Annotated in this window: 69 protein-coding genes and 2 tRNA genes; 35 read left to right on the plus strand and 36 right to left on the minus strand. The window is 57.0% G+C overall.

Features of this window, described 5'->3' with window-relative positions; all coding sequences use genetic code 11:
- Positions 1 to 91 precede the first annotated feature (91 nt).
- The 6 genes from HDF15_RS20930 to HDF15_RS20955 all read right to left on the minus strand — a co-directional run bounded on the left by HDF15_RS20930 (position 92) and on the right by HDF15_RS20955 (position 6,255).
- Positions 92 to 646: a hypothetical protein gene (locus HDF15_RS20930; RefSeq protein ID WP_184259127.1), complete on the minus strand. Its 555-nt coding sequence runs from the start codon at positions 644 to 646 to the stop codon at positions 92 to 94.
- 428 nt (positions 647 to 1,074) lie between these two features.
- Positions 1,075 to 2,088, minus strand: a complete 1,014-nt coding sequence (locus HDF15_RS20935) for a metallophosphoesterase (protein ID WP_184259129.1) — start codon at positions 2,086 to 2,088, stop codon at positions 1,075 to 1,077.
- Positions 2,089 to 2,333: 245 nt separating this feature from the next.
- Positions 2,334 to 2,912, minus strand: coding sequence for a recombination mediator RecR (recR, locus tag HDF15_RS20940; protein ID WP_260331217.1), 579 nt, complete (start codon positions 2,910 to 2,912; stop codon positions 2,334 to 2,336).
- A gap of 68 nt (positions 2,913 to 2,980) precedes the next feature.
- Positions 2,981 to 3,292 (minus strand): YbaB/EbfC family nucleoid-associated protein, encoded by a 312-nt coding sequence (locus tag HDF15_RS20945; RefSeq protein ID WP_184259133.1) that lies wholly within the window; start codon positions 3,290 to 3,292, stop codon positions 2,981 to 2,983.
- Between the two features lie 21 nt (positions 3,293 to 3,313).
- Positions 3,314 to 5,476: a DNA polymerase III subunit gamma/tau gene (gene dnaX / locus HDF15_RS26295; RefSeq protein WP_184259135.1), complete on the minus strand. Its 2,163-nt coding sequence runs from the start codon at positions 5,474 to 5,476 to the stop codon at positions 3,314 to 3,316.
- Between the two features lie 284 nt (positions 5,477 to 5,760).
- A complete protein-coding gene (locus HDF15_RS20955) occupies positions 5,761 to 6,255 on the minus strand; it encodes an SET domain-containing protein (protein ID WP_184259137.1) in 495 nt (164 codons plus the stop codon).
- A 118-nt stretch (positions 6,256 to 6,373) separates the two neighbouring features.
- On the opposite strand from HDF15_RS20955, the gene HDF15_RS20960 reads away from it, so the two are divergent.
- A complete protein-coding gene (locus HDF15_RS20960; protein ID WP_184259139.1) occupies positions 6,374 to 7,099 on the plus strand; it encodes a M48 family metallopeptidase in 726 nt (241 codons plus the stop codon).
- A 228-nt stretch (positions 7,100 to 7,327) separates the two neighbouring features.
- On the opposite strand, the gene HDF15_RS20965 is transcribed toward HDF15_RS20960, so the two are convergent.
- The 4 genes from HDF15_RS20965 to HDF15_RS20980 form a co-directional block, all read right to left on the minus strand.
- Positions 7,328 to 7,804, minus strand: a complete 477-nt coding sequence (locus tag HDF15_RS20965) for a cytochrome c-type biogenesis protein CcmH (protein WP_184259141.1) — start codon at positions 7,802 to 7,804, stop codon at positions 7,328 to 7,330.
- The gene (locus HDF15_RS20970) at positions 7,797 to 9,905 is read right to left on the minus strand and encodes a heme lyase CcmF/NrfE family subunit (protein ID WP_184259143.1); all 2,109 of its coding nucleotides are present in this window, start codon (positions 9,903 to 9,905) and stop codon (positions 7,797 to 7,799) included. Before HDF15_RS20970 ends, HDF15_RS20965 begins: the two co-directional genes overlap by 8 nt.
- Positions 9,906 to 9,980: 75 nt before the next feature.
- Complete coding sequence (locus tag HDF15_RS20975; protein ID WP_014264650.1) at positions 9,981 to 10,352, minus strand: response regulator; 372 nt, start codon at positions 10,350 to 10,352, stop codon at positions 9,981 to 9,983.
- 309 nt (positions 10,353 to 10,661) lie between these two features.
- Positions 10,662 to 11,102, minus strand: a complete 441-nt coding sequence (locus HDF15_RS20980; RefSeq protein WP_221314546.1) for a cupin domain-containing protein — start codon at positions 11,100 to 11,102, stop codon at positions 10,662 to 10,664.
- Between the two features lie 740 nt (positions 11,103 to 11,842).
- Here HDF15_RS20980 and HDF15_RS20985 point away from each other — a divergent pair.
- On the plus strand, positions 11,843 to 14,317 hold the full coding sequence (locus HDF15_RS20985) for a serine/threonine-protein kinase (protein ID WP_184259252.1): 2,475 nt from the start codon (positions 11,843 to 11,845) through the stop codon (positions 14,315 to 14,317).
- A 188-nt stretch (positions 14,318 to 14,505) separates the two neighbouring features.
- On the opposite strand, the gene HDF15_RS20990 is transcribed toward HDF15_RS20985, so the two are convergent.
- From HDF15_RS20990 to HDF15_RS21000, 3 genes are all read right to left on the minus strand, one after another.
- Entirely contained in the window at positions 14,506 to 15,405 is a 900-nt protein-coding gene (locus tag HDF15_RS20990) for a hypothetical protein (protein ID WP_184259147.1), read from the minus strand.
- 300 nt (positions 15,406 to 15,705) lie between these two features.
- A complete protein-coding gene (gene bshA, locus HDF15_RS20995) occupies positions 15,706 to 16,851 on the minus strand; it encodes an N-acetyl-alpha-D-glucosaminyl L-malate synthase BshA (protein WP_184259149.1) in 1,146 nt (381 codons plus the stop codon).
- Between the two features lie 189 nt (positions 16,852 to 17,040).
- A complete protein-coding gene (locus HDF15_RS21000; RefSeq protein ID WP_184259151.1) occupies positions 17,041 to 17,907 on the minus strand; it encodes a ChbG/HpnK family deacetylase in 867 nt (288 codons plus the stop codon).
- 320 nt (positions 17,908 to 18,227) lie between these two features.
- Here HDF15_RS21000 and panB point away from each other — a divergent pair, with 320 nt between their 5' ends.
- The 7 genes from panB (at position 18,228) to HDF15_RS21035 (ending at position 26,230) form a co-directional block, all read left to right on the plus strand.
- A complete protein-coding gene (gene panB / locus HDF15_RS21005) occupies positions 18,228 to 19,145 on the plus strand; it encodes a 3-methyl-2-oxobutanoate hydroxymethyltransferase (RefSeq protein WP_184259153.1) in 918 nt (305 codons plus the stop codon).
- A 15-nt stretch (positions 19,146 to 19,160) separates the two neighbouring features.
- A complete protein-coding gene (gene panC / locus HDF15_RS21010; protein WP_184259155.1) occupies positions 19,161 to 20,027 on the plus strand; it encodes a pantoate--beta-alanine ligase in 867 nt (288 codons plus the stop codon).
- A complete protein-coding gene (gene coaBC / locus HDF15_RS21015) occupies positions 20,020 to 21,258 on the plus strand; it encodes a bifunctional phosphopantothenoylcysteine decarboxylase/phosphopantothenate--cysteine ligase CoaBC (RefSeq protein ID WP_184259157.1) in 1,239 nt (412 codons plus the stop codon). Before panC ends, coaBC begins: the two co-directional genes overlap by 8 nt.
- Positions 21,259 to 21,298: 40 nt before the next feature.
- Complete coding sequence (nadA, locus tag HDF15_RS21020) at positions 21,299 to 22,609, plus strand: quinolinate synthase NadA (RefSeq protein WP_184259159.1); 1,311 nt, start codon at positions 21,299 to 21,301, stop codon at positions 22,607 to 22,609.
- On the plus strand, positions 22,606 to 24,135 hold the full coding sequence (gene nadB, locus HDF15_RS21025) for an L-aspartate oxidase (protein WP_184259161.1): 1,530 nt from the start codon (positions 22,606 to 22,608) through the stop codon (positions 24,133 to 24,135). The genes nadA and nadB overlap by 4 nt, the downstream gene beginning before the upstream one ends.
- A complete protein-coding gene (nadC, locus tag HDF15_RS21030; protein WP_311733168.1) occupies positions 24,132 to 24,998 on the plus strand; it encodes a carboxylating nicotinate-nucleotide diphosphorylase in 867 nt (288 codons plus the stop codon). Before nadB ends, nadC begins: the two co-directional genes overlap by 4 nt.
- Positions 24,999 to 25,090: 92 nt before the next feature.
- The gene (locus tag HDF15_RS21035) at positions 25,091 to 26,230 is read left to right on the plus strand and encodes a cysteine desulfurase family protein (protein WP_184259164.1); all 1,140 of its coding nucleotides are present in this window, start codon (positions 25,091 to 25,093) and stop codon (positions 26,228 to 26,230) included.
- Between the two features lie 474 nt (positions 26,231 to 26,704).
- Here the strand turns inward: HDF15_RS21035 and HDF15_RS21040 are convergent, their stop codons facing one another.
- Positions 26,705 to 30,631 carry a TonB-dependent receptor gene (locus HDF15_RS21040; protein ID WP_184259165.1) on the minus strand — a complete coding sequence of 1,309 codons (3,927 nt, stop codon included), beginning with the start codon at positions 30,629 to 30,631 and terminating at the stop codon, positions 26,705 to 26,707.
- 462 nt (positions 30,632 to 31,093) lie between these two features.
- Between HDF15_RS21040 and HDF15_RS21045 the strand changes: the two genes are divergently transcribed.
- Both HDF15_RS21045 and HDF15_RS21050 read left to right on the plus strand, forming a co-directional pair.
- Positions 31,094 to 32,668: an amidase gene (locus HDF15_RS21045; RefSeq protein ID WP_184259167.1), complete on the plus strand. Its 1,575-nt coding sequence runs from the start codon at positions 31,094 to 31,096 to the stop codon at positions 32,666 to 32,668.
- A 49-nt stretch (positions 32,669 to 32,717) separates the two neighbouring features.
- On the plus strand, positions 32,718 to 34,346 hold the full coding sequence (locus HDF15_RS21050) for an amidase (RefSeq protein WP_184259169.1): 1,629 nt from the start codon (positions 32,718 to 32,720) through the stop codon (positions 34,344 to 34,346).
- Here the strand turns inward: HDF15_RS21050 and HDF15_RS21055 are convergent.
- Positions 34,312 to 35,319 (minus strand): EamA family transporter, encoded by a 1,008-nt coding sequence (locus HDF15_RS21055; RefSeq protein ID WP_184259171.1) that lies wholly within the window; start codon positions 35,317 to 35,319, stop codon positions 34,312 to 34,314. The genes HDF15_RS21050 and HDF15_RS21055 overlap by 35 nt on opposite strands.
- A gap of 89 nt (positions 35,320 to 35,408) precedes the next feature.
- On the opposite strand from HDF15_RS21055, the gene HDF15_RS21060 reads away from it, so the two are divergent.
- Positions 35,409 to 36,980, plus strand: a complete 1,572-nt coding sequence (locus HDF15_RS21060) for an amidase (RefSeq protein WP_184259173.1) — start codon at positions 35,409 to 35,411, stop codon at positions 36,978 to 36,980.
- Between the two features lie 110 nt (positions 36,981 to 37,090).
- Here the strand turns inward: HDF15_RS21060 and HDF15_RS21065 are convergent, their stop codons facing one another.
- Positions 37,091 to 38,587 carry a TPR end-of-group domain-containing protein gene (locus HDF15_RS21065; RefSeq protein WP_184259175.1) on the minus strand — a complete coding sequence of 499 codons (1,497 nt, stop codon included), beginning with the start codon at positions 38,585 to 38,587 and terminating at the stop codon, positions 37,091 to 37,093.
- Positions 38,588 to 39,058: 471 nt separating this feature from the next.
- On the opposite strand from HDF15_RS21065, the gene HDF15_RS21070 reads away from it, so the two are divergent.
- Positions 39,059 to 39,907 (plus strand): GNAT family N-acetyltransferase, encoded by an 849-nt coding sequence (locus HDF15_RS21070; protein WP_184259177.1) that lies wholly within the window; start codon positions 39,059 to 39,061, stop codon positions 39,905 to 39,907.
- A 60-nt stretch (positions 39,908 to 39,967) separates the two neighbouring features.
- Here HDF15_RS21070 and HDF15_RS21075 read toward each other — a convergent pair whose 3' ends face one another.
- Complete coding sequence (locus HDF15_RS21075; protein WP_184259179.1) at positions 39,968 to 40,552, minus strand: DUF6916 family protein; 585 nt, start codon at positions 40,550 to 40,552, stop codon at positions 39,968 to 39,970.
- 292 nt (positions 40,553 to 40,844) lie between these two features.
- On the opposite strand from HDF15_RS21075, the gene HDF15_RS21080 reads away from it, so the two are divergent.
- The 5 genes from HDF15_RS21080 (at position 40,845) to HDF15_RS21100 (ending at position 48,418) form a co-directional block, all read left to right on the plus strand.
- On the plus strand, positions 40,845 to 45,338 hold the full coding sequence (locus tag HDF15_RS21080) for an FG-GAP repeat protein (protein ID WP_184259181.1): 4,494 nt from the start codon (positions 40,845 to 40,847) through the stop codon (positions 45,336 to 45,338).
- A 22-nt stretch (positions 45,339 to 45,360) separates the two neighbouring features.
- On the plus strand, positions 45,361 to 46,704 hold the full coding sequence (locus tag HDF15_RS21085) for a hypothetical protein (RefSeq protein ID WP_184259183.1): 1,344 nt from the start codon (positions 45,361 to 45,363) through the stop codon (positions 46,702 to 46,704).
- A 104-nt stretch (positions 46,705 to 46,808) separates the two neighbouring features.
- Positions 46,809 to 47,309, plus strand: a complete 501-nt coding sequence (locus HDF15_RS21090; protein ID WP_184259185.1) for a phage tail protein — start codon at positions 46,809 to 46,811, stop codon at positions 47,307 to 47,309.
- Between the two features lie 8 nt (positions 47,310 to 47,317).
- Positions 47,318 to 47,836 carry a phage tail protein gene (locus HDF15_RS21095; protein WP_184259187.1) on the plus strand — a complete coding sequence of 173 codons (519 nt, stop codon included), beginning with the start codon at positions 47,318 to 47,320 and terminating at the stop codon, positions 47,834 to 47,836.
- A gap of 51 nt (positions 47,837 to 47,887) precedes the next feature.
- On the plus strand, positions 47,888 to 48,418 hold the full coding sequence (locus HDF15_RS21100) for a phage tail protein (RefSeq protein ID WP_184259189.1): 531 nt from the start codon (positions 47,888 to 47,890) through the stop codon (positions 48,416 to 48,418).
- 121 nt (positions 48,419 to 48,539) lie between these two features.
- On the opposite strand, the gene HDF15_RS21105 is transcribed toward HDF15_RS21100, so the two are convergent.
- The 10 genes from HDF15_RS21105 to HDF15_RS21150 form a co-directional block, all read right to left on the minus strand.
- Positions 48,540 to 49,073, minus strand: a complete 534-nt coding sequence (locus HDF15_RS21105) for a hypothetical protein (RefSeq protein WP_184259191.1) — start codon at positions 49,071 to 49,073, stop codon at positions 48,540 to 48,542.
- A 144-nt stretch (positions 49,074 to 49,217) separates the two neighbouring features.
- Positions 49,218 to 49,697: a hypothetical protein gene (locus HDF15_RS21110; protein WP_184259193.1), complete on the minus strand. Its 480-nt coding sequence runs from the start codon at positions 49,695 to 49,697 to the stop codon at positions 49,218 to 49,220.
- Between the two features lie 103 nt (positions 49,698 to 49,800).
- Positions 49,801 to 51,009 (minus strand): acetate/propionate family kinase, encoded by a 1,209-nt coding sequence (locus HDF15_RS21115; RefSeq protein WP_184259195.1) that lies wholly within the window; start codon positions 51,007 to 51,009, stop codon positions 49,801 to 49,803.
- 92 nt (positions 51,010 to 51,101) lie between these two features.
- Complete coding sequence (locus HDF15_RS21120) at positions 51,102 to 51,845, minus strand: SOS response-associated peptidase (RefSeq protein WP_184259197.1); 744 nt, start codon at positions 51,843 to 51,845, stop codon at positions 51,102 to 51,104.
- 261 nt (positions 51,846 to 52,106) lie between these two features.
- Positions 52,107 to 52,376: a hypothetical protein gene (locus HDF15_RS21125; RefSeq protein WP_221314547.1), complete on the minus strand. Its 270-nt coding sequence runs from the start codon at positions 52,374 to 52,376 to the stop codon at positions 52,107 to 52,109.
- A gap of 541 nt (positions 52,377 to 52,917) precedes the next feature.
- A complete protein-coding gene (locus HDF15_RS21130; protein ID WP_184259199.1) occupies positions 52,918 to 53,568 on the minus strand; it encodes an acyl carrier protein in 651 nt (216 codons plus the stop codon).
- Positions 53,569 to 53,784: 216 nt separating this feature from the next.
- Positions 53,785 to 54,465, minus strand: coding sequence for a hypothetical protein (locus HDF15_RS21135; protein WP_184259201.1), 681 nt, complete (start codon positions 54,463 to 54,465; stop codon positions 53,785 to 53,787).
- Between the two features lie 3 nt (positions 54,466 to 54,468).
- Positions 54,469 to 54,636, minus strand: coding sequence for a hypothetical protein (locus HDF15_RS21140; protein WP_184259203.1), 168 nt, complete (start codon positions 54,634 to 54,636; stop codon positions 54,469 to 54,471).
- A gap of 110 nt (positions 54,637 to 54,746) precedes the next feature.
- A tRNA-Val gene (locus tag HDF15_RS21145) sits at positions 54,747 to 54,823 on the minus strand.
- A gap of 51 nt (positions 54,824 to 54,874) precedes the next feature.
- Positions 54,875 to 56,197: a Gfo/Idh/MocA family protein gene (locus HDF15_RS21150; RefSeq protein ID WP_184259205.1), complete on the minus strand. Its 1,323-nt coding sequence runs from the start codon at positions 56,195 to 56,197 to the stop codon at positions 54,875 to 54,877.
- Between the two features lie 266 nt (positions 56,198 to 56,463).
- Between HDF15_RS21150 and HDF15_RS21155 the strand changes: the two genes are divergently transcribed.
- The 3 genes from HDF15_RS21155 to HDF15_RS21165 all read left to right on the plus strand — a co-directional run bounded on the left by HDF15_RS21155 (position 56,464) and on the right by HDF15_RS21165 (position 60,060).
- Complete coding sequence (locus HDF15_RS21155) at positions 56,464 to 57,447, plus strand: sugar phosphate isomerase/epimerase (RefSeq protein ID WP_184259207.1); 984 nt, start codon at positions 56,464 to 56,466, stop codon at positions 57,445 to 57,447.
- 310 nt (positions 57,448 to 57,757) lie between these two features.
- On the plus strand, positions 57,758 to 58,804 hold the full coding sequence (locus tag HDF15_RS21160; protein WP_184259209.1) for an FAD:protein FMN transferase: 1,047 nt from the start codon (positions 57,758 to 57,760) through the stop codon (positions 58,802 to 58,804).
- A 26-nt stretch (positions 58,805 to 58,830) separates the two neighbouring features.
- Positions 58,831 to 60,060: a Gfo/Idh/MocA family protein gene (locus HDF15_RS21165; RefSeq protein ID WP_184259211.1), complete on the plus strand. Its 1,230-nt coding sequence runs from the start codon at positions 58,831 to 58,833 to the stop codon at positions 60,058 to 60,060.
- A 194-nt stretch (positions 60,061 to 60,254) separates the two neighbouring features.
- Here the strand turns inward: HDF15_RS21165 and HDF15_RS21170 are convergent, their stop codons facing one another.
- From HDF15_RS21170 to HDF15_RS21195, 6 genes are all read right to left on the minus strand, one after another.
- Positions 60,255 to 62,789: a glycoside hydrolase family 31 protein gene (locus HDF15_RS21170; protein WP_184259213.1), complete on the minus strand. Its 2,535-nt coding sequence runs from the start codon at positions 62,787 to 62,789 to the stop codon at positions 60,255 to 60,257.
- 136 nt (positions 62,790 to 62,925) lie between these two features.
- Positions 62,926 to 64,338 (minus strand): glucose-6-phosphate dehydrogenase, encoded by a 1,413-nt coding sequence (gene zwf / locus HDF15_RS21175; protein WP_184259215.1) that lies wholly within the window; start codon positions 64,336 to 64,338, stop codon positions 62,926 to 62,928.
- A 149-nt stretch (positions 64,339 to 64,487) separates the two neighbouring features.
- Positions 64,488 to 69,029: an Ig-like domain repeat protein gene (locus tag HDF15_RS21180; RefSeq protein WP_184259217.1), complete on the minus strand. Its 4,542-nt coding sequence runs from the start codon at positions 69,027 to 69,029 to the stop codon at positions 64,488 to 64,490.
- 300 nt (positions 69,030 to 69,329) lie between these two features.
- Positions 69,330 to 69,971: a response regulator transcription factor gene (locus HDF15_RS21185; RefSeq protein WP_311733169.1), complete on the minus strand. Its 642-nt coding sequence runs from the start codon at positions 69,969 to 69,971 to the stop codon at positions 69,330 to 69,332.
- On the minus strand, positions 69,968 to 72,943 hold the full coding sequence (locus HDF15_RS21190; protein ID WP_184259219.1) for a sensor histidine kinase: 2,976 nt from the start codon (positions 72,941 to 72,943) through the stop codon (positions 69,968 to 69,970). Before HDF15_RS21190 ends, HDF15_RS21185 begins: the two co-directional genes overlap by 4 nt.
- A gap of 338 nt (positions 72,944 to 73,281) precedes the next feature.
- Positions 73,282 to 73,845: a cytochrome c gene (locus tag HDF15_RS21195; RefSeq protein ID WP_184259221.1), complete on the minus strand. Its 564-nt coding sequence runs from the start codon at positions 73,843 to 73,845 to the stop codon at positions 73,282 to 73,284.
- A 141-nt stretch (positions 73,846 to 73,986) separates the two neighbouring features.
- On the opposite strand from HDF15_RS21195, the gene HDF15_RS21200 reads away from it, so the two are divergent.
- Together HDF15_RS21200 and HDF15_RS21205 are read left to right on the plus strand one after the other, a co-directional pair.
- Entirely contained in the window at positions 73,987 to 74,538 is a 552-nt protein-coding gene (locus HDF15_RS21200; protein WP_184259223.1) for a hypothetical protein, read from the plus strand.
- A 302-nt stretch (positions 74,539 to 74,840) separates the two neighbouring features.
- Positions 74,841 to 74,917: transfer RNA gene (locus tag HDF15_RS21205), tRNA-Asp, on the plus strand.
- A 79-nt stretch (positions 74,918 to 74,996) separates the two neighbouring features.
- Here HDF15_RS21205 and HDF15_RS21210 read toward each other — a convergent pair.
- The 3 genes from HDF15_RS21210 to HDF15_RS21220 all read right to left on the minus strand — a co-directional run bounded on the left by HDF15_RS21210 (position 74,997) and on the right by HDF15_RS21220 (position 76,630).
- Positions 74,997 to 76,187: a site-specific integrase gene (locus tag HDF15_RS21210; protein WP_184259225.1), complete on the minus strand. Its 1,191-nt coding sequence runs from the start codon at positions 76,185 to 76,187 to the stop codon at positions 74,997 to 74,999.
- A gap of 81 nt (positions 76,188 to 76,268) precedes the next feature.
- Positions 76,269 to 76,523 (minus strand): helix-turn-helix domain-containing protein, encoded by a 255-nt coding sequence (locus HDF15_RS26485; protein ID WP_184259227.1) that lies wholly within the window; start codon positions 76,521 to 76,523, stop codon positions 76,269 to 76,271.
- The gene (locus HDF15_RS21220; RefSeq protein WP_184259258.1) at positions 76,457 to 76,630 is read right to left on the minus strand and encodes a hypothetical protein; all 174 of its coding nucleotides are present in this window, start codon (positions 76,628 to 76,630) and stop codon (positions 76,457 to 76,459) included. The genes HDF15_RS26485 and HDF15_RS21220 overlap by 67 nt, the downstream gene beginning before the upstream one ends.
- Before the next feature lie 296 nt (positions 76,631 to 76,926).
- Here HDF15_RS21220 and HDF15_RS21225 point away from each other — a divergent pair, with 296 nt between their 5' ends.
- The 12 genes from HDF15_RS21225 to HDF15_RS21280 all read left to right on the plus strand — a co-directional run.
- Positions 76,927 to 77,937: a LysR family transcriptional regulator gene (locus HDF15_RS21225; protein ID WP_184259229.1), complete on the plus strand. Its 1,011-nt coding sequence runs from the start codon at positions 76,927 to 76,929 to the stop codon at positions 77,935 to 77,937.
- Positions 77,938 to 78,078: 141 nt separating this feature from the next.
- Positions 78,079 to 78,450, plus strand: a complete 372-nt coding sequence (locus tag HDF15_RS26025; protein WP_260331223.1) for a hypothetical protein — start codon at positions 78,079 to 78,081, stop codon at positions 78,448 to 78,450.
- 728 nt (positions 78,451 to 79,178) lie between these two features.
- Positions 79,179 to 79,358 carry a hypothetical protein gene (locus tag HDF15_RS21235; RefSeq protein ID WP_184259231.1) on the plus strand — a complete coding sequence of 60 codons (180 nt, stop codon included), beginning with the start codon at positions 79,179 to 79,181 and terminating at the stop codon, positions 79,356 to 79,358.
- Between the two features lie 325 nt (positions 79,359 to 79,683).
- A complete protein-coding gene (locus HDF15_RS21240; RefSeq protein WP_184259233.1) occupies positions 79,684 to 79,821 on the plus strand; it encodes a hypothetical protein in 138 nt (45 codons plus the stop codon).
- A 528-nt stretch (positions 79,822 to 80,349) separates the two neighbouring features.
- Entirely contained in the window at positions 80,350 to 81,273 is a 924-nt protein-coding gene (locus HDF15_RS21245; RefSeq protein ID WP_184259235.1) for a ferritin-like domain-containing protein, read from the plus strand.
- A gap of 163 nt (positions 81,274 to 81,436) precedes the next feature.
- Positions 81,437 to 82,216: a thioesterase II family protein gene (locus HDF15_RS21250; RefSeq protein ID WP_184259237.1), complete on the plus strand. Its 780-nt coding sequence runs from the start codon at positions 81,437 to 81,439 to the stop codon at positions 82,214 to 82,216.
- A 16-nt stretch (positions 82,217 to 82,232) separates the two neighbouring features.
- Positions 82,233 to 82,883, plus strand: a complete 651-nt coding sequence (locus HDF15_RS21255) for a 4'-phosphopantetheinyl transferase (RefSeq protein WP_221314553.1) — start codon at positions 82,233 to 82,235, stop codon at positions 82,881 to 82,883.
- Between the two features lie 1,357 nt (positions 82,884 to 84,240).
- Positions 84,241 to 85,881: a cyclic peptide export ABC transporter gene (locus HDF15_RS21260; protein WP_184259241.1), complete on the plus strand. Its 1,641-nt coding sequence runs from the start codon at positions 84,241 to 84,243 to the stop codon at positions 85,879 to 85,881.
- Positions 85,882 to 86,024: 143 nt separating this feature from the next.
- On the plus strand, positions 86,025 to 86,411 hold the full coding sequence (gene panD, locus HDF15_RS21265; protein ID WP_184259243.1) for an aspartate 1-decarboxylase: 387 nt from the start codon (positions 86,025 to 86,027) through the stop codon (positions 86,409 to 86,411).
- 280 nt (positions 86,412 to 86,691) lie between these two features.
- Positions 86,692 to 87,576 (plus strand): LLM class flavin-dependent oxidoreductase, encoded by an 885-nt coding sequence (locus HDF15_RS21270; protein WP_184259246.1) that lies wholly within the window; start codon positions 86,692 to 86,694, stop codon positions 87,574 to 87,576.
- Positions 87,577 to 87,971: 395 nt separating this feature from the next.
- On the plus strand, positions 87,972 to 93,785 hold the full coding sequence (locus HDF15_RS21275) for an SDR family NAD(P)-dependent oxidoreductase (protein WP_184259248.1): 5,814 nt from the start codon (positions 87,972 to 87,974) through the stop codon (positions 93,783 to 93,785).
- A partial coding sequence (locus tag HDF15_RS21280) for a non-ribosomal peptide synthetase/type I polyketide synthase (protein WP_184259250.1) occupies positions 93,782 to 103,836 on the plus strand: 10,055 nt, incomplete at its 3' end. The genes HDF15_RS21275 and HDF15_RS21280, both read left to right, overlap by 4 nt.

Raw genomic sequence — 103,836 nt, forward strand, 5'->3', positions numbered from 1 at the left:
CACCGCTCAAGCTCTACAGACCATCACACCACAAGACGCAAAAGCATGGCTCAGACTCCGGTTCGGAAACTACACCTAAAGGTAAAATGGTCTAGTCACTGGATTCTAAAATCGATCTTGCCTGAATACGGTATTTTTTTGAGGCTGAGACCGTAACGGATATATCTGTGTTCGAAACCTTGCAAAAGAGTGTTTCTCCAAGGCTACCCATATCATCGCGCACACAAACGAATTCAAGTTGTTTTCCGTGAATGATCTCGCTCGAATAGGTATCGGGAGATTTCATTCGATTCAAAGTGGCGATACCTTCAGCTCGTAGGCGATAGACGTCGGGGGCGTCGAGAACTTTACCCGTTGATTTCATCTGAATTGAGCTTTGACCGCCTAATAGTTCATGCTCTTCCGATAGCTCCAAGCCTTTGTGACGGCCGTCGGGAGTGCAGTTCCAAAGCAGTGGAACATGAAAAGTATGGCCATCGAAGGCTACCTTGTTTCCGTGAAGCAAGTGCCAACCGACGGCTTGTACTGTCGATATGTTCGCCCAGATCACTGACCCAACGACACTGAGCAGGAAGATACTGACGTTGGCAATTACAAACAGCCAAAGAAGTCTTCCCAGCTTTTTGAGGATATTACTCGGCTCCATTCGTTTGCCTCACGATGACTATAAACTGCATCGATATTTGCTCGTTGTGACGCAGGAACCCTGGGGCGAGTGGTAAAGGTGATTTAGCGCTGTAGGCACGGTACATTGTGCCACTGCGATGGGCCGCCCCTTCAGGGCTCTATCTTTTCCAGGGCTGTAACCCAGGGTTGCGGCGACACGGCGAGCAAAAGCGCTCGCCAGCCGCCTCCACCCTGGGCTGGGATATGTCGCCCCTTTGGGGCTTAGTTTTGTGGTTGCCCTATAGCGTGTTGCGGCGATTTCGAGGTTTGCTGTTGCTTCGGGATGCCAGGCGGAGCGGGCGAAGAACGGGAGGAAGCAGGTTCGCTCGCTCCGCTCGGAATGATAACCAGAAAAGCAAGAGCAAAGGCAAAAGCAGCAGTGAAGCAATGGCAGTCGTAGGAGGCTATTTAGCCCAGCAGTGTCACCACGCCGTCCCGTGACTTTGAGAAGCTATGTACGATACGGCCATCTGCGTCGATATGCCGCAGGGTCAGTTTGTCGGGGGTGGCTTCTAGATGGGTGAAACCGTGGATCTTGTGGGCGTAGGGGCCACGTTTGGCTTCAGCGATCTTGAGGTCGTACAGGTCCGCTCCGCCAGCGCCGGATGAGACGAACGATGTTGGGTGCCCTTCGAACTCGAGGTGTTGTAGATCGTGGTCGTGTCCGGCCAGGTAGAGATGCGCGCGATGTTTGCGCAGCAGGGGCTCCCAGTCCTGGATGAGCACCTTGTGGTCGCCGTGCGGACCGTTCGAGAAGATGGGATGATGCCCGATAACGACGAGGAAGGGAGCCTTGCCTGGCTTCTCCAGCTCGGCCGTAAACCAAGCGAGTTGCTCGGCCTGCTGCTCGTGGGTGAGCGTGAAGACAGCGCCGTGGAGAAAGTGTCCCATGGGCATGTTGCTGTCGAGCGCTATGACCTTAATCAAAGGATTGCCGGCGTGGGGCAGGTCGAAGGTGTACCAGAGTGACGGCTGTGTCCAGCGGGTGTTGCCCTTGCGGGCGTAGGCGAGCTCCGCGTCTACCTTGCTGAGCGGCATCTTCTGGTAGTCGTGGTTGCCCATGACGGAGTAGGCCGGGCAGTCGAACGCGCTTTTGGGATACATGTCCTCGAACTGGGTCTTCCAACGAGGGTCGTCGGCTCCGCCCGGCAGTGGGCCGTACCAGCTATCGCCCAGCATGAAGAGGGCTTCGGTCTGCAGGGAGTGTGTCTGCGCGTACTTGACCATGGCGGCGGCCACGCTGGCCTGGTCGCTGTAGTCGCCTTCCCAGCCCCAGTCGCCGACCATCAGGATGTGTTTGGCACTGTTGTCGGGGGCGAGGGCGAAGGCGGTGTGAGTGCCGAGACCTGCGGCGAGGGCGCTGAAGGCGAAGCTCTGCCGGAGGAATTCGCGGCGGTTGAGGGCGTTCTTGGGGGTGTTCAAGGGGAAGGCTCCTGATGCCAAGATTACGAGTTTTGGTGTGCAAAAGACGCTGGTTGTGTGAGATCCGTAATGATTTTGCAGAGGTTTAATAGAGCCTTCATCACGGAGAGCGGTTGCGCGATGGGCTGTTGTGGGACGAGGCGAAGCTTTGGTGGTCCCAATGCGGGGGTCCTTCGCGTACCGTTCAGGATGACGACGAAAAACAGGCAACGGCAAGGACAAAGGCTAAGGCCTTTGGGTTGTGCCTATAGGTCGCGTCGGCCTTCGAGGGCGCGGGTCATCGTGACTTCGTCGGCGTACTCGATGTCGCTGCCGGCGGGGACGCCGGTGGCGATGCGGCTGATATGCAGCGTGGGGTGGGTCTTGCGGATGTCGTCGAGCATGTAGCGGGCTGTGGCTTCGCCTTCGACCGTGGGGCTGGTGGCGAGGATCAGCTCTTCGGCTTCGGCCAGGCGCGGCCAGAGGTTGCGCAGGCGAAGCTGCTCGGGGCCGACGCCGTTTACCGGCGAGAGCGTGCCGTGGAGCACGTGGTAGACGCCGGTGTAGGTGCGGGTCTTTTCGATGGCGTTGATGTTGGTGGGCTCTTCGACCACGCAGATCAGGTGCGTGTTGCGCGCCGGGCTGGTGCAGTAGGCGCAGGGGTCGACGTCGGTGATGTTGTTGCAGATGGAGCAGAGGTGCAGATGCTGCTTGAGGGCGCGGATGGAGTCGGCGAGCGTAGTGGCGTCGGAGTCGGACGAACGCAGGATGTGGAAGGCGTAGCGCTGCGCGGTCTTGGTGCCGACCCCGGGCAGCTTGCGGAGTTCGTCGATGAGCCGGGCCATGGGCTCGGCGAAACGGGTAGCCATAAGAACAGAGTGTAGAGGATAGAGGGTAGAGCGTAGAGAAGACGTTAGAAGCCGGGGAGACCTAAGCCGCCTAGCATGCCGGCGGCGTTGGATTCGGCTGCGGTGTCGGCCTTGCGGGAGGCCTCGTTGACGGCGGCCAGGATGAGGTCTTCGAGCATGGTGATGTCGCCTTCGGCGGCGCTGGCGGCGGAGGGAGCGATGGTGAGTTTCAGGAGCTCTTTCTTGCCGTTCATGCGGACGGTGACGGCGCCGCCGCCGGAGGTGGCTTCGACGATGGTGTCGGCGAGACGTTCGTCCATCTGCGACTTCATCGTCTGTGCCTGGGAGAGCATCTGCTGTATCTGGCCGAGATCCATGCGTGTGTGCCTTTCGAGTGACTAATCTTTGCCGCGAAGATCGATGATCCTGCTGATCTCGGCGGAGAAGAGCTGCTGTGCCTGCTGCACGATAGGATGCTTCGCGGCGAGATCGGCGGCGCTGCCCTCGGCTGCCGGACGGGCCTTCTTCACGGGGCCGCTGGAGGGCGTTCCGGGAACGAACTTGAGCTTTAGGGTGCCGGCGTTCTGCGCGCGCATCACGGTCTTCATGATGCGGTCGGACTCCGTGTTGAGCATGATGGGCAGCATCGTTGCGGAGAGCGTTGTGTGGAGCTCGAGGGTCTCGCCGTTCAGCGAGAGGTGCGAGTCCTCTACCTGCTCTGAGGCCGACTGCTGGCCCTTGGTTCCGGCCAGCGCGGTGACGAAGGCCTGCTGGAGGGCTGCGAGGTCAAGGCCTCCTGGAGCAGGTGTGGAGGCCGCGACGGGTTCAGGGGCAGGAGCGGGGGGCGCTACGGGAGCAGGTGTGGCTATGGCGACAGGGGGCGGCGCTACCGGGGCAGGGGGCGCTGCGACTGCAATCGGAGCTACAGGAGCAGCGGGAGTCGCTTCGGGCGAGGGCACGAGGTGCGGACGCGGGTTCGGTGCTGGGGCGAAGGTCTCGGGCGGAGACGAGGGGGCGGGGCGATCGGCCAGAGCGAGGGAACCTGCGGTTGAGGTGCTGACCGTAGTGGCGGGCATCGGTGCCGAGGGGGTTGGAACCTTCCGTGTGCGTTCGGTCTCGAAGGGAGAAGAGGTGACCGTGGGAGCGGCTGCGGCTGTTGTTGGGGCCGGGGCAGAGCTCGCCTTCGGGGCGAAGGCGTCCATCGTCGCAGAGGGGATGGACGGGGAACTGGGGGCCACGGGAGAGGGGGCTGCCGCACTCGCCGGCGTGCTCATTCTGGAAGGGGATGAGGCAGGCGCCGAAGGGGTGGAGGGCGTCGCGGGCCTTGGGGCAGACGGAGTGCTCGAACCGGTGGGGCCTGAGTTTTTGGCCGGGGCGCCGAGCTGGCTGAGCAGGTCTTCGATCGGGATGAGGCGCTGGACGTGGACGAGCTTTAACAGCCCGAGTTCGAGGTGGAAACGCTGTTCCTGGCGATAGCCAAGCTCGTCGAAGGTGCGGAGCATGATCGCGAGGAAGCGGGAGAGCTCTTCTTCGGTGAAGAGGGCGGCGGTACGAGCGGCGCGGTGGCGCTCTTCGGGCGAGATCTGCAGCAGGTCGGCGGCGACGCCGGTGGCGTCGGCTCCGGGGGCCAGGTTGGTGATTTTGGCGACGATGCAGTTGCGGATGTAGCGCACGAACTGGCGCGCGAGCTGCGGTGCGCCGTTGCCGGCGTCAAGCAGGCGATTGACGATGGCGAGCACGTCTGCGCTGGAGTTGGCGTGGACGGCCTGCAGGACGTCCTCATAGAAGACGTTCGAGACCGAGCCCATGAGCTCGCGCACCTGGCCGAGCTCAAGCGCGGGACGGCCGTCGACCAGCGGCGCGCTGGCGATGGCCTGGTCCATGATGGAGAGCGCGTCGCGCATGGAGCCGTCGCCGGCTTCGGCGAGCAGAGAGAGCGTGGCCTCGTCGACGACGATGTTCTCGTGTTTAGAGATGGCCGTGAGCTGGCCGACGATGTCGTCGAGCTTGACGGCGTGAAAGCTGAAGTGCTGGCAGCGCGAGCGGATGGTCTGCGGGATGTCCTCGGGCTGGGTGGTCGCCATCATGAAGACGATGTGGTCGGGTGGTTCTTCGAGCGTCTTCAGGAGGGCGTTGAAGGCGGCATCGGTGATCTGGTGCGCCTCGTCGAGGATGTAGATCTTGTACTTGTCGCGGGAGGGGCGATAGCGGGCGGCGTCGCGCAGCTCGCGGATCTCGTCGATGCCGCGGTTGGTTGCGGCGTCGATCTCGATGACGTCAACGGCGTTGCCCAGGCGGATCTCGAGGCAGCTCTCACAGGTCTCGCAGGGCTCGGGCGTGGGGCGCTCGGGAGAACCGATGGGCGTGCGGCAGTTGAGCGCGGAGGCCAGGATGCGCGCGATGGTCGTCTTGCCGATGCCGCGGTGGCCGGAGAAGATGTAGCCGTGGGCGATGCGGCTCTGCGCGAGCGCGTTGAGCAGCGTGCGGGTGACGTGGTCCTGCCCAACGACATCGCTGAAGCGTTGGGGGCGGTATTTGCGGGCTAGAACTTGATAGGCCATCGGGCGAGTTTGATTGTATCGTCCGGGGGTGTGGGTTTCGAGGGCAGAGCGGGAGTTGTTGCTTTTCTGGTTGTCATTCCCGGAGGGAACCTGCTGTTTGCTGGTAGCGCCACGGTACCGTCGGGTTTTGGCCTATGTGGATTGGGGCGCGAGCAAAAAACGGGAGGAAGCAGGTTCGCTCGCTGCGCTCGGAATGACAACCAGAAAAGCAACAGCAGATTCCCTACGGGAATGACAAGCCAGAAAGGCAAGAGCAAGAACAACGACAAGAACGAGGCTGAGACCTATGCCGTTGCTGCCACTTTCTTAGCCTTCTTCCGTGCAGCCAGCTTGGCGCGGCGCTGGAGTTCGTCGTCGGAGTACATGGTGCCGCGGCAGCCTGGGGTGCCGCAGTAGCAATCGGCGGTGTCGGTCTCGTCGGAGTCGTAGAGGTTGTACTCGTAGACCAGCTCTTCGCCGGGGGCGATGTCGCGGATGGCGCGGATGAAGACGCGGCCGCCGGTCTCCTCGGTGTCGCAGTTGGGGGCGCAGGAGTGGTTGAGGAACATCGCCGTCCCAAAGCCGTCGATGACGGTTCCGTCTTCGCCGAAGCCGAAGAGATAGGTGACGATACGGTCGGCGTAGCGCTCGTCGGCGAGTTCTTTGGAGAGGCGGGGGCCGTCGTACTCGATGACGCGGCGGCCGTTGGGGATCGCATCGAGCGTGTAACAGCCTGCGGCGTGGATGGAGGAGGAGCGGATCAGGAGGCGAGGGGAGGTGGTGGTTTTCGTGCGCGGCATTGGCCGGAGTATAGCAAGCCTTGGGGTGATGAAAGCATTTTTGCGAGGAGGGGAGGTTATCGTGAGGCCGAGAATGTCGTCTAATAGGGTTATGAGCGGAAAGAGGACAACAGTTCGGTTGGGACTGGCGATCGGAGCGCTGACCGTCGGTTCGATGGTTTGGGCGCAGAATCCGCAGCCCGCGCAGCCTCCGCAGACCAACTGCACCACGAAAGATGCGCAGGGGAATCCGGTCACCGATCCGAAGTGCACGACACCAACGACACCGGCACCGGCAACGCCTCCTCCCAGCGCAGCCCAGCAGTTTCCCTATCCGGGAGAGACGACGCCTAGTTCGGATAATCCCAATACCCCGCTGCCGAACCCTGGAGGCCTGAAGGATGCGGGCAGCTCCGGCAGTTCGAATAAGCCGAATGATTCCAGCAGCTCCAGTAGCTCTAGCTCGAGCAGCTCCAGCAGTTCGAGCGATTTGAATGGGCTTGGGCCGGATCCGGATGATAAGTCTCCGCTGGCCGATGATCCTCCGCCAGAGCCGAAGAGGCCCCGCAGAAAGCTGCCGAATGTCCCGAAGCAGACGCCTACGGAGCGTGTGGACGAAGACCTGAAGGTGGCGCAGTTCTACGCGGATGACGGTAACTATCGCGGGGCGTATCTGCGGTCGAAGGATGCGGTGTCGCTTGCAGATGACGATCCGAACACACACTTCTCGCTGGCCGAATTCGCGCGGAAGCTGGGCAAGCTCGACGAGGCTGTCAAGGAGTACAAGCGTTGCCTTGAGCTGGACCCGATCCCGAAGCAGAAGAAGGCGTCGCAAGAGGCTTTGAAAGAGATGTCGGGGTCGTAAGGCGTTTTGGCTGCTGAGCTTCTTGTTTTGTCGCGATGTTGAAGTGAAGCGGCTAGGCCCCGCATTCTTGCCACTACGAAGACCCCCGCATTTGCGGTGGCACCCGACTGCAGGGGCCCCCTCTAATGCGGGGGTCCTTCGCGTACCGCTCAGGATGACGGCGAAAAACAAACAACGGCAAGAGCGGCGACCGCCATCCGCTTCTTTGCCGTCGTAGACTCTAATTCGCTAACTATCGAAGTCCGTGTCCTGCCGGATACGGTCGCGCATGGTGTCGGTCGTGGTGTTGGGTATGGCTGTAGGGATGGCTGGTTGCAGTTGAGCGTGGCGACGATGCCACATCCGAATCAGCAGGGCAACGCCCAGTGTCGCCAGCACGAAGATGACGCAGGGGACGATCCAGGCTACGTCGTCGAAGCCTCCGCGAATGGGTTCGGCGAGGACGATCGGGCCGTACTTGCCGATGAACCAGTTGAGAACTCCAGTCTCCGGGAGGCCGGTGGCGACCTGGGCGTGGAGCTCGTCGATCATCGGGCCGGAGACGGGGCAGCCGACGTGGTTGCACTCCAGCAGAATCTGACCGCAGCCGCACTGGCATACGAGCTTGTGGCCGATCTTGTCGAAGCTGGAGTTGGGGGTGCCTGCGCCGAGCATCGTTACGGCGAGCAGGCAGACAAACACAACCTGGAGGAGCCGCTTAGACACGAGGGCCTCCTTCGGCTGCGAAGGCCGGGGGTGCTTTGAGCGGCGAGTTGCGAGGTTCGAGTGGCGAGTCGGCTGTGACTTCAACGCGACGGGTTCCGGGTTTCAGTGGGGGAACCAGCGCGATGAACGTGCCGAAGATGATGACGCCGACGCCGATCCAGATCCAGTTCACCAGTGGGTTCAGGAAGACCTTGATGATGGGGCGATCGGTTTCGGGATTACGGCCCATGAAGACGACGTAGAGGTCGCGGGCCAGCGTGGAGTGGATCGCGACGATGGTCGAGGTCTGCTGGCTGGCGGTATAGAAGCGGCGCTCGGGAGTGAGCTGCGTGATCTTCTTGTTGCCGTGGTAGACGTCGAGCAGGGCGAAGTCGGTGTCGTAGTTGGCGTTGGAGTCCTGCGAGTAGCTCTGGCAGACGATCTTGTAGCCATTGAGCTGGATGGAGTCGCCGAAGCCCATCTCGAGTTCTTTGCTCTGGTTGAAGGCGGAGCCCGCAAGGCCGATGAACATGACCACCACGCCGAAGTGGATCAGGTAGCCGCCGTAGCGGCGTGTGTTGCGGCGGACGAGCGTGATGGCGGATGCCGCAAGATTCTGGCTGGTCTGCGTGCGGATGACACCTGCGCCACGCAGGAACTCGGCGAAGATGGCGGTGATGACACCCGCGCCCAGGGCGAAGCAGACCAGGGCGTAGATGCCGGCGGTGGCGTCGTCATCCTTCCAGGGGCGAACGCCGCAGGCCATCAGCACGATGGCCGTTGCGAGGACGGCGATGCAGGGCAGGATGAAGTTGCGGCGGATGGAGCGCAGGGAGGTAGACCGCCATGACAGCAGGGGGCCAATACCTGTAAGGAGAATCAGCGCCAGACCGACGGGAACGGCGACACGGTTGAAGAACGGCGGTCCCATCGTGACCTTGGAGCCCTGTACAAACTCGCTCAGAACGGGGAACAGCGTGCCCCAGAGGACCGTGAAGCAGGCGGCGAGCAGGATCAGGTTGTTGAACAGGAAGCTGGATTCGCGAGAGACGAGCGATTCGAGCCTGTTTTCGGCCTTGAGGTGGTCGCGCTGATAGAGGAAGGTGAACAGGCACACGATGAAGATCACGACCATGAAGCTCGTGAACCAGGAGCCGATGGAGCTCTGTGCGAAGGCGTGCACGGAGCTGACGAGACCGGAGCGTGTGAGGTTGGTGCCGAGGATGGTGAGGAGGAAGGTGGTGAAGATGAGCCAGACGTTCCAGCCCTTCATCATGCCGCGCTTCTCCTGCATCATGACGGAGTGCAGGAAGGCGGTGCCGGTGAGCCAGGGAAGGAAGCTGGCGTTTTCGACGGGGTCCCAGCCCCAGTAGCCGCCCCAGCCGAGCACGGCGTAGGCCCAGTGCATGCCGAGGCAGATGCCGCAGGTGAGGAAGAGCCAGGTGACCATGGTCCAGCGGCGGGTGATGTGTATCCACTTTTCGCCGGGGTAGCGCATCATCAGCGCGCCCAGGGCGAAGGCGAAGGGCACGGAGAAGCCGACGTAGCCGAGGTAGAGCATCGGCGGATGGATGACCATCTCGGGGTATTGCAGGAGCGGGTTGAGACCGAAGCCGTCGGCGGGGGCTACACCTCCGGGCACGATGGCGAATGGTGGAGCGGCGAAGACCAGCAGCAGGAGGAAGAAGACCTGCACTGCGGCGAGAATGGTCGAGGCGTAGGCGCTGAGCGTGATGTCGACCTTGTGGCGCAGGCGCAGGACGAAGCCGTAGGCGGCGAGCAGCCAGGCCCAGAGCAGCAGGGAGCCTTCCTGTCCGGACCAGAGCGCGGAGAACTTATAGGCGGAGGCCAGAGCGCGGTTGGTGTGGTGCAGGATGTAATCGACGGAGTAGTCGTTGGTGAAGGCCGCCCAGATGAGCGCGAAGGCCGCGCAGGAGACGGCGATGAAGCTGGCGATGCCGGCCCGGCGCGAGGTTTCGCGCAGGTTTTCGGGGGAGACGGCAAGCTGCCGCCCGGTGGAGATGGCCCAGAGCGAAAACGCTCCTGACAGGAGCGTGTAGGTGCAGAGCACCAGGGCCAGGAGCAGTGAAAAGCTGCCAAAGGACGGCATTGGATGAGGCATTCGCGAGGGTATCCTTCGCTCACTATTCTCTCAAACTTCAGGCGGAGAAGACGGAGAGAAGCGAAGTCCCGTGCGCTATTCGGTGTTTGTGACCAGCCGATGGACGCTGGCGAGCAGATTATCGGGCAGCAGGGGCTTGAGGCGGAAGTGGATTCCGAGGCCGGCGTACTCCTCTTCGGCCTCCACCATGCCGCTGATGACCAGCACCGGAATCTTTGGCTGGAACTCGCGCAGTTTGCGGACAAACTCGTTGCCATTCATGCAGGGCATGATGTGGTCGGTGAGGATGAGGTCGATCGGGGAGGGGAACTCTTCGCTGCGGAACTGCTCGAGGGCGCGTTCGGGGTTGAGCACAGCAATGACAAAATAACCGGCTCGTTTGAGAATCGTCTGTCGTGTCGCTGCCTGAACGGCGTTATCGTCGATGAGCAAAATGGTGGCGGGCATGCATTCCTTAGTCCAGGTTTTGTGTGTACCGAGCAACATCGATACCTGCGGGCCGGCTGCCAGCGGAATCCGCGGCTTGTTGAAGTGGATGCAGAATTCAGAATAAAGGCTGTCTGAGATTTTTCGTATAAGCAAAAGATGAAATGTTGGGGGGGGAGGGGGTTGGGGCATCAAACGAGCCAGATAGAGGTGGCTGCAAGTTTGGTTGCTGCGGGCCGGGCGGTTGCAGCGGGTGGCTCGTTGGGGGGATCTTCGGCGCCAGTTATGATCTGGCGACGAAAGTCATAACTGGCGCATGCAGAAGGAAGGTTACCCCAGAATCGGAGGTCCGAGCGTGGTTACACGAAACTGGGCAGTCAAGGCGGCAAAGTCGATCTCGCCACCCTGGGCGATGATGACCAGGGCCTCTTCGCAGCCACCCGGCGTGGCCGTAAACAGTAGCCGGACCGGTTTGTCGCTGGGATTACCCCAGGCGTGTGGGATGCCGCGCTTCATCTCCACGGTTTGACCTGCCGTGGCCTCGATCGTCTGCTTGCCCAGAACGACCCGGGCGGAACCTTCCAGGACGAGAAGGTACTCGTCTTCCTTCTCGTGAACGTGCAGTGGGGTGCTGTCTCCGGGATCGGCAACGATCTCCACGATGGAGTAATCGCCATCGGTAGCGGCTGCAGGGACTCGGACGCAGAAACGCTCTCCCGGTCTTGCCGTCAGCCATTTTGCTTCGTTGGCTGCATTCTCTTGATTCTTCAAAGTAAACCTGCCTGTTTGTGAGATGGGACCCAGCACAAAAATGCTTAATCTTTGGCAAGGCTAGCAAGCTGTGCCGGTAAAAGGTGTCTTTTATCTGTCATTTAAGGGATTGAGGTCCGCCACAGGGATGGGTGACAGGGTGGGACGACACAGCATAGAGACCTGGCACAAGGTTGAGCCCCGAAGGGGCGGAGCTATCAAAGCCCAGGGTGAAACCCTGGGTTACAGGGGCAGGAGGTGGTTAGCCCTGAAAGGGCGATCTACCCTGGTTGACCGAGATAGGTCGCCCCTTCAGGGCTCTGCTTTCTCTAGGGTCCGTAACCCAGGGTTCCGGCGACACGGCGAGCAAAGAACGCTCGCCAGCCGCCTCCACCCTGGGCTGGGATATGTCGCCCCTTTGGGGCTTGGTTTGGTGCCATAGCGGAATCCAACCTTTACCAGAATGTTTTGTGGCACGCTATTTTTGTGGCGCGCTGAAGCGCGTTCCCTCAGCGGCTAAAGCCGCGTGCCGGAATGAGCTTTTATGGCACGGGTGAACCCGTGCCCTTAACGAAACATGGGCCGTCCCTTAACGAAATGTGACTTGTTTCATGTGGCCTGTTCTGCAACGAAGGTGACTTGTTCGGGACCCGCGGTAATTAGCATTGGCACGCCATAATCAGCGAGCGGAGGATATAACCACAGGAGCCCCAGCGTAATTCTTCCACACGAATTATTTCCAAATGCCTGATAATACGGCTATGAAGCGCCGCGTTATCAAGCAATATGAGTTCATACGCAAGATCGGCGCGGGTGGCAGCGGCGTTGTGTTTCTGGCCAACGACACGCTGCTGCAACGCCCGGTGGTCTTGAAGCTGCTCAAACGCGGCTCGCAGACTCCTGAACAGATGCGTACGATCCAGATGCGCGAGGCGCGGCTGGCCTCGGCGATCGATCATCCGAATGTCTGCGCGATCTATGAGGTCGGCGAGGCGGATGACGAAGCCTACATCGTCATGCAGTACATTCCGGGCAAGTCGCTGGACAAGGTGATTGAAGAGGGCCCGGCCAGCGCGCAGCTCGTGCTTTCAAGCGGCATGCAGATCTCCGACGGTCTGGCTGCCGCGCACAATCTTGGCATCTTTCACCGTGACCTGAAGCCGGCCAACGTCATGCTGACCGATGGCGGACTGATTAAGATCCTCGACTTCGGGCTGGCCCGGCAGTTGAAGCGTGAGAACGTGGACTTCGACCCTGCCGGTCCGGCGCAGATGCAGTCGGCCGCTTTGGCCGGACAGACCTATACGGCGCGCGGCGGAACGATCGCCTACATGGCCCCGGAGCAGTTTGTGACCGGGCAGAGCAGTATCCAGAGCGACATCTTCGCGCTGGGGTTGATCCTCTACGAGATGGTCAGCGGACGGCATCCGTTCCATCGTCCCGATGGCCAGGAGCTGCAGAGCATTCGCGCGATCCAGTTCGCGGAGCCGCCGCCGCTGCGCGAGATCGTTCCGGACCTCTCGGTGGAGCTGGAGAGCGTGATTCTACGCTGCCTCGCGAAACAGCCCTCGGAGCGCTATGCTTCGGCTGCGGAGGTGCGCGAGAGCCTGAAGACGATCGTGAAGACGCTCCAGCTCGACTCGGTTGTCATGCCGGGCGAGGGCGCGATCAACATGCCAGCGCAACAGCGGCTCGATATGGAGACGCCCGAGGAAGAGAAGCGTACGACAGGCATCCTCTCGATGCTGGCGGAGCGCTTTCGCGAGAGCGTTACGAGCACGACGAACAAGGGAACGAGCATTGTTGTTCTGCCGTTCGTGAATCTTGGCACGACGGCTGCGACGCCGTTCTACGGCTACGCGCTGGCCGATGCGCTGGCGGCGCGTCTGGCCAAGGTCCCGGCGCTGGTAGTGCGGCCTTCGAGCGCCCTGATGAATGTACCGACGCAGCAACTGGACCCGCTCAGCGTGGGGCGCAAGTTGATGGTGAACTACGTTCTGGCAGGCAGCTTTCTGCGCTCGGAGAGCGGGTTCGATTTGAACTGGCAGTTGCTGGATGTCGAGGGGCAGAGCGTTCGGACGGGCGGCGCGATCAGCGTGCAGAGCTTCGATCTGATCTCGGTGCAGACGGAGATCTGCGACGAGGTCTTCGGTGAGCTGCATGGATTTGGAGATCTGCAGGGAGGCATGGGCGAGCCGCAGCGCAGGGATGCGCTGGGAGGCAACGTCTCGGAGGAGTACCTGCAGGCACGCGCGCTGTTGTCCTCGTTCATGTCGAGAACCGGAAACCGCGAGGAACTGGATCGGGCACGCGAGCTCTTTGCCCGCGTCGTCGTGCAGGATGCGGCTTATGCACCGGGATGGTCGGGCCTGGGGATTACGCACCTGCAGTATGCGCGGCACGGGTTGGGCGGGCAGATGCATGTGCTGGAGGCGCGGCGCGCCTTCGACCGCGCGCTGGAGCTGGATTCGGGATCGGTTGAGGCGAATCTCTATCGCGTGTACATGCTGCTCTCGCGCGGTGAAAAAGAGAGCGCCCGGCATGGTATCGAGCATCTGTTGCAGCAGGCTGACAACGACTGGAACGTCCATCTTGTCGCGGGCATGACGTTGCGCATCGACGGCATGTATGAAGAGGCCCTGGACCAGTTCAATATCTCACTGCGACTGAATCCATCGAATGCGGCGATGATCTATAACCATCGTGCCAGGGTTTATCAGTATCAGAATCAGTTGGAGCTGGCGGCGGACGAGATCGAGAAGGGGCTCACGCTGGAGCCGAGGCAGCCGTTGCTGCGCATCTCGCTGGGATATCAGCAGATGCGCGAAGGCCAGTTGTCGCGGGCGGTGGATACGCTGGAGAGCGTTATCCGCGATGATGCGACGCTGCGGATCGTGTTTCCGACGATTGCGATGTGCTACGTGCAGCTCGGCGACCGGCATAAGGCGGCGGAGTTCATCCTGGAAGAGACGCTGGCTGCGGCTGAGGCCGATAGCGAGATGGCTTACAGGTTGGCGACTTATTTTGCGGTGGAAGGGGATGAGTCCGAAGCCCTGCACTGGCTGCGTCGCGCGATCTACCTGGGGAATGAGAACTATCCGTGGTTCAGCAAGAATCCGGCATGGCGCGGCATGAGCGATCATGGGGACTTTCAGCGCGCGCTGGAGGATTTGAAGAAGAGCTATCGGAGAAATCAGAAGAACTGGAAGCGGTTGTTGTCGCAGGTGATGCGGTAGGGCTGGGCGGGTATGAGCGAAGAGCGGGAGGAAGCAGGTTCCTCGGCTGCGCCTCGGAATGACAACCAGAAAAGCAAAGGCAACAGCAACCGCGGAAGCAGATTCCCTGCGGGAATGACAACTAGAAAGGCAAAGGCAAAGGCAAAAACGGCCCCTCATGGGGCCGTTTGATTTGTTATGAGTTGGAACTAGCGGTTGGCGGGTTCGAGAGGCATGGGCTGCGTCAGGCTGAAGATAATCTCCGTGCCTGCGTGCAGGGTCTCCTGGTTCTCATGCTTCAGCCACCAGACCGTGCCTACTCCGGCGCCGATGCCAGCGCCAACTACTGCGCCTACTCCGCCGCCAACTACTGCGCCTGTGACTGCGGCTGCGCCTGTGGTGAGGCCGAGGGTCGTCAGTGTGCTTTTGCTGTGGTCGTTGCCGACAATGGTGCCTTCTCCGGAGACGTGCGAGTTGCGAATGTGCGCGAGGTCTACGACCTGGGCATCCAGACGATAGGTCACGCCGTCGGGCAGAGTCACGAACTCGGGCTGGAGATGGATGGAAGCGGAGCCGCTGATGCGGCGGCCTTCGTGGAGATTGCTGACGCGGCCGCTGAGAATGGAGCCGGCAGGGATGATGACCCGGCCGTGATGTTCGATGTTCTGGGTGAGCTGGGTGTGGAAGGCAGCACCGCGAGCAGTCGTTTGGGTAGAGATTTCGCTGTCGAGGACTGTTCTGAACAGGGTGCCTTCGGGCAGCTCATTGGCATTCGTCGGAACGTCGATGACGACACCGCTGTTGATGTCATCGGTTACGGTCATGGGTGCTTCGCGGCGAACGATCTGCGCGGTTTCTACAGAGGGCTGATCTGAACCGTACGCAGGAGGGACATACGAGCGATCATGCAGGACCGGAGCGGGTGCGGACGCATTGTCGACCGGGGTGCCTGCGGAGGGCTTTTGATAGTGCTGGGGCGGAGCCTGGGTGGTCGCCGAGATGGAGTCGTTGAGGTCTTCGGGGTGCGAAACTCCCGAGCTTTGCGCAAACAGAGGCGCTGCGAGCAGGAGGGAGGCGGCAGCGGTGAGACTGGGAATCGTGAGCTTCATGGGGCCGGGTCCTCGCATAAGGCGCAAAGGCGCTTGTTTAGAGGATAAAGCGGTAGGAGGGGCTTTGGTGGGAATCGTGTTGCGAAGGCATCCGGCGGGTTAACACGGGGGGCTTTGTCTTTCGTCGTCATCCTGAGCCAACGGCGAAGGACCCCCGCATTGGTGGTGGCACAAGGGCATGGTGCCACCCAGACAAACGATGTCGGGTCAACGAGCAGCGTTCGCTCCAGTGGCATTGTGCAAAATGCGGGGGTCCTTCGCGTACCGCTCAGGATGACGACGAAGAACAAACAACGACAATTACTTGCGTGGCCCCGTAGCGATCACGCGCTCGTAGTACTCCTCGTAGTGGGGGATGATGCGTGAGGCGCAGAACTTGTCCTGGGCGGTGCGTCGAGCGGCGAGGGACATGGCTTCGAGACGTGCGGGGTCGGTGAGAAGTGAGAGTGTGCCGGCGGCCATGCCGTCGATATCTCCGACTTCGTAGAGCAAGCCGTTGATGCCGTCTTCAATGAGCTCCGGTACGCCGCCCACACGAGTCGCGATGGCGGGAACGCGGCAGGCCATTGCCTCCAGCGCTGCGAGGCCGAAGGACTCCATCTCGCTTGGCATCAGCATGAGGTCGGCGAGTCCGAGGAGTTCGTTGACGTTCTCCTGCTTGCCGAGAAATTCGACGCGGTTGGTGATGCCGTGACGCCGGGCGAGAAACTCGGCGGCGGAGCGCTCGGGGCCGTCGCCGATGAGGAGGAGACGCGAGGGAACCTTAGGAGCGATACGGGCGAAGACCTCGACGACATCGAGCACGCGTTTGACGGGGCGGAAGTTGGAGAGGTGGACGAGGATGCGCTCGTCGGCAGAGGCGAAGCGGGGGCGTTGTTTGGCTACAAGCTCGGGGTCGCGGGTGTAGAAGTCGCAGTTGACGAAGTTGCGGATCACTTCGATGTCGCGCTTGATGCCGAAGGCCTCGTAGGTGCGGTCGCGCAGGTAGCTGGAGATGGCGGTGACGCCGTCGGACTCTTCGATGCCGAAGCGGGTGATGGGAAGGTACGAGCGGTCGAGGCCGACGAGGGTGATGTCGGTGCCGTGGAGTGTCGTGATAAAGGGCAGATGGAGGCCGCGCGCGGCGAGCATCTGGCGAGCCAGTAGGGCGCTGACGCTATGCGGAATGGCGTAGTGGACGTGCAGGAGGTCGAGCGAATGAAGCTCCGCGACCTCGGCCATGCGGGTGGCGAGCGCGAGATCGTAGGGGGGGAACTCGAACAACGGGTAGTTCGAGACCGGGACCTCGTGATAGTGGATGTTGGCTTCGCGGCCGGTGAGGCGGAAGGGCTGCGAGTAGGTGATGAAGTGGATCTCATGCCCGCGTGCCGCGAGTTCGATGCCTAGTTCCGTGGCGACGACGCCGGAGCCGCCGTAGGTGGGGTAGCAGGTGATACCGATCTTCATAGGGGTGGACTCGCGCTTCCAAAAATATCTTAGAACGGTACGTATAACTGGGCAGTAAAGTCTCTGGGCCGGTGCGAACGAGAGCCTTGACGCAAAGGTCGCGAAGAGAAGAGCCAAGGTTCGCTACGGCTGCCGTGATGAAGGTTAGCGTTCGTGGTTACTCTGCATCAATGTTACTCAGCATCAATGTTACTCAGCATCAAGGGTTTTCAGCTTCCCATAGTGGATGAGTTCGAGGCCTGAAAGATGCAGGGAAGATTCCAGCAGGGCTGTGCGCTCGACCTCTCTTGTGGCGCGGAGCCTTGTGGTGACGGCGTCGAGGTCGCGGTCGTTGTAGCCAGGGTGGCAGACGAGCTCCCAGAGTCCTTCGGGCATGGCGTCCAGCATGGCACGCAGGGTTGAGGCGTCGAGACGGCCTGTTGCCGAGATGCCGATGGTGCCGTTCGTTGTAAGGATACTGCCCGAACGAATCTGCGGCAGGGCTTCGAAGCGTTTGCGAAGGGAATGGAGCAGCCGGACCTGGAGACCGCGTATCCAGCCGCCCTTGCCGAGAGCCAGACTCCAGGGCTCTTCAAAGGGGTTGCGGACGGCGCCGATGCCGTTCTTTTCAGCGACATTGAGCAGCGGTCGGGCGACGCTGGGGAGCATGTGGGTGTGTTTGTGGGTGTCGAGGTGCGTGACCGGGAGCCCTGCCTGGTGGATGCGCTGGATCTGCGCCTGGGCCTCGCGTGCGATCTCGTCGCTGTTGATCTTGCCGCGCAGGGCTGCGCTGAGAAAGCTGGAGAGAGTGGGGCGAAAGCTTTTGCCGTCGGGGCCGAGCAGCGTGGGGATGCTTGGTGGGGGCGAGAGGGGGATGCCGTCGGTGAGGACAACGTGGCAGCCGACGCCGAGCGAGGGGTTTGCGTGGGCGATGGCGACGGCGTCGTCGAAGGCCGGGCCGTTGGCCATGAGGGTGGCGGAGGTGAGCACGCCTGCCTGGTGGAGCTCGAGGATGGAGCGGTTGATTCCGCGGGTGAGGCCGAAGTCGTCTGCGTTGATGATGAGGCGGGTGGGCATAGAGGGTCTTGGATTGGTTGTTGTGGCTGCTGTTTGTTTTTCGCCGTCATCCTGAGCGGTACGCGAAGGACCCCCGCATTTTGCACCATGCCGGAGGTAGCGAATCCTGCCTGTCATACCCGAGGTGCTTAAAGCTCTTGCAGGGCCGAGAGGCAGGGGTGGTCCCCAATGCGGGGGTCCTTCGCGTACCGCTCAGGATGACGGCGAAAAACAAACAACGACACCGACGACCATGCTCTTCCGGTTGTAACACGCTATACTAAGGTCTGATTCGGGCAGCATCTGCCATGAGGCGGAGCGGCACTGGAGAAGACAAAGTTATGAGTCTCACCCAACTTCGCGATCGCGGAGCATCGGCGCCCATGCCAAGAGTTACGGCTGACGTCCTCCTACAGAAAAAACGTGCGGGCCAGCCGATTACGGCGTTGACCGCGTATGACTTTCCTACAGCACGCCTTGTCGATGAGGCGGGAATCGATCTTGTGCTCGTCGGCGACTCCGTCGGTATGGCGGTTCTGGGCTACGAGAACACTCTGCCGGTCACGATGGAAGAGATGCTGCATCACACGCGGGCCGTTTCTCGTGGCGTGCGGCGGGCGCTTCTGGTGGCGGACATGCCCTATGGTTCGTACCAGGCTTCGGTCGAGGATGGAATCAGGAACGCTGTGCGCTTCGTGAAAGAGGCGGGTGCGCAGGCGGTGAAGATCGAAGGCGGCCGTAAGCATGTCGATCTGATCGCGCGTCTGGCGGATGCGGAGGTTCTTGTCGTCGGCCATATCGGCCTGACGCCGCAATCGGTGCATCGCATGGGTGGCTATCGGGTGCAGGGGAAGACCGCTGAGGCGATGGATGCTCTGTGTGCGGATGCTCAGGCGCTTGAAGCTGCGGGTGCGATTGCCATTGTGTTGGAAGGTATTCCACGCGAGCTGGCTACCGTGATTACAGCCAGGAGCGGAGTGCCGACGATTGGTATCGGCGCCGGTCCTGATTGCGATGGGCAGATCCTGGTGTTTCATGACCTGTTCAACCTGACGTTCTCGGCGCCTGCGAAGTTCTCGCGCCGGTATGCGGATGGAGCGGAGTTCTTCTCGCGCGCCATTGCTCAGTATCGCGACGATGTTGCCGGGCGCTCCTTTCCGAGTGATGCCGAAAGCTACCACCTGCCGCGTGAGGTGCAGTTGCCGCGCGAGGTCCAGACTGAATCGGATGCGGAAGAACCGCATCTGTGTAAGGCGTAGGGGCAAGGCATCGAGATGAGAATTTGCCGCACAATCAGCGAGATGCAGCAGGCGTGTCGAGAGCTTAAGAGAAGCACCGCACAGGAGCGAGGCCTTGGCTTTGTTCCTACGATGGGAGCTCTGCATGCCGGACATCTCTCGCTGATTGCAGCAGCGCGTGCTGAATGTGACGCTGTGGTGGCCTCGATCTTTGTTAACCCTCGCCAGTTCGGTGTGGGCGAGGACTACGAGATCTATCCCCGGGAGTTTGAAGAGGACTGTCGCAAGCTGGAGTCTGCCGGGGTGGAGATTCTCTTTGCACCCACAGTAGATGAGATGTACCGGCCTGGCGCGACTACGTTCGTCGAGGTCGAGGGGATCAGCGATCGGTTAGATGGAGCTTCGCGGCCCGGTCACTTTCGCGGCGTCGCTACGGTGGTCGTCAAGCTATTCAATATCGTCGGGCCCGATAAGGCTTACTTCGGACAGAAGGACGCTGCGCAGGTCGCTGTGCTGCGGGCCATGGTGCGCGATCTGAACTTTCCTGTGGAGCTGATTGCCTGCGCAACTGCTCGCGAGGACGATGGCCTGGCTATGAGTTCGAGGAATCGGTATCTCTCTGCTGAGGAACGTCAGCGAGCTCTTGTCCTTTCCCATGCGCTTGAGACGGCGAAGTCGTTGGCAAAGGAAAAGGGCAGCAATGCGCAGACGTTGCGCGAGGCGATGCTGCAGAAACTTAAGGCTGAGCCCCTGCTGCGCGTTGATTATGCGGCAGTCGTCGATGCCGACACGCTGGAGCCGATTGAGGATTTGAGCAACGGGGCATTGATTGCGCTCGCCGCGTGGTTTGGGAAGACTCGCCTGATCGACAACGTTCTGCTGGGGCCGGTGACGCATGTCTAGGAACATTCTGCTCGGTGTCTGCGGCGGTATTGCGGCCTATAAGTCCGCGGAGTTGGTGCGCGCTTTGCAAAAGCAGGGTATGGACGTACGCGTCGTGATGACGAAGGCCGCTGAGGAGTTTGTGCGGCCTTTGACCTTTGCTTCGCTGACCTCGCACAAGGTCTTTACCGATCTTTGGGATTCGAAGGTGGAGGCCGAAGAGGCCGGGTTTTCGATTGAGCATATTACGCAGGCGCAGTGGGCCGATCTGCTATTGATCGCTCCGGCCACGGCGAATACGATGGCGAAGTTTGCCCAGGGGCTTGCCGACGACTTTCTCTCGGCGACGTATCTTGCGACGACTGCGCCGGTTGTCTTTGCACCGGCGATGAACGTGAATATGTGGAACCATCCCGCCACACAGACGAACCTGGTTATGCTGCAGCAGCGCGGGCATCGCATCGTCGAGCCGGAGAGCGGTTATCTGGCTTGCGGCATGACCGGCAGCGGCCGGTTTCCGGAGATTGAAACGATCGTGGAGGCGGTGCTGGGACAGTTGCAGGTGCAGCGCGATCTCGCGGCGGAGACGGTTCTGATTACCGCAGGCGGTACGCGTGAGCCGATCGATCCTGTTCGTTTTCTCGGGAACCGCTCCAGCGGCAAGATGGGCTATGCGCTGGCTGAGGCCGCGCAGCGCCGTGGCGCACGGGTGATTCTCGTCACGGCTCCTACCGCGCTTGCAACGCCGGAGGGTTGCGAGGTTGTTCGGGTGACGACGGCGGCGGAGATGCAGGCTGCCGTTCTGGCTCATCTGCCGGAGGCCACTGCGGTGATCAAGGCGGCGGCGGTTGCGGACTTTCGTATGAAGCAGACTGCGGCTACGAAGCTGGAGCGCAGGGGATCGTTGACTCTAGAGCTGGAGCCTACAGACGACATCGTTCGCAGCGTGGTAGAGGCGCGGAGGCCGGGGACACTGGTCATCGCCTTTGCGGCGGAGATGGGACGGAATCTGGAGCGGGCCCGCGAGAAGCTGCTGCGGAAGGGCGCGGATGCGATTGTGGTCAACGACGTGGCCGTTGAGGGGTTGGGCTTCGATTCTGACCGGAATGCTGCGACACTATTAACAAGGGTGCAATCGATCGATCTCCCAGAGTCATCTAAGAGGGAACTCGCGGAGCGGATTCTGGACGAGATGCTTCGTCTGAGGGCATTGGTTCCCGGAATAGAAGCGAGAGAAGCGCTGAGCGTTTGAGTCAGGCTCAGCATCGGTGAGTTGCACGAAGGAGTTTTCATTGTCATCGGTAAACAGCACGATTGAGTTGATCCAGATCCAGGAGAACCGCGGGGAGACACCTGGCCCAACGACTTGTAGCTCCAGGCTTGTCAGTCCACCGTGGACGTTCGACACGCAGACGCCGGAGTACGGTCCCGGAGCTTCGATGGAGGATTTTATTCCCTCCGATGCTCCTCGCCAGGGACAAATCCCCAAGGAATATCGCAACGCCAGCGCGGAGGAACTCGACCTGCGCATTCGCGCGGCGAAGCATGCTCTCGGAGAGCGTGTTGTGATCCTCGGCCACTTCTATCAGCGCGATGAGGTTGTGAAGTATGCCGACTTCGTTGGCGACTCCTTTCAGCTCGCGCGCGCTGCGACGTCTCGGCCTGCGGCCGAGGCGATTGTTTTTTGTGGCGTGCACTTTATGGCGGAGACGGCGGACATGCTCTCCGGCCCGAAGCAGTCGGTGATTCTGCCGAACCTTGCTGCGGGATGCTCCATGGCCGATATGGCCGATATCGACTCTGTCAGCGAGTGCTGGGAGCAGTTGGAAGAGGTCTACGGAACGGCTCCCGATGCGAGTGGCCGCGTGCCGGTGATTCCTGTTACGTACATGAACTCGTCCGCAGCGTTGAAGGCTTTTTGCGGAGAGCGTGGAGGCATCGTCTGCACCTCGTCGAATGCCGCTGCTGTGCTGAAGTGGGCGTTTGAGCGTGGCCAGCGCGTACTGTTCTTTCCCGACCAGCACCTCGGCCGCAATACGGCGAAGGCGATGGGAATCTCAGTGGACAAGATGCCGATGTGGGACCCTCGCAAGCAGCTTGGCGGCAATACGTCAGAGGCGCTTGCGGAAGCTCAGGTCATTCTGTGGCATGGATTCTGTTCTGTGCACAAGAGGTTCAGCGTCGAGCAGATTGACGCCGCTCGTGCGCAACATCCCGGGGTTCGCGTGATCGTTCATCCCGAGTGCCCGATGGAGGTTGTCGATGCAGCGGATGAGTCCGGTTCCACAGACTATATCGCGAAGGCTGTTGCTGCCGCTCCTGCCGGCACGACGTTTGCTATCGGCACAGAGATCAACATGGTGCAGCGTCTGGCCAGCCAGTATCCGCAGCACACGATCTTCTGCCTCGATCCCGTGATCTGCCCCTGCTCGACGATGTACCGCATTCATCCCGCGTACCTGGCGTGGGTGCTGGAGTCGTTTGAGCGTGGAGAGGTGCTTAATCGGATCGCTGTTCCTTCTGCAATCACTGTGCCCGCGCGGGTGGCGTTGCAGCGCATGCTCGATGTAGTCCCAGCGCCCGTTGTGAGAGTTGGCCAGTGAGCGAAGTCATCATCGTAGGCAGTGGCATCGCCGGTCTTATTGCAGCCATCGAAACAAGCCGCCAGCATGTGGTTACTCTGATTACCAAGGCAGAGCTGAGCGAGAGCAATACACGCTATGCGCAGGGTGGCATCGCTGTTGCACTCTTCGCGGACGACAGCGTTGCCGAACACGTTGCGGACACTCTGCGTGCAGGGGCGGGCCTCAGTTGCCCGTCTGTGGTGGAGGTGCTCTGCTCTGAAGGGCCGGCACGCGTTCGCGACCTGATACGGCTGGGTGTTGAGTTCGACCGGCGCAATGGGGAACTCGCTCGTGGTTTGGAAGCTGCGCACTCGCGTCCGCGTGTGCTGCATGCGGGAGGAGATGCGACCGGGTTTGCGATTGAGTCGGCACTGGTTCATGCGGTGCGCTCGACTGCGAACATCACGATCCTGGAACACACCTTCGTCAAAGACCTGATCGTGCGCGACGGCAAGGTTGCCGGAGTAGAGATCCTGAATGAGGCTGGCGAGGCTCGTTCGCTATGCGCCGATGCTGTGGTTCTGGCCAGCGGGGGAGCGGGGCAACTGTATCCGCATACGTCGAATCCTTCTGTAGCTACTGGAGATGGTTCAGCGATTGCTCTTCGTGCCGGAGCCGAACTGGCGGATGTGGAGTTCTATCAGTTCCATCCGACGACGCTGGCGGTGCCGGGCAACTTCCTGATCTCGGAGGCCCTGCGCGGCGATGGAGCTGTGCTGCTTGATGCTGAAGGCCATCGCTTTATGCAGGCGGTCCATCCGGATGCGGAGCTTGCGCCGCGTGATGTTGTAGCGCGGGGTATCGCGGAGCAGATGGCCAAGCAGAATGGCGCACCCGTATTTCTCGATGCCTCTGCACTGGGTGCGGAGTTTCTCAAAGAGCGCTTTCCGACGATCGACGCAGCCTGCCGCACCTATGGATTCGATTGGGCGGTTCAGCCTGTTCCCGTAACTCCGGCGGCGCACTATTGGATGGGCGGCGTGCGGACGGATGAGTGGGGACGCACTTCGCTACCAGGATTATTTGCCGTGGGTGAGGTGGCTTGCACGGGTGTTCATGGAGCCAATCGGCTTGCTTCGAACTCACTGCTCGAGAGCCTGGTGTTCGCGTGGCGTTGTGCGAGCCTTCTGCTGAATGAAGAAACCTTCAGCAAGGCGTGGCCTGCTTTCAGCAAGAGCGAGGTTCATGTGCTTCCCGCGGAAGAGAACAGTGCCGCGACCCCAGTAGATCGTGCGGCGTTGCAGAAGCTGATGTGGGAGACCGTAGGCATCTATCGCGAGGCGAGCGGGCTGAAGCGGGCTGCGGAGCAACTGCGCAGGTGGCGTCGTGATGGCGCAACGGTGAGCGATTGTGAGACTGCGAACCTGCTCGATCTCGCGCGTGTGATGGTTGCGGCGGCGAACATGCGGCAGGAGTCACGTGGTGCTCACTGGCGCAACGACTTCCCTGAAACCTTGCAGAGCTTTCAGCATCACCAGAACTTTCGCAGAGAGGTAAGCGCGTGATCGTTCCGCAGAACCTTATCGATCAGGCCGTGAGAGCGGCCCTGGCTGAAGATGCTCCCTGGGGCGATCTGACGTCGCAGACGTTTATTCCGGAGTCGGCGATCGCTTCGGCTCTGCTGGCCGCGCGTGAGCCGGGTGTCTGCTGCGGAGCCCAGGTCTTCACGACGGTCATGGGGATGACGGACGCGAGGATCTCGACCGTCTTTCACGTGGAAGAGGGCGATCGCTTCAATACAGGCGATACCGTTGCAACGGTCATTGGCCCGGCGCGATCGGTATTGCAGGCTGAACGCGTTGCGTTGAACTTTATGCAGCGGATGTCGGGGATTGCAACGCTGACCGCGAAGTACGTGGCCGAGATTGCAGGCACGCGGGCGCGCATCGTCGACACGCGCAAAACGACACCGGGACTTCGTGTGCTGGAGCGCTACGCTGTGCGCTGCGGTGGTGGAATGAACCATCGCTTTTCGCTCTCCGACGCTGTGATGGTGAAGGACAACCATCTCGCCGTGCTCACCGCGAGCAGCAAGCTCGGTGTGACAGAAGCTCTGCGCGAGGCGCGTTCGAGGCTTCCGCATACGGTGCACTTCGAGGTGGAGGTCGACTGTATCGACCAGATCGAGCCTGTGCTGGCTGCCGGGGTCGATACGATCATGCTCGACAACTTTACCCTCGAGAAACTGCGGCAGGGAGTTGACCTCATTGCCGGTCGCGCGCTGGTGGAAGCCAGCGGTTCGGTGAGGCTTGAGACTGTGGGCGACATCGCTCGCACCGGTGTCGATATCATCTCGGTGGGCGCGCTGACGCATAGTGTGCGTGCGCTGGATCTTGGCTTGGATATTGAGATTGAGGCTGTCGCGTAAAGGAATTTTGCTTCGAGTTGCGAGTGATGAGCCGCGAGTTGCGAGTTCGGATCTTGAGGCGGAATGAACTGTTTTTTATAGGAGCATGGCTTGTGATCTATCTCGATTCGGCAGCGACAACAGCAGTCCGCCGCGAGGTGATCGAGGCGATGTGGCCCTATCTGACTGCGGAGTTTGGCAACCCTTCGAGCCATCATTCGTTGGGCGAGGCAGCGGCCCAGGCTCTGAAAGCAGCACGCGCAACGATTGCGCAATTACTCGGCTGCCGGGCCAGCGAGATCATCTTTACCTCGGGTGGCACTGAGGCCGATAACCTCGCGATCAAAGGTATTGCATTGGCTGCTCCGCGATGCCGCCATATTGTGACTTCAACGATTGAGCATGAGGCAGTGTTGGAGTCCTGTGGCTATCTGCATCGCCATCATGGTTTTGAGATCACCTACTTGCCGGTCGATCGACAGGGTCTTATCTCGCTTGAGCACGCGGCTGCAGCGATTCGTCCGGACACGACGCTGTGCTCCATCATGCTGGCTAATAACGAGGTAGGAACGATTCAGCCTATCCAGGAGCTCGCCGGAATAGCGCATGCTGCCGGTGTTCCCATTCATACAGATGCGGTGCAGGCCGCCGGGGCGCTCGATCTGAATATTGGCAATCTCGGTGTGGACGCTCTGAGTCTTTCAGGCCACAAGTTCGGCGCGCCGAAGGGAACGGGACTGCTCTACCTGCGAGGCCGGCTGACGATTGAGCCGGTGTTGCATGGCGGTGGGCAGGAACGCGGTCGCCGGTCGGGGACGGAGAGCGTTGCGGGGGCTGTAGCCTTGGCCAAAGCCTTTCAGATGGCTGAGACCTCAAGGCTTGAGAGCGCGCAACGGCTCAGTAAACTTCGCGATGATTTTATTGCTGCTGTGCTCTCCTTTGTTCCGAGTGCGATCTTGACTGGCGACTCTGTGAAGCGTCTGCCGGGCAGTGCGTCGTTCTGTTTTCCGGAGACGAGCGGCGAGGCTGTGCTGCTCTATCTGGAAGAGCACGAGATCATCTGTTCGAGTGGATCGGCCTGTGCTGCCGGAGCAGATCGTCCATCGCATGTGCTTCTGGCGATGGGACTGGAGCCTGCGATCGCTCAAACGGCTGTGAGGTTTACCTTGAGCGAGAGTACGACTGCCGAGGAGTTAAGCAGGGTCGCGCTGACGATACGGGACGCGATTCATTCTCTTACTCGATCGAAATAAGGTCTTCTGGTTAAGCGAAGAGCCGTACCTCTTCAAGTAAAAGGTACGGCGTTCTAAACGCAGGAAAGAGATCCGGATGTCGAGCGGTGACTAGCTCAGCGCGTACCCATCCATAAATACTTCCCGAACTTTCATTCGTGGCCCAAAGACCTAGCGACGGTCGTAACGATGATGCCGGTAATGGTGGTAATGACGGTGATGGCGATGTCCAACCGCAATAACAACTTGTGCGTTCGCTGGAGCAGCTAGCGGCGCAAGGAAGAGAAGGAGGAGCAAGCCAAGCGTAAATTTTCTCATACTCTCTTCGATGTCGGGTTGGTTGGAGGGGTTGTTGTCTTCAGCAATAAATATTTCTACATCAGTAAGTTGCCGGTTTTCGGATATTGAAGATGAGGCCCTCACGAATAAGTCAAAGCCAAAAAATGGACGCCAGCCTTAGCTGGCGTCCCCAAGTTGCAAGGGCAGAGAAACAATCTAAAAGATGTACCGCAGTGAGATCTGCTGGATACGCGGCTGGCTGAGCGTATGGGTGTATTGGCCCAGGGTCCCGGTGCCTACCGAGTTCTTGAGCGAGGTAACAGGGTTGGTATCGAAGCGCACTGCATTGGTCACGTTGAAGACCTCCCAGTCGAATTTGAGGCCCTGACTATCGGTAATTCTCCACGTCTTCATCAGGCCGGTGTCCGCTCCGAAGTATCCATCGCCCCTGTACTTGTTACGTTGGCCGACCTCGCCCGGTAGAGGATAGCGCAGGGGCGTGGTGCCTGTGTTCCCACCGACAAGTCCAGAGATGCCAGCCACCAAGGCCGTTGCGTTCGGAAAGACGTTAGGGGAACGCACGCCATTGATTTTGGTCTTCTTTGGGGCAAGGGCTCCTAGTGGAGCCGTTTGAATCGTATAGCTTTGCTTCGGCCATGCTGTCATCCATCCACCGGAGATCTGGAGGCCGAAGGGCAGGCCGCTGGTCCAGCGTCCGAGACCGTTGAGCTGCCACCCACCAAAGATCGCGTCAACCCATCCACTTGGACTGTTCAGGAAGGCTTGTCCTCTTCCGAAGGGGAGCTTGTAGACAGCGTCTGTGGTGATGATATGCGTGGTATCGAAATCGGCCACGCCCTTATTGAGAGAGGGGTTGAAGGAGTTGATGAGAACGCCGGTGGAGGCATCCGCCGTCGTACCTATGGCCGTGCAACTGGTGCAGGTACGTTCCGTATCGGAGCCAATATCGATCGCTCTCGAGTAGGTATAGCTGAAGTCCATCTGCAGGCCATGGGACATGGCATGACGGAGAATCAATTGTCCTGCGTCATAGGTGCTGAAGCCGATGGTGCTATCGGCATAGAGTGAGCTGAAGGCGCCGTTATAGTAGCGATACAACTGTCCTCCGCAGCCTGGGGAGCAAAGCGTGTCCATAAGATTCAGGTCGTCCGTCGCGTTCAGCGGCTGCGCTTTGTACTGGTTGTAGATATTCTGCGTGGCTGAATTTCCAGGCTGGCAGACTGTTTTGGGGCACGGTATGGAGGCCTGGGGAGAGCCTGAGGCTCCTGCTGCATCGGGGAAGAGATTCTCCCAGTAGGGGATCTTCGCGACGCTGGCTGTGGGGACTCCCTTGCTGCCGTTGGCGTAGGCCTGCTTCTCCAGGAGGGAAGCAGCCGTGAAGTAGTCCATGCCACTTTTTGGGTCGACCAGATCAAGAGGCATTCCCAAGTCGCGCTGTACGATCAGGTGCCGTCCTATACGGCCTACATAGGCGGCTTCCAGAACAAATCCCTTGGGCAACTCGCGCTGTACGTCCAGATTCATCGTGTAGGAGTAGGGAGTCGGAAGCTTGTCGTCCATGGCCCACGCAAAGGCCTGGCCGGATGCGGGCGGCGCGTAAGGATAAGTGATCTTTGCCGCAGGCGCAGGCAGGAGGCTGGGAGGCAGGATGCTTGGAGAATAAGTCGGCAGGGTCGTGATGCTGGTGAAGCGTGGGGCCGTGTCCGGACTGAAGAAGCCTGCCGGTGTGGACTCTGAACCGCCGAGACCATACGAACCCAGCTCCGAGAAGTTACGCACTACACCTTCACCGAAGTGATCGAAGTAGAGGCCAAAGCCGGCGCGGATCGATGTCTTGCTATCGATTGCGTAGGCGAGTCCCAGACGCGGAGAGAAATTCTTCCAGTTCATGGGGAAGAACGGTTTTCCGCCGTTCGCTTTTCCGGAGGGGGCGAAGGTGAAGTTAGGCTGATCGACGATGCCTAGAGCGGCCTGCGAAACACGTGTATTGAACCAGTCGTGCAGGCTGATGCTGGGTTGCACCTGCTGGCCATGAACCTCGTAAGGAGTTTGCAGGATGGTGTGACGTATGCCGTAGGTGAGCGTGAACTTCGATGTCGCTCTCCATTGGTCTTGGAAGTAATACTCAAATTCATTGGCTTTGAAGTTACGTTGGACCAAGGCTCCCTTGGGCAGGAGGCTGGCCGTGCCATCGCCATTGGCATGGTATTGGTAGGCGATAGACTCCGAGGCTACGACGCCTGCTACGCCCATCGCAAGACTGCTATAGGAAGAGCCGAAGGAGGAGATGACGGGAGCGTAGTTAGCCGCTATGCCCTCTGGTGAGGCAGGATCAAGAGTTTGTCCGGTGTTGGAGATAGCATCGAAGTTTTCACCCGAGCTGGCAGTAGCGGAACTATACGATTTTGAATCGGTCGCAATGCCATCTTCAACCAAACGGTAATTGATGCCGAACTGGAAGTTATGGGAGTTCTTTGTCCAGGTGAGGTCGTCGATCAGGTTGTAGAAGGGGACGAGGATGATCTGAGTACGTGCTGTCGAAAAGGGAAGACCTATGACCGTCGGTGTGGTGTAGGCGGTCTTCCCAGGGCCCTGATCGGAGTAGCTTTGGCGTGTATACCCAAAGCGTACGTTGTTGATCAGGTTATTCGAGACCATCCATGTTTCACCGATAGCGAACCCCTTGGTGCCGTCGCTGTGAATGTCTGAGGGGGGTTGCGCTACTGGAGAAAAGTAGCCGGGTGCTCCGAACGTGGGAAAGGCGGGCGGAGAGAGTTGTTTGTCATCCTGAAGGTCGGCACGGAAGAAGAGGCGGTGCTTCTGGCTGATCACATAATCGAGCCGCATAATGCCTGTGTTGAGGTTGGTTGGGTTCGGTGCGGACCAGGTGAAGCCTGAGGTGTTATAGGTGTCTCCTCCAGGAGTGTTGGGAAGGGGAAACTGGTTCGCGAGGGCAATGACATTGGGATCTACACCATGCCCCCAGGGGCAGCTTGCCGTACAGTTAGGATCAAGTACGGCAAACTGAGCAGGTGTGAGTTGGGCGAGATACGTGCCGGTTCCCACCTGGCCTACGACGTTGCTTCCCGTTGCATCGCCCGTGGTGTATTGGAGTATCCCGCTGCGCAATGCCGCGGTAGGTACCGTGGTCGTGATTTGCTGATTTTCCGCTGTACGCTGACTCTCGTAGTTCCCAAAGAAAAATAGCTTGTCCTTGACGATTGGGCCACCTACTGCCACGCCGAAGGTGTTGCGGATGAGCTTACCGGCCTGGTTCGGTATGTGCTCCAAAGCCTGGGACTGCTTGTTAAACCAGTCATTGGCTGAGAGATCGGTATTTCGGTTGTACTCGTAAAAGCTTCCAGTAAATTTATTCGTGCCTGCTTTTGTAACCACGTTCACCTGGGCTCCGGATGTGCGGCCGGAGTCGGCATTATTGCCTGTGGTGGTAACGCGAAACTCTTCCACCGAGTCCAGAGTAGAGCGAAGAACGCCATTGAAGGCTAGTCCGGTAACCTGATCGTTATTGTCCAGTCCATCCAGCGTGACGTTGCCCTGGTCGGAGCGTGCACCCGCCACTACACCGCTGCGGCTGTCTTCGTTTGCCTGGGTGAGGTTGTGCCCCAGGTAGAGGACGCCAGGTTGAAGGCTGAGCAGGTCGGGTACGTTGCGGCCTTCCATCGGAAGAGCTTCAACTGTGGCACTGTTCACGGAGTTACCGATGGTGGCGTCGGTCGTGTTGAGTGCGGCCTCTGTGGCTTCCACGCTGACTGTCGTCGTGTCCGATACGGACAATGCGAAATTGACGGTTGCAGGCTGCGCGACGAGCAATTCCACAAGTTTCTCCGTCTTACCCATTCCCGGAGAGGAGACGGTAATTCCATATTTTCCTGGCACAAGTTGTTGGAACTGATAGTCGCCTTTTTCGTCGCTCACCATTGTTTTATGAACATTGGCGACCTTATCCATCAGATCGACCGTTGCACCGGGAATCGCTGCGCCTGTTGCATCGGTAATGGAGCCTCGAACGGAGGTAGTCGACTGTTGACAATCCATCCGGGAGGAGAGCAGCAGGACAAACACAAACAGGAGCGGCAGATAAAAACGTTGCATACGAATCATTGATAGGTCTCCAAAATATTGTGGAATGTAGGCCTGATGGCCTCCGATATGCTCTGGCTTTAGGTACACGACCGCTGTTCCGTTTAAATCTCGATGAGAAGTCATCGGAAGGAACAGACTGTATAGACAGAACCGTGGCCATCTTGCGATAGTCCCGGCAACTATGGGTTGTTCTGAATTTTTATTCTGAGACGAGTTGATAATCCCACGTATTGCGGACGCGTTAAAGCGAAAAGGTACGAAATGCCTAGGAAATGGTAGGTTTCCGGACGTTAGCTCGTTAGAGCTTCAGTATCATCATGGATTTCGCTCTATTTCGCTTGTGAGGTTCGCGTGTTGCCGTTACGCTCGCCGAGTAATCCAAAATAGGAAGCTGCTAGCCGCTGCAAATATCAAGTAGCCCCGTGAAGGGTGCTTGTATCCCTTATCTTTCCGATTCCAAATAGATAAAGAGAGCTAATCATGGCAATGGTTACAAGGCGGGACTTTACTCTCGGAGCTGCAGGACTATTGGCTGCGCACACCCTTGGCAGAAAACTGTTCGCTCTTGCCGCAGAGTCCTCTGCCACGGATCTAACGGCTCTCACTCTGGCCGAAGCAAGCGCCAAAATTCGTGCGGGGACTGTTACCTCTACTCAGTTGACCCACGCCTGCCTGGAACGCATAGGAATCTATGGGCCTAAGTTGGACTGCTTCATCACCGTGATGCGGGATAAGGCGCTTGCCCAGGCCGCGATGCTGGATGCAGAACAGAAGGCAGGGAAGCTGCGCGGGCCCCTGCATGGAATCCCTGTTGCGCTTAAGGACAATATCGATACGGCCGGTACGAGAACGACAGCGGCGAGCGGTGTGTTTCAAGACCGAGTTCCGATGGAAGATGCGCCGGTTACGGCTCGTCTGAAGGCTGCCGGTGCCGTGATTATCGGTAAGACGAATCTGCATGAGTTTGCCATGGGCGCTGGGGATGTTTCCTTCTTTGGTCCGGCACGGAATCCGTGGGCGCTGGATCACAACACGGGGGGATCTTCGTCAGGTTCCGGTGCCGCCATGTCAGCCGATCTTTGCTATGGATCGTTAGGTACAGATACCGCCGGTTCTATTCGCAATCCCGGTTCGTTTTGCGGAGTTGTAGGGATCAAGCCCACCTATGGCCTTGTGCCGATCCGTGGAATTGCTCCTCTTGTTGTGTCGCTAGATCACTGTGGCCCGATCACCAGGACGGTAGAAGATGCAGCCATCATGCTGAATACTCTGGCGGGATACGACAAGTTGGATATCACCAGCGTCGATCATGCGAAAGAAGATTATGTGGCGGGCATGAAGCAGCCCATCGCAGGTTTGAGACTGGGAGTTCCCGTGGGCGCCTTCGATGGTGTCAATGAAGAGGTAGGTCAGATTGTTCAGACGGCGATCGACTTACTCGCCAAGATGACAAAAGGTGTGAAGGAGGTCAGCCTGCCTTCTACCAATGAGGTGTCGTACCAGAACTTCGCTACCTTTGGTGAAACCTATGCTTATCATGAGCAGTTCTTCAAGCTGCAGGCATCGCGGTATCAGCCGATCGATAGGCGCAGGCTTGAGGCAGAGGTCGAAGCGCATCCGAGGGCGGAGGATTACATCCGGCTTCGCTGGGAGCTCGAGATGCTTCGTCGAACGATAGACGATGCTTTCACCGACTTCGATCTTGTTCTGTTGCCGACTCAGAAGACGACGGCGCCAGTACTGGACGACATGATCAAGAGAAATCTGCAGCTGCTGGCTGGTCCTACAAACGCTGTGATGACGGGAGGCGTGGGTTCACCTGGTGGTGGATCCAGCGTCGGGACTTATAACGCCTATGGCATTCCCTCGTTGACGATTCCTTGTGGGTTCAGCAAAGAAGGCTTGCCCGTCGGCTTGATGATCTGTGGGCCGCATTTTTCGGAGTCCAGAGTGTTTGCTCTTGCTAATGCGTATGAAAGGGCAACTCCCTGGCATAAGCAAAAGCCGCCGTTGACACCGGATACCCCTGTCCCGCCGCTTATTACTCATTTGTAGCGCAGGTACAACCTAAAAGGCTCAACAAGCAAAAGGAGCGTACGAAAAGATGAAGATTACACGACGTGGATTTGGCATATTAGCCGGCGGTGCAGTGGTTGCGGAGACGCTTTTGGGGAACTGGCCGATGCTGGCGCAACCTGCAGCCGGTGAGGCTGCGGATGCCGATAAGTTAGCCGCCATGAGTCTGACTGAAGTTTCGGAGATGGTTCACAATAAAACCATTACTTCGACCCAGCTTGTCAAAGCCCTGCTGGACCGGATCAATGTCTATAACCCCAAGGTCAATTGTTATGTCACGGTGATGGCGAAGGAAGCGCTGGCGCAGGCTGCGCAACTGGATGCGGAGCAGAAGGCTAATAAATTTCGCGGGCCGCTGCATGGAATCCCCATTGCGTTGAAGGACAATATCGACACTGCGGGCACGAGAACTACGGCTGCAAGCCCCATGTTTAAGGACCGTGTCCCGACGGAAGACGCCGACATCGTACGCAGGCTGAAGGGGGCGGGAGCCATTATTCTGGGTAAGTTGAATCTCCACGAATTTGCTCTTGGATGTACGGGGGATATCTCCTACTTTGGGCCGACCAGGAACCCCTGGTCTCTGGAATATGTAACGGGTGGATCGTCGGCAGGTTCCGGAGCTGCGGTGTCAGCTGCTCTTGTCTATGGTGCATTGGGGACTGATACGGGAGGCAGCATCCGGTGTCCGTCCGCATGGTGCGGCATCGTCGGCTTGAAGCCGACGGTTGGACTGGTCTCGATCCGAGGCATTATTCCCTGTACCGCCGATCTCGACCACTGCGGACCTATGGCACGTACGGTAGAAGATGTGGCACTGATGCTGGGCCAGATGACGGGCTATGACAGCCTGGATATCTTTAGCGTTCCCAGTACTCCCGAGGATTATGTAAAGGCCATGAAGCAGCCGGTCTCCAGCTTCCGCCTGGGCACGCCGCAATCATTCTATGACCACCTCGATCCGGAGATCGATAAAGCTGTAAAAGCGGCGCTTGAGGTGCTTACAAAACTAACAGCGGGCGTTACTTCAAGCGCTCCCCTCTGGGATGGCAGCCCTGGCGCTGGTACAGGTGATGCCGATTTCTATCATCATGATCTGATTGAGAAGTATGGCTTGAACTATATGCCGCCGACTCGTGCCCGCTTTGAGAAGCTCGAGAATCCGCCGCCGGGAACGAAGGTGCCTACGGCTGCCGATGCTGCGCGAGCACACCAAAAGTTGATGACGACCCGCCGCATGATCGACTCGTCGTTCAAGGACTTCGACCTGGTGGTTGTTCCGACGACCAGGCTACTGGCACCCAAGATCAATGACTCGCTTGCCGTTGAAGCTAAGGGCGGCGGGTTTGGGGGAGGGGCAGGAGGCGCTGCTGGAGGTAAGGTCTATGACTGGTTCGCTCCAGGCGGCGGTTGCATGAATACTTCTCCCTTTGATGCTTATGGGGTTCCAGCTATCTCTCTGCCATGCGGATTTACTGAAAGCGGGATGCCGATCGGACTGATGATTGCCGGTCCACATTTCACGGAAGGAAAGGTGTTAGCCCTTGCCTATGCCTATCAGCAAGCTACCCAGTGGCATAAGAAACAGCCGCCGCTGACGGCCGAAACCGTAGTCCCACCCATTATTGAGAGTAAGTCGAGCCCGGAGAATAAATAGTGTCCGGTAATGTGTCGTCTTCACCAAGGTAGGGCCGGAAGGATGTGGCATTTGCTATATCCTTTCGGCTCTTACTCTCCGTCGGTATTCTTTGCGCTCGCCAGACTAGAATAACGCTCGCAAGAATTGTCGCTGCTCCCACGATCTGCATAGGAGAGCATCTTTCATGGACAAGGCCAATCCCCAGCATCATGGCTACGATCGGATTGACATAGGCTGCCGTTGAGACAAGAGAGGCAGGCTCGTGTGAGAGGAGCCAATGGAAGGCCGTAAAGCCAACGACAGATCCACCCAGCACGAGATAGGTCATACCTAAGAGTGGTTGATAACTGAACATCTGGCCGATCGATGGAAGATGTGCCCCTTCATGCAGAGCACGCGAGATAGCCAGCAACAAAGATCCTGAAGAGGTCAATTGCAAGCCAGCCGTCTGAAGAGGTGAAGATGGCAGCTCTATTGCTTTGAGAGTCAGTGTTCCCGCGGACCATACAAAGGCAGCGACGAGAACGGCGCCTGCAGCAATGGCAGAAAGCATTTGGCCGCGATGAAAGGTAGCTCCTACTAGAAAGGGCATGCCTGCCATGCCCATGATCAATGGAATCAGAACACGCGCTCTGAGGCAGTTGGTGCGCAGGACCAGGCATTCACCCAGATAAGTCCATAGGGAAGTAGTGGAGATAAGAACTGCGACGAGCCAGGAGGTGAGGTGAACCTCCGCCCAGAACACGACAGCATAACCGAAGGCGAACATCGCTATACCGCTGAGGACACTATTCAAAATCTGGCGACGACTGGGAAGGATACTTCCCCTTATGACAAGGCTCAACAAAAGTAGAATCAATCCGCTCAGGATGTAACGAATGGACGCTGCCAGCATCGGTGGAATCACTTGCACCACAAGACGTACTGCCAGGTACGAGCCACCCCATAGCAGATAGACAGCGGCATAAGCGGACACGCGCTTGATGAGCATATTTGATTTTATCAACTAAAAATAGGTTTTCATCCTATTTCGCTTGCCTGCAAATATTTTGTACGAGAGAACAGTGATGAGGGATATAGATGAAGATGATTAACCGTCGTGAGTTTGTCGTTATGAGTGCCGGTGTCGCCGCATTACAAGCCGGAGCGCCTCTACAACAGGCCTTTGGCATGAGCGGTGATGGGGACAAAGAACTTACAAGTCTTACTTTGAGCGAGGCTTCGAAGCGCATTCATGCTGGGAGCGTGACTTCGACGCAGTTGACGCAAGCCTTGCTGGATCGCATCAAGATCTATAACCCCAAGGTAAATGCATTTATCACGGTAATGCATGCTGAAGCATTGGCGCAGGCTGCAAAATTGGATGCCGAGGCGAAGGCGGGTAAGTTTCGTAGTCCATTACACGGAATTCCTATTGTCCTGAAAGACAATATCGATACTGCGGGGACACGAACGACTGCCGCCAGTGAAGTCTTCGATGACCGGATTCCGGAGCAGGATGCGGAAGTTGTGCTGCGTTTGAAAGAGGCGGGCGCCGTCATCCTGGGTAAGGCAAATATGCATGAGTTTGCTTCGGGGGGATCTTCCGCTTCGACTTACTTTGGGCCGGTTCGCAATCCATGGGCGCTGGACCACATTCCTGCGGGTTCTTCCGGTGGCTCCGCGGCGGCCGTGATTTCTGATCTGGCCTATGGAGCACTTGGAACGGATACGGGTGGATCTGTTCGAATGCCGGCAGCCTATTGCAGCATCGTCGGTCTGAAGCCTACTTATGGTCTTGTTTCGATTCGCGGCATTATTCCTTTAACCTATTCGCTCGATCACTGTGGTCCTATGACCAAGACCGTGGAGGATGCAGCGATGATGCTGAACCACATGACCGGCTACGACAAACGTGACGTCGCCAGTGTGGACCATCCCAAGGAAGATTATGTCGCTTCGATGAAGCAGCCTGTTTCTTCCATACGGTTGGGAATACCGAGAGCTCCCTTCTACGATCTCCTGGATCCTGAGACATCGAAGGCGATCGATGCAGCGATAGAAGTGCTGTCGAAACTAACCAAGAGTACGACCGAGTGCCATCTGCCGAGCACGGCGGGTTTCAGTGCGCTGGCGTTGGGTGGTGAGCGGGAGGCTTATCATCTTGAACTGTTTCGACGGAACGCGCAGCGGTATTCGCTGGGGGTGCGCCAGAGTCTGCAAACCGCGCAGAAAGCGATGGATGACGTCACTTCGGAGCCGTGCTCTGAGAAGGTCGTCGATTATGTGACTTCGAACTGGCAGCTTATTCTCACGCGCAAGAGCATTGACGATGCCTTTACCAACTTCGATGTCGTTGCGCTGCCTACGATGCGTATTCTGCCGCGGACGATCAACGATGCGCTCAACCGGGAGGAGGAGATCAAACCCCTGGAGCCCGAGGTCATCTCCAATTGCACGCCGTTCAATATCTTTGGACTGCCTGCAATTTCTATTCCGTGTGGATTTTCAGCAAGCGGTTTGCCTATCGGGTTGATGATTGCCGGACCGCGTTTCTCGGAAGGCAAGGTACTTGCACTTGCCAATGCCTATGAGCAGGCCACGCAATGGCACACCAAACGTCCCGCTCTAAGTCCCGATATGGTGGTTCCACCGGTTACGCGGAAGATATAACTGTATCTTCCGCGGCATGACGGGGCGGGACTTTGGTCCCGCCGTTCATGCTTTCTGAGCTATCAGGATGCTCTTATTGCAGACCTACTTACAGCAGGAACGGATTTCAGTTACATCTGGTAGTTGGACGATGCAATTTCATGAAATCCAGGTGTATCTCGCAGGTTAAAAAACCTTGGGTCCTGCTTGATAAAAATGGTCTTCATATCTCTTACTTCATAGGCTCTGGAGAGGCTTTCCAGTGCCTGTTCTTTTTGATTGAGGATAGCGTGTACTGCCGAGATATCGTAGGCAGGGAAGCAGGCATCGTTACTTCGGCTCTTGAGCCCGTTGAGGATTTCATTGGCCCTGGGTGCATCGCCACTACCCGCATGAGCATAGGCCAGGAGTGCCTGGCTGTAGAGAGAGTGGTTCGATACTTCTACGGCCCGGTTGAAGGCCGCCATCGCGTCGGTCCAGTTGCCACGCTCGGATTCGATGCGACCGAGCATGGCGTATCCCATGATGTATTGGGGTTCTAATTCAACCGTGCGTCGAATAAAAGAAAGGGCACTCTCATAGTCGCCGCCATAGAAGTATGCCAAAGATACCTGGTTGTTCACGGGCGGTGCGAGCGGCTCGAGGCGGTGAGCATGAAGGGCAAGACTGATAGCTTCTTCGTGGCGTCCCTGCGATCCCATCAGGCTGGAATAAAGCTGGATCGTTCTTCCATTCATCAGTCCCGAATCAACGAGCTGCTTGCATTCCTGCTCCGCCTTCGACCACTCCCAGGTGCAGTTCGTCAATACATTGATAAGGGCATTGCGGACGGTTAAAGAACTTCTATCGAGCTTGATCGCCGTCTGTACAGCTTCATAGGCATTGACCGCGGCCTGACGCGCGGGTAACAGGTGGTTATAGGACATGGAGACATACGAGTTTGCCATGCCGGCATAGGCGAGAGCGCACTGGGGATCGATCTCCAGGGCATCCTTGAAGTATCCGATCGCCTTCATCAGTGTTGCGCGGCTGCGCTGGTTCCAGAAGTGAAGGCCTATCCTGCATGCCTGTTCGGCGAGGGAGTGAGTTACGGAAGGTTCGAGTGGAGCGGGTTTGGTTCGATGAAACGTTTGCTGCGGTATTCCAGAGATAATGCGCGAGGCCAGCGATGACTGCGACGTCAGGAACCCCTGTTGTTCGCAATCGAAGCGGTCCGACCAGAGACATCGCAGATCGGAACCATCGATGAGCTGCACAAAGACCCGTATCTGATTACCTGAATGGCGCATCGTTCCGCTCAGGAAGAGGTCGACAGAGAACTCCTTTGCGACGGTCTTCATAAAGCTCAGGCTGCTGGTGCCGGGCGAGGGAAGCGCTTTGGCGGGAAGGATGATGGTATGTAACTGGGTGCGAGCCAGTTCGGCGGTAAGTTCGTCGCGGAGACTATGGATGAAGCGATCCATCGTCTGGCGCTGCATGATGCGGTCTGCGGCTGTGTGGACTAGCTCGAAGGGCAAGGCAAGAATACGCGGATAGCTTGCCGCAGTAGTTTCAGGCGAACTTGTCGGGGCTTCGGCTTGCTGGGTGTGTAGTTCCTGGGACGCCTGTTTGCCATACGTAGAATTCATGGCAGAGCGAGCAATCCACCATTGTTCCAGTTCACGGCGGTAGGCATAGATGCTGCCTAATTTGCTATGGTGCTGACGCCGAACCGGCAGGCCCTCTCGCTTTTCCCATAGCTGGACGGTGCGAACTTCTCTTCTGAAGAACGACGCAACCTCTTTCCACGAATCGAGCCGTTCTCTCGGCCATTCCGGAGGAAGGGGCATTCCACAATCTTGAAACGATGAAGGATGCATCGTGGTGGGGCCTCCTGTAGATAGCTGTGTCAACTCCGTCAACGCAAGCGTTGCAGAGGGAAGACGTCAGTTACTTGGGAACCTGAGAAACGGTCGTAGAGATGAAAGGACCTGTATATGGGTGTACCAAAGGTTATGTCTACCGTCAAGCATTTACTTTACGAATAAATCTCAGGAAGGTATCGATGAAAACAACGAGCAAGACCGTGACTAAAAAGTCGAGATACAGTCATAAAACCTATGAATATTGTTTTGAAGCTGGCGACATCTGAGGATCAAGCCTTTCTTGCTGACCTGTATAACGATGTTCGCTCCGTAGATTTTGTTTCTCTCGGGCTGCCGGAGCCGACGCTTGCACAGCTACTCGCTATGCAGTTTCAAGCACAGCAGAGCGGATATGCGACACAGTTTCCGCATGCCGTCGACCAGATTTTCTGGAACGGTACGACGCGCATCGGGCGCATGCTGGTGAATGAGAGTGAGAGCGAGATCTGGCTGGTAGATATAGCCATCCTGAGTGCCTATCGCGGACAGGGATTGGGCGGGCACTTTCTCCAGGAGCTTTGTGTCCGCGCTACTGCTGCGCAACTACCGCTGCGTCTCTCTGTTCGATTCAACAATCCGGCGCAGCGGCTCTATGAGCGATTGGGATTTGTCCGTACCGGTGGCGACGGGATGTATATCGCCATGGAGCTTCACGCGCAGAAGTCGATCGACGAGACAGGCAGGCCTCAGTTTGCTTTTGCAGCAACAGAGGGGGAGAAGGTTGAGCAGGGGTTTACCGGGGCTTATTTTCGAACGTTGATTGGTCGCAGGATGAAAGCGCAGGGTCTGGACGGGGTGGTAGCCGATCTGCTGGTGGAAGACGTGAAAGGCTTGCCGTTGCCGAAGGGTGGGCCGGCGCTGGATTCTGGTGACAGCTTCGTCATCTACTTTCGAGGACCGCTTACTCCCGCTTTTCCGGATGCCTGTGCGGACCTGACTCCCGAGCATGGCGAGGCTATGACGATCTTTCTGGTCCCGATTGAGCGAGACGCCCAAGGGATGAAGTATGAGGCTGTATTCAATCGAATGGTGCCTCGTAGCTAAGCGGTCGCCTTGAGAAGGAAAGGCAACCGCTTGATTGAACTTGCAGCGGGTTTAGGGGAGCTAATTGGTAAATGTGCCAGGGCTCATGCGGAGAGAGACCGGGAGTGCAGGCGATGGGACGGAGGGTTTGATCGCGTCATTTGCGAGATAGCAGAAGGTCGCGCCGCAGGTTCCGCTGCCTTTGACTGCATCTCCGGGAACAAGAAACGCAGCGAACCGTCCGAGAATGCCGTGATCGAGCAGATAGGTTCCCTGGTTGAAGACGGCGCTTGTGCTGAAGGTGAGATGGAAGGCGGTCATTTGTTGCTGTGCGGCGGCTACGGTGTGTTGTGTCGCGAGGGTAGCCGCGGGTTGGAGCGAATTGGCTGTTGGCAAGGATGGGTTTGTGGCGGTCGTGCTTGCTTGAAGTCCATCGACTTTTTGCAGGAGCAGGTAACCGACGGCGTTGTTCTCGAGAAACGCGGTGAAGACGGAACCCAGGTGTTTCTCAAAGGTGGTCTGGGTTAGGAGCCCTTGGGTATAGGCTCCGAGGCTGGCGTTAGTGAAGACATCACCGCCCAAACGTTCAGCAAACAGCGAGTGGGGCAGGGCAGCGCCGGTCATAGCAGCGGCTGCAGCAGCAAGAAAATTGCGGCGGCTAGGCATGGTGCACCTCTAAGGGTTGTAAAGTTTTTCAATCCTACTCGCAATGATGTTGATTGCACGAGGAATAATTTTTTCGTTTGAGTCCGCTTTCTTCTTGCTGAAATTTACATTCCGGTAGTACAGTTGCACTCGACTCTCGATTGATAAAGTTTCGGAAGAAGTGTTGAACACAGTTTCTCTTTCGGAGGAACCGTGTTCTTATTGACTCTTCATTAAGATCAATGAATTTTTCTTCGCTCCATGGGCCCGTGGTCTTAGTTGACCCGATTTTTCGTTACGTTTGGAGTGCATTATGTTCTCCGTTGGAATGCCTCGTCTTGCATCTCTCTGTCTCGTTGCTTCAGGGGTTCTAGTTTTTTCCGGTAGCATTGCGAATGCGCAGCAGACGCAGTACAGTTCGGTGCATCGCAGTGCCGAGCGCACGCTGCCGCAGACCCTGAGTGGCGGGACCAAGGCGCTGCGCGCGAAGCTCGCGGCGGGCCGCAGCGGTATTTCACTGGCGCTGGCGGACTTCGATGGCGATGGAACTCAGGACCTGGTTACGGGTTACAGCACCTCAAGTGGTGGCGCACTCACGCTCCAGCGTGGATCGTCGTCGGCAACGGCGCCGTCTGCCTCTGACTGGGCGGCCATGCAGCGTGGTGAGTTGGTGAGTCCCTTTGTCCAAAGCGGACAGGTGACTGAATTGCCCGTACAGCCAGACTTCCTGAAGGCTGCCGACATCAATGGCAATGGAACGATCGATATCGTGGTTGCGGCGCGCGGCGGCAGTTCCATTTACGTTCTTCTGGGAGATGGTCATGGCGGATTCTCCAAACCCCAGGCCCTGCCTGTGCAGGGAACGATTACGGCTCTTAGTACCTTGCGTACCTCTGACGGGCCCAGCTTTCTGGTTGCCAGCGTATGCGGCGGAGCGGGAGACTGTGTCTTACAGGTGATGGCCGCAGACGGTTCTGCGCGCGCCTCGTTGGCGCTGCCTGAGGCTGCCAGTGTTCTTGAAGCGATCTCCGCCAATGGCCATCAAACTCCGGATATTGCTGTGATTGCCGGTGGCAAGTTATTGCTGGCCGATGGCCCTTCGATCGTGGCAGGTACTGCAAAATTCCAGAGTCTGCCGGTGACCAACGCTGCTGCCATCAGTGCCGGGTCGTTTGTGTATGACCGTCGTGGCTATGCGCAGCTTGCAGTGCTTGATTCCGCGGCAACGTTGCATCTACTGGCGCGGAACGGCGTCGACAGCAGCGTCGTTACGCAGGCGGAGTCGCTGGCAGGCCGGCGAAATCGTTCGAAGGTGGTCGCGACTCCTGGCCCCGCAGGGCTTGGCTGGGCAGAGGTGGAGACGCTGAACAGTGTGGGCTCCGGTGGTGCAACGCCCATTATGCTGCATGCTCGCTTGAGTGGAAGCGGCGGCGACGATTTACTTGTGCTCTCCGGTTCGGAGTACGTCACGGTACGGCACGCTATCGATACGTCCGGCGCAACGGTGAAGACGACACCGTCTGTCACCCTTGACTCCACGAGCAACCGTGCTACGGCGGCCGTTGCCGTGCGAGTGAGCCCGGATGCCCGCCAGGGTGTGGTCATCGCCGACGGCACCGCGAGCCCAAATGTTGCGCCGACGCTGCCTACGGTCAATAAGATTTATACGGTAAATACCACCGCCGACTCTTTCGATAACTTATCCACAGCGGGTCGCTGCACAACGAGTATCACTTGCTCGCTGCGCGACGCCATGGATCTGGCCAACAAGGATTCGGCTTCGAATATCAGCAGCGGCAAGATCGACACGGTAAACCTGCCCGCTGGGACCTATAAGCTGACGAACAACACGAGCTATACAGATCAAGGGGCGGATCTTTCCTACCACATTGAGATCACCGGTCCGGTAAACCTTGTTGGTGCAGGGGCAGGCGGCACTGTTATCGATGGCCAGCAGAACGACAAGATTTTTTCCATCAACTCCGGTATCAATGTAGGCCAGACCATCTTCGATACCTTCATCTCCGGGGTCACGCTACAGAATGCGAAAAACAATAGCAACTTCAACAATGGCGCCTTTGATTTTTACGGCGGCATCCTGGATTGGGATGCGGATGGTGGCGGTAACCTTACGATTACGAACTCCACTCTTCAAAACAGCACTGCTCCCTGGGGTCCTGGCGGTGCGATTGCAGCCTTTGATGCGACTAATGACGGCACGGGGACGGTAGAACTGGACAATTGCGTTGTGCTCGGGAACTCTACCCCTGAAGAGGGTGGTGGTCTTTACATCACTACAGGTGTACCGCTGATCCTGAATGCCACAACGGTCGCTAATAATAAGGCCCTGGTTTCTGTGAATAGCGGTGATTCAGCTGCCTTCGGCCAGGGCGGCGGCATCTTTTACGAACAGGAGACGTCGAGTGTCCAGTCGGCGATCATCAATGGCAGTGTCATTTCAGGCAACCAGGCGACGGACTCCGGCGGCGGTGTTTATACAAATACCGGGCTAGCCATTACTGCTTCGACACTTAGGAACAATACTTCCGGTGCTTCCGGTGGCGGCCTGTTCTTTGATGCCAGCAACCAGATCGGTACGATCACCTCCGGCACATTTACCTCCAACCATGCGAGTACCGATGGTGGAGGAATCTTTGTTCAGTCCGGTATGGCCGGCAACACCTTGAACATGCATTACTCGCGCATTCAGGGCAATACTGCGGGAACACACACGGGGCTTGGCGATGGCTCTGCCGGGGATAACCCCGCAGCGGCAGTCAATGCCACAGATAACTGGTGGGGCTGCAACGGACCAGCCACTGGAACTGGCTGCGATACAGCCGGGGCAAACCTGGGAACACTGACACTCACGCCCTACACGACGCTGGTGATCTCGCTCAACAGCACCACGCCTGCCTCCGGCACCAATGTCATCGCGACGGGCAGCCTGGGCCAGGATTCGGGGGGCACCACTTATACGAAGGCACAGGACGCAGCCTACTTAAACGTTCCTGCAACGCTGACGATCACACAGGGCAGCGCAACGGTGAACTCCTCTGCCACTGCACTCGACCCCAATGCGACGATCACTACGAGCACACCCACGACTGCCTCCGGTACGGCTACGGTTACTGTGGATGGCACCAGTGTTTCAGCGAGCTTTTCTGTAACTTCGCCGATCCTGAAGGTCACCAGCACCCACCTCGGTAGCTTTATCGCGGGCTCAACCGGGAACAACTACACCCTGTCTGTAGCCAACAGCGGCAACGCTTCGACCTCCGGCACGGTGACGGTGGTAGATACACTGCCCAGCGGCTTTACCGCAGCGGCCATGAGCGGTACAGGATGGAATTGTGTTCTGGGTACCTTGACCTGCACTACCACCACCGTGCTCGCGACCGGTTCCTCTCTTCCTGCAATCACTCTTACGGTCAGCGTCAGCGGGACGAATATTGGGGTGTATAGCAATGCCGTTGCGGTGAGCGGGGGAGGGGCAGCCAGTGGGGTCGGAACCGATTCGACCACGGTCGTCGGTCCGCCAACGATGGTCCAAGCCTTTGTCCCCAATACGGCGGGGGTCAACCAGGTTGTGGCTTTGACGTTCCAGATCTCGAACCCCAACACCACGACAGCCCTTACCGGAATCAGCCTTGTCGATATTCTTCCGACGCAGATGGTCATCACCACGCCCAACGGTCTCATCAATACCTGCGGTGGTACGCCGCCGACCGCAGCCGCTGGCGGCAATGCAATCATCATCAGTGGCGCGACGCTGGCGGCAGGCGCCAATTGCACCGTCTCGGTCAATGTCGTCGCCAGCGCCCCTTCAGTCTATGTGGTTAACTCCGGCCCCATCAGCGCGCAAAACGGAGGACTCGGTCTATCGGGTTCGGCTATGCTGACGGTGAATAAACCTCCTACCCTGGTGTCGGTGACTCCGGGCACATCGTCGATCTTCCTGGGGGGTACGACTTCACTCACTTACGTTTTGAGCAATCCCAACGGAGGCACCAGTCTGACGGGCGTTGCCCTTACAGACACCCTGCCTGCAGGACTTATTGTTGGTCTTCCGAATGGAGCTTCCACTACCTGCAGCGGAGGAACGGTGACAGCCGCCTCTGGGGGTAGCACGATCTCTCTAAGTGGCGCAACGCTGGCTGCGAATACGAGCTGCAGCTTCACGGTTGATGTGTTGGGAACCATCGGCGGCAACCTGACCTTCAGCTCAGGAGCGCCGACTTCGGCGAATGGCGGGACAGGCGTAGCGCTATCGGTGAACATCGACGTTATTGCAGAATCGATCTGGCTGATCAATGCGAACGATACGTTAGTTCCAGTCAATAGTGTCGGTAACTCTACCGGGGCTATTGGCACAGCAGGCGGGGTTGGAATGCTTGGCGCTGTGGCCTTCGATCATGCAGGCAATGTCTGGGCGGTCGCTAACGGTACAAACTCCGTCATCGGGTTTACAAGCGTCGGCACGGCGATCACGGTATCGGGAAATGCCGCTGCCGGAGTCAGCTCGCCGACCTCGCTGGCTATCGACGGCCTGGGCATGATCTGGGTCGCAAATGGAAATAACACTGTCAGCGTGCTTGATTCGTCAGGAGCTGCGGTGACGCCGAGTACGGGATATAAGGGCGGATTGATCAGTGCGCCGACCGGCATCATCGTCGACAACTCTGGTTCGGTCTGGATCAGCAACGGCGGCAACGGTTCTGTGACCAAGATCATCGGCGGGGCCGCTCCGGTTACAACGCCTACGGTTACCGGCACCCTCAACAACACGCTCGGAACACGGCCCTAAGCCTTAGAAGCAGGAGAATACGATGCGAATCCTGAAGACAACACGACAGACGATGGAGCGTACAACCTTCGTTCTAGCCCTGACCCTGGCAGCCAGCGGGGTACTCACCGGCTGCAGCACGGGAGCGGGAATGGGCTCTGGTCCTATTCCAGTTCAAGGTGTCGCTGTGCATGGCAACGTGCATGGTGGCCAGCAGCCGATCGTCGGGGCCATCCTTCAGCTCTATGCGGCTGGTTCCAGCGGTTATGGTTCGGCAGCGACGCCGCTCATCTCTTCCGTCGTCAAGACGGACTCTTCCGGCAACTTCAGCATTGGCGGTGACTTTACCTGCACTTCGGGGTCGCAACTGATTTATCTCACCGCGACGCAGGGAGATGCGGGAGCCGGCAACAATCCAAACCTTGCCTTGATGGTTGCCCTGGGGCCGTGCAGTGACCTTGCCTCTATTCCTTTCGTCTGGCTCAACGAAGTGACTACCGTCGCTTCGGTATGGGCTCTGTCGCCCTTTATGACCGGCTTCGCCAATGTTGGCGCACCCGCGTCAAACGTCACCGGTCTGACGAACGCCTTTGTGGATGTCAATACGCTCGTTGATATTACGAAAGGATCGTCGCCAGGAGCCGCTTTGCCAGCGGGTACTTCGGTGCCTTCGTCGGAGATTTATACACTCTCCAATATTCTGGCGTCCTGTGTTAACTCTGCCGGTGGTGCAGCCGGCACTCCGACTACGAATTGCGGAAAGCTCTTTTCCAGCGTGAATCCCGGTACCGGAGCAGCTCCTTCGGACACGATAGCTGCGGCCATGGACATTGCACAGCATCCCGGATTCAACGTGGGTGCGCTCTACACTCTTCCAGGCCCTGATGGCGCGGCTTTTCCGTCGGGGCTCATCCTTCAGCCTAACGACTTCACGATCGCCGTGAACTTTACGAGCGGTGGAATCAGCGCTCCCGCAGCCCTGGCCGCGGATGCTTCCGGCAACGTGTGGGTTGCGAATGGCACTGGAGCCGCGGTAACCGAACTCTCACATAGCGGCACACCTGTACTGGGTTCTCCGTTTGCAGCCAGCCTATCCGGAGCTTCGGCGATCGCAATCGACGCCTCGGGCGGTCCCTGGATTACGAACAAGACCGGAAATTCGGTGAGCCGCCTTACTGCTGCCGGCAGTGTCGTTGCCGGTTCGCCTTACAACACCGCGGGATTCTTCGTGGCTCCTACCGGCATTGCTTTCGATCTTATGGGCAATGCCTGGATCAGCAACAGCGGTGATAACAGCGTGTCGGTACTTAATAGTGCCGGTTCGGTGCAGCGCCATTCTCCGACTGGGCTTAGCATGCCGGTTGGCATTGGAGTTAATCCGCGCTAGTTCCAGAGCTGCTGTAACCTCCGGCTACGCAAAGTGAAGTTCAGAAGCAAAACTACAAATGAGCCGCGTGAGTAAATCCATGAGGCTTGAATCAGGAGCAACAAATGGCACAGTCTTACGTTGGAGAGATACGGGCTGTAGGCTTCAACTTTGCGCCCGTGGGTTGGCTGGTGTGTGATGGGTCACTCTTATCAATCAGTGAGTATGAAGTATTGTTCATCCTTATTGGCACGACCTACGGCGGCGACGGCGTCCAGACCTTTGGTCTGCCCGATCTGCGCGGCCGGACGCCTGTCCATCAAGGCGCAGGTTTTGTTATAGGTCAACTTGCCGGAACTGAAAATGTAACCGTGACGATGCAGACCATGGCGGCTCATAGACATTCGATTGCAGCCCAGAATGGGGATGGCAATACAGGTTCCCCCTCTGGGGCTGTCTTTGCGACTTCGACTGTAGACCAATATGGTCCTGTGGCCAATGGTACTGCCGCTTCCGGCGCCATCCTTACGCAGACAGGCTCTAGTCTCCCGCACGACAATCTACAGCCTTATCTCTGCGTCAACTACATCATCAGCCTATTCGGCGTCTTCCCCAGCCAGAATTAAGGATCTTTATGAGCACACCTTTTCTCGGACAGATTCAGCCGTTTCCCTATAACTTTGCCCCCAAAGGCTGGGCTCTTTGCAATGGCCAGTTACTGCCAATTAGCCAAAGCTCGGCTTTATTCTCCCTCCTGGGAACGACTTATGGAGGCAACGGAATTAACAACTTCGCCTTACCCAATCTCCAGGGATTATGCGCGCTGTCCATGGGGATTGCGCCATCAGGAACTTCTTATATGCTGGGGCAGAAGGCAGGCGAAGCGAATCATGTTCTCTTAGCCACTGAATTGCCCCTGCACACGCACCTTCCGGCGTGTTCGACCGTAACCGGCAATCGTCCAACACCCGTTGGCAGTTTTCCGGCTACCTCGGCGAGCAGTATTTATTTCTCTCCTTCGCCCAGTGCCGCGACGACATTGGGCCCAGGTTCCAGTCTTACGGGCGGCAGCCAGCCCCATGCGAACCAGTCACCTTATCTTGTCCTCAATTTCTGCATAGCTTTGGCGGGTATCTTCCCCTCGCGCAACTAGCTTGTTTTATCGCGAGGGGAATTAAAAGTTATTTGAGTAAGGAGTCTTCTTATGTCATCACCCTTTGTCGGCGAAATCGAGATCTTCGGCTTCAATTTTGCGCCCGTGGGATGGGCCCAGTGCCAGGGGCAGTTAATGCCTATTTCCCAGAATACCGCGCTCTTTTCGCTTCTTGGCACTCAGTTCGGCGGTGATGGGAAATCAACCTTTGGGCTGCCAAACCTGCAGGGCCAGATCCCTGTCGGCCAGGGACAGGGGCCCGGACTGTCTCCATACGTTATCGGAGAAACAGCTGGCTCTGAGACGGTGACTCTTACTCTGGCGGAGATGCCAGGACACACCCACACCTTGCCTGTAGATGCGGGAGATGGAAGAGCTCCTGCACCTTCGCCTACTACTGTGCTGGGAGCCACAGGCAGAGGGGCTGCAGACGTCTATGCAGACTCAGCAACTCCTGGAGCCACGATGACCGTTACCAGCGTAGGGCCTGGTGGCGGCTCACAGGGGCACAACAACATGATGCCGTACCTTACATTGAATTACTGTATTTCGCTACGAGGAATTTTTCCGGCGCGCTCGTAAGTAAGTGCTCGGGGAGTATCTCTGGGCTGCGCAATAGACTACTTGCGGTATAGATGTCATTAAACAACGAGCGGCGAAGCTATAAGCTTCGCCGCTTGTTGTTTGATCCAGCCGCCTGGCTTTAGCGATGTCCACCACCGCCGGCGTGACCGCCTCCGCCGCCACCAGCATGTCCGCCACCACCTCCAGCGTGTCCACCACCGCCACCGGGACGTCCGCCACCGCCACCAGGGCGTCCACCGCCGCCGCCACCAGGACGTCCACCACCGACATGGCCACCGCCACCGTGTACGGCCCCACCGCGATAGCCGCCTCTATATCCGCCGCGTCCGCCACCATATCCGCCGCGACCGTACCCACCACGTCCGGGAACATAGCGGCCGCCGCCACCGCCACCGAAGCGATGACCGCCCCAGCCATGGCCGTAGCCCCAGTTAGCCCACGGGCCAACACCTAGGAAGATGCCGTTATAGAAATAGCCCGGCCCATAAAAACCGCCTGGAGCGCAGGAATAAGGGGGATATTCGTAGTAGCCGTAGGGGCAGACTGGGGGAGGGCCGCCTATGCCGATAACAACCTGTGCCTGACTCGCTGGCGCAAAGGCCAGGGCTGCAAATAACGCTGTTCCACCCAATAACGCTTTCAATCCAAACATACTGGAACCTTCTTTCTCTTTGGTGCGGTTCCTTAAGACGTAATTGGACACGGCGGCATCCGCGTTCAGAGATCTTAAGCGCTTGCCTGAACTAGCGCGCAACTAAATGAGAATGGAAATAATCGGGAAAGGTTGCCCTGAGTCCTAATGCACATGGGTATAAAGGATCGTCTGTTCGCCTTTAGATTTAGAGCTTTGGCGGATACGCTTCAGCGTGTTTCCGTTATCGGCCAGGCTCCAGATCTCTGTGGTGTCGATGATGCGGCCATCTTCGTGCTCGACGATGGTGAAGACAAGAGCCTGGTCGCGCCAGGCGATCTGCGTGTGAAAACTGTCACCGTCGGCTCCGGTCGTGACGGACTCTTTGCCGTCCGTGGTGTAGTGCTGGAGGGCATGCTGCTTCGGGAGAAGGGTACGAAGCGTTGTGGTCTCGACCGTCAACTCGGGATCGTGGTGCTCGATGCGCAGGGTGGTGTCGCCGGAGCGTGCAGGGATGCTGTGCGCATTGTCCTGCTTCCATAGGCCGGAGAAGTCCGAGTGGGCCTGGGCATACGCCGGCAACACGCAAAGAGATATCAGGAAGAAGATTGCCTGGACAGGGAAGAGCTTTCTTAACGCCAACATGCGATCAGATTAGTCGAGCCAAGCTTCGGCAAGGCTGCACTGCGGTCAATTTTCATTCTGACCGCAGCATTGATTCCGGCAGGTGAAGCGTTGTCTGGAGGAATCAGCCTTTTATCAGCGCCAGCATGCATTCATGTGCGATCTGCAGGCCTTCTTCCGCAGGAATGGCCCAGGCCTGTAGCCGTGAGCCTTCCGTCGAAATCCGAACCATGCCTGCAATCGAACGATTGGCCTCATGATCGAGTTCGAGACCCCATCTTCCCAAGCCGACGCACACCTCTTCGCGTAGCCAGGGAGAATCTTCGCCGATACCACCGCCAAAGAGGATGGCGTCCGCTGTACCAAGAGCTGCAAGATAAGCTCCTACTGCCAGGCGAACTCGATAGCTGAACATTTCGAGCGCAAGCTTTGCTGCGGGATCGCTGCGTTTTACGAGCTCTCGCGTATCGAGCGATCCACCCGCGATCCCGCGAAGCCCGGAGCGCTTGTTGAGCAGAGTCAAAATCTCTTCTCCGCTTTTGGACTCCTTCTGCATCAGGTAGGGAATGATGGCTGGATCGATACTTCCGGAGCGGGAGCCCATCATCAGCCCTTCCAGTGGCGTAAATCCCATGGTCGTGTCTACGGATCTTCCGGAGGCGATCGCACAGGCGGAGGATCCGCTCTCCAGATGCAGCGTTATGAGAGAAAGCTCATCCGGGCGTTTGCCGATGGTGTACGCATAATGCTCCAGCATGTAGCGATGCGAAACTCCGTGAAAGCCAAATTTGCGAATTCCATGACGGTCTGCCGTTTCGCGCTCGATCGGGTAACGCCATGCTCTCTCCGGCAACGTGTGATGAAAGACCGTGTCAAACGTTGCAAATGCCGGTATGCCAGGGAGCTTTTCGGCTAAGACATCAAGGATGTCGAGCGAGCTTTTGTTATGCAGTGGCGCCAGTTCCTCCAGGGCTGCGATGTCGCTCCGGACGTTCTCCGTAACGCGCACGGCACTCTTATATTTCGATCCACCATGCACTACGCGTACGGCGGTGAACGTCAGTTGTTCCAGCTTGTGGGATAGTTCGTCTTGCTCACGTATCCAGCTCAGGGCTGTCCGAACCGCGGATTTCATGTCTGTAACGTTGGCATCGCGTTCGGAGATAACCTCTCGGCCTCTGTAGACCGAAAGGTTGGCCTCTTTGCCGATATCATCGAGCGCTGCACTGGCCAGCTTTGTTGTCTGTGAAGCTGTATGTTGCTTCTCATCCAGTTCGAGTAGCTCGAATTTCAGTGAATTGCTGCCCGGATTAAAAACCAATGCGATGGCCATAAACATTGGATGCGAGTGCGCGATAAAAATCTGGTATGCGATGGATGATCCGCGAAGAGATAGATGGAGAAAAGCACCGCTTAACGACTTCATCAGAGGCTATTAAGCAAGGGCAGAGGCTCGTCTGGATTCGGGCAGACCAGCATCTCCGGACCATTATTCTTCACATTCCCTACCCCTGAATTGCAGGGACTCAACTGCATCGCTTCAGAGTCGTAGGGTCTTAATAAATGCAAGGGTGGAGGGCGAAGGCCATCACGGTCCAGCCATTCTGCCCAGTCGCGCTGGCGCAGGATCACAGGCATCCGTGTGTGAACCTGAGACATAAGCTCGTTGGCTTCGGTGGTAATGATGGAGAAGCTTTGTAACCATGTGTCCACGGTCTGCGGTGAGGTCTTGGGTTCTTTCCATGCGTCCCAGAGGCCAGCGAACGCCATGGGCTCACCGTCCGTGAGGCTGATAGCGTAGGGCTGTTTCTTGGGCTTCCTGGATTGATCTAATGTCTTCCACTCGTAGAATCCATCCGCAGGTATGAGGCAGCGCCGGCTCTTGAGTGGTGCTTTCCAGGTGGGAGAGCTGGAAAGTGTCTCAGCTTTGGCGTTGAACGTGGAGAACCCTTTGAAGTCCGCGAGGCTCCTGGCGGAGAATGGGACCAGGCCCCACCTGGCTAAGACCATCTCGCGTTCGCTGCTGTCCCGCTCCTGGCGAACGATGGGCTGGAAGGTACTCGGAGCGATGTTGTAGTTCGGTGGCAAGGGGTCGGCAAAAGCTTTGGATGCCTGGAGCTTTTCGGCTATCTTCTGTTTCTTGCGTTTGTTGTAGTACCGGCCACACATGGCTAGACCTTATTACATTTAGGGCAGGTTGCGCTGAAGAGGGACGAGATGCATTCGTGCAAGTGGTAAGTGAAGCTACCTGAGACGCAAAATCGCCCGGCCCTCATGAGAGGCTGCCGGGCGTTTTGCTTGCCTGTACTGCAATTTGGGACGGTCTAGTCACTAAGTCCGGTCACTTGCCCGAGTAAGGATTGCCGTCGAGGTAAAGGCTGTCGTGCCTTTCTATACGGCTCTTTACGAGGCCCTTTTTGACTGCTTTCTTTACGGTTTTCTTTGCTGGAGCCTTTTTGCGAGGGACAGTGGTCTCATGTCGGTCCAACGACCTGTAACGGCTGTTGTCTTCTTGGCAGCTTTCTTCGCAGTCGCTTTCTTGACGGCTTTCTTCGCTGGGGCTTTCTTCACTGCCTTCTTCGCAACGGCCTTCTTTGCCGATGCTTTCTTTGGTGGCAGGGCGTTGTAGGCCCCGATGTACATGAGCGACTTTGCTGGGGACTTCTTTACGGCTTTCTTTGCAGCTTTCTTCGTTGCCAAGGTGTTACCTCCGATAATTGCCTTTTGGGAGTCCACGCCATGATTACGCGAGACACCGCGAGGTGGAAAGAACCTTGTTTGGTGCAGGCTTGTCTCTTCAGCTTGATGAACTGCTCACCAGGGAGATCTAGCAGGGACTTTTCGCATCGTTTTCCAGTAAATCGAGGCAAGACAGGAAAACAGACCCCATATGGAGGAGGCTGTTTTCCAATGACTTGAAAAAGAGATGGTGGCAGTGATGCTGCTGCGTGTTCTGCAACCATTTGTGGTTGCAGACGAAAATAGTTGCAGTTAGGGATTCGCCCCCCCCCCCGACATCCTGCTTGAAAGCAGGCATTCTAGCCAACATACCAGGACTTCGCTTCCAGTCTTTACAGTAACGGTAAATCGTGGGTTCGCTGTGAACTATCTGCGGCGCGGCTGTTCAGTGTTCCATCTGCAAAAGGTATTCGGGTATAGCACGCTAGATATGACGCGGCGATATGCGAACCGATATATAAGCGGTGCATGAGCGGATGAGTTTGCTATTGAGTTAGTAGCCTTAGCGGGGCCTTGCTGAAGTTGTAGAGTGCCTTCGGTGTTTGTCTATATAGTTCACAAGATCCCCCACGCTTTTTAGAGCCTGTTTATCACTCGAAGGTATCTGTAGGCCGTATGCTTCCTCGATTTGCATGATGATCTCGGTTTTGTCCAAGGGAGACGCTCCTAGGTCTAAAACCAAGTCAGAGTCGGGTTTGATCTTAGCTGCGTCTATCTGCAGTTGCTCAACCAGGAGTTGAGTGATTTCATCCTGTGTCGTAGCGACCCTTTTCGGTGCGGTGCCAGGCTTGCTCGGCGACGGTGTTGAGGTGCCACTGAGTTTCACGCTCGGATTTGGCGCTATCGTGATATTTGATGATTGGGTGTCGCCGGGGTTGGGGGCCAGGGCGATGGATTGAGGCTTTTCTCGCAAGTCGCGCCAACCCACGATTGCCAGTATGCCGACAAGCACCAACGCACCGATGGTGCGCCAGAATCTAGATCCTGCATGCAATACACAGAGCAAAACGAAGGCGGCAGCGGACACCGTTAGCATCACGGCCACTACTACGGCGTCGTCTGCTCTAAACGCGGCGAGAGCAATACCCGAGCCGATTACGAATAAGAGCCATTCTTTCGGTGTTAGCCGGATACGTTGCTCGTCTTGGGCCATGCTCTCCATCCTTGTGCTGCACCAACATCCAACCGTCAAATGTATGCTCGCTCGACTTGACCTGCCGCCATGCCTAACCGCGCGACGGCGGACCTTCAAGCGGAGCTATCGAAGTATCCGCATTTCCTCGCTGCCTATGAGCGCGTCATTATGAAGTTGAGCGTATGAGCGGTTCCGAGGTGTCACTATGAGAACTCTAATCATCGCTTGCAAAGCCTAGCTCTCTTCGTCGAGTGGGATCTTAGGTGTTTCTAGCCAGCCGCCCTTTTCATTCACTTCGAAGGCTGATGAGACGAATTCCTGGTTCACAAGGAGCGCTGTTGTTGCGAAATAACGCCCATCTTGTGATAGGTAACGAGCTTGAAGCCCGGCTAACGCAACTCTCTGCAAGTCCATGTGAAGGACCACGCTTTCACTAGGGCCTAGAATATTTTGGTTGAGCGAAATTGCGTCCCGAGTGGTGTCCCGATAATTGAAAACTATATCGAGTGCGACACCTTGTCCGTGATTCGACACGATGTTTTGGAGGGTGCCGCTCATCGTGGGATGCGGACGCTTGCCGACAACTAACACAGGCCGCATTTCATTGAGAAGTTGAACGCGGATGAGTGCGTTATGTGCTCTTTCGGCTAAGGCGCTCTCTTCTGTTGCTATGCGTTGTGCGTCTGATACAGATGTAGATGATTTCGCTGCTGCTACCTGCTCGATTGCGGCGTCTGCCTGCATTCTAGCGGCCAGTGCCTGAGCATTAACCGCGACAAGGGTCTTTGCCAAGACCCACACAGTCAACACACTGAGAACGGAGCCGAGGATTATTCCTAGAGCTGTGGCGTTCTGACCGTAGGTGAGCCAATGCCACGGATGTTGCAGTTGGTATAGATATGGATGCTGGACCATCGTTTACTTCTTGATGACAAGAGTGCCGGGATGGGCTAGGTAGGTAGCGACAGTTTCATTGTTTGCATCCGCAAAAATGATTATGTTGTCTTTAGAAACCCAATGATCGTGCGCTTTGACTTCGAATGGATCACCGGCACCCGACGGTGGCGTCACCACGTAAGTGTTCATAGATCCTTCTTCTGATGATTTGATAGGGGCCGGGAGCCTTGCGGTCGTTGATATCCTGCCATAGACTTTCGGCTAGGACGGAAACCCGCATAAAACATTGAAAATGAAAATGGTGGGCAGTGAGGGACTCGAACCCCCGACATCCTGCTTGTAAGGCAGGCGCTCTAACCAACTGAGCTAACCGCCCGCTTTGAGCGAACTTATCTAGTGTAGGACAGAGAAGGGCTGTGCGCCAAATTTAGAGCTTTGGCTCCCAGCCCTTTTCGTACTCGCGCCGGGTCAGGGCGAGTGCCGCAGGGTCGTTCACGATGTGTCCATTGGCCGGATCGAGCTTCAGGACGCGGTTGGTCTCCCAGGCGTAGTTTGCCAACTGCAGCATGGTGACAGCTACGTAGCCCTGCGAGACCGGCGAATGCAGCGCCTCGCCCTTCTGGATGGCTGCGATCAGGTTGCCGAAGTGGGCGTCCGTCATCGAGTCCTTGCCGGTGAGGTCGGAGGAGGAGGTCTTCTGCGTGCTGACCTTGAACTCGTCCGTCTTCTTGCCACCGCCGTTGTAGACCTCGTAGCCGTCGCGATCCACGATGACCGAGCCGTTGGTTCCCATGATGAGGGCGCCGCGGTCGCGGTCGTAACGCTTCATGGGATTGCAGCAGCGGCCTTCCCAGGTGATTAGCTTGTCGTCGTACTTCCAGTTGACGGAGAGCGTGTCGTAGAACTGCCAATCGTCCGAGAAGGCATAGCGTCCGCCTGAGGCTTCGACGCTGTTGGGGAACTCGGCCCCGAGGGCCCAGCGGCAGACATCGACCTCGTGGGTGCCGTTGTTCAGGGTTTCTCCGGTGCCCCAGTGCTTGAACCAGTGCCAGTTATAGGGCTGGTAGTTGTCGTGATACGGCTTGCGCGGTGCCGGCCCCTGCCAGAGCTCCCAGTCCAGGGTGGAGGGAACCGGAACTTCCTTCCCGACGCCAATGGACTTGCGGTTGTTCGCATACCAGGCTGAGGCCATGTAGGCCTTGCCGATCAGGCCGTTGTGGATGTCGCCGACGATCTTGATCGTGTGCGGCGAAGAGCGCTGTTGATTGCCCATCTGGGCATGCTTGCCGTACTTCTTCTGGGCAGCGACGAGAAGTTCGCCCTCGTGCGGGTTGTAGCTGCAGGGCTTCTCCACGTAGACGTGCTTGCCGGCTTCGAGGCCGAGGATGGCCATGGGGGCGTGCCAGTGGTCGGGGGTAGCGATGGTAATCGCGTCCACATCCTTGGAGGCGAGGACTTTACGGAAGTCCTTCGCGGTGGCGGGTGCATAGCCGAGTTCCTTCTGGGTGGCGCCGGCGAATTTATCGAGGATGTTGCTTTCGACGTCGCACACGTGAGTGATGCGAGAGGTGGCCTGGTTCGCCTTGAGCGCGGAGAGATGAGCATAGGCGCGGCCATTCAGCCCGATGACGGCGAAGTTTACGCGGTCGTTTGCGCCTGCAATCTGGGCATAGCTTTTCGCCGAGGATGCGACGGCGAGGGTTGCTGCTCCTGCAGCCAGGGTGCCGGTAAATTCACGTCGAGAGATCACGGTTCCTCCTTGGAGGGTTCTTTTCGGTTGTCGTTGCGGGCGACGCCGATGTGGCGCGCTGAGATAGAACAAACTTTCTTGCGGGATAACGTTACATCACCGCCAAGGTCTTTTCAAATTGCGTTCGATATTCAAGCGGTTTTCAAGTAGGAGGCTGGATCGTTTCACCTGTGCACCCCTTCAATCAGTGCTGGAAGACAACTCATTCTCACCTGTGACAGAATTCTGAGGACTGGTATCGATCCCAGCAATCTGGAGGGAAGTGTATGGCGGTTTCGCGAAGAGAGTTTGTCCTGGGGGTGGCGGCTGCGGCCGTGTCGACGAAGATGATCGCGCAGAAGACGCAGACGTGCCCCTTTCGTCTTGCGGTGATCAACGATGAGATCGGCACGGACTTCGAGCGCTCCTGTCATATCGCCGCGCATGATTTTGGACTGAGCTGGATCGAGATTCGCACGCTGTGGGGCAAGAGCCTTACAGATGCAAGCGCGGACCAGGTGGCGGAGGCGAAGAAGATTCTCGCGAAGTACAACCTGAAGGTCACCGATCTGGCCAGCCCGCTTTTCAAGACGGATCTGCCGGGCGCTCCCAGTTCGAAATCGGGTACGCCTCACGATACGTTTCACTCCGACGTTCCTTACAAGGAACAGGATGAGTTGCTGGAAAAGCTGATCGATCTGTCGAAGACATTCGGCACCGATCGCATTCGCTGTTTCGATTTCTGGCGGCTGCAGGACCAGAAGCCGTGGCGTGCGGAGATCAACCGCAAGCTGATCGAGGCTTCAGAGAAGTGCGCGAAGCATGATCTGATCCTGCTGTTGGAGAACGAGATGGCTTGCAACACGGGCTCTGGTCCAGAGGCTGCCGCTTTGCTGGCTGCCATTCCGAATAAGAACTTCATGCTCAACTGGGACCTTGGTAACTCCGGGACCTTCCCCGGCGATGTGCCGTATCCCAATGACTACGAGAAGCTGCCGAAGCACCGCATCGGACATGTCCATTGCAAGAATGTGAAGCGCACTCCTGGTGGGAAGACTGAGTTCCAATGGCAGCCTGTGGACGTTGGCCTGGTCGACTGGGTCGGTCAGTTCAAGGCGCTGAAGCGTGACGGATATCACTACGCCGTGAGCCTGGAGACGCATTGGCGTGGGGGGCCCGGAGACACGCCGGACGCCATCGCCGAGTCTTCGACCCGCATCAGCATGAAGGGGCTGAAGGATTGTCTGGGCAAGGCTGGGATTAGCTGCTAAGGACTGATTAAGGAACTTGCTGTTGTTTTTCGGAGTAGTAGCGGCCTTTAGGCCGCGGAAACAGGGCACAACTTTTATGGGCTTTAGCCCTGGGCCTTTCGTTGGGCACAGGAAAGAAGCCCAGGGCTAAAGCCCTTTCTTGCGGGGCTTTTATTCCGGGGCCTAAAGGCCCCGGCTACTCCGAAAGACAACAGCAAAAACAGGGGCAACAGCAAAGCCTGAAGTAACAAATTCAAAGGCAACCGCAAACTTAATGGCAACCGCAAGTCCATTTCAAATTCAGTGAGGATGAGGTTCGAAGGTCGGCAAGATGCAAGCGATCAAGCGCAAATTCGCGACCACGCTGATGATGGCGGCTTTTGCTACGACACCCGTGGCGAAAGCCGTTGCGCCTCGGCCTCTTACGCTCTATACGACGACGCACCCAGCCATGGGTACGGAGTTCACGCTGTATCTCTACAGCGCGGATGCGGCTGTCGCTGCGGAGACTTCAGAGGAGGTGTTCGATGAGGTGGATCGCGTCGAGCAACTGCTTTCGAACTATCGGGATTCCAGCGAACTCTCACGCATCAACCAGAATGCGGCTGCGTCGCCTGTAACCACAGACCCGGAGATGCTGGACTTCCTTACGCAGTCGGAGCACTGGAGCAGCGCCAGCGATGGAGCCTTCGACATCACCGTTGGCCGGCTGATGAAGGCGTGGGGGTTCTATCGCCATAGCGGACGTATTCCTCCCGAGGAAGAACTGCGGCAGTTGCGGGCGGCAACGGGTTGGGAGAAGGTGCAACTCGATCCCGCTGCGCGCACCGTGCACTTCACTTTGCCTGGGGTGGAACTGGATCCCGGCGGTATCGGCAAGGGTTTTGCAGTCGATGCGGCGGTGCGCATTTTGCGTGCGCAGCATGTTGTCGCCGCGATGTTTTCGGCCGGTAGCAGCACGCTCTATGCCCTGGGTGCTCCGCCCCATCTTGCAGGGTGGCGGGTCGTGGTGCCGGGGCCTCTGCCTTCACATGACAGCCTGTCGGTCATCACGCTGCGCGATACTTCGCTCTCCAGCGCCAACTGCAGCGAGAAGAACTTTACAGTGGCCGGTCATCTTTACTGCCACATCATGGACCCTCGCACGATGCGGCCCGTAGAAGGACGCATTCAGGTCAGCATCGTCGATCCCTCTGCCACGGCAAGCGATGCGCTCTCGAATGTAATCTTTGTGGAGACGCCCGGGCAGAGTGTAGAGACTCTGAAGAAGTATGCTCCCGAAGCTCGCGCTCTCATCGTCTCCGGCGATGCGGGGCATCCTCATTGCACGATGTTTCACTGGGGCGTAGCGATCGACTCCAAGCGTTGCTCCCTCTGACAAAATTTATGAATTCAAGGGTATCTATGAACCGTCGAGACTTTCTGCAATCCGCCTCTGCCGCCGCTCTCGCCTCCACGACCATCGCCCGTGCCGCAACACCGGCGGTCAAGCCGGTTCGCCTCGGTGTCATCGGTGCCGGGAGTCGTGGGCAGGAAGACCTTCGCCAGTTTCTCCGCGTGCCTGGAGTCTCTGTGGAAGCGATCTGTGACATCTATCCGCCGCGCTACGAGCAGGTGAATCGTCTCGCCGGCAAACAGGTGCCCGCGACGGCGAACCATCATGAGCTTCTGGCTCGCACCGATCTCGATGCCATCCTGATTGCTTCGCCGGTATCGCTTCATGCGGAGCATGTCATCGCCACCGCGAAGACCGGGCGGGCGATCTATGGCGAGAAGGCGCTGGGCTTCACGGTCGAGGACAATCACAACATTCTCGCCGAGGTCACGCGCCACAAGGTGCTCTTCCAGATCGGCCACGAGTATCGCTATGCGGCGTGGGCGCAGGAGGCGATCCGTCGCGTTCATGCAGGAGACATCGGCACGCCGACGCACATCTATGCCTACTGGCACCGCAACGGAGACTGGCGCCGTGCTGTGCCGCAACCCGACCCGGAAGGGAAGCTTGAGCACCTTATCAACTGGCGTCTGTATCGTGAGACCTCCGGCGGCCTAGGGACGGAGTTGGGTTCGCACCACATCGATATGGCGAATTGGGTCTTTGGCGAGCAGCCCCAGAGCGTCATCGGCACCAACAGCATCTGTCGTTATCACGATGGGCGCACGGTCGGCGATAATGTGCAGGCTGTCTTCAGCTACTCGCAGGGGCGGCGGCTTGTCTTCTCGTCGATTACCGATAACGCGAAGCAGGGCTGCGAGCTCTGGATCTACGGCACGGAGGGCAGTGTGCAGATCACGATTGAAGATGCGACCTTCTACTACGAGAAGAAGCGTTCCAATGCGCCTTCGGCGGATAAGGCAGACAGCAAAACAGTTATTGAACGTGGTGTCGTGACGGGGGCGTCGTATTCCACGGCAGGCGAGATGCCGTATCGCGGGCCGGGCGAGAAGGTGGTCACAGCTACGTCAGAAGATCCGACGCTCGCGGCGGTGCGCTCTTTTACCGAGGCTGTTCGTGGGGAACGCGAGATCTTCGCCGATGTGCATTGCGGCTTTCGCGCGGCGATTGCGTGTGCAGTCGCGCACGATGCGGTGTTCGAAGAGAACAAGATGGCGATTCCCGGTATGAGAGGGTAGAGCAGTTTTGCTGTTGTTTGTTTTTCGTCGTCATCCTGAGCGGTACGCGAAGGCCCCCCGCATTGGGCACCACCACGGTATCCCGTAGCAGCAAGCATACAGGCCTGATGGTCGCCCATTATGTTCGTGGCCCTACCCAATGCGGGGGTCCTTCGGCTACGCCTCAGGATGACGACGAAAAACAAGATCTGTGTTTACTCGTGCAGAACAATCTCAATCCCATCGCCCTTATCCGGCGTCGCGATCACAATCGCATTGTCGCTGGATGTGAACTTTCCTGCATGGCCATTGATCGTTACACTCGCCGGTGCTTTGGCCGCACCCTCGACGTCGACGATGATCTCCTTCCACCAAGCTGGGTAGCTGCCCTCATGCTTTCCGATATGCAGGACAAGGCTGCCGTCCCTCGCTGAAGCGTCGCACGTAAACTTCATGCGAAGGAACTCGCCCCGCTTGTAGGCGAAGCTGGTTCCGTCGTCCTGGTAGAGCTGTCCTGCGCACTCGGGGCCGGGGAAGACGCGGAGTGTCAGCGGGCCGTTCGGACGCTCGCTGGTGTTCTGCGTAAGCGGTGCGAGAGGCAGGATGGCTCCTGGACGTACGAAGACAGGCAGACTCGCCAGTTCGGGATGCAGATGCACGACGGATAATACCGGACCCGTTGCGGCCTCAGGCTGTATTCCGCCTGTGCTGGCTTTCGTTTCGGCTTTGTCGACGCGCGCACCGGTCCAGAAGTCATACCAGCCGGAAGAGGGAAGCTTCGCGTCGTAGTCGTCGGTCTTATCGGGAAACGGTGGTGCGGCGACGAGAAGATCCGGCCCGACCATGAACTCGCCCGAGGCATCGAGATCGACGTCGAGAGGATGATGATCCGGCGCGGCGTCGGGGAACTCCAGAAACAAGGGACGCAGCAACGGAAGACCTGTGCGGGTGTTCTCTTCCATCACCGTGTAGAGATAGGGCAGCAGCTTGTAGCGCTGCTCAATGAAGTGACGGCGAATGTCTTCCTGTTCCGCTCCTCCAACCCATGGCTCATGATCGCCCGTGCCTTTCTCCGCGTGGTCGCGATCGATCGGCTGAAAAGCTCCAATCTCAATCCACTTGGTGAGCAGCTCCGGGGTTGGAGTGCCGGCATAACCGCCAACATCCGCGCCAGCCATGGAGAAGCCGCTGAGTCCGAGGTTCTTCAGCATCGAGGTGGTGAGCCGCAGATGGTTCCAGGTCGCGGAGTTATCGCCTGTCCATGTAGCGGCATAGCGCTGGCCGCCGGCATAGGAGGCTCGCGTGAGCACGAACGGCCGCACATCGGGCCGCAGGGCAAGCTGGCCGTCGAAGGTGGCGCGAGAGTTCTCCATGCCGTAGACGTTGTGGAGTTCGCGATGCGTCGCTGTGCGAGTAGCAAAGCCGGGCTCGTCGATGCGGTGCACGACATCGTCCGGTATCGTCAGGTGGGCCGTGAAGACCGAAGGCTCATTCATGTCGTTCCAGAAGCCATCGATGCCCATGTGATCAAAGTCTTTGTAGAGAGTGCCCCACCAGAGGCGCGTCTGCTGTCGTGTGAAGTCGGGAAAGGCGCTGGGGCCGGGCCAGACAGGGCCGGTGTAGATCGAGCCATCGGGATGCTTGACGAAATGATCGCCTGCGCTGCCGCTGTCGAACGGAGCATAGCCTTGTCCCGGTTGGTTCGCGATATGCAGGTCGGTGATTGCGATGACATGGAAGTGTTCAGCGTGCAGCGCGGCAACCATACCGGGCATGTCTGGGAAGGTGGTGGTGTTGATCGTGAAGGGCCGATTCCTATCCTGGTAGTCGATGTCGGTATAGATCGCGTCCGCAGGAATTTTGTCGCTGCGTAGACGCCCGGCTACCTCGAGGACACGCGCCTGGGTCATGTAGCTAAAACGCGACTGCTGAAATCCCAGCGCCCAGAGCGGGGGCAGCGGTGTGGGCCCGGTCAGCCACGCATAGCTGGCAAGCACCTTTTTGGTGGAGGGCCCGTAGAGCAGGTAGATGTCCGCAGGCCCATTGTCGGCGCGGTACTGAACGGTGTCGGTGACTGTCTTGCCGAAGTCGAAGGACGAAGGCCAGGTGTTGTCGATCAGTACTCCGAGCACGGTTCCCGCACGATAGCTCAGGTAGAACGGAATGCTCTTGTAGAGCGGATCGGTGGACTCCTGCCAGGCATAGGCGTCGGTGTTCCACAGACGGAAGGCCTGTCCACGCCGGTCGAAGGCGCCGGTCTTGTCGCCGAGTCCGAAGTAGTGCTCGTCGGAGGGCATAGTCTTTGCGAGGTGTAGGCGGTCGCCTTCAAACTGCAGTGGTTCGGCGTCCTGTTGGAGCACTTTGCCGGAAAGGTCACTCAGGGTAAGCAGACCCGTAGCTCGATCCATTGCGATGCGAAGGCTGCCGGTATGAAAACCGATGGTCGCTGTGCCGGTGTCTTGCGTAACCGCTGCGGAGGCAGTGCGCGCTTCGGGTAGCACTGCCCAGGAGGCGTCTTCCGGGAGCGCATTGTTGCGTCCGGCGCGGATGCGCAGCACGTCATCGCGCAGAGCGGTGATACGCATGACGAGCGTGCCATCGTGAAGCTCGATGCCGTTGGGTAGTGGCGTGGCTGAGGTGACTTGCGAGAACGAAAGCAAGCTGGAAGGAGACTGTGCGTTCGCAGGAAGGCTGGCGACTCCCAGGCCTGCACAAAGGACAACAAACCTGGACACACTTCGTGCGCGCATGCATATCTCCGGAAAGTAGTTTCTTGAAAAGGCCGAAGGCCGTGGTGAGATCACGGCCTTCGGTTGATGTATCGCTGCAATTGTAGAGGTGGTTCGGGATGCGTGTCCTGTTCTTCAAAACATAAAGCAGGTTCGCTTAGCTTCGCCGGCCTACGACGCGGAAGTCTTCCTGCTCTTCCGCGCAGGGGATATCCCACCCTCCAGGAGGAACAACGTTTTGTTCTGCCTCCTGCGGTCCCCAGGTGTGGGGTTCATAGGGATAGACCGGCGTTGCTGTCTTCAAAACCGGATCGACGATACGCCACGCCTCTTCGACATAGTCCTGTCGAGCGAAGAGCGTCGCATCCCCGGCGATGGCGTCGGTCAGCACTCGCTCGTAGGCTTCCATCTCGTTGGAGCGAGGATGACGAGTGGCTACGAGCTCTACCTCTTCTCGTTTGCCTTCTCCGTTGGGAGAGGTGACAGAGACGGCCATGGCCACTGTCATCTCGGGGCTGATACGGAAACGGATGTAGTTCTGCGGCACGTCAGGTTCGGTGTAGTTCGTGGTGGGCGGTTTGCGGAGCCGAGCGATGACTTCCATGCAGGTCAGCGGCAGATTCTTGCCGGCCCGAATATAGAACGGAACGCCATCCCATCGCCACGACTTTACCTCCAGGCGAAGAGCCGCGAAGGTCTCTACCTGAGAGTTCGGGGCTACGCCCGGTTCGTCGAGATAGCCGCGGAATTGTCCGCGAACCAGATTCTGGGGCTCCAGGGGAGGAATGGCGTTCAACACCTTGACCTTCTCATCGCGCATGGCCTCGCTGTCGTTTCGCGCCGGAGCCTCCATGGCCAGATTGCAGAGGACCTGGAAGATATGGTTCTGGATCACATCGCGAATGGCGCCCGTCTGGTCGTAGAAGGCTCCCCGGCCCTGGATGCCGAAGTCCTCCGCCATGGTGATCTGCACGCTTTCGACGTAGTTACGGTTCCAGAGTGGCTCCAGGAACGAGTTCGAAAAGCGGAACGACACCATGTTGTGAACGGGGCCTTTGGCTAGGTAATGATCGATGCGGAAGATGGAAGGCTCCGGAAAGGCTGCCAGCAGGATGCGATCGAGTTCCTGCGCCGAAGCCAGATCGTGGCCAAAGGGTTTCTCCACGATCATGCGGGCACCCTTGGCGCAGTCCGATTTCACTAACTGCTCCACGACCTTCTCAAAGAGCACCGGTGGAATCGCCAGATAGTGAGCCGGTCTTTCGGACGTCCCAAGCTCTTTCCTGACGGCAAAGAATGTGGCGGGGTCCGCATAGTCGCCATCGACGTAGCGCAACAGGGAACTGAGCTTCTCCCAGGCTGCCTGGTCGAGGCCGCCATGCTTCTCCAGGCTGTCCTTGGCACGTGCCTTGAACTGGTCCAGGTTCCATCCGGCCTTGGCCACTCCGATGACAGGAATGGTAAGAGTGCCGTGCTTGACCATGGATTGCAGGGCCGGAAAGATCTTTTTGTAGGCAAGGTCGCCGGTGGCACCGAAGAAGACTAGCGCGTCGGAATGAGTTTGGCTCACGTATTTCTCCTTTGGGTCTTAATGCTACTTGGGAATGCGGAAATCCCGAAAGGCCCTCTGAGATTATGGACGATTATGCGGTTTGGGATTTGTTAAGCAACAAAGAGGCCACCGGGTTCGCCGGCGGCCTCTTGTGTTTTACAGGGATGTTACTGAAGGGTTGCGGGCACCGTGATCGAGTGGCTCAAGGTGCCTGAGGTGGTGTTGACGGTCAGCATGAACTGGCCGGTGATGGTCTGCTGCAGCACGTCACTGCTCGTGCTCTTCAGGTTGTTTGTATCGCCGCTGTATACCGCCGTAAGGGGATGCGTTCCAATGGTGAGTGTGCTGATAGAGAGCGTAGCCTGGCCTTTGGTTACTGTAACCGGCGAACCCAGGGCTGTGGTCCCATCGTAGAAGGTGATGGTTCCGGTCAGCGGGTCGTCGGCGCTGACGATTGCGCTTAGCTGGACCTTTGAACCCGACGCAGCCTTGCTGCTGGACGAGGTGAGTTCAATCGTTGTAGCCTGCGCCGCTGGAGGCGTTGTCGGTGGGGGTGTCGTTCCAGTCTTCGCCGGGGGTGTGCCGCCGCAGCCTACGAGCGTGGCGGCCAGTGCCACGGACAGAACCAGCATTGCCAGCGGAAGCTGATGGAGCCGGCGGCGGGAGCGGGGCAGGATCAGCAACAGCAGGCCTGCGAATCCGATGCCTCCTGGAATCGCGAGCCAACCGGCGTGGGACATAGCTGCTGTTGTCGGGGCTGTCGTTGTGCCAGGAGCAACGGAGGATAGGGTGATGATCCCCGTTGCTCCGGACTGTATGGTCGTAGAGGTGCAGGTAACACCTACCGGCAACGTACCGCCGCAGCCCACGTTTACCGTTCCGATATAGCCCAGAATGCTCGTGGTGGCGATGCTCAGAGCTCTGTTGGTTCCAGCGCCGAGTGTAAGCGGGTTGGGGGTCGCGACGCTGGTGAAGTCAGGCGTTGTTACGGTGAGGGTCACTGGCTTGGAGGTGACCGTAGCCCAGTTGGCATCGCCCGAATACACTGCCGTGACCGTATGGACTCCGGCCGTGAGAACGGGAGCCAGTGTTGCGACGATGGCATTCCCATTGCCTGTATTCAGTGCCTGCGGATTGCCGATGGCTGTTGCGGTTGCGCCTCCGACGGAGTCATAGAACTGAATGCTTCCGCTGGGTGCAACAGCATTGGTGCCTGATAGAGAGCTTAGAAGCGATCCGGTCACACTGGTTTGTGCGCCGACTGCGACATAGCTTGCGATCGAAGTCAGGCTGAGGGTAGGAGTGGCTTTCGAAACCGTGAGGGCGGCAAGGGGGCTGCTGCTGCCGGCATAAGTGTTGTCGCCGGAGTATACGGCGTAGACACTCTGCGATCCCGCCAGGTCCCACTCATAGAAGGTTATGACAGTTCCGCCCGTAAGGTTGACGGGGTTTGCTGCCTGTCCTGTTGGGGTGTACAGCGTGATGGTTCCGGTGGGTGTCGGTGCACCTGATTTGGCCTGTGCAGGTTTCACTGTGATTGTGAATGAGGTTCTCTGCCCAAGCGTTGCCTTTGTAGCGGCTGAGACCAGCGTTGTTATGCTTCCTGTCGTACCTGAGCCGCTTGTGATGATCTCCGGATAGGAGGAGAGACCGCCGCTGATGTAGTTGGTATCGCCGGGCCAGCTTGCGGTTACAAAGTACGTGCCGGCGGGCGCGGCGAAGTGAATCGTTGCTACGCCACTGGAGTTGATGGTGCCTGTGCCCAGCGTCGCTCCGGTGTCCTGACGGTTAAGAGTGACAGTGCCGGTGGGAACGACGGCAGGGTCAAAACCGAAGTACACACTAGCTATGACTATTGAGCCTGCTGAGGGCAGCTGATTGCTGACGCCGACAGAATAGAAAATTGATCCCTTGGTGATGTTGAACGCCGGGAATGTAACTTTCGATGCGTTGAAGCTGCTGTCACCCGAGTAGGTAGCTGTGAAGGTATAGGTGCCGATCGGATAGTCGCATTCCGTGTTCGGTCCGCAGGTGACATAGATCTGTCCTCCGCTCACCGGATAAGTACCAAAAGTTTTGGTTCCATCGGAGAGGGCGACTGTTCCGGTGGGCACACCCATGCCGCTGGCTCCTGCAATGGCGACCTGCAGAAAGAAGTTCGTGCCGAGCGCGACGGAGGTGGTGGGTAAGATCGGTTGTCTGCCGAGGATAAAGAATCGGCTCGGCGCAAGGGAGGTCGGAGTCAGTGTGCTGGCTTCGGGCGTTACCGTCAGAGAAACAGGCGACGAAACGCTGGGGCTGTAGCTTCCATCACCACCATAGTTCGCAGTGAGGTTGTAGGTGCCGCCTGGCAGGTCGTTTACTGAGGCGGAGTAGGTGCCCGAGGTCAGGGTTCCAGTTTCAACCGGCCCCGTGGTGCTGTTGCTGGCCTTGAGGATCACGGTGCCGGTAGGTGTGCCGGAGCCGGTCGCAGGTGTGACGACAGAGGTTACCTGGACCTTGGCGCCGTGCGCGAAGGTCAGCGGCGAAACAGTCAGGCTGGTGTTCGAGGCGGCCGTAGTCGCGTTGCCCCATGCGCTGACAAGATTAGCTGCATTTATGGAACCGAGGCCGCTGGCGAGGTCATATCCAGCGCCCGCGCTGTTGCCATCGAGAATGCCGTAAGAGGTGCTGCCTGCCACAGGCACCGAGCAGTCGCCTTTGTTGCGCAGCAAGCAGCTCAGTGCATTTGAACCGGCTGTGACGTCGTGGAAGACGCAGGCGTTGCTCTGAGTGGGATCGGTGGCGTCGCTGGAGTTGCAGTCCAGAGAAGAGGGCTGTGCGGCGGCCAGTTGATAGAGCTTGTAGTTTGCCTGTCCCTGGAAGCTGCCGTTCTTTTGCTCGACCAGAGCCATGATTCCGGCCATGGAAGGCGACGCAGCCGAGGTGCCGCCGATGATGGTTGCAGAGTCCAGGGTGATGGAGCCGTCAGGGTTGGTCGTGTACTGACACGAGCCGTCGTAACAGATCAGGAAGCCATCGTGTGCCTGAGCCGCGGCCAACGAGACGTCAGGCAGATCGCGCGCGCCATCCGTGGGTACTCCCTTGCCAGTCTGCCAGCTGGGTTTTGGGTAACCGCCCGAGCAGGCATAGAGGCCTGTGAGTATGTTGGGGCTGGCGCCATCAGGATGCTGCGAGCAGTTGCTGGCGCCCCCGGCACCGGCATACGTACCTTCAGCGGTTGGATCGAAGTAGCAGTTGTCCGGGCCGATCGGCAGGTTCGGATTGCAGCTCTCGTTCCACACTGCCTCCGGCACATAGCCCTTGGCGGAGGAGAGGTCGGGATTCAGCGTCGTGTTCCAGAAGGTGTTGATGTTGGGCTCGGCAAACTCCGTGCCGCCGACGGCGACGTTGTATGGCGTGGAGGCGAGACCGCTAACACCGAGGCCATAGTTTGTGGCGATGTATTCATTGGGGATGTCGCACTCGCTCGAACCCGCATCGCCCGAGGAGACAAATACCGTAATTCCTTCGGCTGCGGCCTGCGCCCAAAGGGAGTTGTAGAAGTCCGATTCCGTGGGGCTGATCTCAGCTTCGCATGCGCCGAAGCTGACGGACATGATGGGCGCTGTTACGTTATCGACGATGTAGGAAGCCGAGATGTCGACACCATCCGTGGTGTTGGTGCTTCCTCCCACCACGTAGTTGATCTTCGCCTTCGGAGCTACTGCACCAGACCATTCGAGGTCGAGGATCGCCTCTTCATCGTCGCCCGGGACGACACCAGGATCGGCGTTCGCATTGATGATGGTGGGATCGTTGAAGGGAAGGCCGAAGATGGTGCGGAAGGATTCAACGTCGGAGAGGCTGATGTCGGAACGGCCCACAATAGCAATCGAGACGCCTGTGCCATCTGTGCCTGCACTGATCAACGGCAGCGTGTTGTAGACCCGCGAGAAGTCACCCGGTGCGAAAAGTACTTCTTCCGGCGTGCCTTGCGAGGTGAAATTAGGCTGCACCAGAAGGGCAGAGTCGCCGCCATCGGTTTTCACGCCTGCCGGTGTGCTGCCTGCGACCCGCTGCAGACGTCCGTTCTGGCCGCGCATTACCTTTGCGGGGGTGGTGTGCAAAGAGGGCTTCACGAAATCGTTGAGGCTGATGAGCCCTGACACCACGGGAGAAAGCGCATCGGGAATCGAGATCTCGGTACTGTTCGAGTGATAAGTCTTACCCGCGACGGAGAACTGATGCATCTCTGTTCCGAAGGCCTGCTCTACCTGCGCCGCCTGGCCTGAGAAACGAATCCAGTTCTTGCCGCGCGCAACCGCAGTCACACTGAAACCATTCGAGGAGAGCCAGTTGCTCACCATCTGCACATCCTGGTTGGAGGCTCCGAAACGAGCGCCAAACTCGGCGGGCGTAAGCCATTGCCGATAGTTGGGAGACTTCGGATTGTGCGCGTCCGCGATAAATTGTGTCAGCGCAGCCGACTGCATGGCGTTGCCCTTGAGCAGCATGACCATGTCCTGCATGGGCAGATTCGTCGATACTTTGCCGAGGTCGGAAGCCGCACGTACCTGTGCGGGAACCGTGTTGGTGAACGTGTGCCGGACTGCAACGTTGACGGGCTTCGTAATCTGGTTGGCGACCTGCGCATGCACAGGGAGGAAAGTTAGACTGCAAAGGGTCAAAAGCGTAGAGCCAAAACGGCGAAGCCTGAAAAAACTCATAAGAGTACCTCCTGGTGATGGGCGTAGGCCCGTTTCTCCAAATCAGATCGCGACGGGATAAAACTCCCGGGCCGAACCCTGTCTCGATGGGATCCACGGAGGCTGCATGGCAGCTCCAGGAAGAAGCAGGGAAAAGAGGTCCTGACCGGCTGCCGAGGGGCTGCCGGGAAGGTTACAGTCTGTTAACTTTCCAAGAGAGTAGCAAAAGAAACGAGCGCCGCCGCGCTCTGTTAAGGGTAGAACTCAAACTACCCTTTCGGGTAGTTGGGTTGTTTGTGGCTGAGAATCTTGAGGAAGCACTTACATCGCGATTAACCCACGCTGGATCGCGAGCACGACCGCCTGGGTTCTATCCTGCGCCTTGAGTTTGTGCAGGATGTTCTTCACATGCATCTTCACTGTGTCTTCCGTCACGAAGAGCATGTGAGCGACTTCCTTGTTGCTCTTGCCCTGCGAGATGAGGGTCAGCACTTCGATCTCACGCTCGCTCAATCGTGGCGTGGCGACATAGCTCGCGAGCTTCTCCGCCGTCTCTGCTTGTAGCGCGCGGCCGCCTGCCGCCACATGGCGAAGATGTTCGGCCAGTGCCGCTCCTTCGACGCCTTTGAGCAGATAGCCGCAGGCTCCGGCCTGGATCGCCTGGTAGATCGAGGCCTCTCCCTGTGCGGACGTGAGCATCACCACACGCGCTGCGGGATCCATTCTGCGCAAGGTGCGCAGCACCTCGATGCCGCTCTGATCGGGCAGGCGCAGGTCGAGCAGCACGATATCGGGCCGCGTCGACTGGTACATCTCGAACGCCTGCTGGCCATTCATGGCCAGACCCGTGATGGTGATGCCGTAGCGGGCAAAGATGCCTGCGAGGCCTTCGCGCACCATCGGATGATCGTCGACGATCAGGACATTCAATGTCTCGCGTTCCTGTAGCTGGCTGATCGTCACCCATCTCTCCTTGTAGGAAGTTCAACTTCCGTCTCAGCCTTGGACTGTCTTCCGATGACAGTGTAAGCATGAAGCCTTTGCCGCAGACGCCGTACTGCCTGGTTGAGCCGTGTTGCGGTCTTCTGTCGCAGTTCGAGTTCCAGCGTAACCTGAGTGCCATGATCGCACTCGCTTTGCACGATCAGCTTGGCTCCGATACGGCGTGCATGCGCTCGCATGCCTGAAAGCCCGAAGTGCCCTGGTCGTCCGTTCGTCTGAATCTGCTCGGTCATTCCTACACCGTCGTCTGCAACGACGATCCTGAGGAGGTCACTGCCGAAGTGTACCGTCACGAGCACATGCTTCGCCGCTGCATGACGAAAGACATTGGCCAAAGCCTCGCGACAGATGCGATAGACCTCGTCGCGAATGAAGGGGGAGAGTTCAATCGCGACGCCCTCCCCTACAACCTCGAAGGCAGGCTCGTCCGCCATGCGAAACTCAGCGTCGACATGCTGCAGCAGTTCAACCAACCCTTGCTCCGGCGCAGCCATCGAGTGCAGGTTAGAGATGATGTCGCGGCTGCGCGCGATGACACCGCGCAATCGCGCCGCCAGGTCATGGAGCGAGCGATGGGCAACGGCCGTGTCTTCCTCCATCTGCAGGCCGACGAGTTCCAACTGTAACGCCGTGCCGATGAGGTCCTGGATAAACGTGTCATGGATCTGTGAGGCGATGCGCTCGCGCTCGGTGGCACGCTCCTGGAAACGCATGTTGAGTCGCTCGACGCGGGCCTGTGTGCGGCGCCTGGTGATCTCGATCACAAGACCTGCGGCGAGAGCAATCATCGCGAATAGAAACCAGCGTGTCTGCCAGAAGAAGGGCTCAAGGGTAAGAGCTGTAGCCTCTGAGATCGGGCCTGCTTCTCCAGTGCGGCCCAGCGCTTGTACCTGGAAGGAGTATTGTCCCGGCGGCAGCCCTACATACGAGGCCTCTCGCGTGGTATCGGCCACAATCCAGTTGTTGTCCCAGCCCGTCAGGCGATAGCGAAATCGAATCTGTTCCGGAGCGATAAAGCTGGGGGCGGTGAAGTTGAAGGTGAGCCTATGCCGTCCCGGAGGAACCGTAAGCTTGTCCGGGGCCACGTGTTTTTCGTCGATCGTGACATCGTCAAGTAATGCCTGTGGCGGCGCTTCTTCCTTCAACACAGGGGAAGTCATGGCCGGCGCCGCTGTTGTAGCAAACCACAGATGTCCATCGCGTGCCTGCGTTGCCGTAACCTGTCCCATGGGAAGTATACTGCGGCTTTTGAGTCCATCGGCCAGGGTATAGATCTCCGGATTGGCTTGTTTTGCCGTGCCGCTATTCAGTTGGTCGAGCTGGGTGCGGGGAATGCGACAGATGCCGCCGGCGGCTGTCAGCCAGAGGTCTCCGTGTCCATCTTCAACGAGGCCGAAGATGGCGTCTCCAGGCAGTCCGTCGCGCTGGCTCAGGCTCCAGTTTGCGGCACCTTTGCCTGTTCCGTAAAAGACTAGCCCCGCGCCGGTTCCGAGAAACAGGCTGCCGTCCGGCCTCGGAAGAATTCCATAGACCATGCGGACAGGTCGTGGGTCTTTGGTCCAATGCTCATCGTGCCAGTGGAAGAGCCCGCTATCGGTGCCTGCCCAGAGATCTCCCTGCGCATCAGCGGCAAGACTCCAGACGGTACCGTCGGTCAGGCCCTGGGCGGCGCCATAGACGGTTCGCTTGCCGTGGAGAATCCGGACCACTCCCTCTCGCCGTACACCGAACCAGAGGCTCCCATCTTTCGTTCGAAGAGGCGCTGTAACGTATCCCGCAGGTATATCCGGCAGAGCCCGAAACCGGCCCGACGTATCGCTTCCAGACCAGCCGAAGATGCCGTAGTCCGCCATGGCGAATACAGGTTTGTCGCCCGCTTCGGCGAAGCCACGCACCTGTCCGCGACGGACTCCTTCACGGACGCCATAGGTCTTCCACTGGTCGTTCTGCCACCGCGCAATGCCTTCCTCGAGCGTGCCCGCCCATATGGCATCCCTGGCATCCTCGAAGATAGCGTCGTATTGGTTGTTGCCGGGAGCCAGGCCATCGCGCGCCGTGAAGCTCGTGAAGACGCCTGTATGAAGACGCTGCAGACCTGCGATGGTTCCAATCCAGAGATCGCCATCGCGGTCTTCAAATAAAACGCGAACGTCGTTGCTGGTAAGTCCCGTATCTTTCCCCAGCATCTCCATCGTTCCTGCAGCAAGCCGGCTGATGCCCTGCAGCCCTCCACTCGCCATCCAGAGATTGTTATGACGATCGATCAGTATCTGGATGAACTCCTCTGTCCCGCTGTGTGGCTGATTGACGAAGCGTTCGTTCGTGAAGAGAAAGAGATGGTGGCCGTCGCCGGCGAAGAGGCGGCCATCGGGTGCGCGATACAGCAGTTGTACTTTAGGAAGGGGATACGAACCTGCGATCTTACCGCTCTGTAGAACGACAACGCGATCGTGCAGGGCAAGCCATAGTCGTCCTCCGTCGTCTTCGCAAAGATCGAGCACCTCATTGGCAGGGATCGGAAGCGATTCAGTATGGGCTCCATCGTCATCTGCCCACAGGATCTCCGACTTACTCTGTACCCAGACCCCGCCCGCCCTGCGTGGCAAAATCTGAGAGACAGCCCGTGGACTTTGCGGATTACCCGGCTTTCGGATTGGCTGGAAGAGATGATTCCGGTAGAGGAATAGGCCGGTAGATGTACCTATCCACAGGGCACCGTTTTTATCTACGGCAAGGCTGCTGGTGTTTCCATGCAGCGCTGCCGGAGCGTCATGGACGAAGGTGTGAAAGTGTAGTCCATCGAAACGAGTGAGGCCACCATAGGTTCCAATCCATAGAAAACCGTCCGGCGTCTGCGTGATGGCGGTGATGAACTCCTGGGGGAGACCCTGCTCGGTCGTCCAGGTGCTCAAGGCCTGATGTCGCAGCAACATTGGTTGCACCGGCTGTTGCCCGCGCAGGCAACAGCCGGCAGAAGCCCATAGCAAAGCCATGAGAGCCAGCTTCGCTCCCAGCCTGCCTCGCTGTTCGCCCGATGATGCGCTAATTTGTCCCTGCAATGGGTACAACTTAGCCCTTTAGATTGCGACAATGCAAGCGCAGGCCTATAACAGGCAATTGCCAAGGCAGGAATAAACGCGGAAGACATCAGTGAAAGAGCGGAGGATCAAAGGAATCCGCGGCGCCCTTCCTATCGGTTAATACCCAACAGCGATGCGGGTTTTCACGTTTTTTGGAATGAAGATATGTCTGCGCAGAGAAGTTCGAAACTCTAGGGCTTGCTGGCTACTGGTCCGTTGAGGATCTGGTTGACGGGGTCGGGCAGTTCTTGATCGGCGTTCTTCAGCAGAAGGCTTACCTCCCACATCTCTCTGTCGGAGAGGACGTGCGTGAAAGATGGCATACCCGTGAGACGGATGCCATTGGCCACGATCCAGTAGGTGGAACCGGCCTCATCGTCGCTGACGCCAACTACTCCATGAGGACCATGTTTTTTCCAGAGCTGGGGAGCAGCGGGATACATGTGTTTTGCAAGCAGGGAGTCATGGCCAGGGATGCCGTGGCACATCGAGCATTGAGCCTGATAGATATGCGCGCCTTCTTCGAAGACATCCTCACTGATACCGAAGGGAGCAGGTTGCATCTGGCGTTTGATGCGCGCCTTCAGAGGCGTCTTGACCACCTGTCGTTCGAAGGGGAAGGGCGCATCGGCGACAGCGACCGGATGCGGACCGAATTTGAGGTACAGGAAAAACCCAATGGCGAAAAGAACGATTGTGACGGCGACTCCCAGAAAAAACTTGCCAATACCTTTATTGCTTCGAGCTTTAGCCATTTAATTCATTTCCTTGATGCGACAGAGGCCGCGCTCTACACGGCGGCTGAGTTCCTGAGAGCTTGACGCTCAATCCTGATGGTTTGGGTTCCAGATACCACGCTATATACGGCTCCCCGTTTGCTAGTTTACCTTTCCCGTATGAAGCTCATCACGGTTGCCGCTCTCATCCTCGCTCTCGCGCCGCTGTCCATCGCCGCTCAAGCTCCCTCGAAGCAGGGTGGCGACACTGCGATGGAGCCTGCTAAGCCGCCTGTCCCGCCTTCGAAGAGCATCAATGTATCCTTCGAGGGAAAGACCATCACTCTCACGATTGAAGAGTTGCTCAATCTGCCGCAGGTTACTCTGCACGTGCACAACGCGCATCGCAACACCGATGAGACCTACACAGGGCCGTTGCTCGCCGATGTGCTTGCTCGCGTGGGGCTCAAGGCCTCGCGCGAGACTCAGCCGCTCATCCTGCATTCGAGCCTCATTGCCACGGGTTCCGACCACTACTTCGTTCTTTACTCGGTTGCGGAGGTCGAGCCCAGCTTCAGCACGGGCCAGGTCATTATTGCGGTGATGAAGTCCGGGCTGCCCAATACGGAAGGCGGCGCCATCGAGCTGATCAACACCGTCGACGCGAAGCCCGCTCGCTGGGTTCATGGTCTTACCGATCTCAACATCATGAGCATCGCTCCCAGCAAATAACCATCAGCAATCGAAAGCAGTCCATATAGGTAAGCATGGGCTGAGAGGCGTAAGAAACAAAGCCACGCCTGAGCTCTCTAAGATACGTAGCCTCCGTCACGGTACTTGCGGAGCAGGGAATCTTTCTGATTCCACAGGAGGAACGCTCGCCAACGTGGGGCAAAAGGAAAATCTTTGCTACAATTGAATCAACGGAACGGTGACAGTTTCGTGGTTCGCGGTCGTCTGTAGAAGCAGGCGAAAGTGTGGACAGCAAGGAATTTAGTACACTCTGTAGCTTGCAGAAGTTGACGCAAACCAGAGGGGACGTAGCTCAGTTGGTTAGAGCGCTGCCCTGTCACGGCAGAGGTCGCGGGTTCGAGCCCCGTCGTCCCCGCCATCATTCTAAAGAGCTTAGAATGATGAGTGACCCCAAAAAAGACAAAGGTCGCGGGTTTGATATGGGTGCAATAAGCACCTTACCCCTCAATTTGAGGGTGTGATTCACCCTTCGTTTCACCCAGATTTGGAACCATCATCCTTACAACCTTGCTTTGTGCAGCCCGCTTGTTCGAGGTCGTCGCCTGCGTGTACACCTCAAGCGTGATCCTGCTGTTGGCGTGCCGTAAAAGCTCCTGGACCGTCTTCACATCTTCCCCATTGGCCTTGAGCAGTGTGCCGAAGGTATGGCGGAAGGTATGCCAGCCGATTCGTTTATGGATGGCGACTGCCTTCGCAACCGGACGGATATGCCGCTTCATCAGGTTGTCCGGCCAGTACGGTTGTTTACCCCGCATGGACTCACTGGCGAAGACATAATCGTCAATCAGTGGATAGGCGCTCTGGCGACGCCAGCGCAACAAGTCCTCCGCCATATAACTATCCAGCGGAACCGGCTTGGCTGATGCCTCCGTCTTGCAGTCGCCCACCACCTGATGCCAGATGGAACGGGTCACATTGAGTTCAAGATTGTCGAAGTCCACATCTCGCCACCGCAGGGCCAGAAGTTCGCTAATGCGAAGTCCCGTCCCGGCGTCCAGCAAAACGAGCGTCCGTTCCCGAACACCGAGTTTGCCGAGCAGGAGTTGAATTTCGAAGAGTTCCAGAACATCGGGAATGCGCTCTCGCTTCGCGCTCTGTCGAACGAGCTTGATCGGGTTTCGATCCGACCATTCGTATCGCATCGCGTGTGTGAAGAGTGCGCTCATGAGATTCCGAATCTTGGCTCGTGTGCCTTTCGCCCGCTTGATGCCGTCCAGCCAATCTTCGACTGCGACGGACTTCACTTGGTCGAGCGTGTGATCTCCCCAACGCGGAAGAATCCAGTTCTCCAGATTGCATTCATAGGCAGACCGCGTAGAGAACGCTTTTCTCCCGTTACGATCACCGGCCAATTCCTTCAACCTGTAATGCGCAACGAGCATCGCGACTGTACTCGGACCGGTTCCTGCCTGCGGGGTTTCTTGGTTGGCGTCGATGCGCAACGCTTGTGCTGCTTTGAGAGCTGATGCTTCATTTGCGAGTGTATCGACTGTGCCGACGATTGCCTTGCGGTACTTGCTCTTGCCGTCGGTTCCAGTCTCATACCACCGAAAAATCCATACATCAGGCCCGCTCCGCCGTTTTTCGCGTCGCACGCTTCCTTGTTGATACCGTGTTCGCCTTGACATGTCTTCTCCTGTCTCAGGCGTAACGGATGGCTACATCTAGGTTACCGCTACGCCGGGCAGAGGTCGATAAGTTTGTTGGCTCTAGCTCGCCATTTGATGGTCGATCCACCGTTCGATCTCTGAGAGCCGAAAGCGCCAGAGCTTACCTATGTGAACGCCGCGTACGATTCCCTTGCGTGCCAACTTTTGTAGGGTCTTGGGATGGATCTTCATAATGGACGCTGCTTCGTCGGAGTCTAGCAACGGCTCCGGAAGTTCCCGCACTGTAACTACAGGCTTTTTAACGCTACGGCTTTCGATTTCTGGAAAGTCACGATCGTCTGAATATGGAAGCATACCGCCTCCTTATCGAAAGGATTTCGGAACTTCATCTGAGAAGCGTCCTCGATGGTCAGAGGGACATCCCCTGAAGGCATTTGCTGAACGATTGCTGCGAAAGCCATACAGCATCTCCAAAGGTGGAATGACGGCATCGGAAGATGCCGGGAAATATGCCTAGCCTCTCTCGGCAGAAGAGTCCTGTCCAATACTTTCCATTTATCGGGTGATACGTTTTACGTATCACTTCGGGACGACTTCGTCGAAAACAGGCATCTCCCCTCGGAGCGTAATTATGGCCAAAATGGATTTTTCTGTTGATAACTGGCACCTGTATTGACAGAATTTCCACAGGTGGGGATGCGGTTATCCGCTCGTTTGAAGTCGGGCCGAGCGCGCTCCCTCCGTCGAGCAGTGCGCTATGTATGAATGGGCCGAGCTTCGCCATTTCAGATATTTGCTGACAATCCTTGAGAGACAGGGATTCCGAGCTGCTGCGGAGGAGTTGCGCACCGCGCAACCCAATCTCAGCGTTCAGGCTAGGCAATTTCAGGAGAACGCTTCGGTTCGGCTCTTTCGCAAGATGAAGGGCGGCCGTATTCGGCCCACGGAGACCGGCGTTGCCTTCAAGGTCTTAGCCCGGCTCTTGCTGGAAACACGCGATGAAGTGATCGATGCACTCATAGCGATTGAGCGCGGTGAGATTCGTTCCGTCCGATTTGGATGCACTCCCTTGGTTGAGCAGGGACTGTTTCAAACGTTTTGCGATCTACACAAAGAGATTCTCCCCATATGCCCAGTGCGGCCAACGCACGGAGACGCGGCGCATCTGGCGGAAGAAATACTCTCGGGGACTGTCGATGCCGCCTTTGTGACGTTGCCCTTACGTCATCCGGATTTATACATCGAAGAATTGCGGCGAGACCGGCTCGTCGTCTGTTTGAGGAGAGACGATCCACTTGCCGCGAAAGCTTCTTTACAGGCTACAGAGTTGCAGGGCAATCTTGCAGTCCTGTATCACCCGCAACGTCATCCCGATGCCCACGCACGTTTGCAGGAACTCCTTAAAGATGCTGGTGTGCAGCTCAATGATTACTCGTGCGCCTCCCATCCTTCCGAGATGCAGTCGCTGGTAAAAGGGGGACATGGCTTGGCGCTACTCCGGGAGGGAACAACCCTCGATGAAGAGTTGACGACCCGCCCCATTGCCGACGTGGATTGGACTGTGGATACGGCCTTCATCTATCACAAAGTGCGTCATCCGAAGACCGTTCCAATCCTGGTGAAGCGGCTCATGAAGCACCTCTCTCAGAATGGCAGGGAGGTGGCTCCCAACAAACTATCCGTCCCCTTGCAAACCCCTATCTCAAACGGAAAGCGTCCTTCGCGACGTGCTACAGATGGTCCGGTTCAGATGACACTCCTGGGTTAGAAGTTGAAGCATCAACGCGAGATAGAACGAGGTGATACTTCAGAGCTATCGCCCGATAAATAATATGTATTGGACGCGACCCAGGTGCGAGCCTAATCATCACGGCATATTCCCGACTGAGAGCAGTCGATGGAGGAGCCGATGTCCCGTAGATACCGCGTCGTTATCCCAGGTAATTCAGCCCGCCTTGCCAAGCGATTGGCACAACCCTTTTCTAAACGAAACCTGCTCTGCGTAGTGCGCGCGATAGCGCCTGCTCTGCTTGCGCTTACGCTCTCGAGCGTCGCTCATGCGCAAGGCACGATGGACTTTTCCGGAGCACAGACCCTTATGGGAACCTTCAACAAGCGTTTCGCATACGTGGCCGTGTCGCGGGGATCGCATGATGCCCATATCTATACCGATAATGTGGCGTCTCTTGTCGAGAAACTGTCTCATGACGTAGTCAAGTCGTCCGCACTCCAAACCGGACAGCAACTTGCTACGGACCAAAGTGCGTCATTCCAACTGTAGAGCGCCATGCTTGCCGTCATGGTTAGCCGCCTAGTCTCGCCGAAACTTTCATGCGAATCTGAATTCGTCGCTTGCTAAGACCTCAGTTGCTAATCAAACTGATGAATCTTGCGAGCTAAACTTGTTTGCATGGTGGATCGAGCATTGATAGCGAGGCGCATTAATAACGGACAGTCAGAGTTGTGGTTTGGGGGCAATGCAGAACAGCGCCTCGTACTGGCAACAAACAATATCGTCTATTCGATACGAATGCACTGCACAACCGGGGAATCTGAGGCATTTCACGCGGCCTTTGCTACCGGTGAAGCCGCGGTGCCTCCGGCGGTTGTTTCGGAGCTTGCCGCTGAATTTGGGCTCTGACTCACGAGGGCACAACGAAAAGCGCTTCGCTCATTAATGAAAGGTTGATCACAGGAGTATCACTCACCTTTGAGGAAGACAGTAAGCCATCGGTCAACCGAATCGAAAGTCCCGGCTTCAATTCGCTCCCAAAAGCCTTGCCGCCTTCGTAGTTCCGTATCACTACTCTTTCATTCATCGGCAACATGGAAGAAGATGTCACTGACGCAAACCAAGCTCGCTCGCCGCGAGCTACGAGCAGCGTCACTTGGGTACACGAAAGATGACCATCCGGGTCAAGAGTGGGTAGCGACTGCCAATATGGTTGGCAGAGAAGCTTCACGGAGCAGTGGCGGCAATTCTCGCGAGTAGGATTCGCTCGTACCTCGATGGCAGGCACCGAGAGTGCTTGGGACTTCGTTACCGATGACTTCTTGTTGCTTCCGTTCTTGAACCGCATACGACGCCCTGATGGATCGATCCCGCACTTCCAACTCGTGCTGGACAGCACGAATCTGACCGGTTCGGCGGTAAAGAGAAGTATCCTCGCGTGGCAGGTGATGGATTAATTAGTTAAAGGTGTGCCGTAGCTTGGAGTGTAGACCATGAGGGACTGCTGCCTTACTCCGTTAAGTCGGTAGACTTCCGTGGTGTAGCTGACTGGCGCGGGAGCGTCGAAGATGCCGCTGCGAAAACTGATGACCCAGGTCGATTTTCTTATCGGGTGCCCACGAGAATGCAATGCGTGGAGCAAAGTTCAGAAAAGTGCTGGGGGACGTTTGGAAGGAGTACCGCAGTCCGCTGGACATTGTGAACCGTGGCGTGGGTTTGATTGTGTCTTAGGCATAGAGGGCAGCATTTGGAACTGTGCCCAAGTCGGTGCCAGGCTGCTCTGTGATCCTAGTGGGTTCCGGACAGGCCACGGTGCAGGTGCAGACGAACGGCGCCACGCCTGCCGGAAACATTTTGGCGATCACCGGTCGAAGTGGCGGACTTCTCCAGGCTGCCCATGTGCAGTTTGGATGCACCTGATGTTGCCATTACCGCATCACAGCCGATGCTTTATCTAAATCAGAATGCTACCGCTACCAGTGCGATCAACGTGACTGCGCAGAATGGCTTTGGAGGTGGTGTAAGCTTGATTGTCCCCGACTTGCCGAATGAAACAACTGCTTCCTCCTCGCCTGCCACAACGACGGCATGGTAATCCGTTGCACCTCGGCAGCCAGTTGCTCCACTTGCGCACGGTCCTGCTATCGGCAGAGGTTACCTGCAGCGCCAGAAGATGACCTAGCGTGTCCACCGCACCGAATCCTCCGGATATGGTGCGACAAAACTCCATTCCTCATCGCTTACGTTACTCGGATACCCGGACTGCTTCGTTCCCATCCCTCCATCTACGGAACCAAGGAGCCGTTCGAAAAGTAGTTAACTTGTTCCAAGGCGACAACAGGCTCTAGAAATTGACTCGCTTTCAAAATCCCAAAGAGGTTTGGAATAAATTGCCATCTCCCGTGTTTTATTAGACAGCAGTTTGATGCAAAACAGGGAGCACTTCCAATGGCAGGTAAGACACAGGCACCGGAGTTCGAGCAGATAACAGTCGAGCAGGCAAAAGCGATCCGCGCTGAGCGGACCCTAAACCGTAGAAGATTTATGGCCGGGCTTAGTCTTGCTGGCGCTGCGGGGAGTATGGCACTTCTGGGCGGATGCGGTAACTCGCACTCGAACGGCTCATCCACCGTGATGGCGGCCGGCCCTTCAGAGACCGATGTTCTGAACTTCGCACTGAATCTCGAGTACCTTGAGGCAACGTTCTATTCCTTTGCGACTCAAGGTACCGATCTCCCCTCCAACCTTACCGCGGGCAGCGGAGCCATCACTGGAGCTCCAAGCGCAAAGATTGCATTTCCCAACCAGCAGATCACCGATATCTTCAACGAGATCTTCTTCAACGAAATGTCTCATGTAGCCGATCTGCAATCGCTGATCGGCAGCGGCCATGTTGCACGGCCAGCTCTGGATCTATCGGCAGCCGGAGCCGTCACGTCGGCCAACATCATCACCATCGCTCGCCAATTTGAGGATGTAGGCACAACAGCCTATGCGGGAGCCACCGCTCTGCTGACCGGAACGAACCTCGCCTATGCGGCGCAGATTCTGGCGGTAGAAGGCTTCCAGGCAGGCGCATTGCGTCTGATCTCCATTCAGCAGTCAGCCCCCTTTGCCGCAGCCGACTCTCTGGATGTTCCGACCAGCGATCCCGGCGCGGAGGTACTGGCGACCCAGGGTCCAACCGCAGCCGGTGGCTTCTTCGCTACCTCCAGCACAGCCACGGCAACAACCTCTGTGCCGCTCGCAACAGCTTTCACGCGTAGCACCTCGCAGGTCCTTCAGATTGTCTATAACGCTGCTGGCAAGACCGGCGTATCCAAAGGCGGCTTCTTCCCCGCAGGCTTGAATGGAAATATTGCGACTAGCTAGTTGTAATATTTCCATTCGACAGAAGGGTCTGATACTCCGCCGCTCGCGGCATAAGTCATGGGGATGAGTGAGTACATCACTCAATCAGTTTAGATACCCCGCTGCTTGCGACGGGGTTCTTCATTGAGACGCAATGTGCACAAGGACGGCTTAGATTATTAAGGTGACAAATTTCTCGCTTTTCCCTCCACTTGCCTGTTCCTCTCAGCGTCCACTCCTGTTTTGTATCCCATATGCCGGTGGGAGCGCCGGGGCGTATCGAGACTGGTTATCTGTGGCTCCTCCTTGGTTGGATACTTACGCTATAGAGTTGCCAGGACGCGGACGCCTCATGAAAGAGCCGTTTGTAAATTCACTCCACGCTCTTGCGCAGATGATCGCGGAGGCAATTACTCCTTTTACCAACAGGCCGTATGCGATCTTTGGACATAGCATGGGTGCCTTGCTCGCATATGAAGTCACGGCAGAATTGGTATCCGCAAGCTATCCAGGGCCTGTCCAGCTTTTTGTCTCGGGAGCACGTCCGCCCTTTGTTCCCCAAAAGGATCCAGATATTAGCGCCTTCCATGATGCCGCGCTCCTCGATCACCTAAGCCAATTAGGTGGCACCCCGGAGGAGATCTTACGGGATAGAAGCCTCATGCAGTTCTATCTGCCTGTTCTACGCTCGGACTTTCGACTCGTCGAGACGTATAGACCCCACAAGCCGCACCAGTTCCAAGTTCCGCTAACCGTGTTGTTTGGGGAACAAGACCAAGCGACACCGAAGGCTGACATGCGGTTGTGGCAGCTTGTGACAACTGGAGATTTCACTTCACGTAGCTACTCTGGTGGCCACTTCTTTTTCTCAGATAGGCATGTGATTCAAGATGTATATAGCAGTTTGAAAGGTTTAGAGCCCAAATCATATCAACCAGTGGAGAAAAAATGGCGTGAGCTCTAAAATATCAAGTACGTTGATGGGAACTATTGTTCCCGCAGGAATTTATTGCTCCGAGCAGGTTGGACGTTTGTCGGGCAGCCTGCTTCCAGCAGAGGAAGAACTGCTTGGACCAAGAACAGTGGACAAGCGGCGCATAGAGTTTGCGGCAGGTCGTACATGTGCGAGAGGAGCCCTTCGCTTGCTTGGTAGACCGTCAGCCCCACTCTTGCAGGGCAAGCGGCATGAGCCACTATGGCCAGAGGGTGTAGTCGGTAGTATCACCCACTGTAAAAACTATTGTGCTGCGGCGGTTGCAGGCACTAAAGCTTATGCCACTATAGGCATTGATGCCGAGCCGAATGAGCCGCTTCCTGCAGGAACCCTCAAACTAATCGCACGCCCGAGGGAACTAGCGTGGATTGCAAGTCGCAAGGAGCAAGATGTCTGCTGGGATCGCTTGTTGTTCAGTATCAAGGAAAGTATCTATAAAGTCTGGTATCCATTAGAGAAATGCTGGCTAGAATTCGATCAGGTAGAAATTCAAGTCCATACTGGAACGCAAACCTTCCAAGCGATTGTGCTTCGCAACGCCCCCTCCTGCCCGAGTCTCCTAAGAGGTGCCTTTCTCAATACCGGTTCACACCTTCTAACTTGTGTCTCAGTGCGTGCCCCTGTTTGTAGTCATTAGAAAAAAGAGGGCTACGTGCAGAATGCTGTGGACTGCGCTACCAATGACCCGGAATAGCGGGAGCACAAATGTTCGAGCTTATCTGAAAGGATAGTGTTGAACAATCTAACGTCGAGCTTAGTATCAGTTTCTAAATATTTTCGCCATTGTGGCGATTCCCTGTAGTGTGCGCCGAGCATTTCAAATACCGATGACAAGATCTCCGAGTGCCAATGGAAAAGCGTTGGAAGGTTATAGAATTGCTGAAACCTGAAGGAGGAAGTCCAACTGCTGGCGCAGGATTTGTCTGAGAAAGGTAACTAATTCGCAAGCGGCCTCAAAGAGGCTACGTTCGTGAGCATCAAAGATAAAGCACTATAGTCGACCAACCCCATACTCCTGAGGGGATAACGGCTTTAGTCAATTGCAGTCTCGTCTTGTCGTTTCTACAAAAACATGTTGGTTTCAAGTCTGTGGAAGGGATTTCCCACCGTAGCTTCCTCGATAGATTGTCAGCGACGCTCATTCCCGTTTTATCCCAGCTGCCCAATTAGTAAGTCGTGACTGTGAAGCACCATCCTTGCCGAGTCCACTCGACGGCCTAGATTACAACACTCCTGGCCCCCACTTGGTCTGGCTTCATGCATAGCCCGTGATGCACGGGAGAGTTGTACCTGTGTACTTCGCGATCCTTACGCCAAGAAATTTTACCAGTCATTTTAAGATAAGCGGTTGCATGACTGAAATAAAAAGTCGACCTCTAAAAGCGAGTGATATAGAAGATCTTAGCGCAGTATTGCTGACGGTATACCCAAGGGTATGAATCTCATAAAAATTAAAACGATGCTCATCTCCGTCTTCCAAGGGGGATATCAGCAGGACCACCCAATCGTCATCATTTCGCGCTAGATCGGAACCGATCGGTCCGGCTTTTCCCAACATTTTCCACGCATGGAGAACATGTTGGGAATAAAAGCCAGACTGAGTTGTTTATATCCTTAGACAGCAGACGCCAAACAAGCTTCTTCCACCATGTCGTATGGGCTCAACAAAACCTAACCTGCGATGTTCATTGCATCAAGGAGGAAAAATGTCACAACCCCCTGTTTTTGCAAACGACAAAGAGATATACGGACTTACTAGGTGTCTTCACTAGGGGCAATTGGTGGAATCGTTGTTGTGTCACGTATCAGCGGAGGGCATGGCTCAATTATTAGATAACTCTATGTCTAACACGAGGCTCAGGGCAATCCGGCAATCGGTGCCTCATTGCTCGGCAAGTAGCGCCAGTTTTACCGGTGCCTCCCCAAGGTATTACTGCTTACCGGAAAGGCTGACTCTTTCGGCAAGTTTTCGTTGAAGGAGCTGGATCAATTCAATGTTTGCTTATTTTATTAGGAAAATGCCATTTCGATTCACGCTAGCGATTATTGTAGGCGTCATCAATGGCGTTTCTGCAGTGGGCGTGATCGAGGTGATCAGTCAAGGGGCGGTGCAGAGGAATCATTTGCCAAGTCTGGTTTGGACATTTTTCGGACTTTGTTTTGTGCAAATTGCCAGTCGCATATCGTCAGAAATTCTGCTGATCAGCCTAACGCAGGATATGATTCTTGATTTCCGTGTGAAATCATCCGTAAACCTTTTGGAATCAGAATATAAAAAGCTTGAATCGATAGGAAAGCCTGGATTGACTGCGATGCTCACATCGGACATCGATATGCTCACTCAATCTGCACACCTTGTACCAAACGTCATTGGCAACGGTATTGTCATAGTTTTTAGTCTTTGCTATGCCGCTTTTCTATCGTTGAGTGGCTGTTTGATACTCCTTTGCTTTCTGGCGGCAGGAGCCTGTATTTACCATATACTCGAGCGCCTGCCCCGAGCACAAATGGAGCAGGTGCGCGAACAAACAGATGTCCTCTATGGAAATATTCGGGCAATCCTGGAAGGACTCAAGGAGCTTCAACTTAGCTCTCGGAGGAAAACCTACTTTCTCGACAATGTCTTTATTCCATCCGTCCAAAGGTTCCGTTCCCTCTATTCGAAGGCGATGATAGGGTACTCCTTCGCCGTGAATATTGGAGGGATGTTGTTCATTATTGCCATAGGCTTTCTATTTTTTTTGTTTCCCTTTTGGCTGAAAATTGGACCCGCGGTAAGCATTAGTCTCTCGTTCTTATTGCTTTACCTGATTCAGCCTGTCAGCAATCTTGTCGGATCCTTGCCTGATTTGCGACGGGCTGAAATCGCTATGCTCCGGCTGCGACATCTGAACGTAGACCTCGCAGCGCATCGGGAGCAGAGTGTGGATGAGCCTTCTGGCGACATATTTTTACCAAAAGCTGGCGGGGCGGAGGCGTTGATTTGCTTTGTGGATGTATGTCACCAATATCCAAGCCAATCAGACGATAAGACGTTCATGCTCGGCCCGCTGAACCTGTCAATTCGCGAGGGTGAAGTGGTCTTCGTTGTTGGTGGTAACGGGAGTGGCAAGACCACGCTCGCTATGTTGATTCTCGGGTTTTACGAGCCACACTCCGGCCATATTGAACTGAATGGCCAGATCGTTTCTAACTCGCGAAGGGTGCACTACCGAAATTTATTTTCCGCCGTCTTCGCAGATTTTTACCTTTTCGATGAAGTACTGTCTGGCGAACACGATTCGAACATGGTGTTGGCACAGGAATATCTGAATAAATTCGATCTAACCCATAAAGTTGAGATCAAGAAGAACCGTTTTTCGACTACAAAGCTATCGACGGGACAGCGCAAGCGCATGGCTCTTGTCTCGTCTTATCTGGAAGATCGCCCCATCTATCTGTTTGATGAATGGGCTGCAGATCAGGACCCCGTCTTCAAGAAGGTTTTCTATACCGAGCTTTTGCCGGAGCTTAAGAAAAGAGGAAAAACTATTATTGTCATCTCTCATGACGATCAGTATTTCAACTGTGCTGACCGTGTGATCAAACTTCAAGATGGCGTGATTAAACCATTATTGGACAGCAAGGTCAGCTAAAGATTTCACGTAAGAAGGTTTAAAGCGCGGTTAGACAGACGGACTGCGGGTTCGCAGCTTTCTGATTCGATTGAGTCTTTTGCTTGTATCTGCAAATACTCAACTCATACCTTTAACAATATGAACTCGGCAAAGGAAATGTCATGCAACGTCACATGCTAAAGTCAAAAATTCATCGAGCCTTCGTTACGCATAGCGAACTGCATTACGAGGGCTCCTGTGCAATCGATGAACACCTGCTGGAAGCCGCAAATATCATTGAAAATGAGCGCATCGATATATGGAACATCAATAACGGTGAACGGTTTTCCACTTATGCGATCAAGGGAGAACGCGGGAGCGGCATGATCTCTCTAAACGGCTCAGCTGCAAGGCGGGCTCAACTCGGAGATCTGCTCATCATCGCAGCATTCGCGACGGTTGATGAGGCAGATATTGAAAAGGGATGGAAGCCTCAGCTGGTTTTTGTGGATGACAAAAACCAAATCAAAGGGCTTCGAGATCATATTCCTGTTCAAGACTGGGATTAGTCTAAACGAGCTTGCCGCCGTATATAGTGACTCAGCTCAAAAGCGCAGAGATTGATGCAATCTCACTGCATCGTGCTTTGTGTCGAAGTCGACTTTAACCATAGGTGTCACGGATTGTGGCACCTATGAAGTGTTCATCCATTCAAGGTAAAACATGACATCAGGTAATCACCATTCTTTGAGCGTCTTTACCGTAATCCCACGAACGCCGGACTCGCTATGTCATACGCAGGATTCTTTGGCGTTAGCACAGTGGAGTGACGCAAACAGCTGTTGCGGCATGTTGTTATTCACCGGCACGAGTACCCCCGTTGAGCCGTGGGTCCTTGCGCAGTCAATCATCGCTACATCGAAGCACCTCGAACCTATCATTGCGGTCAATCCGGCCCATATGCATCCGTTTATGGTGGCTCGAATGATAACGTCGATTGCTCAAATCTACCAGCGCAAGGTGCATCTTAATTTGATCGCCGGTACTTCGATAGGTGAGCTTTCCGCGCTTGGAGATACGACGAAGCACGAGGACCGTTATCGCAGGCTCAATGAGTATAGTGAGATTCTACTTTCACTTATTTCTAGCAAGCGTCCCGTAAGCTCGAAGGGCGACTTCTATCAGGTAAATAAATTACAGCTGCTGCCAGCTGTGCCGCAGAAGCTGATGCCAGGATTGTTTGTTGCGGGCCATTCTGTATTCGCTGCACAGATCGCAGATCGCATCGGTGCCAGTCGTATGCGCATGCTACCTGTCCAATTTGATGAGTTGAAAGGTGTGCCCGCCGCACTTCACTTCGGTGTTGTGACCAGGGATAGCTGGAATGCTGCCAGGGATGCGGCTATCGAACTGTTCCCTTATGACGATTTAGGGCCTGAGATGCTGGACGTGTCAATGCAAAACACGGATGCAACCTGGAAGCGCGGCCTTCATGCCGAACTCAAGCGTGGAGAAAGTAGTGTGCCAACCGTTCCGGGGGTATGGCTGCACCCCTTCCGAATGGGGCAGTCCGATTGTCCTTATCTGGTGGGAGACAGGGAGCAGGTTGCTGACATCCTGGTCAATTTGGCTCAACAGGGCAACTCGACCTTTGTTATCGAAACATCTGTTAATACGCGAGAATTGAATGAGTTGGCTATTGTCATGTCGATGGTTCGTTCCAGACTGACTTAGCGGGAATATTTAGCAGCGATGCGTGTTTTTATGACAGGTCGATAGGTAAGCATTTTGCATGCGTAGCCCATTGATGCCGATTGCGATGCAAGCATTATCGAGATGCAAGGGAAGAACTTCTATGCGTTGGACCATCACTGACGCCACTAAGCAGAGGGGTGAGCGTTAGTGTGACATATAGAGCTCTTATTGAACACATGTCGCCAGCTCTTCAGCCCTAGAGCGTCCTTTTCTAACTGGTATAGAAGGCATTGATCATCGGCGATCGCTGAGTCTGATTCCAAGCAATATGCTCTGTCTGTATTGCGACCTATGCAGGCTCGTTTATACAGGTAGTTTCTCGCTATATATCACGGCTGTGTGTCGGCACTCAGGGATCCGATATTTAGGTTGTTATGATTCAAGATCATGGTGTAGCTCAAAGTATTCTGGAAGTGATTCAGGCTCGCGCAGAACAGCAGCCCGATCGAACAGCATTCATTGCTCTAGAACACGGAGAGCGTGAGATCGACCGAGTCTCATTCAGCGAGTTGGATTTGCGAGCGCGGTCCGTCGCGGCACAGCTACAGGCAAGCAGTAAATTCGGGGAGAGGGTGCTTCTGCTCTATCCTTCCGGGATTGACTTTATCGCTTCATTTCTCGGTTGCTTATATGCCGGAGCGGTCGCAGTGCCAGCGTACCCGCCCTTGAAGAATCGCTTTGCTGACCGGCTGCATTCTATTGTGCAGGATTGCAGACCATCGACAATACTTGTGGACAACGCAACGCTTCACTCTATGGAGCGTCGTAGCAACGATCTTTCTGCAGTGGGACAGATTCCAGTTGTCGCAATAGATCGCAATAGCCCACAGTCTGCAGCTGGCTGGGTACGGCCCGCAGTGGATGGCGGGACCCTAGCATTCCTGCAGTACACTTCCGGATCGACTGGCATTCCCAAGGGAGTAATGGTCAGCCACGGCAACATTTTGGCAAACGTCAGGCAGATTGCTTCTTGCGTGGCGGCCGGAGAGGACTTGGTTAGTGTCAGTTGGCTGCCGCTCTTCCACGATATGGGTTTGTTGGGCACCGTTCTTCTACCGCTTTTTGCCGGCGGCCAGACGGTGCTGATGGATCCTGCAGCTTTTATGCAGAGACCGGCTCGCTGGCTTCATGCCATCACGCAGTTTGGAGGCACAGCTTGTGCGGCGCCGGACTCGGCCTATCTGCTTTGTGCGCAAAAAGTGAGTGCTGAGGAGAAGAGGCACTTAGACCTCAGTAGTTGGAGCGCGGCTTTGAGTGGTTCCGAGCCCGTTCGTGCTTCTACCATTGAGCGATTTACGCGGGAGTTTTCTTCCTGTGGCTTTAACGCCAGAGCGATGCGACCTGTTTATGGAATGGCCGAAGCCACACTGTTCATTACAGGTCAACCCAAGGATACGTATCCTCTCCTGCAGCGATTCAATACCGATCAGCTTAGTCATGGAATAGCCGTAGAGTCGGCAGATGCCGGTGCACAACAGTTAGTGTCTTGCGGTTCGACCTGGGGAGAGCACGCGCTGAAGATTGTCGATTTTGAGACTCGTACTCTCTGCCGTGCAGGAGAAGTTGGTGAGATCTGGTTCGCTGGTCCAAGCGTCGGCAAGGGATATTGGAGACGTGAGGAAGAGTCCAAAGAGGTTTTCAGCGCGCATATCGAGGGCGGTCATTCAGGCGAAAACGTCTATCTTCGCACCGGTGATCTTGGTTTTCTCAATGGCGATGATCTCTTTATAACCGGCAGGCTTAAAGACCTGATTATTGTTGCGGGCAGGAATCTCTATCCCCAGGATTTGGAGCGCACTGCGGAGGACGCCGATCCAGCGCTTGCGTCACATGCTGCAGCAGCCTTCTCTGTAGAGGAGGACGGAGAAGAGCGCATCGTGGTGGCTATAGAGGTGCGCCGCGAGGCCAAGCGATCGCTCGATTCTGAGGCCACGGCATCCGCTATCCGCCGCGCTTTGTCCGAAGAGCATGGCGCCTCGCTACATGCCGTGGTTTTTCTACGGCCAGCCAGCATTCTTCGCACTTCGAGCGGAAAGGTTCAGAGACGCCAAGTTCGCGCCGCCTATCTCCAGGGCGTGGGACTGGAGATTATTGCAAAATGGCAAAAGCTGAGCACTGTAGTACCGGAAGTTTCGAGCCGATCCGAAAGGAGCAATCTGGAAATGTGGCTGGCGGCGCGCATTTCGCGCCTGGCAGGTATTCCGGTGCGGGAGCTTGATCCTTGGCAACCATTCAGCACGTACGGCCTGAACTCGAGTGATGCGATTACCTTGGCGGGCGAATTGGAGGAGCACCTTGGACGCCCGTTTATGCCAACCCTTCTCTATGACTATCCGAGCATTGCGCTCCTGGCGCAGCGACTCAACGAGCAGCCTGTAGATGAAACACGTGCCATGCATGGCAGTGAGAATGAGCCAATCGCAATCATCGGCATGGGATGCCGTTTTCCTGGTGCAAATAATCCAGAGGCGTTCTGGCAGTTGTTGAAGAATGGTCAGGATGCGGTCGCTGCTTCTCCTCGTCGCGTAATGGGCCTTCCTCCGACGGGCATGCTCGAAGAGGTCGACCGTTTTGACGCAGAGCTATTCGGTATCAATGCCCGCGAAGCGGAGATGATGGATCCGCAGCAGCGTTTGTTACTTGAAGTGGCTTGGGAGGCAATAGAAGATAGCGGAATTGCGCCGTCCAGCCTGGCAGGCAGCCGCACTGCAGTTATGGTGGGCATCAGTGGTTCTGATTATGCTCGGTTGATATGGCAGGCGTCGGCCGATATCAGCCCATATGCGACAACGGGCAATGCACTCAGTATTGCAGCTAACCGCATCTCCTATGCTTTTGATCTCCGCGGGCCAAGCTGGAGTGTTGATACCGCGTGTTCCTCCTCTCTGGTTGCGTTGCACCAAGCCTGCCAGGCGCTCCGGCGTGGGGAATGTGACACGGCACTGGTAGGCGGAGCGAATCTTATTCTTGTGCCGCAACTCAGTGCTGCGTTTACTCAGGCAGGCATGCTTTCACCCGATGGGGTGTGCAGGGCTTTCGATGAGAAGGCCAATGGTTATGTGCGTGGGGAAGGCGTAGGCGTTGTGTTTTTGAAACGCCTTTCTGAAGCTATCCGTGCTGGAGATCGCATTCAGGCTGTGGTCCGAGGCGTGGCTGTGAATCAGGACGGCCGCAGCAATGGCTTAACCGCTCCGAACGGGCCGGCACAGCAGGCGGTGATCCGAGAGGCATTGCGAGAGGCTGGAGTAAAAGCTTGCGATGTCGGCATGGTTGAGGCGCATGGTACAGGTACACGACTAGGCGACCCGATCGAGTTGAACTCTCTGATTGAAGTCCTTGAAGAAAATCGCACTCAGGATGATCTTTGTTGGTTGGGATCGGTGAAGACAAATATCGGCCATTTAGAGGCTGCGGCTGGCATCGCCGGTCTCATCAAAGCCACTCTCGCACTCAGACATCAAGAAGTGCCCCCCCACCTTCACTTCACCTCTATGAATCCTTATATTGCGATAGCAGATAAGCCGTTTCATGTGCCCCAGGATGTCATGCGCTGGAAGGCTGGGACGGCAGGGCGGATCGCTGGAATAAGTTCATTTGGATTTGGAGGAACGAATGCCCATGCGATTCTCGCAGAGGGGCCGGTTCGTTCGGAGAGAGCGGTCGTCCAGCAGCATAGAGCGAACCTGCTGGCTTTCGCTGCGCGAACACCGGAAGCTTTAGGGAAGATCGCGGACTCTTATGCCGAGTTTCTCAAGAAGCATCCTGAAACGCAGCTTGAGGACTTCGCCTATACAGTCAATCGCAGCCGCTCTTTCCTGGCACATCGTCAGGTAATCATATTCTCGAGTCGCGAAGAACTTCTGACGAAGTTGGCGCACAGAGAGAAGCCGAGAGCCACAAGCGTGCGCCGCCGAATTGTGTTTCACTTCTGCGGAGAATATGGCGTCGGAGAGACCGCGCTCGAGTTGGCGACTATGCTCCCCGCCTTCCGGAGGTTGCTAGGTTCAGAGCCCGGAGAGCTAGAGACTCGGGCAATTTCAGTTTCAGACTTCCAGTCCGTTCTGGCTCAACTCTGGGTCAGGTTTGGTGTGAGACCACAGGCGATCAGTTGGGAAGGGATTGGGAAGGAGGCAGCGCTGGTCTTCGCCACCTCTCTCGATGAGTCAGTGTTGTTTCTGGAATCGTCCGAGATGTGCCAGGAGGCTGACTGGGTGCTTCCTATCAGCCCGAGCGCGGCCTGTTGGACTTCGATCTTGGATCAACTTGCTGACTTCTATTTGAATGGGGGAAATGTTGACTGGGCGGTGCTCACTTCCAATATTCAACCACAGCGATTGGGGTTACCGACTTATCCGTTTGAGCGAAATAGTTATTGGATAGAGGCGTTCACGCAAGAGCATTCACTGCCAGGCAATGTAAAAGCTGATGAACATTCGGATGCAGTGCTCTATCGTCGCCACTGGGAGTTACTGAAAAGCACGCCCGGCCTGTGGTCGGCAAGCGTAGGCCATTGGCTGATCCTTGCGGACAGGGGAGGAGTAGGAGCGCAGCTGGCAATGGAGTTGAGTCGGAAGGGAAATACTTGCTCGCTCATCTCCGAAGTAGAGGTAGAAAAGCTGTCGCTGCATGACCAGCCTCTGCAGGGCGTCGTTCATTTGGGGAGCCTCGATCTGGAGCCGACTGATATGGCGGGTCGCTCTAAGGTCAGTTCCAGCGTCCTCGCGCTCGTTCGAATGCTTAAAGGAAACCTAGCTAGTGGCAGCAAAACCCATTTGTGGCTCGTTACTGCCGGGGCGATGCCGGTCTTAGAACAAGACGTACCCGCAGTCTCACAGGCTGCACTCTGGGGATTAGGCCAGGCAATTGAGGCAGAGCATCCGGAGTTATGGGGGGGGCTACTGGATGTAGATCCCGCCAGACCCAGTGCCTGTTTGCTAGATGCGATCGAGGGGAGATTCGGTGAAGCTAGACTCGCCTTGCGGGACGGCCAGCGCTATGCGGCCAAGATCCTTCACGACCATCAGCCCATGGAAAGTAATCTGCCGCCCTGCTTTGAGGAGAATGCAACATACCTGATCACCGGCGGCGTGGGTGGTCTTGGCACACGCCTGACAAAGTGGCTTCTGGAGAGGGGAGCGGGCAATGTTGCGCTTCTCGGCCGGACCGTCCCGCAGCAGTCAGTCAATGAGAAGACGCGCTTCTTCCGCTGTGACCTGGCGAATACAGATGAAACGATGGCGGTGGTTCGGGAAATTGAGAATTCAATGCCGCCGTTGAAGGGGATCTTTCATCTCGCCGGTACGCTTGACGATGGACTTCTTTTGGCTCAAAACGGTGAACGTTTTTATCGTAGCGGTGCTGGAAAAGCAGAAGGCGCATGGAACCTGCATCTGGCGAGCCGTGACATAGCGCTTGATTACTTTGTGCTGTTCTCTTCCATGGCATCGCTGGTGACCCTGCCGGGCCAGGGGAGCTATGCCGCTGCTAACTTCGTGCTTGATACCCTCGCGCATCATCGGAGGGCGACAGGCAAGCCCGCACTGAGTGTGAACTGGGGACCATGGGCCGATCTGGGGATGGCAGCCACAGAGTATGGAAGGGCTGCAGTCGAGCGTATGTCGTCGTTCAGCGTTGCAGCACTGCCTGCGGACGTGGCGTTGACCATGCTCGGGCAGTTGATGAGTTCTGGAGCGATCCAAATCGGTGTCACACAACTAGCCTCCGCAAAACTATCCAGAAAGAGCGTGTCAGCAATTACCTCGTCACAGCTTGCCGGATTCCCGATAGAGCGGCACGAAGGTCTGGACCGAGATACGGAATTTGTAATCGCCCTGCGCTCCTGCGCCTCAGTCGACCGTTTTGACTGGCTTGCAGCGAGACTGCTGGAGATCTTCTCAGAAACCCTGCGCCTAACCAACGTGGAAGCTATCACATCGACACAGTCATTTTTAGAAATGGGGGGTGATTCAATTTTGGCGCTTGAACTAACCAACCGGCTTTCCTCGACATTGGGCCGCACCCTACCCGGCACACTTCTCTTCACTTTCCCCACGATCGCGGCTCTGACGGATCATCTGCTTCGCGAACTCACCATGGACCTGGGGACAGCAGATATCGAGGAAGATTCTCGAGACCTGAATGAAGAAGAGCTTACAGAGTTAATTGCAAAGGAGATTGGCGGCAAATGAATCCACAAGGGACAGCGAGCCTGAAGGCAGCTCTCGAAGAGTTACGTCTTCGTCGTCGCGAGATCGAGACTCTTCGTGCAGAGCGCAATCAACCGATCGCGATTATAGGAGCCGCATGCCGATTTCCAGGCGGAAGTATTACACCGGAGCGTTTTTGGGATCTGCTGGACGGTGAGCGCGACGCTGTGAGCGAAATCCCGCGGGATCGATGGAATATAGATGAATATTACGATGCCGATCCGGCGACACCCGGCAAGATGGCTACACGTTATGGAGCTTTTCTCGAGCAGATCGATCGTTTCGATGCTGCTTTCTTCAACATTGCTCCGCGGGAAGCTTTGTTCCTGGATCCGCAGCAGAAGCTCTTACTCGAGGTAGCGTGGGAGGCACTGGAAAACAGCAATATCTCGCCCAAGAGTATTGAAGGATCGCGAACCGGCGTGTATGTCGGCATCACTACTTTCGATCATGCGATTCGGCTAGGCTCTTTGCCGACGCAATCCAGCAGCTACGTTGGAACCGGGACAGCCTTGAACATGGCTGCAGGAAGGCTGTCGTATGTGCTTGGATTGACGGGACCCAGTATGGCTATTGATACCGCGTGCTCGTCATCGCTTGTCAGCCTGCATTTAGCTTGCGAAAGTCTACGGTCTGGCGATACAAAGATGGCGCTTGCGGGTGGGGTACACCTGATTCTCTCTCCTGAAGTGATGGTGAGCTTTTCTCAGGCGCGCATGCTGTCGCCCGACGGCCGTTCAAAGGCGTTCGATGCGGCTGCTGATGGATACGTGCGTGGAGAAGGCTGCGGCATGGTGGTTCTCAAGCGACTTGACGACGCAGTTGCAGATGGGGACCGCATTCTCGGTGTCGTGCGCGGTACCGCAGTCGATCAGGATGGAGCTAGTGGTGGCTTGACAGTGCCGAGCCGAGCATCACAGGAACGTGTGATGCGGCGTGCTCTGGAGCAGGCCGGTCTCGCCCCGGAAGAGATCGGCTACATAGAGGCGCATGGTACTGGTACCTCGCTTGGCGATCCTATTGAGGTCGAAGCACAGACCCATGTGTATGGAGCCAACCGACCAGCGGCCAGCCCACTACCCATTGGATCGGTTAAGACTAATATTGGGCACCTCGAGTCGGCAGCCGGTATTGCTGGGCTTATTAAGATACTTCTTTCATTTAAAAATGGGCGCATCCCCGCGCAGCTTCACCTTGAAAGACTAAATCCATTAACACCTTGGGCGTCGATCCCGATCACGGTCGCACAGGAACCGATCTCCTGGCCAACAGGCAAGGCAAAGAGGATCGCGGGACTAAGTTCTTTTGGATTTAGCGGAACTACGGCCCACGCTTTGATTGAAGAACCTCCAGCTATGGCTCCCCGAGCTATCGGCCGGACGACGTTGCTGGTCTCTGCAAAATCTACAACGGCTTTGGAATCTCTCACGAAAGACTACAGACAGATGCTCGAGGGAGCCTCTGCTGAAGAAATATCGGCTGTTTGTCGATCGGCTGCTGTTGGGCGCTGCCATTTCTCCTTTCGTGCCGCGCATGTGTTTTCATCGAACAGTACTTTCACGGGACAAATAAAACGCGGAAAGGCTTTCCGGCTTGCGTTTTGCTTTGATCTTCAGGATGAGCGCGCAGTAACTTCGGCAGCTGAGTTATACCAAACAGAGGCAGCGTTTCGGAGAGCTTTCGATAGCTGTGGTGTTCCTCTAGATGCGCTTTATTCAAGACTCGGCAGATTCGCGGCAGGTTATGCCTGGGCGCAGTTGTGGCGATCCTGGAGCGTCGAGCCTTATGTAGTTCTAGGTATTGGTGCCGGCCAGTTGGTCGCGGCTTGTCTTGCGGGTGTGATGAAGCGCGAGGATGCACAGCGGCTGCTTGCCGCGTGGGACTCGGAGCAGGAGTGGGAGCAGATTCTGCGTGAGATCCGCCTGGCGCAGCCCTCCGTAAAGCTGATAAGCAGTGACAACGGTGAGCAGATCTCGAGCAGTCAAGCGTCCGATCCCTCCTATTGGACAAAGCAGCGGAATATCTCATTGAACCGTGGCAAGGTCCGGCAAGAACTCGGTTTGCTGGCGATTGACGTTACACTTGGTTCGCTGCGGGCCGGAGCTTCGCTGGAACGCGCAGTCGCGGCGCTCTACATCCGCGGACTCAGTGCCGATTGGGACCGCATCTTTGCCGAGAGCGGCCAGCCTGAAGGCATGCTGCCTAACTATCCATTCGAGCGGCAGCGATTCTGGCTGGAAAAGCCGGAGGTTGCAGCCGTTGTAAATTCCTCTGTTCATTCACAGGTGCTGCCAACGAAACCAGTTGGAGATCCTGCGATCCAGCGGTGGTTCTCTCATATCTCGTGGGAGGAGATGCCTGCGAAGTCGATGGCATTGACAGAGCCAAGAGGCTCCAGCTGGCTTATCTTTGCAGATCAGGATGGCTTGGGCCGCAGGCTCGCACGGCTGCTCGCAGCCAGGGGTGTGGTGTGTACTCTGGTGAACGCCGGTGCCGCCGAGAGTCGCGCGAGCGGAATGGAAGCCCTTAAAGAAGTTTCGATTGATCCGCGAAACGGAGAACAGTTTCAGGAGTTGATTTCCCATTTCGGCGGTGACAATCGGCGCATAGTTTTTCTGTGGGGGCTGGATAAAGGAGAACCCTTTTCTCATGCAGCAGCCTTGCTCCTGCTGGTTCAGAAGGTCAGCACGATTCGGCCCAAGAATAGCGTGAAGATGTGGGTCGTTACGCGCGATGTCGTCGGAGCTGGCTCTTCGCCGCAGATCTCCGGACTTACCCATGCGTCGATGCGCGGTCTTGCCAAGGGTGCTCTGGCGGAACACCCCGATTTGTTCGGATCGCTCATTGATCTAGCTCAGACGGCGTCGGATGACGAACCTGAGGTACTTCTGGCAGAGATTCTGAATGGTGGAAGAGAAGATCAGGTGGCGCTGCGCTCCGGTATGCGCTACGCTGCCCGACTTACGCAGCCGATTCAAGCTCCGGTTTATTCCCCATTGCGTGTTGATCCAGATGCTTCCTATTTAATCACTGGGGGCTTTGGAGCTTTGGGCATGCGGACCGCAGAGTGGCTCATTGCCCGGGGTGCCCGCTCCCTCATCCTCACCGGAAGGCAGGGCCCGGCAACACGCAACGCCCACGAGGCGATAACCGTACTTCGAAGCCGAGGCGTAACGGTTCAGGCTGAAGCGTGTGATATCGGCGATGCGGGGCAGGTGCGGAAGCTCTTTGAAAGGCTCGCCGGAGGAGTTGCACCGTTACGTGGCATCATCCACGCCGCAGGTGTCGCAGGTTACAAGGCTTTTCTGGAGGTAGATTTCGCAGATCTGGAGGCGGTGCTACGCCCGAAGACCGTCGGAGCGTGGCTGCTGCACGATCACAGCCGCCATTTACCTCTGGACTTTTTTATTCTTTACTCCTCAATTGCTTCTGTATGGGGATCGCCCAAGCAGGCGCACTATATGGCAGCAAACAGTTATCTCGATTCACTGGCCCATTACCGCCAGCTACTTGGATTACCCGCAACGAGTATCAATTGGGGACCCTGGGCGCAAGGCGGTATGACCTCTCAGGTGACCGAGACATTATTGCGAGGTATTGGAATCAATACCTTCGATCCAGCTACGGCACTCGATGCGCTGGACTATCTATCGGGAACTACGCAAGTCACGATTGCGGACGTTGACTGGAATGTTTTTCAGCAGTCGTATGAAGCGCGTGGGCAACGTTCGTTCCTCGATTCCATCCGCGGATCAATTGACAATGTGACGCACGTAGATACTACTCCGCATATAGCGGCGCCTCCGGCATACATGCGCTTGTCAAGTGGGGAGCGGAGGCGCTTCTTTGCTGAACTGATTGAGCAAAAAACGGCCGATGTTCTCGGGTTCGGGACGGGGTATCAACAGGGAACGCTCGATCGCGACCAGGGTTTTTTCGATATGGGCATGGATTCGCTCATGGCGGTCGAGCTTCGTTCGCAGTTGCAAAAAGCGACTGGTGTCAGCCTGCCCGCTACCGTGCTGTTCGATCAGCCGTCCATTCATGCATTGGCTGATGCTCTGCTTGAGCACAGTGGCACTTTTGCAGAGACTTCGTCTGCCACGGTGAGCAGTCTCAGAGAGACGCGTTCCATATCTCCACATCAAGAAAGATCCCGGGCTGTCGGCACTCCTGGAACGGTTGCATCTTTCGCATCCTCAACGCCGACGCAAAGCTTTTCGCTCAAGGAGGATGTTGACGAAGACGTCGCAATCATCGGCATGAGTTGCCGTTTTCCAGGCGATGCTGACAGCCTGGACGCATATTGGCGGCTTTTGCGCGATGGTGTTGACGCTATTACCGAGATTCCCGGAGAACGTTGGGACGTTGAAGCGTATTACGATCCTGATACGGAAGCTAAAGGCCGTACCTACAATCGTCATGGCGGTTTTCTTCGGAATGTGGATCAGTTCGACCCGGCGTTCTTCAAACTCACTCCACGAGAAGCAGCATCCATGGACCCCCAGCATCGCCTGCTTCTCGAGGTCAGCCATGAGGCGCTGGAGCATGCCGGACTGCCTGCCGAGAGTCTCAAGGGAAGCCAGACGGGGGTGTATGTTGGGATCACGACGAATGATTATGCCAACCTTCAACTAAAAAACGCTTCAACTTCGCCTATCGATAGCTACTTCCTCAGCGGCAACCCGCTGAACGCTGCGGCTGGCCGCCTCTCCTACTTCTTCGGCTTCCATGGCCCGAGCCTGGTTCTCGATACAGCCTGTTCATCCTCACTTGCCGCCATCCATACCGCTTGCCAGAACCTGCGTCACGGAGAGTGTGATCTCGCCCTTGCAGGAGGAGTGAACCTGATTCTTTCGCCGGATAATACCGTCGCACTTTCCCGTGCGCGTGCTTTGTCTCGCAAAGGTCGATGCAGCACCTTCAGTGCCGGTGCGGATGGATTTGTGCGCAGTGAAGGGTGCGGCGTTCTCGTGCTCAAGCGGCTTGTTGACGCTAAGGCAGCGGGAGATCGAATATTGGGCATTGTTCGCGGATCCGCAGTGAATCACGATGGCGCATCAACTGGATTTACCGCGCCAAACGGCAGTGCACAGGAAGCGGTCATGCGTAGTGCGCTCGGCAAGATTCCTGCGGCCTCTGTCGATTATGTCGAAGCCCATGGGACCGGTACACCTCTGGGAGATCCCATCGAGGTGCAAGCGTTAGCTGCAGTTTATGGCAAAGATCGCATGGGCCATAACAAGCTGCTGATTGGCTCAGCGAAGACGAATATTGGCCATACGGAGTCGGCTGCGGGGATGGCAGGTGTGATTAAGATGCTGCTGGCGTTTGAGCACGAGCAGATTCCGGCGCATCTTCACTGTGAGCAACCGAGCGAGATCATTCCATGGCACGCAATTGCGATCGAGGTCTGTTCGTATAGGCTGTCCTGGCCGCGTACCGAACGGCCTCGACGGGCAGGTGTAAGCAGTTTCGGAGCGAGTGGCACAAATGCCCACCTGATTCTGGAAGAAGCCCCACTCGCAGCTCCAGCAGCCCTGGAAAGTAGGCGCAAAGTATATCCTCTGGTGCTTTCGGCCAAGACAGACATGGCGTTGCTTGAGCTGGCTGCGCGCTATGAGCGCTGGTTAGGTGCCAATCCCGAGCTCGATATTGCTGCCGTGTCTGCATCCGCCTCGGTGGGCCGGTCCCACTGGTCACACCGTTTGGCTACGGCCGTCTCCTCTCGCGAGGATGCTGTCGCGATGCTTAAGCAGTTTCAGCAGGGAGACAAAAAAGAGGTTCGTCGGCAGGTTGCTGCCCGGATCGCATTCCTTTTCACCGGCCAGGGTTCCCAGTATGCGGGTATGGGGCAATACCTGTACAAGACCTACCCGGTCTTTCGTGAAGTACTGGATCGTTGCTGTGCAATCGCTGATCCATTGCTTCCAGGCTCACTTCTCGATGCCATGTTTTTCCGCAAGGAGGTTCTCGACCAGACTGCGTTCTGCCAGCCGGCGCTGTTCTCCTTTCAGGTGGCTCTTGTCGCTTTGCTCAAACAGTTCGGCGTTTCACCGGACGCTGTCATCGGTCATAGTGTGGGAGAGTTTGCCGCGGCTGTGGCTGCGGACGTGTTCTCGCTCGAGGACGGTTTACGCATCATTCTCGAACGTGGCCGCCTGATGCAGGATTTACCTGCGACTGGGAAGATGGTTGCGGTTCTTGCGGACATAAGCATTGTTCAAGAAGTGATCGCACCCTATAGCTCTACCATCTCTATCGCTGCCGTCAATGGTCCTCTCAATACTGTTATCTCTGGAGAAGTCTCAAGTATCGCGGCAGTGCTGGACGTGTTAAGTGCCCGCCAAGTCAGGTTCATTCCACTGAACACCTCGCATGCTTTTCACTCCAGCCTGATCGAGCCGATGCTCGATCGGTTTGAAGCCTCTGCCCGCGCGGTTCATGCCGCACCTCCGGCCATACCCCTCTACTCGAATCTCACTGGCACCCTTCATAGAGAAGCACTGGATGGGAACTACTGGCGTCGGCACGCACGGCAGGCTGTGCAATTCTCCGCCGGTATTCAAAGCCTGGTAGGGGATGGGCTGGATGTTCTGATCGAGATAGGTCCAAATGCGGTTTTGTTGGGAATGGCGCGTGCTTCGCTACCGGCTGGATGGCACGGCGAGAGCGTCGGACTCCAAGGACCGCAGCGCGAGGAAGAAGCCTTCATAGGTGCGCTGCTGCAGCTTTATAGGCGAGGCATGGACATTCGGTGGGCTGCATTCCAGCCTCAGCCTGTGCATCGAATTGATTTACCCCAATATGCGTTCCAACGCGAGCGGGTGTGGTTTGAAGCAAAGGGATCTCCAGCGGTACAGCCTCTGGCAAACCCCCTCCTTTCATCGGATCAGCCGATCCCCTCAGGGGGGACGACGGAAGATTGGTTGCGAACGAAGATGAGCGAGCTTATTCATGTCGCTCCGGAGACGCTTGATATAGATCAATCGTTCCTGGATATGGGTACCGACTCTATCGTGTTGATCGAAGCGACTCTGCTGATCGAGAAGCAATACGGAACCAAGCTCTCTATGGGGCGCTTTTTCAACGATCTTCATACGGTCCGCTTGCTTGCGGCCTATTTGGACAAGAACTATCCCCGCAAGAATTATCCCCCGCAGGTACCGAAGGCAGTTGAGCTGATAACTCCTGCTGTATCGTCGCCGGAAAACTCTGCTGCTCCATCGGAGCAGTCGGTGGAACGTATGCTGCTGGAGCAGAACCAGATGCTCATCCGGCTTCTTACGGACCAGGCAGATTTAGTGCGGTCCATCCTCGGCAAGTCAGCTCCAGAATCTGGGATGAATCGGCCCATCGCAACCACTTGGGAAACCGCGGATTCTCAAGACAGCTCTTCTGTCGTTACTCGTCCTGGATCGAGTCCTTCGCGCACTGCTGTGGACGAGTCGTCGGACCGGCTGCCTCTGCTGCGGCAGGAACGTCCGGAGCAGGTTCCGTTGTCCTACGCGCAGGAGCGGCTATGGATGTTGGAGCAGCTAGGGGTGCCTGGCGGTGCGTATACGATCTCTGCCGGCATGAGACTCCCGGGCGATCTGGATGTATCGGCCTTTGAGTCGGCGATGGCGGCGTTGACGGAGCGGCATGAGAGTCTTCGGACTCGTTTTAGGAGCCGTGACGGCGTTGCCTATCAGGTAATCGATCCTGCAGGCCGGGTATCCATTCCAGTGGAAGATCTGAGTCATCTTTCGAGGGACGACCGGAAGCGAGAACTGCAGCGGATCGGAGCAGAGGAGGTAAGTAAGAGCTTCGATCTGGAGACAGGGCCTCTTCTGCGGGTGCGTTTGTTGCGTTTGGAAGCGACAGAGCACGTGATCTTGCTGGCGATGCACCACATCATCTCGGATGGCTGGTCGATGGGCGTGTTGATTCGCGAGATCGGTATGCTTTACAGCGGCTTCACGAGAGGGTTTTCGGCAAAACTGGCGCCGCTGTCTGTGCAGTACGTGGACTATGCGTTATGGCAACGAGGCTGGCTGCAAGGGGAAGCCCTGGAGCGTCAGCGCCGGTATTGGCAGGAGCAGCTTGCTGGAGCGCCGACTGCACTGGAGCTGCCGTTGGACTACGTGCGGCCAAAACAGCAGAGCTTTCGAGGCGCGACGTTGCCGGTAGAGTTGGGTGCAACGCTGACCTCGGCTTTGGAAAGGCTGGCGCGGAAGGAAGGTGCAACGCTGTTTATGGTGTTGTTGTCTGCTTTCCAGCTGGTGCTAAGCCGGTGGAGTGGGCAGGACGATGTTGTGGTCGGCACGCCGATCGCCAACCGCACCGAGCCGGCAGCAGAAGGGTTGATTGGATTTTTCGTCAATACTTTGGCGTTGCGTGCCGAATTGAAGAACAGTGGGAGCTTCCGTGAACTGCTGGTGCAGGTTCGCGAGAGGACGCTGGGAGCCTACGCGCATCAGGACCTGCCTTTCGAGCAGGTGGTGGAGTTGTTGCGGCCGGAGCGCGACATGGGAAGACAGCCGGTCTTCCAGGCGATGTTGGCGCTCAACCTGGTTCCTGAGGAACTGACGCTGCCGGGCCTGGCTGCTGAGCGGATTGAGTTCGAGGCATTAACTACGAATTTCGACCTGACACTAAATCTGACTGCGAGTCCTGAAGGACTGAGCGGACGGCTGGAATATGCCACGGATCTGTTTGCCCCTGCAACGATGGAGAGGTTATACGGGAGTTTCCGGCGCGTGCTGGAGGCGGTCGTTACGGATCCGGAGCAGCCCATAGGCAAGATTGCTTTATTGTCTGTCGAGGAACGGGAGCAGTTGCTGGTGGGGTGGAACGCGACGGAGATTCCTTATCCGTCGGAGGCGACGATCCATAGTCTGTTTGAGGCGCATGTGGAGCAGAGTCCCGAGGCGACCGCGGTCGTGTTCGAGGAGGAATCGCTAAGCTACGGGGAGCTGAACCGTCGGGCGAATCGTCTAGCGCATGAGTTGGTGGATCTGGGAGTTCGTCCGGACGATCGTGTAGCGATCTGCGTGGCGCGTTCTCTGGAGATGGTGGTAGCGCTGCTGGGTGTTCTGAAGGCAGGTGGAGCGTATGTTCCACTGGACCCGGCGTATCCAGTGGATCGTCTGAGCTACATGCTTGCGGACTCCGGTCCGGTGGCAGTGGTGACACACGGGGTGGCGCGGGGGACCCTGGAGCAAGCTCTGGGTGGGCTGGAGGTGCCGGTCCTGGACCTCGATCTGGAGGCCTCCTGGCACAACCGGCCGGAGACCAACCCCGATGCGAAGGCGCTCGGGCTGCGGTCCACACACCTGGCCTATGTCATCTACACCTCCGGTTCCACTGGGCAGCCCAAAGGCGTCTTGATTGAACATCGGGGCGTGGTCAACATGATCGAAGCCCTTAAGTCACATTATCGGATCGTTCAATCTGACCGCATGTTGCAGTTTGCGTCTTCAGCATTTGATATGTCCATCGAGGAGATTTTCGGGGCTCTTTTGTCCGGCGCTACGCTTGTTCTGCGCAGTGATCGGTGGTTGAAGAGCAATGAAGAATTTATTGCATGCTGCAAGTGTTTCAAGATAACCATAGCGAATTTGCCTTCAGCGTTCTGGGAGCAACTCATTAAGGAAGAGGCTCTGGCAATTCCTCAGTGTCTTCGCCAGATAATGATTGGCGGTCAAGCGGTCAGTCAGAGTGCTTTAGTTAGATGGTTTAAGCGCGATGGACATCGCCCCAGACTTATTAACGCGTATGGTCCGACTGAAGCATCGGTCAATTCCACGCTGTTGGACGTTCGGCCTGAAGACGTTATCCATTCATCGATCGGTCGACCGATATCGAACACGCGGATCTACGTTTTGGACGAGCATGGTGAGCCTGTGCCTGTAGGAGTTGCTGGGGAGTTGTACATCGGCGGGGCGGGGGTGGGGCGCGGATATCTGAACCGTGCGGAGCTGACGGCGGAGCGGTTTATTGCGAGTCCTTTTGTGGTGGGGGACCGGTTGTACAAGACGGGGGATTTGGC

It is taken from the genome of Granulicella mallensis (assembly GCF_014203225.1).
GTDB lineage: Bacteria > Acidobacteriota > Terriglobia > Terriglobales > Acidobacteriaceae > Granulicella > Granulicella mallensis_A.

Coding starts and splice junctions, on each gene's coding strand:
- panD (WP_184259243.1), top strand. CDS start 86,025: ATGCAACGTCACATGCTAAAGTCAAAAATTCATCGAGCCTTCGTTACG.
- HDF15_RS21165 (WP_184259211.1), top strand. CDS start 58,831: ATGAACCGTCGAGACTTTCTGCAATCCGCCTCTGCCGCCGCTCTCGCC.
- HDF15_RS21220 (WP_184259258.1), bottom strand. CDS start 76,630: ATGGCTTTCGCAGCAATCGTTCAGCAAATGCCTTCAGGGGATGTCCCT.
- HDF15_RS21075 (WP_184259179.1), bottom strand. CDS start 40,552: ATGCCTAGCCGCCGCAATTTTCTTGCTGCTGCAGCCGCTGCTATGACC.
- HDF15_RS20985 (WP_184259252.1), top strand. CDS start 11,843: ATGAAGCGCCGCGTTATCAAGCAATATGAGTTCATACGCAAGATCGGC.
- HDF15_RS21000 (WP_184259151.1), bottom strand. CDS start 17,907: ATGCCCACCCGCCTCATCATCAACGCAGACGACTTCGGCCTCACCCGC.
- HDF15_RS21060 (WP_184259173.1), top strand. CDS start 35,409: ATGAAGATGATTAACCGTCGTGAGTTTGTCGTTATGAGTGCCGGTGTC.
- HDF15_RS20970 (WP_184259143.1), bottom strand. CDS start 9,905: ATGCCTCATCCAATGCCGTCCTTTGGCAGCTTTTCACTGCTCCTGGCC.
- dnaX (WP_184259135.1), bottom strand. CDS start 5,476: ATGGCCTATCAAGTTCTAGCCCGCAAATACCGCCCCCAACGCTTCAGC.
- HDF15_RS21235 (WP_184259231.1), top strand. CDS start 79,179: ATGGCAGGCACCGAGAGTGCTTGGGACTTCGTTACCGATGACTTCTTG.
- HDF15_RS20945 (WP_184259133.1), bottom strand. CDS start 3,292: ATGGATCTCGGCCAGATACAGCAGATGCTCTCCCAGGCACAGACGATG.
- HDF15_RS21110 (WP_184259193.1), bottom strand. CDS start 49,697: ATGTTGGCGTTAAGAAAGCTCTTCCCTGTCCAGGCAATCTTCTTCCTG.
- bshA (WP_184259149.1), bottom strand. CDS start 16,851: ATGAAGATCGGTATCACCTGCTACCCCACCTACGGCGGCTCCGGCGTC.
- HDF15_RS21270 (WP_184259246.1), top strand. CDS start 86,692: ATGTTGTTATTCACCGGCACGAGTACCCCCGTTGAGCCGTGGGTCCTT.
- HDF15_RS21130 (WP_184259199.1), bottom strand. CDS start 53,568: ATGGCCCAAGACGAGCAACGTATCCGGCTAACACCGAAAGAATGGCTC.
- HDF15_RS21045 (WP_184259167.1), top strand. CDS start 31,094: ATGGCAATGGTTACAAGGCGGGACTTTACTCTCGGAGCTGCAGGACTA.
- HDF15_RS21115 (WP_184259195.1), bottom strand. CDS start 51,009: ATGGCCATCGCATTGGTTTTTAATCCGGGCAGCAATTCACTGAAATTC.
- HDF15_RS21180 (WP_184259217.1), bottom strand. CDS start 69,029: ATGAGTTTTTTCAGGCTTCGCCGTTTTGGCTCTACGCTTTTGACCCTT.
- panC (WP_184259155.1), top strand. CDS start 19,161: ATGAGAATTTGCCGCACAATCAGCGAGATGCAGCAGGCGTGTCGAGAG.
- HDF15_RS21100 (WP_184259189.1), top strand. CDS start 47,888: ATGTCATCACCCTTTGTCGGCGAAATCGAGATCTTCGGCTTCAATTTT.
- HDF15_RS21195 (WP_184259221.1), bottom strand. CDS start 73,845: ATGGCTAAAGCTCGAAGCAATAAAGGTATTGGCAAGTTTTTTCTGGGA.
- panB (WP_184259153.1), top strand. CDS start 18,228: ATGAGTCTCACCCAACTTCGCGATCGCGGAGCATCGGCGCCCATGCCA.
- HDF15_RS21105 (WP_184259191.1), bottom strand. CDS start 49,073: ATGTTTGGATTGAAAGCGTTATTGGGTGGAACAGCGTTATTTGCAGCC.
- HDF15_RS20975 (WP_014264650.1), bottom strand. CDS start 10,352: ATGCCCGCCACCATTTTGCTCATCGACGATAACGCCGTTCAGGCAGCG.
- HDF15_RS21135 (WP_184259201.1), bottom strand. CDS start 54,465: ATGGTCCAGCATCCATATCTATACCAACTGCAACATCCGTGGCATTGG.
- recR (WP_260331217.1), bottom strand. CDS start 2,912: ATGGCCCGGCTCATCGACGAACTCCGCAAGCTGCCCGGGGTCGGCACC.
- HDF15_RS21190 (WP_184259219.1), bottom strand. CDS start 72,943: ATGTTGCTGCGACATCAGGCCTTGAGCACCTGGACGACCGAGCAGGGT.
- HDF15_RS21050 (WP_184259169.1), top strand. CDS start 32,718: ATGAAGATTACACGACGTGGATTTGGCATATTAGCCGGCGGTGCAGTG.
- HDF15_RS21085 (WP_184259183.1), top strand. CDS start 45,361: ATGCGAATCCTGAAGACAACACGACAGACGATGGAGCGTACAACCTTC.
- HDF15_RS20930 (WP_184259127.1), bottom strand. CDS start 646: ATGGAGCCGAGTAATATCCTCAAAAAGCTGGGAAGACTTCTTTGGCTG.
- HDF15_RS21260 (WP_184259241.1), top strand. CDS start 84,241: ATGTTTGCTTATTTTATTAGGAAAATGCCATTTCGATTCACGCTAGCG.
- HDF15_RS21200 (WP_184259223.1), top strand. CDS start 73,987: ATGAAGCTCATCACGGTTGCCGCTCTCATCCTCGCTCTCGCGCCGCTG.
- HDF15_RS21255 (WP_221314553.1), top strand. CDS start 82,233: ATGGGAACTATTGTTCCCGCAGGAATTTATTGCTCCGAGCAGGTTGGA.
- HDF15_RS21055 (WP_184259171.1), bottom strand. CDS start 35,319: ATGCTCATCAAGCGCGTGTCCGCTTATGCCGCTGTCTATCTGCTATGG.
- HDF15_RS20955 (WP_184259137.1), bottom strand. CDS start 6,255: ATGCCGCGCACGAAAACCACCACCTCCCCTCGCCTCCTGATCCGCTCC.
- HDF15_RS21090 (WP_184259185.1), top strand. CDS start 46,809: ATGGCACAGTCTTACGTTGGAGAGATACGGGCTGTAGGCTTCAACTTT.
- HDF15_RS21120 (WP_184259197.1), bottom strand. CDS start 51,845: ATGTGTGGCCGGTACTACAACAAACGCAAGAAACAGAAGATAGCCGAA.
- HDF15_RS21070 (WP_184259177.1), top strand. CDS start 39,059: ATGAATATTGTTTTGAAGCTGGCGACATCTGAGGATCAAGCCTTTCTT.
- HDF15_RS21040 (WP_184259165.1), bottom strand. CDS start 30,631: ATGATTCGTATGCAACGTTTTTATCTGCCGCTCCTGTTTGTGTTTGTC.
- HDF15_RS21170 (WP_184259213.1), bottom strand. CDS start 62,789: ATGCGCGCACGAAGTGTGTCCAGGTTTGTTGTCCTTTGTGCAGGCCTG.
- HDF15_RS21275 (WP_184259248.1), top strand. CDS start 87,972: ATGATTCAAGATCATGGTGTAGCTCAAAGTATTCTGGAAGTGATTCAG.
- HDF15_RS20990 (WP_184259147.1), bottom strand. CDS start 15,405: ATGAAGCTCACGATTCCCAGTCTCACCGCTGCCGCCTCCCTCCTGCTC.
- HDF15_RS21210 (WP_184259225.1), bottom strand. CDS start 76,187: ATGTCAAGGCGAACACGGTATCAACAAGGAAGCGTGCGACGCGAAAAA.
- HDF15_RS21160 (WP_184259209.1), top strand. CDS start 57,758: ATGCAAGCGATCAAGCGCAAATTCGCGACCACGCTGATGATGGCGGCT.
- HDF15_RS21095 (WP_184259187.1), top strand. CDS start 47,318: ATGAGCACACCTTTTCTCGGACAGATTCAGCCGTTTCCCTATAACTTT.
- HDF15_RS21080 (WP_184259181.1), top strand. CDS start 40,845: ATGTTCTCCGTTGGAATGCCTCGTCTTGCATCTCTCTGTCTCGTTGCT.
- HDF15_RS21245 (WP_184259235.1), top strand. CDS start 80,350: ATGGCAGGTAAGACACAGGCACCGGAGTTCGAGCAGATAACAGTCGAG.
- HDF15_RS26025 (WP_260331223.1), top strand. CDS start 78,079: ATGTCCCGTAGATACCGCGTCGTTATCCCAGGTAATTCAGCCCGCCTT.
- HDF15_RS21065 (WP_184259175.1), bottom strand. CDS start 38,587: ATGAATTCTACGTATGGCAAACAGGCGTCCCAGGAACTACACACCCAG.
- HDF15_RS21225 (WP_184259229.1), top strand. CDS start 76,927: ATGTATGAATGGGCCGAGCTTCGCCATTTCAGATATTTGCTGACAATC.
- HDF15_RS26485 (WP_184259227.1), bottom strand. CDS start 76,523: ATGCTTCCATATTCAGACGATCGTGACTTTCCAGAAATCGAAAGCCGT.
- HDF15_RS21155 (WP_184259207.1), top strand. CDS start 56,464: ATGGCGGTTTCGCGAAGAGAGTTTGTCCTGGGGGTGGCGGCTGCGGCC.
- HDF15_RS21140 (WP_184259203.1), bottom strand. CDS start 54,636: ATGAACACTTACGTGGTGACGCCACCGTCGGGTGCCGGTGATCCATTC.
- coaBC (WP_184259157.1), top strand. CDS start 20,020: ATGTCTAGGAACATTCTGCTCGGTGTCTGCGGCGGTATTGCGGCCTAT.